Origin of the sequence: Sorangium sp. So ce448, assembly GCF_051520915.1 — a bacterium.
GTDB lineage: Bacteria > Myxococcota_A > Polyangia > Polyangiales > Polyangiaceae > Sorangium > Sorangium cellulosum_B.
On record NZ_CP150343.1, the window covers coordinates 10,538,064 to 10,653,406 of the forward strand.

At 70.9% G+C, this 115,343-nt stretch carries 88 protein-coding genes and 1 pseudogene (2 of these 89 cut by a window edge); 50 read left to right on the plus strand and 39 right to left on the minus strand.

Annotated elements, in window-relative coordinates:
• Positions 1-1,063: the 5' portion of a hypothetical protein gene (locus WMF45_RS39705; RefSeq protein WP_437711164.1), read on the minus strand. The gene continues 260 nt to the left of window position 1, outside the view; 1,063 of the gene's 1,323 nt are visible here — the first part of the coding sequence; it begins with the start codon at positions 1,061-1,063; its stop codon lies off the left edge, out of view.
• 95 nt (positions 1,064-1,158) lie between these two features.
• On the opposite strand from WMF45_RS39705, the gene WMF45_RS39710 reads away from it, so the two are divergent.
• Together WMF45_RS39710 and WMF45_RS39715 are read left to right on the plus strand one after the other, a co-directional pair.
• Positions 1,159-2,148: a diacylglycerol/lipid kinase family protein gene (locus tag WMF45_RS39710; protein WP_437711166.1), complete on the plus strand. Its 990-nt coding sequence runs from the start codon at positions 1,159-1,161 to the stop codon at positions 2,146-2,148.
• Positions 2,149-2,278: 130 nt separating this feature from the next.
• Positions 2,279-3,241 (plus strand): acyl-CoA desaturase, encoded by a 963-nt coding sequence (locus tag WMF45_RS39715; protein ID WP_437711167.1) that lies wholly within the window; start codon positions 2,279-2,281, stop codon positions 3,239-3,241.
• Between the two features lie 97 nt (positions 3,242-3,338).
• On the opposite strand, the gene WMF45_RS39720 is transcribed toward WMF45_RS39715, so the two are convergent.
• A complete protein-coding gene (locus WMF45_RS39720; protein ID WP_437545102.1) occupies positions 3,339-5,024 on the minus strand; it encodes a CTP synthase in 1,686 nt (561 codons plus the stop codon).
• Between the two features lie 460 nt (positions 5,025-5,484).
• Between WMF45_RS39720 and WMF45_RS39725 the strand changes: the two genes are divergently transcribed.
• A complete protein-coding gene (locus WMF45_RS39725; protein WP_437711169.1) occupies positions 5,485-6,384 on the plus strand; it encodes a fumarylacetoacetate hydrolase family protein in 900 nt (299 codons plus the stop codon).
• A 46-nt stretch (positions 6,385-6,430) separates the two neighbouring features.
• Here the strand turns inward: WMF45_RS39725 and WMF45_RS39730 are convergent, their stop codons facing one another.
• Both WMF45_RS39730 and WMF45_RS39735 read right to left on the minus strand, forming a co-directional pair.
• Positions 6,431-6,913, minus strand: a complete 483-nt coding sequence (locus tag WMF45_RS39730) for a hypothetical protein (RefSeq protein ID WP_437711171.1) — start codon at positions 6,911-6,913, stop codon at positions 6,431-6,433.
• A complete protein-coding gene (locus tag WMF45_RS39735) occupies positions 6,910-7,443 on the minus strand; it encodes a hypothetical protein (RefSeq protein ID WP_437711172.1) in 534 nt (177 codons plus the stop codon). The genes WMF45_RS39730 and WMF45_RS39735 overlap by 4 nt, the downstream gene beginning before the upstream one ends.
• Positions 7,444-7,621: 178 nt before the next feature.
• Between WMF45_RS39735 and dacB the strand changes: the two genes are divergently transcribed.
• Entirely contained in the window at positions 7,622-9,196 is a 1,575-nt protein-coding gene (dacB, locus tag WMF45_RS39740) for a D-alanyl-D-alanine carboxypeptidase/D-alanyl-D-alanine endopeptidase (protein WP_437711174.1), read from the plus strand.
• Between the two features lie 164 nt (positions 9,197-9,360).
• On the opposite strand, the gene WMF45_RS39745 is transcribed toward dacB, so the two are convergent.
• From WMF45_RS39745 to WMF45_RS39760, 4 genes are all read right to left on the minus strand, one after another.
• The gene (locus tag WMF45_RS39745; protein ID WP_437711176.1) at positions 9,361-10,845 is read right to left on the minus strand and encodes a sigma-70 family RNA polymerase sigma factor; all 1,485 of its coding nucleotides are present in this window, start codon (positions 10,843-10,845) and stop codon (positions 9,361-9,363) included.
• A gap of 1,421 nt (positions 10,846-12,266) precedes the next feature.
• Positions 12,267-12,626 carry a 50S ribosomal protein L20 gene (gene rplT, locus WMF45_RS39750; RefSeq protein WP_437711178.1) on the minus strand — a complete coding sequence of 120 codons (360 nt, stop codon included), beginning with the start codon at positions 12,624-12,626 and terminating at the stop codon, positions 12,267-12,269.
• A gap of 26 nt (positions 12,627-12,652) precedes the next feature.
• Complete coding sequence (gene rpmI, locus WMF45_RS39755; RefSeq protein ID WP_012239854.1) at positions 12,653-12,850, minus strand: 50S ribosomal protein L35; 198 nt, start codon at positions 12,848-12,850, stop codon at positions 12,653-12,655.
• 205 nt (positions 12,851-13,055) lie between these two features.
• Positions 13,056-16,865, minus strand: coding sequence for a DUF3857 domain-containing protein (locus WMF45_RS39760; protein ID WP_437711180.1), 3,810 nt, complete (start codon positions 16,863-16,865; stop codon positions 13,056-13,058).
• A gap of 756 nt (positions 16,866-17,621) precedes the next feature.
• Between WMF45_RS39760 and WMF45_RS39765 the strand changes: the two genes are divergently transcribed.
• The 6 genes from WMF45_RS39765 to rimI all read left to right on the plus strand — a co-directional run bounded on the left by WMF45_RS39765 (position 17,622) and on the right by rimI (position 22,851).
• On the plus strand, positions 17,622-18,104 hold the full coding sequence (locus WMF45_RS39765; protein ID WP_012239856.1) for a roadblock/LC7 domain-containing protein: 483 nt from the start codon (positions 17,622-17,624) through the stop codon (positions 18,102-18,104).
• Positions 18,105-18,115: 11 nt separating this feature from the next.
• Positions 18,116-18,706 (plus strand): GTP-binding protein, encoded by a 591-nt coding sequence (locus tag WMF45_RS39770; protein ID WP_012239857.1) that lies wholly within the window; start codon positions 18,116-18,118, stop codon positions 18,704-18,706.
• 385 nt (positions 18,707-19,091) lie between these two features.
• The gene (locus tag WMF45_RS39775; RefSeq protein ID WP_437711182.1) at positions 19,092-19,679 is read left to right on the plus strand and encodes a hypothetical protein; all 588 of its coding nucleotides are present in this window, start codon (positions 19,092-19,094) and stop codon (positions 19,677-19,679) included.
• A gap of 99 nt (positions 19,680-19,778) precedes the next feature.
• On the plus strand, positions 19,779-21,059 hold the full coding sequence (gene alr / locus WMF45_RS39780) for an alanine racemase (protein WP_437711184.1): 1,281 nt from the start codon (positions 19,779-19,781) through the stop codon (positions 21,057-21,059).
• A 62-nt stretch (positions 21,060-21,121) separates the two neighbouring features.
• Positions 21,122-22,330, plus strand: a complete 1,209-nt coding sequence (locus WMF45_RS39785) for a vWA domain-containing protein (protein ID WP_437711186.1) — start codon at positions 21,122-21,124, stop codon at positions 22,328-22,330.
• On the plus strand, positions 22,327-22,851 hold the full coding sequence (gene rimI, locus WMF45_RS39790) for a ribosomal protein S18-alanine N-acetyltransferase (protein ID WP_437711188.1): 525 nt from the start codon (positions 22,327-22,329) through the stop codon (positions 22,849-22,851). Before WMF45_RS39785 ends, rimI begins: the two co-directional genes overlap by 4 nt.
• Before the next feature lie 15 nt (positions 22,852-22,866).
• Here the strand turns inward: rimI and tssM are convergent, their stop codons facing one another.
• A complete protein-coding gene (gene tssM, locus WMF45_RS39795; protein ID WP_437711190.1) occupies positions 22,867-25,782 on the minus strand; it encodes a type VI secretion system membrane subunit TssM in 2,916 nt (971 codons plus the stop codon).
• A gap of 93 nt (positions 25,783-25,875) precedes the next feature.
• Positions 25,876-26,568 (minus strand): hypothetical protein, encoded by a 693-nt coding sequence (locus WMF45_RS39800; protein ID WP_437711192.1) that lies wholly within the window; start codon positions 26,566-26,568, stop codon positions 25,876-25,878.
• 388 nt (positions 26,569-26,956) lie between these two features.
• Between WMF45_RS39800 and WMF45_RS39805 the strand changes: the two genes are divergently transcribed.
• Positions 26,957-27,694 carry a metallophosphoesterase family protein gene (locus tag WMF45_RS39805; RefSeq protein ID WP_012239864.1) on the plus strand — a complete coding sequence of 246 codons (738 nt, stop codon included), beginning with the start codon at positions 26,957-26,959 and terminating at the stop codon, positions 27,692-27,694.
• A gap of 168 nt (positions 27,695-27,862) precedes the next feature.
• Here WMF45_RS39805 and WMF45_RS39810 read toward each other — a convergent pair whose 3' ends face one another.
• Positions 27,863-28,750, minus strand: a complete 888-nt coding sequence (locus WMF45_RS39810; protein WP_437711194.1) for a class I SAM-dependent methyltransferase — start codon at positions 28,748-28,750, stop codon at positions 27,863-27,865.
• Between the two features lie 108 nt (positions 28,751-28,858).
• The gene (gene rpoZ / locus WMF45_RS39815; protein ID WP_044966694.1) at positions 28,859-29,101 is read right to left on the minus strand and encodes a DNA-directed RNA polymerase subunit omega; all 243 of its coding nucleotides are present in this window, start codon (positions 29,099-29,101) and stop codon (positions 28,859-28,861) included.
• Positions 29,102-29,337: 236 nt separating this feature from the next.
• On the opposite strand from rpoZ, the gene pyrH reads away from it, so the two are divergent.
• The 3 genes from pyrH to WMF45_RS39830 all read left to right on the plus strand — a co-directional run bounded on the left by pyrH (position 29,338) and on the right by WMF45_RS39830 (position 32,515).
• Positions 29,338-30,099 carry a UMP kinase gene (pyrH, locus tag WMF45_RS39820; RefSeq protein ID WP_080599110.1) on the plus strand — a complete coding sequence of 254 codons (762 nt, stop codon included), beginning with the start codon at positions 29,338-29,340 and terminating at the stop codon, positions 30,097-30,099.
• Between the two features lie 117 nt (positions 30,100-30,216).
• Positions 30,217-31,293, plus strand: a complete 1,077-nt coding sequence (locus WMF45_RS39825) for a peptidylprolyl isomerase (protein WP_437711196.1) — start codon at positions 30,217-30,219, stop codon at positions 31,291-31,293.
• Complete coding sequence (locus WMF45_RS39830; RefSeq protein WP_437711198.1) at positions 31,280-32,515, plus strand: KamA family radical SAM protein; 1,236 nt, start codon at positions 31,280-31,282, stop codon at positions 32,513-32,515. The genes WMF45_RS39825 and WMF45_RS39830 overlap by 14 nt, the downstream gene beginning before the upstream one ends.
• Before the next feature lie 9 nt (positions 32,516-32,524).
• Here the strand turns inward: WMF45_RS39830 and WMF45_RS39835 are convergent, their stop codons facing one another.
• Entirely contained in the window at positions 32,525-35,185 is a 2,661-nt protein-coding gene (locus WMF45_RS39835; RefSeq protein WP_437711200.1) for a protein kinase domain-containing protein, read from the minus strand.
• A gap of 739 nt (positions 35,186-35,924) precedes the next feature.
• Between WMF45_RS39835 and WMF45_RS39840 the strand changes: the two are divergent.
• From WMF45_RS39840 to nusB, 8 genes and pseudogenes are all read left to right on the plus strand, one after another.
• Positions 35,925-36,377, plus strand: a pseudogene (locus WMF45_RS39840) (carboxyl transferase domain-containing protein); the annotation flags it as partial.
• Positions 36,378-36,696: 319 nt separating this feature from the next.
• Positions 36,697-37,233 (plus strand): hypothetical protein, encoded by a 537-nt coding sequence (locus WMF45_RS39845; protein ID WP_437711202.1) that lies wholly within the window; start codon positions 36,697-36,699, stop codon positions 37,231-37,233.
• Positions 37,234-37,766: 533 nt separating this feature from the next.
• Entirely contained in the window at positions 37,767-40,499 is a 2,733-nt protein-coding gene (locus WMF45_RS39850; protein WP_437711203.1) for an Rne/Rng family ribonuclease, read from the plus strand.
• Between the two features lie 6 nt (positions 40,500-40,505).
• Positions 40,506-40,868 (plus strand): PilZ domain-containing protein, encoded by a 363-nt coding sequence (locus WMF45_RS39855; protein WP_272102827.1) that lies wholly within the window; start codon positions 40,506-40,508, stop codon positions 40,866-40,868.
• Between the two features lie 17 nt (positions 40,869-40,885).
• On the plus strand, positions 40,886-41,617 hold the full coding sequence (locus WMF45_RS39860; protein WP_437711206.1) for a riboflavin synthase: 732 nt from the start codon (positions 40,886-40,888) through the stop codon (positions 41,615-41,617).
• A gap of 4 nt (positions 41,618-41,621) precedes the next feature.
• Positions 41,622-42,845 (plus strand): 3,4-dihydroxy-2-butanone-4-phosphate synthase, encoded by a 1,224-nt coding sequence (gene ribB, locus WMF45_RS39865; RefSeq protein ID WP_272102825.1) that lies wholly within the window; start codon positions 41,622-41,624, stop codon positions 42,843-42,845.
• Between the two features lie 96 nt (positions 42,846-42,941).
• The gene (ribH, locus tag WMF45_RS39870) at positions 42,942-43,451 is read left to right on the plus strand and encodes a 6,7-dimethyl-8-ribityllumazine synthase (RefSeq protein WP_272102824.1); all 510 of its coding nucleotides are present in this window, start codon (positions 42,942-42,944) and stop codon (positions 43,449-43,451) included.
• Between the two features lie 16 nt (positions 43,452-43,467).
• Positions 43,468-43,890, plus strand: a complete 423-nt coding sequence (nusB, locus tag WMF45_RS39875; RefSeq protein ID WP_437711208.1) for a transcription antitermination factor NusB — start codon at positions 43,468-43,470, stop codon at positions 43,888-43,890.
• A 37-nt stretch (positions 43,891-43,927) separates the two neighbouring features.
• On the opposite strand, the gene WMF45_RS39880 is transcribed toward nusB, so the two are convergent.
• The 4 genes from WMF45_RS39880 to WMF45_RS39895 form a co-directional block, all read right to left on the minus strand.
• Positions 43,928-46,387: an endonuclease MutS2 gene (locus WMF45_RS39880; RefSeq protein ID WP_437711210.1), complete on the minus strand. Its 2,460-nt coding sequence runs from the start codon at positions 46,385-46,387 to the stop codon at positions 43,928-43,930.
• Positions 46,387-48,324: a sigma 54-interacting transcriptional regulator gene (locus WMF45_RS39885; RefSeq protein ID WP_437711212.1), complete on the minus strand. Its 1,938-nt coding sequence runs from the start codon at positions 48,322-48,324 to the stop codon at positions 46,387-46,389. Before WMF45_RS39885 ends, WMF45_RS39880 begins: the two co-directional genes overlap by 1 nt.
• A gap of 50 nt (positions 48,325-48,374) precedes the next feature.
• On the minus strand, positions 48,375-49,469 hold the full coding sequence (locus tag WMF45_RS39890; RefSeq protein WP_437711214.1) for a hypothetical protein: 1,095 nt from the start codon (positions 49,467-49,469) through the stop codon (positions 48,375-48,377).
• Positions 49,470-49,551: 82 nt separating this feature from the next.
• Positions 49,552-50,550 (minus strand): NAD(P)H-dependent glycerol-3-phosphate dehydrogenase, encoded by a 999-nt coding sequence (locus tag WMF45_RS39895; RefSeq protein ID WP_437711216.1) that lies wholly within the window; start codon positions 50,548-50,550, stop codon positions 49,552-49,554.
• Between the two features lie 116 nt (positions 50,551-50,666).
• On the opposite strand from WMF45_RS39895, the gene WMF45_RS39900 reads away from it, so the two are divergent.
• The 3 genes from WMF45_RS39900 to WMF45_RS39910 all read left to right on the plus strand — a co-directional run bounded on the left by WMF45_RS39900 (position 50,667) and on the right by WMF45_RS39910 (position 54,853).
• A complete protein-coding gene (locus WMF45_RS39900; RefSeq protein WP_437711218.1) occupies positions 50,667-51,740 on the plus strand; it encodes a hypothetical protein in 1,074 nt (357 codons plus the stop codon).
• Between the two features lie 190 nt (positions 51,741-51,930).
• Positions 51,931-53,394: a signal peptidase I gene (lepB, locus tag WMF45_RS39905; protein WP_437711220.1), complete on the plus strand. Its 1,464-nt coding sequence runs from the start codon at positions 51,931-51,933 to the stop codon at positions 53,392-53,394.
• A 289-nt stretch (positions 53,395-53,683) separates the two neighbouring features.
• Positions 53,684-54,853, plus strand: a complete 1,170-nt coding sequence (locus WMF45_RS39910; RefSeq protein WP_012239885.1) for a zinc-binding dehydrogenase — start codon at positions 53,684-53,686, stop codon at positions 54,851-54,853.
• 5 nt (positions 54,854-54,858) lie between these two features.
• Here the strand turns inward: WMF45_RS39910 and kbl are convergent, their stop codons facing one another.
• Positions 54,859-56,049: a glycine C-acetyltransferase gene (gene kbl, locus WMF45_RS39915; protein WP_437711222.1), complete on the minus strand. Its 1,191-nt coding sequence runs from the start codon at positions 56,047-56,049 to the stop codon at positions 54,859-54,861.
• 289 nt (positions 56,050-56,338) lie between these two features.
• On the opposite strand from kbl, the gene WMF45_RS39920 reads away from it, so the two are divergent.
• On the plus strand, positions 56,339-57,403 hold the full coding sequence (locus WMF45_RS39920) for a hypothetical protein (RefSeq protein ID WP_437711224.1): 1,065 nt from the start codon (positions 56,339-56,341) through the stop codon (positions 57,401-57,403).
• Positions 57,404-57,435: 32 nt separating this feature from the next.
• A complete protein-coding gene (locus tag WMF45_RS39925; RefSeq protein WP_437711226.1) occupies positions 57,436-58,848 on the plus strand; it encodes a DUF4331 domain-containing protein in 1,413 nt (470 codons plus the stop codon).
• Between the two features lie 36 nt (positions 58,849-58,884).
• On the opposite strand, the gene WMF45_RS39930 is transcribed toward WMF45_RS39925, so the two are convergent.
• Entirely contained in the window at positions 58,885-59,880 is a 996-nt protein-coding gene (locus WMF45_RS39930; protein ID WP_437711228.1) for a hypothetical protein, read from the minus strand.
• Between the two features lie 179 nt (positions 59,881-60,059).
• Here WMF45_RS39930 and WMF45_RS39935 point away from each other — a divergent pair, with 179 nt between their 5' ends.
• Entirely contained in the window at positions 60,060-61,421 is a 1,362-nt protein-coding gene (locus WMF45_RS39935; protein ID WP_437711230.1) for a tetratricopeptide repeat protein, read from the plus strand.
• A gap of 101 nt (positions 61,422-61,522) precedes the next feature.
• On the opposite strand, the gene WMF45_RS39940 is transcribed toward WMF45_RS39935, so the two are convergent.
• A complete protein-coding gene (locus WMF45_RS39940; protein ID WP_437711232.1) occupies positions 61,523-61,981 on the minus strand; it encodes a hypothetical protein in 459 nt (152 codons plus the stop codon).
• 14 nt (positions 61,982-61,995) lie between these two features.
• Between WMF45_RS39940 and WMF45_RS39945 the strand changes: the two genes are divergently transcribed.
• Positions 61,996-63,060: an endonuclease/exonuclease/phosphatase family protein gene (locus WMF45_RS39945; RefSeq protein WP_437711234.1), complete on the plus strand. Its 1,065-nt coding sequence runs from the start codon at positions 61,996-61,998 to the stop codon at positions 63,058-63,060.
• 58 nt (positions 63,061-63,118) lie between these two features.
• On the opposite strand, the gene WMF45_RS39950 is transcribed toward WMF45_RS39945, so the two are convergent.
• From WMF45_RS39950 to WMF45_RS39960, 3 genes are all read right to left on the minus strand, one after another.
• Positions 63,119-63,841: a hypothetical protein gene (locus WMF45_RS39950; RefSeq protein ID WP_437711236.1), complete on the minus strand. Its 723-nt coding sequence runs from the start codon at positions 63,839-63,841 to the stop codon at positions 63,119-63,121.
• Positions 63,842-64,039: 198 nt separating this feature from the next.
• Positions 64,040-65,077, minus strand: a complete 1,038-nt coding sequence (locus tag WMF45_RS39955) for a polysaccharide deacetylase family protein (RefSeq protein ID WP_437711238.1) — start codon at positions 65,075-65,077, stop codon at positions 64,040-64,042.
• 1,050 nt (positions 65,078-66,127) lie between these two features.
• Positions 66,128-66,868, minus strand: coding sequence for a ComF family protein (locus tag WMF45_RS39960; RefSeq protein ID WP_437711240.1), 741 nt, complete (start codon positions 66,866-66,868; stop codon positions 66,128-66,130).
• 153 nt (positions 66,869-67,021) lie between these two features.
• Here WMF45_RS39960 and WMF45_RS39965 point away from each other — a divergent pair, with 153 nt between their 5' ends.
• The 3 genes from WMF45_RS39965 to WMF45_RS39975 all read left to right on the plus strand — a co-directional run bounded on the left by WMF45_RS39965 (position 67,022) and on the right by WMF45_RS39975 (position 72,507).
• A complete protein-coding gene (locus WMF45_RS39965) occupies positions 67,022-69,967 on the plus strand; it encodes a GYF domain-containing protein (protein ID WP_437711242.1) in 2,946 nt (981 codons plus the stop codon).
• Positions 69,958-70,809 carry a hypothetical protein gene (locus WMF45_RS39970; protein ID WP_437711244.1) on the plus strand — a complete coding sequence of 284 codons (852 nt, stop codon included), beginning with the start codon at positions 69,958-69,960 and terminating at the stop codon, positions 70,807-70,809. The genes WMF45_RS39965 and WMF45_RS39970 overlap by 10 nt, the downstream gene beginning before the upstream one ends.
• Positions 70,810-71,037: 228 nt before the next feature.
• Positions 71,038-72,507, plus strand: coding sequence for an alginate export family protein (locus tag WMF45_RS39975; protein WP_437711246.1), 1,470 nt, complete (start codon positions 71,038-71,040; stop codon positions 72,505-72,507).
• A 150-nt stretch (positions 72,508-72,657) separates the two neighbouring features.
• Here the strand turns inward: WMF45_RS39975 and ftsH are convergent, their stop codons facing one another.
• From ftsH to mnmA, 7 genes are all read right to left on the minus strand, one after another.
• Positions 72,658-74,604 carry an ATP-dependent zinc metalloprotease FtsH gene (gene ftsH, locus WMF45_RS39980; protein WP_437711248.1) on the minus strand — a complete coding sequence of 649 codons (1,947 nt, stop codon included), beginning with the start codon at positions 74,602-74,604 and terminating at the stop codon, positions 72,658-72,660.
• 163 nt (positions 74,605-74,767) lie between these two features.
• The gene (gene tilS, locus WMF45_RS39985; protein ID WP_437711250.1) at positions 74,768-75,769 is read right to left on the minus strand and encodes a tRNA lysidine(34) synthetase TilS; all 1,002 of its coding nucleotides are present in this window, start codon (positions 75,767-75,769) and stop codon (positions 74,768-74,770) included.
• Positions 75,766-76,002 (minus strand): hypothetical protein, encoded by a 237-nt coding sequence (locus WMF45_RS39990; protein ID WP_437711252.1) that lies wholly within the window; start codon positions 76,000-76,002, stop codon positions 75,766-75,768. Before WMF45_RS39990 ends, tilS begins: the two co-directional genes overlap by 4 nt.
• A 158-nt stretch (positions 76,003-76,160) precedes the next feature.
• The gene (locus tag WMF45_RS39995; protein ID WP_437711254.1) at positions 76,161-77,567 is read right to left on the minus strand and encodes a class I SAM-dependent RNA methyltransferase; all 1,407 of its coding nucleotides are present in this window, start codon (positions 77,565-77,567) and stop codon (positions 76,161-76,163) included.
• Positions 77,564-79,840, minus strand: coding sequence for a protein kinase domain-containing protein (locus WMF45_RS40000; RefSeq protein ID WP_437711256.1), 2,277 nt, complete (start codon positions 79,838-79,840; stop codon positions 77,564-77,566). The genes WMF45_RS39995 and WMF45_RS40000 overlap by 4 nt, the downstream gene beginning before the upstream one ends.
• A 190-nt stretch (positions 79,841-80,030) precedes the next feature.
• Complete coding sequence (locus WMF45_RS40005; protein ID WP_437711258.1) at positions 80,031-80,684, minus strand: hypothetical protein; 654 nt, start codon at positions 80,682-80,684, stop codon at positions 80,031-80,033.
• Positions 80,681-81,838 carry a tRNA 2-thiouridine(34) synthase MnmA gene (gene mnmA / locus WMF45_RS40010; protein WP_437711260.1) on the minus strand — a complete coding sequence of 386 codons (1,158 nt, stop codon included), beginning with the start codon at positions 81,836-81,838 and terminating at the stop codon, positions 80,681-80,683. Before mnmA ends, WMF45_RS40005 begins: the two co-directional genes overlap by 4 nt.
• A gap of 206 nt (positions 81,839-82,044) precedes the next feature.
• Between mnmA and WMF45_RS40015 the strand changes: the two genes are divergently transcribed.
• Positions 82,045-83,337, plus strand: a complete 1,293-nt coding sequence (locus WMF45_RS40015; RefSeq protein WP_437711262.1) for a response regulator — start codon at positions 82,045-82,047, stop codon at positions 83,335-83,337.
• Positions 83,338-83,377: 40 nt separating this feature from the next.
• Here WMF45_RS40015 and WMF45_RS40020 read toward each other — a convergent pair whose 3' ends face one another.
• A complete protein-coding gene (locus WMF45_RS40020) occupies positions 83,378-83,986 on the minus strand; it encodes a CPBP family intramembrane glutamic endopeptidase (RefSeq protein ID WP_437711264.1) in 609 nt (202 codons plus the stop codon).
• 93 nt (positions 83,987-84,079) lie between these two features.
• On the opposite strand from WMF45_RS40020, the gene WMF45_RS40025 reads away from it, so the two are divergent.
• The 4 genes from WMF45_RS40025 (at position 84,080) to WMF45_RS40040 (ending at position 87,002) form a co-directional block, all read left to right on the plus strand.
• Positions 84,080-84,409 (plus strand): phosphoribosylformylglycinamidine synthase subunit PurQ, encoded by a 330-nt coding sequence (locus tag WMF45_RS40025; protein WP_437711266.1) that lies wholly within the window; start codon positions 84,080-84,082, stop codon positions 84,407-84,409.
• Positions 84,406-85,212, plus strand: coding sequence for a zinc ribbon domain-containing protein (locus tag WMF45_RS40030; RefSeq protein WP_437711268.1), 807 nt, complete (start codon positions 84,406-84,408; stop codon positions 85,210-85,212). Before WMF45_RS40025 ends, WMF45_RS40030 begins: the two co-directional genes overlap by 4 nt.
• Complete coding sequence (locus tag WMF45_RS40035) at positions 85,190-86,488, plus strand: DNA methyltransferase (RefSeq protein ID WP_437711270.1); 1,299 nt, start codon at positions 85,190-85,192, stop codon at positions 86,486-86,488. Before WMF45_RS40030 ends, WMF45_RS40035 begins: the two co-directional genes overlap by 23 nt.
• Positions 86,489-86,660: 172 nt before the next feature.
• Complete coding sequence (locus WMF45_RS40040) at positions 86,661-87,002, plus strand: hypothetical protein (RefSeq protein WP_437711272.1); 342 nt, start codon at positions 86,661-86,663, stop codon at positions 87,000-87,002.
• 69 nt (positions 87,003-87,071) lie between these two features.
• Here WMF45_RS40040 and WMF45_RS40045 read toward each other — a convergent pair whose 3' ends face one another.
• Positions 87,072-88,361: an NAD(P)/FAD-dependent oxidoreductase gene (locus WMF45_RS40045; protein WP_437711274.1), complete on the minus strand. Its 1,290-nt coding sequence runs from the start codon at positions 88,359-88,361 to the stop codon at positions 87,072-87,074.
• Positions 88,362-88,441: 80 nt separating this feature from the next.
• Between WMF45_RS40045 and WMF45_RS40050 the strand changes: the two genes are divergently transcribed.
• From WMF45_RS40050 to WMF45_RS40070, 5 genes are all read left to right on the plus strand, one after another.
• Positions 88,442-88,753, plus strand: a complete 312-nt coding sequence (locus WMF45_RS40050) for a 2Fe-2S iron-sulfur cluster-binding protein (RefSeq protein WP_437711276.1) — start codon at positions 88,442-88,444, stop codon at positions 88,751-88,753.
• Between the two features lie 334 nt (positions 88,754-89,087).
• The gene (locus tag WMF45_RS40055) at positions 89,088-90,752 is read left to right on the plus strand and encodes an isocitrate lyase/phosphoenolpyruvate mutase family protein (protein ID WP_437711278.1); all 1,665 of its coding nucleotides are present in this window, start codon (positions 89,088-89,090) and stop codon (positions 90,750-90,752) included.
• Between the two features lie 4 nt (positions 90,753-90,756).
• Positions 90,757-91,278 (plus strand): thiamine pyrophosphate-binding protein, encoded by a 522-nt coding sequence (locus WMF45_RS40060; protein WP_437325131.1) that lies wholly within the window; start codon positions 90,757-90,759, stop codon positions 91,276-91,278.
• The gene (locus WMF45_RS40065) at positions 91,275-91,838 is read left to right on the plus strand and encodes a thiamine pyrophosphate-dependent enzyme (protein WP_437711280.1); all 564 of its coding nucleotides are present in this window, start codon (positions 91,275-91,277) and stop codon (positions 91,836-91,838) included. The genes WMF45_RS40060 and WMF45_RS40065 overlap by 4 nt, the downstream gene beginning before the upstream one ends.
• On the plus strand, positions 91,835-92,542 hold the full coding sequence (locus WMF45_RS40070) for an NTP transferase domain-containing protein (protein WP_437711282.1): 708 nt from the start codon (positions 91,835-91,837) through the stop codon (positions 92,540-92,542). Before WMF45_RS40065 ends, WMF45_RS40070 begins: the two co-directional genes overlap by 4 nt.
• 49 nt (positions 92,543-92,591) lie before the next feature.
• Here the strand turns inward: WMF45_RS40070 and WMF45_RS40075 are convergent, their stop codons facing one another.
• Entirely contained in the window at positions 92,592-93,545 is a 954-nt protein-coding gene (locus WMF45_RS40075; RefSeq protein WP_437711284.1) for a CDP-alcohol phosphatidyltransferase family protein, read from the minus strand.
• Between the two features lie 413 nt (positions 93,546-93,958).
• Between WMF45_RS40075 and WMF45_RS40080 the strand changes: the two genes are divergently transcribed.
• The gene (locus WMF45_RS40080; protein WP_437711286.1) at positions 93,959-94,327 is read left to right on the plus strand and encodes a PDZ domain-containing protein; all 369 of its coding nucleotides are present in this window, start codon (positions 93,959-93,961) and stop codon (positions 94,325-94,327) included.
• An 18-nt stretch (positions 94,328-94,345) separates the two neighbouring features.
• On the opposite strand, the gene WMF45_RS40085 is transcribed toward WMF45_RS40080, so the two are convergent.
• A complete protein-coding gene (locus tag WMF45_RS40085) occupies positions 94,346-94,741 on the minus strand; it encodes a YbjN domain-containing protein (RefSeq protein ID WP_437711288.1) in 396 nt (131 codons plus the stop codon).
• Positions 94,742-95,004: 263 nt separating this feature from the next.
• Between WMF45_RS40085 and metK the strand changes: the two genes are divergently transcribed.
• Together metK and WMF45_RS40095 are read left to right on the plus strand one after the other, a co-directional pair.
• Entirely contained in the window at positions 95,005-96,255 is a 1,251-nt protein-coding gene (metK, locus tag WMF45_RS40090; protein ID WP_437711290.1) for a methionine adenosyltransferase, read from the plus strand.
• Between the two features lie 322 nt (positions 96,256-96,577).
• Positions 96,578-97,888: a hypothetical protein gene (locus WMF45_RS40095; protein ID WP_437711292.1), complete on the plus strand. Its 1,311-nt coding sequence runs from the start codon at positions 96,578-96,580 to the stop codon at positions 97,886-97,888.
• Positions 97,889-97,952: 64 nt separating this feature from the next.
• Here WMF45_RS40095 and WMF45_RS40100 read toward each other — a convergent pair whose 3' ends face one another.
• Positions 97,953-98,588, minus strand: a complete 636-nt coding sequence (locus WMF45_RS40100) for a phenylalanine--tRNA ligase beta subunit-related protein (RefSeq protein ID WP_437719627.1) — start codon at positions 98,586-98,588, stop codon at positions 97,953-97,955.
• A 149-nt stretch (positions 98,589-98,737) separates the two neighbouring features.
• On the opposite strand from WMF45_RS40100, the gene WMF45_RS40105 reads away from it, so the two are divergent.
• The 4 genes from WMF45_RS40105 (at position 98,738) to WMF45_RS40120 (ending at position 110,352) form a co-directional block, all read left to right on the plus strand.
• Positions 98,738-101,416 carry an O-antigen ligase family protein gene (locus tag WMF45_RS40105; RefSeq protein ID WP_437711294.1) on the plus strand — a complete coding sequence of 893 codons (2,679 nt, stop codon included), beginning with the start codon at positions 98,738-98,740 and terminating at the stop codon, positions 101,414-101,416.
• A gap of 57 nt (positions 101,417-101,473) precedes the next feature.
• Positions 101,474-102,736 (plus strand): hypothetical protein, encoded by a 1,263-nt coding sequence (locus WMF45_RS40110; RefSeq protein WP_437711296.1) that lies wholly within the window; start codon positions 101,474-101,476, stop codon positions 102,734-102,736.
• Between the two features lie 3,764 nt (positions 102,737-106,500).
• The gene (locus WMF45_RS40115; protein WP_437711298.1) at positions 106,501-108,789 is read left to right on the plus strand and encodes a GumC family protein; all 2,289 of its coding nucleotides are present in this window, start codon (positions 106,501-106,503) and stop codon (positions 108,787-108,789) included.
• Between the two features lie 12 nt (positions 108,790-108,801).
• Positions 108,802-110,352 (plus strand): hypothetical protein, encoded by a 1,551-nt coding sequence (locus WMF45_RS40120; protein WP_437711301.1) that lies wholly within the window; start codon positions 108,802-108,804, stop codon positions 110,350-110,352.
• 40 nt (positions 110,353-110,392) lie between these two features.
• Here WMF45_RS40120 and WMF45_RS40125 read toward each other — a convergent pair whose 3' ends face one another.
• The 4 genes from WMF45_RS40125 to WMF45_RS40140 form a co-directional block, all read right to left on the minus strand.
• The gene (locus tag WMF45_RS40125) at positions 110,393-111,514 is read right to left on the minus strand and encodes a glycosyltransferase family 4 protein (protein WP_437711303.1); all 1,122 of its coding nucleotides are present in this window, start codon (positions 111,512-111,514) and stop codon (positions 110,393-110,395) included.
• A 9-nt stretch (positions 111,515-111,523) separates the two neighbouring features.
• Positions 111,524-112,540: an NAD-dependent epimerase/dehydratase family protein gene (locus WMF45_RS40130; RefSeq protein WP_437711305.1), complete on the minus strand. Its 1,017-nt coding sequence runs from the start codon at positions 112,538-112,540 to the stop codon at positions 111,524-111,526.
• Entirely contained in the window at positions 112,537-113,895 is a 1,359-nt protein-coding gene (locus WMF45_RS40135) for a glycosyltransferase family 4 protein (protein ID WP_437711307.1), read from the minus strand. Before WMF45_RS40135 ends, WMF45_RS40130 begins: the two co-directional genes overlap by 4 nt.
• Before the next feature lie 341 nt (positions 113,896-114,236).
• Complete coding sequence (locus WMF45_RS40140; RefSeq protein WP_437711309.1) at positions 114,237-114,467, minus strand: hypothetical protein; 231 nt, start codon at positions 114,465-114,467, stop codon at positions 114,237-114,239.
• 614 nt (positions 114,468-115,081) lie between these two features.
• On the opposite strand from WMF45_RS40140, the gene WMF45_RS40145 reads away from it, so the two are divergent.
• Positions 115,082-115,343, plus strand: partial view of a glycosyltransferase family 4 protein gene (locus tag WMF45_RS40145; protein ID WP_437711311.1) — the start only. The gene runs 1,247 nt beyond the window's last position; only the first 262 of its 1,509 coding nucleotides appear in the window; it begins with the start codon at positions 115,082-115,084; its stop codon lies beyond the right edge, outside the window.

Sequence of the window (115,343 nt, forward strand, 5' to 3'; positions counted from 1 at the left end):
CCGCGGAGCGCTCGCGCGCCGCGACGTCCCGCGGCGCGGCGTCGACGTGGCGGCTATGGACGGCGAAGACCACGGCCTCATCCGGATCGCCCTGCGCGTCGATGAGCGCAGATCGCACCGCCGGGTCCTGGAGCGGCGCGGAGAGGATGGCGTAGACGCGATCCCGGCTCTGGCTGGAGCGGATGGAGCCGATGAGGACGGAGATCGCTTCGCCGGCGCCCTCGCCCCCCGCGCGGATCAGCGCGCGCGCGGCGGCGATCGCGGGCGCGCCGCGCTGGGTGGAGATCGCCCAGCGCAGCTGCGCGCGTCCGCCGCCGTCCAGCGCGCGCGGCGTCGCCCACGCTTCGGCGATCGCCTCGCGCCCAGGTTCATCCGAGAGGGTCCAGACATCGCGCAGCGCCAGCACGATGTCCTGACCGCCGAGCGCCCCGGCGGCGCGGATCGCCAGCGTCCGCGCGAGCGGGTAAGGATCGAGCCGCGCCGCCTCGAGCAGCGCTTCCCGATCGCTCGGGTCCGCTGCCGCGGCGGCCGCGCGAAGCGCCGAGACGCGGACCTCCTGATCTCCGTCGAGCATCCGCGAGCGGCGCACCGCGCCGTCCTCGGCTGTGACGAGCGCCCGCGTCTCCAGCGCGCGGAGCGCCGCGTCCTTGCCGGGGGATCTCCCCGCCGCCGCGTCGCTTGCATACCGCTTCACGCTCTCCGGGTCGGTGAGCCCCGCCTCGAGGAGGATCATCGCCGCGGCGGTCGCGATCGCGTCCGAGCCCGCGGCGCGCTCGGCGAGCGCGTCCTCCAGCGCGCGCGCGCACGTCCGGAGCTCGCGCAGCCGATCGGCCCCCGATGGCGGCGTCGCGCGCGCGATCTCCCCCTGCGCGACCGCGCGGGCGACCGCTCGTGCGTCGTCGCTGTCCAGCTCGCCGCGGCGAAGCTCGTCGCTCAAGGTGCGCCGCAGCTCGTCGAACCTGCCCGCCTCAGCTGCGCGTAAGGAGGCCGAGCTCGCGCAGCCGGTGACGGCGGCGAACGAGAGGAGGCCGGCGAGGATCGACCGGTAGAGCACGCGGCGCATGACGCGCCTCTTACCGCGCCGAAGTTCGCGCTCGAAGCCCCTTCGGCTCGACCACCCGGGGAATCCGTTTTATAGGGCGGTCACGCTCCGGCACCATGCGTATCGACGTCATCGTCAACACCACGGCGCGCCGGTACCGGGCGAGGCCGTCGCTCATCGACCGCATGGCGGCCGCGTGCGCTGGCGCGGCGGAGCTCCACCCGACGTCGAACGTCGCGGAGCTCGCGGAGGTCTGCGAGCGGCTCGCCCGGCGAGGCACGGATCTCGTCGCGCTCTCTGGCGGCGACGGCAGCTTCATGGCCGGCGTCACGGCCCTCGCGCGCGCCTTCGGCGATCGCTCGCTGCCGCCTCTTGTCCTGCTGCCAGGCGGCACCGTGGCGACCGTCGCGCGGAACTGGGGCATGACCGGCGATCCGGCTGCGCTCCTCGCGCGGACGGTCAGCGAGGTCCGCGGCCTCCCGAGCGGCGCGGCCATCCATGGCGCCGTCCGCCGGCCCACCCTGCGCGTGCGCGCGACGACCCGCAGCGGCGTCGAGGAGCGCATCGGCTTCATCTTCGGCACCGGGCTCGTGGCCAGCTTCTTCGATGTCTACTACGAGCGCGGAGGCGACGGCTACGGCGGCGCTGCGCGCATCGTGGCGCGGGTGTTCATCGAGTCCTTTTACGGCGGCGCCTACGCGCGCCGCGTCCTCGACCCGCTGCCCTGCACGATCGAGGTGGAGGGGCGGCAGCTGGCCCCACGCGCCTGGTCGCTCATCTGCTCGTCTGCAGTGCGTGACCTCGGGATCCACATGCTGGTCACCTACCGAGCAGGGGAGGATCTCGATCGCCCTCACCTCGTCGCCAGCGCCCTGCCCCCTCGAGAGCTCGGGCCGCGCGCTCCGCTCGTCCTCGCGGGCCGCCGGATCGGCGGCAAGGACCACTTCGACGACCTCGTCCAAGATTTCACGGTCCGGTTCGGCGCCGAGGCCAGCGCGACCTCGATCGGGGACGGCCCCTACATCCTCGACGGCGATCCCCTCCGAGCGAGCGAGATCCGGGTCTCCGCCGGGCCAGCCATCGACGTCCTCTCCCTGCGCCCCTGAGATCGCGCGCTCGTCGGCGCCCTGCGCCGATCTGTCGGCGAGCCGGCTGCCGCATCGCATGACGGAATCATGACCAGCGTCGTGAGCCCCAGTGACGGGCGTGCTCGATGCTGCATCCACTTTGGAACCCATGACGCAAGCGCCTGCATCGAGCCCTACACGGGTCGTCGTACCGAAACCTGGCCCCAGCCTCGGCCAGATCTTCAACGTGCTGGGGATCACTGCGATCCACGTGGGCACCGTGGTCGCCATCCTCCGAGGTGCCACGTGGAAGCTCGCGGCGCTCGCCGCAGCCACGTACGTCGTCCGGATGTTCGCGATCACGGCGGTCTACCACCGGTACTTCTCGCACCGTAGTTACAAGACGAGCCGCGGCCTGCAATTCCTGCTTGCGCTGCTCGGCACCACGGCGACCCAGAAGGGCCCGCTGTGGTGGGGGGGGACGCACCGCGTCCACCACAAGTACTCGGACACCGAGCGCGACGTCCACAGCCCGCTCCGCAGGGGGTTCTGGTACGCGCACATGGGTTGGTGGCTCGGCCGCGAGCACGAGGAGCTCGACCTGAAGCGCATCCCTGACTTCGCGGGTTTCCCTGAGCTCCGCTGGCTGGACCGCTACCACGTGGTCGGGCCGCTCGGCATGATGGCGCTGCTCTTCGCGGTGGGCGGCTACGACGCGTTCCTGTGGGGCTATGTCGTGTCGACGTGCGCGCTCATGCACGGCACGTTCACGATCAACTCCCTCGCGCACGTGTTTGGCTCGCGGCGCTACGCAACGACCGACACGAGCCGCAACAACTTCTGGCTCGCGCTGATCACCCTCGGCGAGGGCTGGCACAACAACCACCACCACTACATGAGCAGCGCGAACCAGGGCTTCTTCTGGTGGGAGATCGACGTCAGCTTCTACGTCCTGCGCGCGATGGAGAAGCTCGGCCTGATCTGGGAGCTCAGGACCGCGCCGGCGCACGTGCTGCAGCGGAACCTGATCAAGGAGGTCGGCGAGCGTTCGCCGCTCCTCGCCCCTCAGGCCACGAACGCCGAGCCCCTTGACGCCCCGCCGCTGGGCCGGCCGAGCCTCGGCGACGTCTGATCGTGCGCGGCGTTCGTCATCGATGATCTGCGGACGGAGGCTGCAGGGCCGCCTTCGTCCGCAAGAGCTCGCGACGCACGAACCTGTGCACCCCGCTCTAGTTGACGGACGAGGCAGCTTGCTGGGTGTGGGCGGCGGCAGAATCGCCGGGCTTCGGCTTCTCGGCCTTGTTGCGCTCGCGTTGGCGCTCCAGACCGGCGCGCACGAAGCGCGCGAAGAGCGGGTGCGCGCTATGGGGGCGGCTCTTGAACTCGGGATGGAACTGACAGCCCACGAAGTACGGGTGCTCGCGCAGCTCGATCATCTCGACGAGCCGCTGGTCGGGTGACGTCCCGGAGAGCACGAGCCCCTTCTGCACCATCGCCTCGCGGTACTTGTTCGACACCTCGTACCGATGCCGGTGCCGCTCGCTGATGCTCGTCTGCCCGTACGCCTCCGCGGCGATCGAGCCCTTGTCCAGGACGCACGGGTACGCGCCGAGGCGCATCGTCCCGCCCTTCTCGACGACCCCCTTCTGGTCGGGCATCAGATCGATCACCGGGTCGGCCGCGTTGCGATCGAACTCCACGGAGTTGGCTCCCGTCATGCCGCAGACGTGGCGCGCGTACTCGACGACCGCGAGCTGCATGCCGAGACAGATCCCAAAGAACGGGATCTTCTCCTCGCGCGCGTAGCGGATGGCCTCGATCTTCCCCTCGGTCCCGCGATCGCCGAAGCCGCCGGGCACGAGGATGGCGTCCAGGTTCGACAGCAGCTCGGGCGCGCCGCGCGCCTCGATCTGCTCGGAGTCGATGTACTCGAGCTCGACCCGCACGTCGTTGTGGAGCCCGCCGTGGACGAGCGCCTCGTGCAGCGACTTGTAGGAGTCACGCAGGTGCACGTACTTGCCGACGACGCCGATCTTCACGATGCCGCGGGACGGCTTCTTGAATCGCTCGACGATGCGCTGCCACGGCGACAGGTCCGGCTGCCTCGCCCAGATGTTGAGCAGCTCCGTGATCTTCTCGTCGATCCCCTCGGCGTGGAGCACGAGGGGGAGCTCGTAGATGCAGTCGACGTCGACGGCCGCGATCACGCAGTCGACGGCGACGTTCGAGAAGAGGGAGATCTTCTCCTTCATGCTGCGCGGGAGCGGCCGATCGCAGCGACAGAGGAGGATGTCCGGCTGAATGCCGATCTCGCGCATCTCCTTCACCGAGTGCTGGGTGGGCTTCGTCTTCAGCTCGCCCGCCGTCGCGATGAACGGCACCAGCGTGACGTGCACCGAGATCGCGTTCTGCGCGCCCGACTCCACCTTGAGCTGGCGGATGGCCTCGATGAACGGAAGCGACTCGATGTCACCCACGGTCCCGCCGACCTCGACAATCGCGACGTCAGCCCCGTCCGCAGCAGAACGGATGCGCAGCTTGATCTCGTCCGTGACGTGCGGGATCACCTGCACCGTCGCCCCGAGGTACTCGCCGCGGCGCTCCTTCGAGATGACCGCCTCGTAGACGCGGCCGGTGGTGAAGTTGTTCTGGCGGCTCATCCGGGCGAGCGTGAAGCGCTCGTAGTGCCCGAGATCGAGATCGGTCTCCGCGCCATCGTCTGTGACGAAGACCTCGCCGTGCTGGTAGGGGGACATCGTGCCGGGATCGACATTGATGTACGGGTCCAGCTTGAGGTGGGTGACCTTCAACCCACGGGACTCCATCAGCGCCCCGATCGAGGCCGCAGCCAGTCCCTTGCCGATCGACGATACGACTCCGCCTGTGACGAAGACGAATTTGGTCCGCTTGCTCATGACCCATCGCTCCGCAGCGCCGTGTGCGCGCCTGTAACCAGTCCCTCGAGCGGCGCTCCAAGGTGAGCGCCGCCAAGGGTCGGCTGTCCACGGCAAATACCTTGCCCGGCTTACAAGCCGCACGGCCCCGTCAGCAGGACCGAAGCCGGAGGAAACCCCGCGACGGGGAACCCCGCGCCGGCAACAGAACCTGACCTGCCGTACGAGCCCATCTGCAACCGGCAGGGACCCACGGCAAGCCTGCGCGACGTGATGCCGCTCTGAATCCGCCGGCATTCTAGGCCGCTCTCCCAGCGCGTCAATGCAAAGGACAATCCGATGTCCCAAGAAGGGTCGAGTCCCTCGGGATCGGACGCCGACCGCCGGCCGCAGGCGTAGGCGCTGGGGGCTCCGCCGGCCTGAGAGCGTCGGCGGACCGGGATGGTACGCTCCGCCGGCGCCCGGCGGGCCTGGTCACGCCATGAGAATCGCGCACGTGCTCCAGCTCGCGACGTCCACCCCGATCGTAGCGCTCGAACGGGACGGAGCGCTCTACGACGTCGCGGAGCTAGAGCGCCACTTCCGGACGAAGCTCGCGGACATCGGCGGCGTGTCGGACTTTCACACGCGCGTGGTGGCGCTCCGTTGCGCCGGCCTTCACGCGCTGGATGATCGGCTGCTCAGCGGAGATCGTCCCGCGTCGACGCATCTGCACCCAGCCACGATCTTGTGGCTGCCTCCCTGCGCCACCGATCGCGCGGCGTACATCCAGCTCGGCCCCTACGCGCACGGCGCCGAGCGCCCCTGGTATCGGTTCGGCAACAGCCGCGCGCTGCTCGGACATGCCGCCGAGATCCCCTTCCCCCCGCTCGAGGACAGGCCCGACTACGAGCTGAACCTGGCGGTGGTCCTCGGCGAGGATCTGCGGCGCGCCACCCTGGAGGAGGTGGAGCGCGCGATCGCTGGCTACACCGTGCTGAACGACTGGACCGCGCGCAGCCTGGAGGCGCGGTCGCTCGTGCGCGGGCTCCCACCGTCGGAGGCGAAGGACTTTGCAACGCAGCTCGGCCCGGTGCTCGTCACGCCCGACGAGCTCGGCTCGGTCGAGGCGCTGCGGACCCAGGTCCGCGTCGACGCCGAGACGCGTTCCTGTTCGCGCGTTGGCGAGTGGACCTTCTCGCTGGCGGAATCCGTCGCGTACATCAGCAACCACATCGAGCTGCGCGCGGGCGACGTGATCGGAGCGGGCCGCGTCTTCGGTGGGAGCGCTGATCAGCGCGTACCGTACGGCGCCAGCGTCGAGCTGATGATCGAGCGCATCGGACGGATGACCGGCAAGCCCGTCAGCGGCCCCGCGCTGTTGCCATGGCGCCGCCGGTGAGCGGGCGTCGGCGCATCACCGCGCGGCCCGCGTGGTTCTCGGTAGCTCAGAACGTGCCGACGACGCCGATGCCCATGCCGGTCGCGGTGATCACCGGGGCCGGCCGCACCGTCAGCGCCGCAGGGGTCGAAGGCTGCGCCGAGCGCGCCTCCGTGGTCATGAAGATCCCTTCGCCGACGAGGCCCAGACCGGCGAGCTGCGCGAGCCCACCGATGGCGGTGAGAGCCCCGCGAACGTACAGCGTCGCTCCGCAGTCCGGATCGTCCGCGGCGCAGCCGTTCTTGGCGAGCGCGAGCCATGGACCAGCGATCGGGATCTTCAGCTCGCTCGCCCCAGGGACCTCTGGCCATGACGATGCGGCGAGGAACGCCGCGCCGTAGGCGAGCGCCGTCACGGCCACCCCGCCGACGATGACCTTCACGCGTGCCGAGGACGGCGGGTACCGCGGAGGCGCCGCCGGCTCCTCCGCGCCGGCGGAGGCAGCGGCCAACCCCAGCGCGGCGACGACGGCGATTGAGGCGAACTTCATGGCGTCTTCGTTCCGGAAGCTCCCGCGCCCGACTTCTTGGAAGGCAACTTCACGGTGTACGGGACCTCGAGCGGCTCGCCGTCGAACGGCAGCACGATCTCTCCGACGAAGGCGCGCTTCACGCAGGATTCGGCGGGCGTCCCTGCGAAGGGCGGCCCGACCAGCACGTCGGTCACGCGTCCCTTCTGGCCGTCGAACACGACCTTGACCTCTCCCTCGCCCGTCGGCGCGTTGGACACGACCTCGGCGCAGTTCGCCGCCTTGTCCCCTCCGCGTCGCAGGGCGATCTCCATCTGCTTCTTCTGATCGGGGTTGAGCCCGTCCCCGCTGTCCGCCGACGCGCCCGCCTCGGTGCCGGAGCTGCCCGCCTCGGCGCCGGAGCTCCCCGTCTCGGCTGGTGCGGCAACATCGGACGGTGCCTGATCGAAGTTGTAGTCTTCCCCTGCCTGCTTGGGCTTGGCGCCGGAGCATGCTGCGGCCGCGAGGATGATGAGCGGCAAGAGCGCGCGGGTCGAATGCTGCTGGGACACGGTGTCCTCCCTTCGAACAGAGCGTGAAGGAGCGTCTGCGCGCACCCTAGCAAGCTCTCCTTTCCGAGGACAACCCCGAGCGCACACGCGCGCACCGATGAGCGACGCCGGGGCTGCGACGACCGGTCGACCGGAGGAGGCATCCGCGGTGGAGGCGTTGTAGAGGCGGAGAGATCTCATGCCTCGACATCCCCGCCGTACAGTCTCCGCGGTCGCGCTCGTGCTCTCGTCGCTCCTCGCCCGCCCCGGCGGCTCCCAGCCGTTCGACAGCGGCGCCGCTCCCGCTGACCGCTCGACCCCCACAGCGAGGCCGACCCAGGGAGCCCCCGTCTCGCCGAGCGCGCCCCCAGCGCCCCTCGCGTCGCACGGACCTCGAAAAATCGATCCTGAGCGCGCTCGAGCGCAGGTTGAGACGCTCGTTACCGACGTGCGCCGCCTGGGGGGACGGGTCGGCGTGCTCGCCCTCGACGTCGCCAGCGGCGCGACGCTCGCGGCCTTCGATCGGCGCGGCCTGTACAACCCTGCATCCAACGCGAAGCTCTTCACGGCAGCCGCCGCGCTTCGCCTGCTCGGGCCGAGCTACCGCTACCTGACCGGCCTCTACGGGGACGCGTCGAACGGAGCCGTCGCCGAGCTCGTGCTCCGGGGTTCGGGCGATCCCTCCCTCAGGACGCGTGATCTCTGGGAGATGGCGCGCGCCCTGAGGGCGTCCGGCGTCCGGAAGGTCGCGGCGATCGCGATCGACCAGGGCTACTTTGACACGCGCTACGTGCCTCCGGCCTTCGAACAGCAGCCGGAGGAGTGGGCGGCCTTTCGCGCCCCGGTCGCGGCAGCCTCGCTGAACGCGAACGCCTTGCTCTTCACGGTGCGCCCGTCGAAGGCAGGGCAGGCTGCCTCCGTCGCGATCGATCCCCCGGGCTTCACGGTGCTCCAGGGCACGGTGACCACCGCGAGGCGCGGCACACCAGAGAAGCTCGGGGTCCGGCTCGAACCGAACGGCGAGCGCCTCGTCGCGCACCTCAGCGGGCACATCCCAGAGGGCGGCCGCGCGGTGAGCCTGGCGAGGCGCGTTGACGATCCCCGCCTGGTCGTAGCATATGCGCTCAAGGAGATGCTGCTGGAGGTGGGCGTCGACGTCTCCGGCGAGGTGCGGCTCGGCGGTGAGCGCCAGAAGCGGCTCCTCGTGGCCCACCGCTCGGCGCCGCTCGGCGAGCTCCTCTCCGCCCTCGGGAAGGACAGCGACAACTTCTACGCGGAGACGATCTTCAAGACGCTCGCCGCAGAGAAGCGTGGGCGCCCCGGCACAGCCGAGGGTGCCGCGGAGGTCGTCGGCGAGACCCTCAGGGAGCTCGATGCGTTCGGACAAGACGTCGTCTTGAGGAACGGCTCGGGCTTGTTCGACGCCGCTCGCGCATCGCCGGAGGCCATCGTCCGGCTGCTGCGCGCCGCGCTTTTCGATCCGGCGCTCGGCGCAGATTTCACCGCGCAGCTCGCGATCGGCGGTGTCGACGGCACCTTGCGCAGCCGCTTCCGCGGGTGGTCGAAGGAGCGCGCCATCCGTGCCAAGACGGGAACGCTCGCCTCGGTTGTGGCCCTGTCCGGCTACATCCTCGCGCCCGCTGGTCGTTCCCCGATCGCCTTCGCCGTGCTCGCCTCCGACGTCCCAGGGAAGATCGACCCCGCACGAAGGGCCATCGACCACTTCGTCGAGTCGCTCGCCGAAGACCTCTGGAAGGACGCACGCACGCCGTGAGAGCGCGGGCTGTCTCGTGTCGGCCCGCTGCGCTGCGCTGCGCTCCGGCCTCCGCTCACCTCTGCGCGCCCCCCACGCAGCTGCGTGTTCGGGCGGCTCAAGCAAAGCGGCCGCGCAGCATGACGCCGCGCGGCCGCTTTACCGACTCGTCCTGAGCTCGTCGCTCAGTAGTCGCGCATCTGCTTGCGGATCTTCCCGAGCGCCTGCTCCTGGAGCTGACGGATGCGCTCGCGCGACAGGTTGTACTTGTCGCCGATCTCCTTGAGCGTGAGCTCGTCCTCGTCGTCGAGACCGAAGCGCCAGCGAATGATCCGCGACTCGATCGGCGTGAGCGTGGTCAGGAGACGCCGGACCTCGTCGCTCCACTTCCTGTTGGCCAGGTGATCGAACGGCGACAGCGCGTTCTCCTCCTGGAGGAAGTCGATGAACTTGCGACCGTCCTCGTCGCCGACCGGACGATCGAGCGAGAAAGGCGTCTCCGCGTAGAAGTCCTTCACCTTGTCGAGCTTCTCGCGCGGAACCCCCGTCTCCTTCTCGAGCTCCTCGATGGTCGGCTCATGCCCCGTGCGCGCGATGATCGCCTGCGTCGCCCGCGCCACGCGGTTGTACGTATCGAGCATGTGGACCGGGATGCGGACCGCGCGGCCCTTGTCGGCCAGGGCGCGGCTGATCGCATGCCTGATCCACCACGATGCATACGTCGAGAAGCGGTAGCCACGGCTGTGGTCGAAGCGCTCTACCGCCTTCATCAGGCCGATGTTGCCTTCCTGGATCAGATCGATGAGCGGCAGGCGCCCGCGGTTGTAGCGCCGCGCGATCGACACGACGAGCCGCAGGTTGGCCTTCACGAAGCGGTTCTTCGCGTCGTGCTGCGCCTGGAAGGATCGCTCCACCCGATCGAGGTAACGGCGGTAGGAGCCAGACATCGGGAGCCTCGGCCGCGTGGGGCGGGTCTCCTCGGGATCGCTCACGTCGTCCTCGAAGTCGGGCTCGCGCACGAGATCGCGCGCGATGCTGAAGGCACGCGCCATCCAGAGGCGATCCGAGTCAGGCAGGCGGACAGCCGCAGCGAGCTCCTCGGAGAGCTGGGCCCACGGCTTCTCCTGCTCGGCGAGCAGCTTTCCCTTCTGCTTCTTCGCCAGGCGAACGAGCTTCTGCAGCTCCGCGATCTGAGGAGCCTTCACCTCGTCCTCACCCGCCTTGGCTACATCCTCCTCGAGCGCTGTGAGGATGTACTCGGCCGCAGGCAGGTAGGAGAGGAGAGCCACCCAGTGCTCCACCTCCGTGCGCTCGACCGCCCGCGCGGTATCGAGCTCCTCGTCCGGCCCCATGACGGGGTGGAGCGCCATGTCGCGGAAATAGCGGGCGAGCATCGAGTCGCCGCCCCCGTCCTCGACATCCTTCAGCTCCCGATCCTGGTTCCTCGCGCGCTCGGGCTGAGGCAGCCGATCGAGCGGCCCGAGGTCCAGATCGATGAAGTCAGCCGTCCGCTCCTCATCGAGGATCTCGGCCGGGCGGGGTCGCACAGCCGTCTCCTCCGTCTGGTCGTCTTCCAGAAGGCCGAGCGCTGCGATTTCCGGCGTGGCCGTCCCACCCTGAGCGAGCGGGTCGCCCTTCACTACAGTGGCGTTGCTCTTGGTCGACCTCATGGCGGCTCCCTCCACGGTGGTAGCTCCTTGAAAGTGCGAGCGCGGCGACTGGTTGTCCCCGAAATCTTCGACCTCGGAGACCTCCAACTCGGTGGTCTGCGATGCCCCCCGCCGGGGAGCCGATGCGGTCTCGGCCCCCTGCGAGCTCTTGGATGCCGCGAGCCGCGCAGAGGCACCTACAGCAGAGGACTTGGCGTTTCTCCGCGCAGTTTCTGGACGGCGGGCGGTCGACGTGCTCATCTTGGTCTTTGTGTCGGCGTTCACTTCTAAACGGCTGACCTTGCGAGATTGAAATGTCTCGCCACCTTTTGACGGCGGGCGAGACGATTTCGTGCCAAACAGAGGGGAGGAGCTGACCGAAGGAGCCCCTGTTGAAACTGGCAACCGCTGGTGCTTTCTTTTGATTCCGGTCGAACTCTTCTCACCTGAGGCAGGTCTGCTCTTGCAGAATGATGCTCCTGCGCCAGTCCCCGGTAGCCGCTCAGCTCTCGAAGCAAAAACAGTGCCTTTTTTAGCGTGCGTTCCCGCTTCTCCTGTTTGAGAGCTCGACCTGGGTGCGCTATGTAGAGCGGAAGGCGCTGTCCATGTCCTGTCGAGCGAGACGTTTCGCTGCGACCGAGCCGAACGGCATGGCTGGGTACGCTTTCGGGGACGCAACAACATCGGCAACCTGTTCTCCTTGGGGACACCTCGAGTTCGCCGGCGTTCCGCGGTTCGGTGGGTCCGCCCTCGCCTCATAGGCAAGGGAATTTCGCTGTCTTTTCCAGCGTGTAGGAGCCCGTATCTAGCCGCTGAGGCCGTTCTCTCAGTGAGCTTCGATGTTTCCTGAACCTGGGCCTCCCGATGGCAATGTCGAGCCCTCACCCGACGGACGAAGGCGGAGAAGGTTATTTTTCGCGACAGACCGCCTGGAAAGTCGGGAATTCCGGCAATTATTTTAGCATCAGCGTAATGAATCGCTAAGTCTGTCCCCGGGGAGGGAACCGGGATCACGCCCTAGGTTGGTCAGGCCTCGGCTGGGGACGCAGGGCCCCTTGAAAGACAACGATCGGTCGGCCAGTTGCCAGCGGACTGGGCTGGGTCAGCTTTTACCCTGATCGCACGATCATAGGGTGCCATCGGCGGTGCATAGTAGGTGCGCATGGAATGCACGCTGCGCATTTGCTCGGTGCCTAATCGCCTCACACTGATGATGCTGATCAGCGTCAGCGACGGCAGCCGCACGTCCCCGCCTGATGGAGGCGCCCGAACTCTCCGTCTGCGATGCAACCCGAGTGCTCGATCGCAGTGGAGGCGAGTCAAATATACGAAATATTACGACAATCGAGCACTTGCGAGGAAAGGGACGCGGCCTTGGCCAGTTTCGGCCCTTCCGCGTCGGGGTGGTCGAGCGCCGGGCTGAAGACCACCCCGCGGAGCCGTCACTTCGTCGCTGCGGGCGAAGCGAGCTTCGCCACGGCGCCGAACGACGCAGGATCGTGGATCGCGATCTCCGAGAGGATCTTCCGATCGAGGGCGATGCCTGCCTTCTTGAGCCCGCTTACGAGGCGGGAGTAAGTCGTACCGTTGAGGCGCGCGGCGGCATTGATCCTGGTGATCCAGAGGCGACGGAAATCCCGCTTCTTGAGCTTACGGCTGATGTAGCCGTACTCCCAGGCGTGACGGAGCACCTCGACCGCCTGGCGGAAGCGGTTCTTTCGGCCGAGGAAGTAGCCCTCGGTCTGGTTGAGGACACGGTTGCGACGGCGACGGGCCTTGAAGCCTCTTTTAACACGCGGCATCGGTAATCTACCTCACTGCTCCAGGGTCAGCCGTAGGGAAGAAGCAGCTTGACGCGCTTCTCCATCGCCGAGTCGACCATGTCGTTCTTGCGGAGACGACGCAGACGCTTCTTGCTCTTCTCCTGCATGCAGTGGTTGAGCCCGCCCTTGCTGCGGCGAATGCGGCCGGAGCCGGTCACCTTGAAGCGCTTGGCCGCGGCGCGGTTGGTCTTCATCTTCGGCATGATGCCCTCGATCCGAATGCCTATCGCTCCCGGCGGCCACCGCTCCGAACCACCGGAGAGGCTGTTCTGCGCCGCAGGGATGCGTAGAGGGGGCGCTTTATGGCGATCCGGCGTGGGGTTGTCAAGTGTCCAGGCAGCGGCTAGGGGCCGGTCGGCGCGCCGGAGGGCCGGGGTCAGGGCGTCGCTCCGTCGCTCACTCAGGCGCTCACTTTCCGAACACCACCCGCTGGCCGAAGACGCGGTCCGCCGTCTCGCAGAACGTTCGGAAGGCCATGTACTCGGACGGTTTGATCCGGGACTTCGTGAGGGAGATCTGACTGCGGACGACGATCTTCCCCGCAGACTGCTCGACCGAGAGCGAGAACGTGCCGAAGGGGGTGTCCACGTCCTGGGGCAGCGGCGCCCTCGTGACACGCCACCCGGCAGGGATCCGGAGGGTCCATTCATCCCGGCGCGTGGTGAGCGCGGGGATGATCACGTCGCGGGTGCGCGTCGAGAGGGAGGCGAACTCGGTGGCGAGACGCTGCGTGGGGACGGCCGGCACCGACAGGCTGTCGCCCTCCCTTCGAGCGAGCGCGACGGCTCTTCCCCGAGCCCGCAGCTTCGCCGGTTGCTCGATGTCCTCGAGATCGTTCACCTCGACCCCGGCCCTCCCAGGGGCCAGCTCGACCGCCCCGAAGTCCGTGGCGAGGTCACGAGCTGCGCGGTCGCGGCGCGTCCCCTCCGCCATGTAGCGCGTCCGCCACTCCGGCGCGGACGCGCCGGACACCTGGATGTCGACCCCGAGCTGAGCCGATCCGTCAGCGCTGACGGCGATGTCGACGGTCCGGTGCACGACCGAGGCATCGGGATCAGGCTCCGGGAGGCGAACGAGCTTCGGCTTGCCCTCGTTGATCTGAAGCGCCATCGCTCCGCGATCCATGATCGGAAGCTCGGTCGAGCCCGAGTGCTCCGCCGTTCCGTCGAGGTAAAGGTCGAGCGACGGCACGTACGCGATCGCGTGGTCGAACGGCGCAAGGCTCGCGGGCTCCGGCCCGATGTCGCCTCGCATGCGGGTGCGCACGAGCACGATCGTCGCCGGGATGCCGATCTCGCGGAGCATCGTGACGATCAGCGTCGCCTTGTCCTTGCAGTCCCCCCAGCCACGAGCGAGCGTCTGCGCACACCTCCTCGGGCGAATCCCCTCGATGCCGAACTCGAGCGCCACGTAGCGCGTCTCGGTCGCGTACTTGTAAATCGCGCGGACCTTGCTCCGATCGTCGGCAAGGTTCTTCGTGATCTCGCGCACCCGCTTGCGCACCTCATCATCCACATCGAACTGCTCACGCGCGAGGCCCCAGTACCAGGAGCCGACCTCGTCCCAGGTCTTGAAGGTCGAGACGTGGACGTGCGCGAGGATCTCGGACCACGCGGGCATCGCCGGCTCGGGCGCCACCGGCGGCACCGAGGCCGCAGAGAAGCGGAAGATGCGCCGCTCGGCGTCCTCCTTGGTCTCGCGCACGAGGCCAGGGAGGTCGGACGCGAAGAGGTGGAACTGCCTCGTCTTCGGGGTGATCAGCACGTACTCGCTGCTGGCGATCGGCTCATCCCCCTGGAGGAACTCGATCTCGCCGAAGTGATCGGCGATCTCGTTGCGAGGGCTGACGTCATCGACGCGGTAGCGCAGCTCGACGACGTCGCCGGCGTTGAGCCGCGGGAAGCTGACGTAGAACGTGCGCGCCGATGTGTACATCGCGAGCGCCGGATTGTTCGCCCCTGACTCCCCGCTCTCGATCGCCCCGTCGACCTTTCCGTCTGCTCGGTAGACCTTCGCGGCACGGAGGCTCACGGTCTGGCGATCGGCCTGGTACTCGAACGCGTACTGCCGGGCGCTCGCCGCAGCCTCGTCCGTCAGCGGCTGGAAGACGACCTGCCGGAACCGGCTCGCCAGGCCGTTCGGGAAGACGGTGGTGACCGTCAGGTTGCGCAGCGTGCGCTTGGGATACTGCCGGTCAGCGTTGCGCCGCATCGGGAGGAAGCGGTCGGGCGCCCAGGCGTAAGCCTCGTCAGCGCGCGGCTTCGGCGGCTCGATGTGCTCGATGTACTCGCGCACATCCTTCGCCTGAGGGCTGATCGCCAGGATCTGCTGCAGCATCTCCAGCTGCGCTTCTCGGTTTCCCTCCTCACCGTAGAGGTCCGAGAGCGCGCGCAGCGTTCCGATGTCTTCCGGCGCCATGGCGAGCGCGCGCTGGTGGGCCGCGAGGGCGCGATCGCCCTGGCCGAGCGCGCGGTACGTGCGCGCCGCCACCGTGCGGGCCCAGACGGAGTCGGGCTCGCTGCGGAGGAAGCGCTCGATCCAGCGCTCCGCGCCGGCAGGATCGCGGCGCGCCACCGCGAGCTCGACCTGCTGGTGAAGGAAGCTCGAGTCGTCGAACCGCAGCGCGGCGTAGCGCGCCTCCATCTCGGCGGCCTCCGTGTCGCGCCCGAGCGCGCGCAGCTGCGCCGCCGAGGCGCGGAGGAGCGAGACGCTGCTCGGCTGGCGCGCGAGCGCCCGCTCCAGCGTGGCGAGCGCGGTGCGCTTCAGCCCAGCCTCCGCGTAGAGGTCCACGAGCCCGAGGACGGCCACGACATGATCGGGATCGGAGGCCAGGATGCGCTCGTAGATCGGAGCCGCCTCCCGCCAGTTCGGGCTCGTCTGCGCGAGCCGAGCCTGCGAGAGCAGGACGTCGATGTCCTCACGACCGCCCGCGAGCGCGGCGGCGCGCTCGATCCACGCGCGCTGCTGGTTCCTGTCCTCGGAGAGCTGACCGGCGAGAAGGTAGCGACGCACGCTCGGCTCGGCCTCGGCGGAGCGCCGCGCGAGATCGCGCGCCCTGTGCTCCCCCTCGGCGTCGCCGCCGGTGAGCATGAGGTACCGTGCGAACGCCTCCAGCACGGCGGGCGAAGGCCGAGCGGCGCTCGCGGCTCGCTCGAACGCCTGCATCGGCCCCTCGATCGCAGCCGCGCGCGCGGCAAGCTTCGCGCCGGAGGTTGGCCCTCCGGCCTGCGCCTGCGCCCCGCCCGCGCGCCTCGCGTCAGCGCCTTCCCCCTGAGGCGCCGTGACCTGGGTTCCGATGTCCGAGGTCACCTCCAGATCAAGATCCGGCGCCCCCTTCTCGTTGCCGATGCGCAACGCGAACTTGGGCGCCGACGCACCTCCGCAGACCTTGATCGTCAGGCGGTTGTAGCCGGGCCGCAGCGTCACCGGCGCGGCGAACCGATCGATGTCGAGCTCGCGGTACCCCGGATCGGCCAGGACCTTCGCGCCGTTCCAGAACAGCTTGAACGCCCCGTCTGCCCCGACCCAGATCGAGATCGGCCGAGGAGCGCGCGTCCCGGCCTTCGCGCGGACGAACGTCGTCGCGTAGCCGCAGACGCTCTCCACCGGACGAATGAAGTCGCCGAAATCAAACCACCCGTACTGCGGCGCCTCGGGGGGCACGCGCCAGCGGACCGCGCGCGTCTTGCCGTCGTACGTCCTGCCCGCAGCCATCGGCTGCTCCAGATCTTCCTCGGGCCCGAACGCCCGCTCGAAGCCCCCCTTGTTCTCGTTGTCGAACGGTCCGATCGTCGCCCAACGGCCGATGAACCCGAGCTTCTGGATCCTCGCGACCGCTCCGTCGAGATCACCTCGACGCCTGCGCGCGTACGCCGAGAGGAGCTCCGCATAGACCTGGGTGGGCGCGCTGGTCGCGCCGGCCTCAGCGATCGACGCGGTCGCCTCCTCGACCTGGGTCGGATCAGCGCGGTCCCACGTGCGCCAGAGCTCACGTAACGCGGCGTAGACCTCGGGGCCTCTCGCCGCGCGGACAGCCGCGTGCGCGGAGAGCACCTCAGGGTGAACCGCGCCGAGCTCCGCGCGCGCGTCGGCGCTGAGCAACATGGCGCAGGCCAAGGCCGCCGTCCCCACGGTGAGCGCGCAGAAGGAGCGCCCCCTCGTCGTCCCCGGGTTGAGCTCGATCTCACGGGGCTCGGCCCGGCTGAGCACGTCACGCATCCGAGGCGCTATCCCGTGGCCGAAGCCATCGGTCAAGCACAAGCCATGGCTGCAGAGGCGTCGCACCGGCCGAGGTCAAGGGGGTGCTGCCCACGAGCCGGCAGAACGCACGCCGGCAGGAGGTCGTCCCCCGGGCCGCGTTCATGGGGCCGCACCTTCATGAGCTCGCCGCGCCGCGCGCGCGGATCCCGCGAATTTTGTCGATCTTCTGCCGGGTACAGAGCGATGACACGCAGCGCGCCCCACACCAGCGCCCCCGGAGGGGGGCGCAGCGCCGTCCGACCGCATTCAACAAAGGAAAACAATAGCAATTTTGGATATTTATCATGCAGGCCTTCTTGGAGACCGGGGCGGACAGGCGCCTGGAAAAGGTCCGGAACCAAGCCTCCCCTGGGGGCAGGCGGAGCGAGCTCCGTCGGGGTCCGGCAAGGCTCGGCGAGGTTCGGCCGTGCGATCCTCCAACTTCCAGAAAGGGCCGCCTTGCTCCGCCGCACCTGCTTCGGATAGAAACGTCCCAAGATGTACGGGTGCACGGTCGAGGAGCAGCCGCACTGCGCGCTGCGAACCAGCCATGCAAGTCCCAAGGCAGCGAGCGTCACGCCGCGAACGTGGTACCGGTGGTAAGGCAAGCCCGCGCAGCGGGAAGCCAGTTGGATGACGATGGTCGGGGACCGCACGTGCGGCGCCCGGTGATGACAAGGGCGACAGAGCCCGCAATGCCCAGGGCCCCATCGCGAGAGCGCTGGCGGAGGAACGATGGTCAACCCTCAGATGGTGATGTACGAGGAGGAATTCAATCAGATCCAGAGCGTGGTGGATCGCCTCGTCAAGGACGCCAATGCGAAGGTCGTCTTCATCGTTGACAAGAACGGGCAACTGATCGCCGCGAGCGGAGACGTCGACAACCTCGACACCACGTCGCTCGCCTCGCTGACGGCGGGCAACATCGCCGCCACGGGCGGGATGGCGAAGCTCCTCAAGGAGAACGAGTTCGCCACTCAGTTCCACGAGGGTGAAAAGGCGAACATCCACATCCAGCTGGTCGGGAACCGCGTCATCCTCGTGGTGATCTTCGACTCAAAGTCGAGCCTCGGGTTGGTGAGGCTCCGGGTGCGAAAGGCGAGCGAGGAGCTCAACCACATCTTCGAGGCGCTGCTCAAGAAGGTGCAGGAGCCGGGCGCCGACTCGCCGTTCGCCGAGATCACCGACGAGGACATCGACAACCTCTTCAACGACTAGGAGCGCGGTCGATGAGCTTCATCAATTACATGGCGCGCGAGATCAACTGCAAGATCGTCTATTACGGCCCGGGTCTCTGCGGCAAGACGACGAACCTGCAGTACATCTATGAGCGCACCAACCCGGACGCGAAGGGGAAGATGATCTCCCTCGCCACGGAGACCGACCGGACACTCTTCTTCGACTTCCTCCCGCTCGCGCTGGGCGAGATCCGCGGCTTCAAGACGCGGTTCCACCTGTACACGGTGCCGGGGCAGGTCTTCTACGACGCGAGCCGCAAGCTCATCCTGAAAGGCGTCGACGGCGTGGTCTTCGTGGCAGACTCGCAGCTCGGCCGCATCGAGGCGAACCAGGAGTCGGTGGAGAACCTCCGCACGAACCTGGCCGAGCAGGGCTACTCGCTGGACAAGATCCCGTACGTCATCCAGTACAACAAGCGGGATCTGCCGGAGATCGGCACCGTCGAGGAGCTCCGCTCGCTGCTCAACCCGACGAACGTCCCCGATTTCGAGGGGGTCGCGCGGACCGGCGTCGGGGTGTTCGACACGCTCAAGGCGGTCGCCAAGCTGGTGCTGACCGAGCTGAAGAAGGGCGGCCCCTAGGTTCCAAGGGCCGGCCCCAGAGACTGGATCGAAGAACACGCAGCGAGCGAGCCCGTGGACTCGCTCGCGCTCGGTGCAACGCTCAGGTGCGCTGGTAGATGCGGTTGCGCCGGTTGCGGTTCTTCGCCTTCAGCTTGGACCGGTGGCGCTTCGACTTGGAGCGCGTGGTCTTCCGAGGACCTTTCGACAGCATGAGGAACATGAACAGGCTCCGTTGAGGCGCCCGGCGCGGAGGCGTCGTGCCGCCGCCGCCGGTGCGAAGGGGCGGCAACGTACGGCATCACAGGGCAAAGTTCAACCGGAGAGCATCTCGACCGGGCGACCGGCAGGTTCCCGCGGCGGAGAGGACGGGCCCTGGCACCAGGGCCGAGCTTTTCTGCTATCGGTGTTCTACGACGTGCGGTTCAGGACCCTCCTCTGCCTAGCCGCCGCCTCGGTGACCGCATGCGGCGCGAGCATCAACGCGGTCTACGAGGGGGACGTACGCTTCGAGCACTGCATGGCGCTTGACTCGCTGGCCGACGTCAAGCCGACCCTGCGGCGCGCGTGCTGGGACGAGTGGCTTCAGTTCTGTACGTTCGGTCAGACGCGCGACCGTGTGGAGTACGCCACGCTGCGGGCCAGGCAGCTCAGCCACGCCAGCGATTTCGACGAAGGCGAGTGGACTCCGCCGAGCAGCCGAGCCCCTGCCGTACCTGAGCCGACCAGCGCGCTCGCTCCGCCGCCCAGGCTCCTGACCGCCGACGTCGCCGCGCCGGCGGCAACGGAAGAGGCCCATGCAGACCCAGACGCGAACGACGGCGGCGCTGCAGCCTCGGCGTCGAACACTGCGGAGGAGGCTGCACCGCCGGGAGCGAAGTGCAGCGCGTCGTGCCAGACGGACTGGAAGGAATGCCAGGACGACTGCAAATCAGCCGCCTGCGAAAAAGGATGCTCCGGCAAGTACACGCGGTGCATGCGTCGCTGCTTCTGATCGACGTCGTCTGCTCTCCGCGCAGATGCCTCACCTTGTCACACCAAGATGGCCTGGAATCTTGACCCGCGATCGAGCGTAGAGCTATCGGCGTACACGATGTCCGCTTCGCACGCGCCCAAAGAGCTCAGCAGCACGACTCCTGATCGCAACGGCACGGCGTCGCCCCTCGAGGGGCTCGGTGCGAGCGCAGGCCCCATGCGGGTGCTGCGGCCACGGCGAGCGGCGCCCGCGGACGCCGTGCGGCCGACCCGCGCCGAGGTGAACCTCGCGCACCTGCGGCACAACCTGCGCGTCCTCGAGCGAGGGTTGACCGGCGCGACGAAGCCGCAGATCTGGGGTGTGCTCAAGGCCGATGCGTACGGCCACGGCGCGCCAGCCGTCGCACGGACGCTCGAGCGCGCAGGGATCCCCGGCCTGTGCGTCGCGTTGCTCGAGGAGGCGATCGAGCTGCGAGACGCCGGCATCCGGCTGCCCATCCTCGTCATGGGCGGCTACTACGGCCCGCGCCGCGACGGGTTCGAGGAGATCATCGCGCGCGACCTCGTGCCCGTCGTCTACGACGCCGGCCAGATCGAGCGCCTCGCGAGCGTGGTGCGGCTCGAGCAGCGCGGTCGCGTGGGCGTCCATCTCAAGGTCGACACGGGCATGGGACGGCTCGGGGCCGCGAGCTCGGAGATCGAGGCGGTGTTCGCGACACTCGCCAAGCACCCGGAGGTGAAGCTCGACGGGCTCATGACCCACCTCGCCTGCGCGGACGCCGACGATCTCGGCGTGACGATCGAGCAGATGCGCCTGTTCGGGGAGATCGAGCAGCGAGCGAAGAGCTTCGGCCTCACGCCGCGGGTGCGGCACGCCTCGAACAGCGCGGCGATGCTGCGGCTCCCTGCGGCGTGGCTCGACATTGTCCGTCCGGGGGTCGCGCTCTTCGGAATATCGCCGTGCGCGGGGCTCGCGCCCGACCTCAAGCCGGTCATCCGGGTGCGCAGTGAGATCGTCGCGCTGCGCACGATCGCGAAGGGCGACAGGATCGGCTACGGCCACACCTGGCAAGCCTCCCGGGAGAGCGTCGTGGCCACCGTGCCGATGGGGTACGCCGACGGCCTGAGCCGCCAGCTCTCGAACCGCGGGGCCGCCCTCGTGCGCGGTCAACGCGCGCCGATCGCGGGCGCCGTGTCGATGGATCTGACGATGCTCGACGTGACGGATGTACCGGGAGCACGCCTGGGAGATGAGGTGGTGTTCCTCGGAACGCAGGACGGGCCGCTCGGGCGCGGCACGATCAGCGCTGAAGAGATCGCGGGGCTCACGGGGACGATCGCCTGGGAGGTGCTGACCAGCATCTCGCGCCGCGTGCCCAGGTTCTACCGCGAGCCCTGAACGCGCGCGGCGGCGCCCGCGCTGGCGCTGCCGGCTCGAACGGGCGTGATACGCTGCTCGCCATGAAGACGGCCGTGAAGCAGCGAGCCGGCGCCTGCGGCATGCTCCTCTGCATCGGGACTGCGCTCGCGCTCGGCAGCGCGGCGATGACCGCATGCGAGGATGAGGTCACGAAGCAGCGTCCGCGCAGCGGCACCGGTCAGGAGGCGCAGGAGCCGGAGGGCGGGTTCGATCCGGATGCCGAAGACCCGAGCGGACCACCGGCCGCGGATGCGGGAGGGCTCTGCGGCAACCGGATCCACCAGGTCGAGATCGCCGAAGCGCCGAACATCTACTTCGTCCTCGACGCGTCGGGCAGCATGCTCAGCCCCGCCTCCTCGCGCTCGAACGCGACCCGATACGACCGGGTCCGTGAGGCCGCGGTCGACCTCGTGCGCAACCTGGGCCCGCTGATCAACGTCGGCGCCGCCGTGTTCCCCCTGGACGCGACCGACGAGGCGCCGTGCAGGCCGGGCGGCGAGGTGTTCGCTGTCACGCCGGGGGCTCCCTTCGCAGAGGGACAGGAGGGCTCCACGACGACATCGCGGTTCCGCGCGGCGACGCGGGCCGCGCCCCTCGGCGGCACGCCTACCGCGGCGACCCTCGCGGCCCTGACGCCGAAGCTCGTCGAGCTCCCCGGCAAGACCATCGTCGTGCTCGCGACCGACGGCGGTCCGAACTGCAACAGCTCGGCGAGTTGCGAGGCCGACGGGTGCATCGCCAACATCGAACAGCAGTGCCCCGACCCCGAGGAGAACTGCTGCTCGCCCTTGGGCCCCTCGGGCCCCGAAGGGTGCCTCGATCGCGACGATACGGTCGCCGCGATCGAGCGGCTCGCGGCGAGCGGGATCGAGGTCTACGTCGTCGGCATCCCGGGGAGCGAGTTCTACGGCGATGTCCTCGACCAGATGGCGCTCGCCGGCGGCGCGGCGCAGTTCGTGAGCCCGTTCTACTTCAAGGTGGACAACCTCGACACGCTGGGGAACGTCCTCTCGAAGATCGCCAGCATCGTCGTCTCCTGCGAGTTCGATCTGGTCGACCCGCCTCCCGAGGCGGGACAGACGAACGTCTACCTCGACGATGAGCTGGTCGCCTACGACCCGGAGAACGGCTGGCGCTGGAAGTCGCCCGCGGTCGTCGAGCTCCTCGGGGAAGCATGCACAAAGCTCAAGAGCGGGCGGGTGGGGCAAGTCCAGATCGTCTCCGGCTGTCCCACGGAGGTGGCGAGGTGAAACGCGACGCGACGAGGCCCTCGCCCTCGCTGAGCCAGCTGACGGCCGACGCCGCGGACGACGCTGCGCTCGACGAGATCGACACCGTCGCGTCCGCCGCCTTCGACGTGCCGCAGTTCTCCGCGCGAGAAGAGCTGCGCCGTCCCTGGACGCGCTGCTGGGTCGCGCGCGAAGAGCGGCGCGCGCTCGCCTTCCTCATCGCGTGGCACGTCGCCGACGAGCTCCACGTGCTGAACGTGGCCACCTGCCCGGCCGCGCGGCGGCGCGGCCTCGCGACGGCGTTGATGAATCGATCGCTCGAGTATGCGCAGCAGCAGCAAGTGCGGCTGATCCTGCTCGAGGTGCGCCGCTCGAACCGGGCAGCGATCCGGCTCTACCGGAAGCTCGGCTTCACCGCGATGGGGGTACGCCCTCGGTACTACAGCGACAATGGCGAGGATGCGATCGAGATGGTGCTCACGCTCGATCCAGCGACCGGCGCGGTGCAACCAGGCCGGGACGAGATCCGCATCGAGATCTGAAGCGCGCCGCGTGGCTCAGCGCGGGCCCGCAGCAGGGGCCGCCGCGGGAAAGCGAGACACCGCGGCGAGCGGCGGCAGCCGCGCCGCCACCACCTGCATCGGGGTGAGCAACAGCGGCCGGAGCAGCGTCTTGGCCCGCTCGTCGAAGGGCTGGAGGAGCGCGTCGGCCTGTCGCGTCGCCTCGACCAAACGATCGGCCATGAGGCGCGCGTCGACGTTGGGGTTCAGATCCTCGAGGCGCTGGATCTCGTCGCGAAGAGCGCTGAGCAACGAGATGTACCTCGCCAGGGGCGTGTCCGTGATCGGCGCCGAGCCGCTCGGCGCGGCCGGCACGCCGAACTCGACGGTCCGCTTGAACTCATCCGGCACCGAGCTCGGCCGGTTTCTTATGAGCTTCACGTTGACGGGGATCTTCAGCCTCGTCTTCTGCTCGATCTTCCGATCGAGGTACTCCTTCCCCCGCTTGGCCAGGGCCGAGTCCTCGATCGCGCTGCGATCCCGCTTCCACTGCGTGTTGTCCTCGAGAGCGCGGAGGATGCGGAGGTAGGGGTAATCCGCCTGGGTGAGCGCCTGGTACGTCTCCTTCGCCTCCTTCAGGTTGGCCGGGGCCCGAACGGTGAGGTCCGCCATCCAGTCGGTCCACTGCGCGATGTAGCTGACGTCGTAGTCGGCCGCGAGGCCGTCCAGGTTCTTGTTGATCGAGGCTTCCTCGCCGGGCGCGAGGTCCACGACCCACCGCTCAGCCATCAAGCTGTCGGCGCCGCTCTCGAGCCTCTCGAGCACCGCGAAGTGCCCCCTCTCGGTGTACGGACCGTCCACCTCCTTCCAGCGCTTCTCCTTCGCGTACAGCTTGCTGCCGATGATCTTCAGCACGGCGGGACGGTCGGCGAACATGTCGCCGAGCGTGTGCGGCGGGTACTTGCGGTTGGCGCGGCTGTTGTCACCCGTCTCGTCGTACTTCTCCTCGATGATCGCGTTGACGAAGAAGTCGTAGTACCGCTTCCGCGGTGGCACGGCCTGGAGCGTCGCGCGCACGCTCGCGACCAGATCCTCCTTGCGCGCGATCGGCGTGACCCGCTTCTCCTTGATGAGCGTCAGGTAGTACTCGACGTGCCGTTCGAGCTGCTTCTTCAGCTCGCTCTCGGTGAGGTTCGAGGTCGCCCGCAGCACCTCGGCCCAGAGCGAGGTGAACCTGTCCTTCGCCCACGGGACGTCGAGGTGCTCGACGTCGCTCAGCATCAGGTACAGCTTGAGGTCGTTCCGCTCGCGGAGGTAGTGGTCGCCCTTCGCGAGCTTGAGGCGATCCTCGAGCCGCTGCTTGCACGGGATCACGAAGCCGTTCTGGAGGCTGGCGACGTAGACGTGGACGAGCGGCGGGTACACCGTCTCGCCCTGGAACATCGTCCACCCCTTCCCGTCCGGCGGCCCCTCCTCGCGCGCCTTGTCGATCTCCTTCAGCCGATCCAGCGCAGGCCGCAGCGCGGCGAGCTTCTCCGAGAGGGGTCGCGTGTCCTCCCACCGGAGCGCGCTGACGGTGCGCGCGTCCGCCTCCACGTCGCGCAGGAACGCGCGGTTGTTGGCGAACGACACCACGCTGGGGATCGCGAGGATGACCCCGAGCGCCGCGGCCGCCGCGCTGATCGCGCCGCGAACGAGCCGCTGGCGCCGGATCTCGCTCGCGCTCCTCGCGGCGATGTCCCCGTCCGGGAAGACGACGTTCATGAAGACGTCGTGGAGGAAGTAGCTCTTCGACTCCACGTTCTGCTGCGCCGCGGCCTCGTGCGTGCGGATCCCCATCGCCTGGCCCATGCGCTGGAGGACCCGGTCGAGCGGCCTGCCCTCCTGCGTGCCGCTCGTGAAGTAGAAGCCGCGAAAGATGGGCGTCCCCTGGAACGCGTTGACCATGAAGACGGTCGAGACCAGATCGGAGAGGTTCCGCCGGATACCCGAGAACTCGAGCGGGAACTGGTAGACGCGCTCGCGCGCCTCGCGGCTGCGCTCCATCACGAGCCGCTTCAGCGAGCGGCCGTGGATCTGCTTCGCCAGGGCGTCGAACTCGGCGTCGAAGAGCCTCCCTGGGGCGGCCTTGTCCGCGCTCAGCTTGAGCGTCGCTCCCCACGCCTGCGCGCGGTCGCTCTTGCGCATGTCGCCGAAGAACTCCGAGAAGCCCGCGATGAGGTCGCACTTCGTGAACAGGAGGTAGACGGGCAGCACCATGTGGAGCTGCGTCATCACCTCGTCGATGCGCGCCCGGAGCTTCTTCCCCATCAGCTCGACTTGCTGCTCGCTCGCGTCGATGAGGTCCGCCACGCTCACGGCGACCAGGATGCCGTTGAGCGGGCGGCGGGCGCGGTGCTTGAGGAGCATCTGCAGGAACGCGATCCACTCCTCGTGGTCGTCCTGCTCCGTCGTGTAGCGACCCGCGGTGTCGAGCAGGATCGCCTCGTTGGTGAACCACCAGTCGCAGTTGCGCGTACCGCCGACGCCGCGCACGCCGCCGCCGTTGCTCGGGTGCGCGTACGGGAAGACGAGGCCGGAGTGCTTCAACGCCGTCGTCTTCCCCGCCCCGGGCGGGCCGATGATGACGTACCAGGGCAGCGAGTAGAGCGCGGCGTTGCCGTGCTCCTTCCCCTTGCCGAGCTTCGAGCTCTTCAGGGCGCTGATGCCGCCCTGGACCTGCCGCTGGAGCTCCTGGATCTCGGCGCGGCGCTCGGGCCGCGCGTTGAGCGCCTGCTGCGCTCCCTGCTGGACGATGGCCCGCTCAAGCGCAGACGCGGCGCGGCGCGCGTTGATCCGGCGGTACACGAAGAGCGCGATCGCGGCGAGCGCGATGACGACGCTCGTCGCGATCGGGATCGCGGTGGGCAGGTCGAACGTGAAGCACGCCGCCCACGAGATGAGGAACAACAGCCCGAAGAGGACCCACAACACGGAAGCGACGATACCACCGGTCGCCGCTTCCGGAGCACGTCCACGCGGCGCCGCCGGGCGAGCATGGGCGCCCCGCGCGCCGCGATACCCGCGTCAGTCGCCGCCGCGCTCGTAGTCTCCCGGATCGAGCGCGGCGTCGGTATCCTCGCCGGCCGCGAGCCGACGCGAACGGATCGCGTCCACGGCGATGTCGATCACCTCGAGCCGCGTCGAGGGGGCGTAGTACTCGTTTTCCGAGACCGACGGCAGCTCCGCGAGCCTGGCCGCGACCGCCTCGCGATCGTCTTCCTGCAGCTCCAGCGCCGCCGGATCGCCGCTCAGGGAGTCCTCTGCAAGGTCCAGCGGGGCGTCGTCTCGATGTCCGCGCGTGAGCGCCTCGCGCACGAAGAGGACGGGGCTGAACGCGAGGTAAACCGAGCCGAACTGCACCTGCCAGTAGGTCGGATCTTGGCCCTCCAGGCGCCACCACGACGCGTGCCGGCGCCGGATCACCTCGCCGAAGTAAGCGCCTGCCATGTGCGCGATCATCGGCAAGGCCTCGACCCGCTCCGACGTCGCACCACGCGCCTGCTCGAGGTAGTGGTCGAGCACGGGCAAGGTCTCCGGTCGATAGTCAAGCCGTACCCCGAGGGCGCGCTCCACAAACCGCACGCACCCCTCGGCGAGATCCTCCACGGTGGACGGCGGCGGCGCGACAGGTTCGACAGCTGCAGCGGACAGCGCAGACTCGGCCGGCCGCTCCGCAGAAATCGGAGACGTCCCTGCACCGTTCTGTTTGGTATTCATGGGCTCCACGCTATTCTTCTCCGGTGCGGGTGGCCGCTCGTCAACGTGGTCGTGCTGGGAGCGCTTCGGCAAGCTCCGCAAGGACCGTGTCCGGCCCTCGACCGTCCTCTGCAGCTCCCCGGGCGAAGCGGAAGCACGCTCCGTCGGAGCCGACAAAGACAAAGCTGACGAGACCGACGGAACTTGCGGAACGAATGGAACTGGCGGAGCCAGCGGAAGCGCCGGAGCTAGAGGAACCGCCGGAGCTAGAGGAACTAACGAGCCAGCCGACACAACGCCGACGAGCCGACAAAGCTCGATGCCGGTCCGACCGGCCCATCCGTGGATCCAGGTTTGAATTCCTAACGGAAGTCGAGGCCTTCGTGCTAAGCTCCGCCCTCGCGTCGAAATGAGACTCGGGATTTTCAGCGATACGCACGCCAACTACGAGGCGCTCAGCGCTGTGCTCGAGTCCTACCGCCACGAACGTATCGACGTTTACTACTGCCTCGGGGATACGGTTGGCTACGGCGGCTCGCCGAACGAATGCGCCGATCTCGTCCGCAAGGTGGCCAAGAAGACGATCCTCGGCAACCACGACGCGGCCGTCGCGGGTCGGATGGATTACTCGTATTACTACGAGGCCGCCCGGCAAGCGCTCGACACCCACGCTGCGATGCTGTCCTCCGAGAACGCAGCCTGGCTCCGGAGCCTGACGTACCAGGAGAAGTTGACGGACATCAACGTCGACCTCTGCCATGGCTCGCCCGTCCGGCTCGAAGAGTTCGAGTACATCTTCGCCCCCGAGCAGGCGCGCGAATGCCTCCCGATGTGGAACGAGCTCGGTCACATCACGCTGATCGGCCACTCCCACCTCTGCAAGGTGTTCGCGCTCACGCCGAACAGCGTCGAGGAGCTCCCTGCGGTGGACTTCCAGCTTGAGCAGGGCCGCAAGTACATCGTGAGCGTCGGCTCGGTGGGACAGCCGCGGGACTACGACAACCGCGCGAGCTACACGGTCTACGACAGCGACACGAAGCGCTTCGAGTTCAAGCGCGTCGAGTACGATATCGAGACAGCGGCCGAGAAGGTGCTGCGCGCCAAGCTCGAGCGCAACTTCGCCCACCGCCTCTACATCGGCGTCTGAGACTCCAGGCAACGGCGGCGCTGGCGCACGCTCGGTGCGGCAGGACCAAGGGCCAGGCGCGCTCGTCCGCGGACACGTCGCGCATGGACTGATGTCGACCGGGCGCCGCCGCAGGGCGGCGCGACGCGCAGCAGGCGCCGGGCGTTCGTGCGCCGGTGCCGCGCCCCTTCAGCGGCCCCCGTCATGTCCAGGGCGGCGAGCCCTGGCAGAACGGCGTGGCCGGCAATGATAGAGCAGCATGCTCGTCTGGTTGTCGGGCGGCTCCGCGGAGAAATCGCTGCGGAGCTCCGTGAGCTCGAAGCCGTTGTAGTGGAGCAAGGCTTCGAGCTCCTGCGGGTAGAACTGACGATGGGCGAGCGGCGTCATCCAGCGCTCGCCGCCGTCGACGGGCGAGAACTCCATGGAGACGAACAGGATCTGCCGGACCTTGTCGTAGTCGAACCGCTCCGTGTACCGGACGAACTCGCCAGGGCCATCCTTCGTGGGGTACCGGAACCGCGGCGTGGCATAGGCGCGATCCGGATCTCGCGCGAGCTCTGCCGGCTCGGGCATGGAAACGTCGAAGACGAGCTCGCCCCTCGGCGTCAGATGCTCACGCGCTCGCGCAAGGAATCGCTCCACATCCACGCGCGTGTACAGATGCAAGAAGGCGTTGAACGGGCAGATCACGAGCGGAAAGCGGCGCCCTAGCCGCAGCGCCCGCATATCGCCCCGCCGGAGGCTCACGCGAGAGGAGACACCGCGCGGCTCGCGTCCAAGCTGCGCGCGCAGATCGCCGAGCATCGGCGCCGACAGGTCCACACCGGTGATCTGGACCCCTGCTCTCGCGACAGGCAGCGTGATCCGCCCGTTACCGCAGCCGTACTCGAGCACCGGCCCCGCAGACGCGACGGCGAGGTCGACGTAGTAGCGGACGTCATCCTTACGGCGCGCGTACGTCTTCGCGTAGTACGCCGGATCCTCGTAGTGGGCCGACGTCCCTGCTTCGAGCTCCGGATCGCGACGCTGGACGGAGCCCGAAACGCGCGCCGGCCGCCTCGTGGCCGTCCCGCTCATGCGAGGCAAGGGATCAAGCGCAGCGCTGGCACGGTCAAGGGAGCGAGCTGCGGAACGGAGCCCCTACGGAGGCGCGCATCACCGGACGCGCGCCCTTCCGATGCGGCATCAGCGCTGGCCGCCAGCGTTCATCTGCTGGAGCCACTCGGAGACGACCTCGTGGGAGCTCCGGTGGAAGTGCACCTTGCCCGCCGCGATCTCTCGGAGGCTGGTCACGGCAGGCTTGTTCTTCGTCTTCACGAGAGCGTCCGAGCCCTTCATGAGCTGCCGCGTCCGGTTGGCCGCGAGCACGACGAGAGCGAAACGGTTTTCCTCGCGCTCGAGGCAGTCTTCCACAGTCACACGCGCCATAGGGGGGCCGAGACTAGCTCCCCGCCCCGGCAAGCGCAAGGTACATGCCGCCCCGGCGGGTCTGCCTGCTCTGTTGCCTCTGTTTCCTCTGCTTCCTCTGCTTCCTCTGCTTCCTCTGCCGCCTGTGGTTCTGCCTCCCGCTCTTCCTCCTTTGCGGCGCGCGCTGCCGCTTCGCCCGAGCGATGGTTCACGTTGTTCGTTGCCCTCCACGCAGGTCCCGGCTACGAGGTCGCACCGTGGCCGCTGACCAGGACTCTCTCCTTCCCCCTCCCCCTCGTCCGGCCCCCGGGCTGAAGTACCGCCGCATCGTGCTCAAGCTGAGCGGCGAAGCGCTCTGCGGCGAGGAAGGGGGGTTCGGCATTCGTCCCGAGACGCTCCACCACGTGGCCGGCGAGGTCGCCGAGCTCCAGCGGATGGGGGTGCAGATCGGGGTCGTCGTGGGCGGCGGCAACATCTTCCGCGGGCTGAAGGGCGCTAGCGCGGGGATGGACCGCTCCCAGAGCGACTACATGGGCATGCTCGCCACCGTCATCAACGCGCTCGCCCTCCAGGACGCGCTCGAGAAGACGGGCGTGCCGACGCGCGTGATGACCGCGATCGAGATCCGGCAGGTCGCCGAGCCGTACATCCGCCGCAGGGCGATGCGGCACCTCGAGAAGGGCAGCATCGTCATCTTCGCCGCGGGCACGGGCAACCCGTTCTTCTCGACCGATACGGCAGCGGCGCTGCGGGCCATGGAGATCCAGGCGCAGGCGCTGTTCAAGGCGACCAAGGTCGAAGGCATCTACGACCGCGATCCCGTGCGCCACGAAGGCGCGCAGATGTTCGCGCACCTGAGCTACGACCGCTTCCTCGCCGACAGGATCGGGGTCATGGACTCGACGGCAGTCACGCTCTGCCGCGAGAACAAGATGCCCATCCGGGTGTTCAAGCTCATGACCCGCGGCAACATCCTCCGCGTCTGCAGGGGCGAAGAGATCGGCACGATCGTCGACTGAGCGCGCGTTCGAGCGCTCAGCGCGCGCGACGATCCGAAGCGTCCGCCGACGCGCCAGCCCGAACGAGGCGCTGCGACCTCGAGCCACGCAGAAACCGTGCTAGACCCCGAGCCAGCAATGACCCGAGCTCCGGTGCGCCGACCCCTGCTCGCCATCTCGCTCGTCGCGCTCGTCGCGGGCTGCGATGAGCCCGCCCTCCAGGTCCCCTCGGACGCAGGAGATCCGGTCTTCGGCCTCACCGCCGAGCAGTCGGCGCGCGTGCTCGCGAAGGTCGGGGACAGGGTGATCACGCTGGGCGACTTCGGCAGGACGCTGGAGCGAATGGACCAGTTCGATCGGCTCCGGTACCAGACGAAGGAGCGGCGCCGCGAGCTGCTCAGCGAGCTCGTCGACGCGGAGCTGCTCGCGCTGGAAGCCCGGCGCCGAGGCCTCGACAAGGACCCCGCGGTCGAGGACACGATCCGGCAGATCCTCCGCGAGGCGATGATCGCCCGGGCGCGAAAGGGCCTGCCCGCGCCGGCCGACATCCCCGCGTCCGAGGTGCGCGCGTACTACGAGGCGAACGCCGACAAGTTCAGCGAGCCCGAGCGCAGGCGCGTCGCCGCCATCGTCGTCGGCGACCGAGCGCTCGGGGAGAAGGTCCTCAAGGAGGCGCAGAAGGCCGGGAGCAGCAGCGCGTGGGGTGAGCTCTTCCTCAAGCACTCGCTCACGGCGCCGAAGGACAAGAGCGCGGCCCCGCCGCTCGATCTCGCGGGAGAGCTCGGCATCGTCAGCCCGCCCGGCGATCTGCGCGGCGCCCACCCCCGCGTCCCGGAGCCGGTCCGCGCGGCCGCCTTTCGCATCGGCGGCGTGGGTGCGGTCGGCGATGAGGTCGTCGAGGCCGACGGACGGTTCTTCATCGTCCGCCTGAGCGGGCTCACCAGCGGGCACCGGCGCGAGTTCGCGGAGGCCGAGCGCTCGATCCGGGTCGCGCTCCTCCAGCAGAAGATGCAGGACCAGGAGCGCGCTCTCGAGGACGAGCTGCGGAAGAAGTTCCCCGTCGAGATCAACGAGGCGGCGCTCTCTTCGGTCAAGCTGCCGGAGCAGCTCATGCAGACCGGGAGCGCGGAGCAGCCCGATCCCGCGAAGCCCCGCACGCCACAGCCGGAGCCGTCCGGCGCTGCCGCGGCGCCGTCGAGCGATGCGGGCAAGTAGCGAGCTCGTCGCCGCCGCGCGGCTCGCCCGGCGATCCGGCGAGGAAGGCGCGGACGCCCGCGCCGTCGCGCTGCCGGAGCGACCGGAGCCGCTCGCCGCGAGCGCGCAGCAGGGGGCGCGGCCAGCCCGCGTGAAGACGCGGAAGAGCGACTGGACATGGCAGCTGCGTCACGCGCTCTCGAGCGCCGACGAGCTCCACCGGGCGCTGTCGCTGACGCCGGAGGAGCTCGCCGGCGCCAGGCGCGCCGAAAAGGCGGGGCTGCCCATCCGCGTCACCCCCTATTACCTGAGCCTCTGCGACAACGGCGATCCGGCGTGCCCGATCCGGCGGCAGTGCGTGCCGCTCGCCGACGAGGCCGCCGAGGTGCCCGGCGATCTCGTCGACCCCCTCGGCGAGGTCGCGCACGAGGTCGCGCCCCACCTCGTGCAGCGGTACCCGGATCGCGCGCTGCTCCTCGCGACCGACCGCTGCGCCGTCTACTGCCGCTTCTGCACCCGATCACGCATGGTCGGCGACGGCGGCGGCGCGGTGGCGCTCGAGCGCCTCGCGCCGGCGATGGCGTACCTCGAGGCGCACCCGGAAGTGCGCGACGTCATCGTGAGCGGCGGCGATCCCCTCGCCGTCTCGACGGATCGCGTCGTGCGGCTCATCGCTCGGCTACGGCAGATCCAGAGCGTGGAGACGATCCGGATCGCGACGCGCGTACCGGTCACGCTGCCGCAGCGGATCACCGTGGAGCTCGTGCGCGCGCTCAAGCCGTACCACCCGCTCTGGGTGATGACGCACTTCAACCACCCGAAGGAGCTCACGCCCGCCGCCGAGCGCGCGTGCAAGCGCCTCGCGGATCACGGCTTCCCCGTCATGAACCAGACCGTGCTGCTGCGCGGCATCAACGACGACGCGACGACGCTGGCCACGCTCTTCCGGGGTCTCGTGCGCTGGCGGGTGCGCCCCTATTACCTGCTCCAGATGGACCCCGTGCGCGGCACGGCGCACCTGCGCACGCCGCTCGCGACCGGCGTCTCCCTCATGGAGCAGCTCCAGGGCCGGCTCACCGGCATCGCGCTGCCGAAGCTGATCGTGGATACGCCCGGCGGGATGGGCAAGGTGCCCATCGGGCCCGACTACGTCGTCGACCGCCGGCCCGGGCGCACCGTCCTTCGCACGCATCGCGGCGTCGAGGTCGAGTACGTCGACCCCCCGGCGGGGCCTGGCGGCTGAGCCGCCCGCTCAGCGACCCGGGCCTCGCGAGAGCGGCTTCGCGACCCGGAACGACAGGTTCAGCGCCCGCGCGATCCCGAAGAAGCGGGTGCGCGACGCGCTCCTGCACTGCTGCGAGTCCGCGGCCCAGCTCCCGGAGCGGGCGATGCGCCACGGCGGCGCGTCTCCGCCGGCGTCGGCGGCCGATTCGAGCTCACCCGACGTCTCCGCCCACGATCTCTCGCCGTTCACGTCGGCGACCCACTCGCGCACGCCGCCCGCCATGTCGCGCACGCCGTAGGGCGAGGTGTCGATGGGAAAGGTCCCTACCGGCTCTGGCTGCGCCAGGAACGGACGCGACGAGCGCATCAGACAGAACGTCGGGTCGAAGTGATCTCCCCACGGGTAGAACCGGCCGTCGGTCCCGCGCGCCGCCTTCTCCCACTCCAGCTCGGTGGGCAGCCGGATCTCGATCCCGTCGCGCTCGCTCCGGAAACGGCAGTAGGCCACGGCGTCGAACCAGTCGATGAGGATGACCGGCAGGTTCCAGAGGTGCCCTTCCTCCGCCGGGAACCGCTTCTGCGCGTCGCCCTCGACCACGCTGGGCAACGGCTCCCAGCCGCCGCTGCTGGCGGGACGCGCGACGTAGCCCTCGGAGCCGCGCGTCCCGTGCGGCGCGCGCTTGAGGGCGAGATCGAGATCGCGCGTCTCGAGCTCGTTCAGGAACTCGCAATACTCGCGGAAGGTGACGGGGAACTTCGCGATCGCGACGTCGGGGACGTGGAGCTCGGCGCGGCGGAGCGGATCGTAGGCGTGCGCGTCGCCGCCCGCGATGAAGGTCCCGCCCGGGATGTACACGAACCCCTCGCCGATCTCCGCGTCGGTGTAGAGGTTCACCTCGACGCGGTGGTGGGTGCCCCGCTTGAGCAGCAGCGGGTAGCGCACGTCCCGACAGCCGGCGCGTTTCAAGATGAAGAGGTAGCTGCCCGGCTTGAGGTGCACCTCGCGGAACGGCGTGCGGCCGAGCGAGCGCTCGTCGCTCGCCACGAGGATGCGATCCTTCTCGACGTAACGGTACGCAACGACGCTCGCGCCGGGCGGCGACGAGTCGAACGAGAGGACCGAATCGGCGGTGAGCAGCGCTGCGTAGCGGCCCACGTCGAACTCCGCCACGAGCGCCTCGTGGTAGATGCGCGCCGCGTGCTGGTGCTCCTGGTCCGCCCGCACCGCGCGCGACCAGTAGAGGTCCGCGAGCCCGGCGCGCGCCTCGACCAGGTCCGGATCGTACGCCAGCGCCTTCGTGTAGAGATCGATCGCCTCCGCCGCGGCGCGCGCCTGCTCGCGCTCGACCCCGGCGGCCCTGTCCTCGAGCTGCCACCCCGCCCGCTTGCGCTCGATCGCCTCGTACTCCTTCACGTCCTTGAGCAGCCGCCGCGCCTCCTCGACGAGCCGCTCGCGCTCGCCGTCGAGCCGCCGGTCACGCTCGAGCGGAGCCTTGGCGAGCTCGCAGAGCTTGATCGCCTCCTCGCGGCGGCGCATCCGCTCCTTGGCGCCCTCGAGGAACGCCTCCGCCTCCGCCGCGACGCGGTCGGCGGTCGGCGGCCGCTGATCAGGATCCTTCGCGAGCATCGCCAGGCAGAGGTCCTCGAGCAGCAGCGGGCAGCTCGGCGCGATCGAGCGCGGCGGCCTGGGGTCGCGCGTCTGCGTCGCGAGGATCACGGCGAGGACGGTGGGCGCGTCGAACGGGTGCTCGCCGGTGAGGATCTCGTAGAGCACCACGCCGAGCGCGAAGATGTCCGCGCGGTGATCGATCCGCGCGTGGTCCCCTCGGATCTGCTCGGGCGCGATGTAGCCGGGCGTGCCCGAGAGCGCGCTCGCGATCGCCTCGTGCCGCCTCCGGCCGAAGTCCTGCCCGCTCGGATCGACGGAGATCGGCTCGCTCACCTCCGCCCTCGAGAGCAGCTTCGCGTTGCCCCAGTCGCCCAGGTAGACCTCGCCGTAGTCGCCGAGCAGCACGTTCTCCGGCTTGATGTCGCGGTGGGCGACGCCTCGCCGATGCGCGTAGGCCAGCGCCCGGGAGATCTGCACGAACGCGCCGATGAGCCGGACGAGCGGCCATTGCCTGCGGAGCTCGGGGTTCGTCAGCACGTTCTGCAGGCTCTGCCGCTTGACGACCCGCATGGAGTAGTACGGCTGGCCGTTCGGCAGCGTGCCGAGGTCATAGACCGGGATGATGTTCGGGTGCTCGAGCTGGGCCGTGATCCGCGCCTCGGTCCGGAAGCGGTTGCCTACCGCGGAGTCCTCCTCGGCCCCCGGCTTCAAGGTCTTCAGCGCGACAACGCGCCCGATCTCCCGATCGCGCGCCTTCACCACCTTCCCGGCGCCCCCGGCCCCGAGCGCCTCGCCCACCTCGTACCGGGTGCCGCCGGAGTTCACGGCGCGCGTGGCGGAGGTCGCGAGCGTCGGGAAATCGGCCCCGACGTCCTCTCCAGGCAGGTCGATCTCCCGCTGCGTGTCGAAGCGCAGCGCGTCCTGGTCGTCGCTCTGCGGCGAGAGGGCGCGCGCGACGGGCGGGCTGCGGCCCTCCTGCTCGAGCAGCTCCGGCAGCGCCGCCAGCTGCTCGGGCGTGAGGATCCCCTCGAAGAGCTCCTGCGGCGTCGACGCGCCGCCGAGGGTCCATCGGCAAGCCATATCCCAAAGGGCGTTGGGCTCGATGAGCCCTCGCGCCACGGCGGCGACGGCCAGGGCACGAGCCTCACGAGTCTGAGCGAGCTTCACTCGAGCGACCTCTCGTCCGAAACGATCTCACCCTGCGACGCGAGGCGGAAGGCCACGCTGAGGCCGTCGAGCGCAAGCCGCCGCGAGCCAGGAGCGCGTGGCGCTCCCGCGAACGATCGAGGGCTGCCGGTGACGCTGTTCCGTGCGCATCTCACGAGGCGCCGCACGTCAGTTGCCGTGGCAGGCGACCGCTCTGCTGCCACGCCGGCCCGAGCTGCCCGGTTCGAAGTCGCGGCGCGGCGGGTCCGCAGCGGCGATGGCGGCCCCCCCGTCCCGGTCTTCAGATGGTCTACGTATCGGGAATTCCTGCATTTACCATCGGGAGCTGAGCGCCGTTCAGCGTACGTGGTGTCCCCTCGCCCGCGCAAGAGAGTAGGGCGGAGCCGCTCGAGGGCCGCGGTCATTTTTCGTCGCAGGTCGCGCGCGCCTCGCACGTCCCCAGGTCTCCACGTCGCGCGCGTTTCGCGGGTTTCGCGGGTTTCGCATGTTTCGCATGTTTCGCATGTTTTGCGCGGTTCGCACGTTTCCGCCGGCCTCGCTCCCTTGTCGTACAAGCGGCAAGGGGTCGTCGCCGTGGCGTCGCGCGGTCGCGCGCGGCGGGATTTCGATCCCTCCGGGGGGCATGGTGGGGCGCCGGGGTCGACGACGGCCGCCGCCGCTCGACAAGGAACAGGGCGGGCTCATCACTCAAGGAGCGAAGCTCCTCTATGTGTTCGCCGGAGCCACCGTGCCCGAGGCGACGGTGATCCCCCGCAAGGCCTGCGGCGGCGCTTACGACGTCATGGCCTCCAAGCACATCCGGGTCGATTACAACCTCGCCTTCCCGACGGCCGAGCTCGCGATCATGGGTCCGGAAGGCGCGGTGAGCATCGTGTACCGCTGCGAGATCCAGCAAGCGGCCGACCCGGCCGCCGCCCGCGCACGCTTCGTCGGCGACGACAAGGCGAAATTCGCCAACCCGTACAAGGCGGCCGAGCTCGGCTTCATAGACGAGGTGATCTTCTACCCGCGCATGCTCCGCACTCGACTGGCTCGAGCCCTCGACCTCCTGCGCGACAGGCGGGACAAGAACCCACCGAAGAAGCACGGAAACATCCCGCTTTAGCAGAATTTTGCGGCAGCTGCGGGCCTGTGAGAGCCGTGCTCCGGGAGAGATCAGCGAGCAAACCGCTTAGAGCGCCACGGCAGGTGGGTGCTGGGGCGAGCGACGCCGTTGCGCGGCCGATCCCGAGCGTGTAGAAACGACTTGCGTGGCTGTTTTTCTTTGAACTCCACGCGCGATGCTTCTCTCTGACCGACGATCTGCACAGGTGCACCCGGGGGCCGGTCGCAGGAAAACGGGTGGTTTGGCAGGCATCCCGAGCGTTGGGGGGGCGCCGAGTACACGAATGAAGGGTCGGTTGGGTTCTGTGGAGGTATTGAGCATGAAATCTTGGGTATTCGCTGCGGTTTTGATTTCCGGCTGCGCCCTCGTGGCTTGCGGTGACGACGGCACCACGCCGTCGAGCTCCAGCACCACCAGCAGCAGCGGGAGCAGCAGCTCTGGCGGCGGCAACGGCGGCAACGGCGGCAACGGCGGCAATGGCGGCTCCGGCGGCAGCGGCGGCGCCGGCGGAGAAGGAGGCGCGAGCGCCACGAGCACTTCCTCGACGGGTATCCCGACCTGTGATGACACCGAGGACACGTGCGGCCGCGACACGAATACGGGCTGCTACAAGTGCGCCATCGATGGGCCGTGCAAAGAGGTCCGCCAGGCCTGCGTGGACAGCAGCGATTGTATTGACGTGGTGGTGTGTATCGATGACTGCGCCGCGGAGGAAGACCCGGCCACGTGCATCGAGACGTGCCGCACGAACAAAGCGGCCGGGGTCGCGGCCTACGACGCCCTCCTCACATGCACTGTTTGCGAGGAGTGCGCCGAGAGCTGCGATGCCGCCGGAGAGCCGGTATGTGGCCTGTGAGCTTCTGACAACAGCAACGCATCTCCGAAGGGGGCGCCAGATGGCCGCCCCCTTCGGCCTTTTTACGGGCCCAGCCGCGACGGACACTTCGCCCACGCCGGCCGTCGAGGCTCGGCAGCCGGCGCAGGGCGGCGCGGGGCACGATTCCGGCGGCTCCGGAGCAGGACGGACGCGGCGGCGCGCCAGCGGGGCCGAGGGAACGGGGCAGCTCGGGCCCCGGGCCGGGACCGGGTGCGCCTCCTGACGGACGTCGCCCCAGCCGGCGCGCCCTCGCCGCCGTGCGGGCGCCTCAACCGGCGCTCCCGGCCAGGGCCTTGGCCCAGCGGCAGGCGCCGCCGGTCCGCGGGCCCGGCGGCAGGCGCCGTCGAGCCAGAGCGGCGGAGACGCGAGGTAGCTCACGCGCTGGCGGCCGGCCTGCCTCGGCGACCTCCGGTCCCGGGCCCCCAATCGCGCAGCATACTCCGGGTTGCGCCTTCATGGGCCGGGCAACCCGTGGTAACGCTTGGCGGCGCCGCCGATGTGCGGCATCCGACATGGGAAAGAACCTTCTCGTCATCAATGTGGACATCCGCGAGACACGCGTCGCGCTGATCGAAAACGGGATCATCGCTGAGCTGCATCTCGAGCGGGAGAGCTCCAAGGGGACGCTCGGAAACATCTACCTCGGCAAGGTCAGCCGCGTTTTGCCCGGAATGCAGGCCGCGTTCATCGACGTGGGGCTCGAACGAGCAGCCTTCCTGCACGTCGAGGACCTCATCCGGCCCGACGATTTCGAGGCGTACCTGGCTGGGCACCGCCGGACTGTCGAGGAAGAGCGCGCCTCCTCGCGAGGCCGCGCCGCGCGCGGCAGCGAGGCGCCTAGACCTGATGAAAGCGAGGTGCATGAGGTATCGGGCGCAGAAGCCGCGCCCGAGAGCCCCGACCTGACGCCCGGACGACACGAGCTCCGGGAAGGAGCGGACTTCGGGGCGGAAGAAGGGTTCGATGCCGGCGGCTCGGTCGATGCCGGCGGCTCGCTCGACGAAGGGAGCGACGTGCCGATCGAGCTGCCCACGGCGCTCGACGTGCTCGGAAGCCCCTCCGGCCAGGCCTTCTCCGGCGTGGGGACGATGGTGGCGCTCGACGAGGCCGACGACTCGGAGCCGGAGCCGGAGATCGACGACGGGCACGAGCACGACGGCGCGGACGACGACGACGAGGAGCTGGTCGCGCCAGGCGGAGACAGCGACGCCGACGAGGCCAGCGACGAGGAATCCGGCCCCGACGAGGCGAGCATCGAGGACGAGGACGAGCTCGACGCGCCCGGCTACGACGTCGAGCCTGCCTCCCCGGAGGACGCCGCGGACGCGTGGAGCGCGGCCGAGGAGCATCCGGAAGCGCTGAGCAACACCGCGGACAGCGGCGAGACGGGAGCGCATGAGGCGAGCGCGTCGGACGAGCCCGCCGCGCACGGCGCTGCCGGCGACTGGCCGGCCGGACAGGAGGCGAGCGCGCCGCCGGTCCCGGAGGCCGCGGCAGCGGCCGAGGGCGATGACGTCCCGCCGGCAGCGCGTGCGCGCAGCGGGCGCACGCGCGGACGGCGCGAGGCGCGCGTGCGCCGATCGGGACGGACGCGCGACCGGCGCGCCAACCTCGAGGGCGACGCCGCGCTCGCGGAGGCGGCCCCGGCGGAAGCACGCGAGGCGCCGCGCGAGGGGCGCGAAGGCCGCGAGGCGCCGCGCGAGGGACGCCAGGCCCCGCGCGAAGGCCGCGAGGCGCCGCGCGAGGGACGCCAGGCCCCGCGCGAAGGCCGCGAGGCGCCGCGCGAGGGACGCCAGGCCCCGCGCGAAGGCCGCGAGGCGCCGCGCGAAGGGCGCGAGGCGCCGCGCGAAGGGCGCGACCGGGGCGGCAAAGGACAGGGCGGGCGCGAGGGGCGCGATCGCGAGCAACGCGGGCGCGAGCAGCGGACGCGAGAGCGCGGGCGCGAACAGTCGCGGGACGGCAAGGGCAAGAGCGCAGCGCGGGGCCAGCAGAGCTCACGCAGCTGGCAGAACGAGCCGCCGCGGATCTCGAAGTCGACGCCGATCCGCGAGGTCGTCCGCGAAGGGCAGGAGGTCATCGTCCAGGTCTCGAAGGAGCCGATCGGGACGAAGGGCGCCCGGGTCACGAGCCACATCTCGCTGCCCGGCCGCTATGTCGTGTACCTGCCGACGGTCGATCACATCGGGATCTCCAAGCGCATCGGCTCGGAGAAGGAGCGATCCCGGCTGCGGGACGCCATCGAGGCGATGAAGCCTCCGCAGGGCGGGCTCATCGTGCGCACGCTCGCCGAGGGCCTCACGAAGAAGCAGCTCAAGGCCGACGTCGGCTACCTCGTGCGCCTCTGGGGCGAGGTGGCGAAGAAGCGGGAGAGCGGCGTGAGGGCGCCTGCGGTGCTCTACACCGAGCTCGACCTCGTGCTGAAGACCGCCCGCGACCTCTTCACCGACGACATCGAGAAGATCGTGATCGACGACCGCGAGGAGTACATCCGGCTGCGGCGCTTCGTCGAGATGTTCATGCCCGAGCGCGCCGACGCGGTGGAGCTCTACGAGGGGACGGAGCCGATCTTCGACGCGTACGGGATCGAGGACGAGATCCAGCGCGCGCTGTCGCGGAAGGTCCCGCTGCCCTCGGGCGGGCACCTGATCATCGACCAGGCCGAGGCGCTCACCGCGATCGACGTGAACACAGGGCGGTTCGTCGGCAAGGGGTCGAAGGACCTCGAGGAGACGATCCTGACCACGAACCTGGAGGCGGTCGAAGAGATCGCCTACCAGCTCCGGTTCCGCAACATCGGCGGGCTCATCATCCTCGACCTCATCGACATGGAGCGCGCCCAGAACCGGGAGAAGGTGCGGCGCCGACTCGAGGAGCTGCTCTCCAGGGACAAGGCGAAGACCACGCTGAACCGGATCTCCGATCTGGGCCTCATCGAGATGACCCGGAAGCGGACGCGCGAGAGCCTCGGGCGGACGATCCTCGAGCCGTGCTTCTACTGCGACGGGACGGGCCAGCTGCAATCCAAGCAGACCGTCGCCTACGAGATCCTGCGGCAGATACGGCGCGAGCGGATGAACCTGCCCGGCTACTCGGTCGTCGTCAACGCGCACCCGGCCGTGATCGATCTGCTGAAGAACGACGAACGCATCGCCGTGCAAGAGGCGGAGCGGCTGTTCCAGCGCCGGATCGATCTCGTGCCCCGGAAGGAGTACCACCTCGAGCAGTTCGATCTGCAAGGCAGGTAAGGCGTCATGGTGGACGATCAGGGTTCTCCGGAGAGCAGCGACGCGAAGACGGGACGCAAGGAAGAGCGCGTCACCATCAACAAGGAGTTCGAGTCCTACGACGCGTTCATCAACGAGTACGTGACGAACATCTCGCGGACCGGCGTGTTCGTGCGCTCGAAGACGCCGCTCGCCGTCGGGACGAAGGTGAACCTGCGGTTCACCGTGATCATGGACGACATCGAGACGGTCGAGGGCGTCGGCGAGGTCGTGCGCGTGCACGACGATCCGCAGGGGATGGGCGTCGTCTTCACCGAGCTCTCGGGCTACTCGCAGGGGCTCATCGACAAGCTCCTGACCAGCCAGGGGCACCGCACCTCGAAGGGCTAGGCGGAGGGGCGTCGGCGATGTTCACCGGGCTTGTCGAGACGATCGGGGTCCTCCGCCGCCGGAGCGGCGGCGCCGTGGCCCGCGCGCTCGTGGAGGCGAGCCTCGGGCCGCTGACGCTCGGCGAGTCCGTGAGCGTGAACGGCGCCTGCCTCACGGTCGATCGCATCGCGCCCGGCGGCTTCGAGTGCGACATGTCCGCCGAGACCCTCGGCCGCACGACGCTCGGCGCGCTGCCGGTCGGCGCGCGCGTCCACCTCGAGCGCGCGACGCCGCTCGGCGCGCGGATGGGGGGGCACGTGGTGCTGGGACACGTCGACGGGCTCGGCCGCGTCGTCGAGCACGCGCGGGCCGGCGACGCGATCCGCCTCCGGGTGAGCGCCCCGCCCGAGCTCGCGCCGTACCTCGCTCCCAAGGGCTCGATCGCGGTCGACGGCGCGAGCCTCACGCTGAACGCCGTGTCCACGCCAGGCGCCGCCGAGATCTGGTTCGAGGTGATGCTGGTGCCGCACACCATCGGCCGGACTCTCCTCGGAGAGCTCCGCCCCGGCGCGGCCGTCAACCTTGAAGTTGACGTGCTCGCGCGCTACGTGGCGCGGGCGCTCGAGGTCGCATCGCTCGCCAGCGTGAAGGGCCTCTCGAGCCAGGACACGCGCGGCGGCGATGCCTCCGCCGAGCGCGGAAATACGGGAGAGCATGCGGATCACGACGAACGACTCCTCGCAAAGCTGCGCGCGGGGGGATTCTGGTGAGGCTGTGTCAGCCGCCTCGAGCGGCAGGCTCGACCAGGACATGACCTCCGGGGGCCCGATGCCTCACCGGCTGACCATCGACAAAGCGGTCCTCGACCGGGTGAACACCGCGCTCGATCACATCCGCGCGGGCAAGATGGTGATCCTCGTCGACGACGAGGATCGCGAGAACGAGGGGGATCTCTGCATGGCTGCGGAGGCGGTCACCCCCGAGGCGATCAACTTCATGGCGATGCACGGGCGCGGGCTCATCTGCCTCGCCCTCGATGAGGAGCAGGTCGCGCGCCTCGAGCTGCCGATGATGTCCGCGCCAGGGCGGAGCGGACCGCCGCTCGGCACCGCCTTCACCGTCAGCATCGAGGCGCGCACGGGGGTGACGACGGGGATCAGCGCCGCCGATCGGGCGCACACGATCCGGGTCGCGATCGCGCGCGACGCCGCGCCCGAGGATCTCGTCACGCCGGGGCACGTCTTTCCGCTGAAGGCGCGCCGCGGGGGCGTGCTCGTGCGGACGGGGCAGACCGAGGGGTCCGTGGATCTCGCGCGCCTCGCCGGGCTCCGGCCGGCGGGCGTGATCTGCGAGATCATGAACGACGACGGCAGCATGGCCCGCATGCGGGATCTCGAGGTGTTCGCCGCGAAGCACGGCCTGCTGATCGTGACGGTGGCGGACCTCATCCAGTACCGGCTCCAGACCGAGCGGCTGGTCCGCTGCGTGGGCGAGCGGACGCTGCGGCTCGATCTGACGGGCACGGAGTGGACCGTGTACGTCTACGAGGTGATCAACGAGCAGCGGCAGTTCCTCGCGCTCACCAAGGGCGCGGTGGCGACGCCGGACCCCATCCTGTGCCGCGTGCACTCCGGGTCGACCATCGCGGACCTCTTCAGCTCGACGCCCCTCGACGGCGGCTCGAACCTGCGCGAGGCGCTCCTCGCGATCGAGAGCGCCGGCGTCGGGGTGGTCGTCTACATCCCGTCGCGAGGGGACCTGGGCCGCGAGCTGGAGCTGCTGAAGGGCTCGGGCTCCGACGAGGCGCTCCCCGTCGTGAAGACGCAGCAGCCGTGGACGCTGCGGGAGTTCGGCCTCGGCGCGCAGGTCCTCGCGGACCTCGGGGTGCACCAGATCCGGCTCCTCACGAACAGCCAGCCGAAGATCGCAGGGATCACCGGGTACGGGCTCACCGTGATCGAGCGGGTGCCGCTCGTCTCGATGAAGGGCGAAGCCTGACAGACGGGCGCGCTCGTTCGCTGGTAAAAGGACGCTCGGACAGGATCGCGATCGCAGCGATCGCGCATCCCGCGCGGCAGGAGAGAGGAACGGCGGATGGCAGAGCAAGCGGTCGGGCAGGCACAGGCGAGGGTGATCGAAGGGAACCTGGTGGTCCCGCCGGGGGCGCGCTTCGCGCTCGTGGCGAGCCGCTTCAACCACTTCATCGTCGACCGCCTGGTCGAGGGCGCGCTCGACGCCATCGCGCGGCACGGCGGCGCGCTCGGTCGGACGTCGATCGTGCGCGTCCCGGGCGCGTGGGAGATGCCCACCATCGTGGGGAGGCTCGCGCACAAGAAGAGCGTCGACGCGATCATCACCCTGGGCGCCGTGATCCGGGGCTCGACGCCGCATTTCGACTACGTGGCGGCCGAGGTCACGAAGGGGATCGCGACCGTGTCGCTCCAGACCGGGGTGCCGGTCACGTTCGGGGTGCTCACGACCGACTCGATCGAGCAAGCGGTCGAGCGGGCCGGGACGAAGCATGGCAATAAAGGGTGGGAGGCCGCCGTCAGCGCGATCGAGATGCTCGCGCTCGGCGCCGCGCTGGACACCGCTGGCCTGTAAACGAAGGTTCTGAGAGATGGGTGCGCGCTCTACCGGCCGCGAAGCGGCCTTGCAGATGCTGTTCGCGGTGGAAGCTGGCGGGAGCTCGGCGCCCCGCGTCGTCGCGGCCTTCTGGCGCGAGACGCCGGGCGATCCCGAGGGACGCGCCTACGCGGACGAGGTGGTGGTCGGGGTCGCCGAGGATCTCGCGGCCGTGGACGAGGCGATCCGGAAGGCGAGCACGAACTGGCGCCTCGAGCGGATGGCGCGCGTCGATCGGAACGTCCTCCGGCTCGGCGCGTGGGAGCTCATGAACCGCCCGGAGGTGCCGCGCGCGGTCATCCTCGACGAGGCGGTCGAGCTCGCCAAGCGCTACGGCAGCGAGGAGAGCGGCGCCTTCGTGAACGGCGTGCTCGACCGGATCGCCGAGAACCTCGGCCGCGTCGACCGGGATCGCTGAGCGTCACGGCGCGCCGTCGCTCGGGCGCGCGTCTCGCTCACCACTTCAGCCAGGCGACCGTCACGCCGTCTCCGCCCTCGCTCGGGCCGCCCGGGCGGAGGCGCGCCACGTAAGGGCTCCCGCGCAGCGCCTCGCGGACGGCGTCGCGCAGGGCGCCCGTGCCGTGCCCGTGGACGAAGAACGTGACCTTGCGGCCCGCGCCGAGCGAGCGATCGAGGAACTGCTCGGCCATGGCGACCGCCTCGTGCGCGCGCAGTCCGCGGAGATCCACGGTGTTGTCCGCCGTCTGGATCGGGACGTCGGGGTCGGCGGCGGCGTCCAGATCGACGCGGCGCTGCGGGGGCGCCGCGGCGGCCGGCGGCGCGCCGGTGCCGCGCAGCTCGGCGATCGAGGTCGTGAGCTTGAGCGAGCCGGCGGTGACCCGCAGCTGGCCGCCCGAGAGGATCTCCACCACCTCGGCCTCGGCCCGCAAGCGAGGCACGTAGACGCGGGCGCCGACGCGGATGGCGGCCGGATCGATCGCCGGCCGCGCCTGCGGCTCGTCCTTCGGGCGCAGCTCGAGCTCGCCGCCGATCGACGTCTTCTGCCCGACCGCGTCCATGGCGCGAGCGGCCGCGCGCACGTCCTCCTCGGTGGGCTTGCCGCGCAGGCGCGCCTGCGCCGCCTTGAGGTCCTCGCGCGCGCGCCGCAGGCTGGCGAGCAGCGCCTCCCCCTCCCGCGTGATCACGCCGCGCTCCTTGTCCCGGAGCCGCTCGATCTCTGCCTCGAGCTCCCGCCGCTTCGCGCGGGAGGCGGCCACCTCGCGCTCGGCGTCCTCGCGCGCGAGCTCGAGCGCTCGGCGCTCGGCGGAGAGCTTCTCGACCATCTGCTCGAACGTGACCGCCTCCTTCGTGAGGAAGCGCTCGGCCCGCTCCAGCACGGCGCCCGGGATGCCGAACCGCCGCGCGACCGCGAGCGCGCTCGAGGCGCCGGGTACGCCGACGACGAGCCGGAAGGTCGGGCTCATGGTGGCGAGATCGAAGCCGACCGAGGCGTTCTCGAAGCGCTGATCCCCGAGCGCGAGCGCCTTGAGGCCCTCGTAGTGCGTGGTGCTGGCGACGGTGCCCCCGCGCGCGCACAGCGCGTCGAGCACGGCCGCGGCGAGCGCCTCGCCCTCGCGCGGATCGGTGCCGCCGGCGAGCTCGTCGAGCAGGACGAGCGCGCCGGGGCGCGTCTCGCCGAGGATCAGCCCCAGGTTCTTCACGTGGGCGCTGAAGGTCGAGAGGTTCTTGTGGAGGTTCTGCTCGTCGCCGACGTCGGTCAGCACGACGTCGAAGAGCGCGACGCGAGAGCCGTCCCTGGCCGCGACCGGCAGGCCGGCGCGCACCATCAGCGCCGCGAGCCCGAGCGTCTTCAAGGCCACGGTCTTGCCCCCGGCGTTCGGTCCGGAGACGATCATCGCGCGGCCCGCGCTCATCGCGAGGTCGCTCGCGACCACCTTCACGCCGTCGAGCGCGAGGAGCGGGTGGCGACCCCCGATGAGCTCGATGGAGGTCGGCCTCGATCCGCCCTCCGAGGCGCCCCGCCCCGCCCCGAAGGCGTCCTCCGGGATGTCCGGGAAGGTGAGGTCGAGGTCCTCCGCGAGCCGCGCCGCCGCGGCCCGCACGTCGGCGTGGGCCAGCGCGCGGGCGGCGGCCGCGACGCTCTCGACGTCCTCGGCCACGCGGGCGGTGAGCGCCGCGTAGATCGCCATCTCCTCGCGCGCGACCTCGGCGTCGACCATCTTCATCCGGTTGCCCGTCTCGACGAGCACCCGGGGCTCCACGAACACGGTGGCGCCGCTCGCGCTCGTCGCGTGGACGATGCCGGGGAAGCGCTCGTGCGCGTCGGATCGCACCGGCAGCACGTAGCGCCCGTCGCGCTCCGTCCAGTAGCGGTCCTGGAGGATGTCCTCGTGCTTCTGGATGAGGTCCTCGAGGCGCCGGACGAGCCGCTCGCGCACAGCGCGCCGCTCCGCGCGAAGCGCCTCCAGGCGAGGCGACGCGCGATCGGCGAGCGTGCCGTCCGGATCGAACGCCGCCGCGAGCTCGCGCGCGACGGCGTCGAGCTCGGGGTTGGTCGCGCACGCGGCGTGGAGCGCGGGCGCGATCTGACGCCGGTTCTGCAGGTACTGCCGCGACGTCCGCGCGGCTTCGAGGAGGCCGAGCACGGCGCGCAGCTCCTCGTTCGCGAGCGCCGCGCCGATGCGGGCCCGATCGAGCGCGTCCTCGAGCTCCGCGACGTCGCGCGACGGCACCGGCTCCCCGGCCCGGGCGAGCTCCACCGCCTCGCGCACCTCCGCGAGCGCGGTGAGCGCCTCGGCGCGCGTCGACGCGAACGGCAGGGCCCGGGCCAGCCGCTTCCCGCCCCGGGACGCGCATCGCTCCGCGAGCGCCTCGAGGACGCGATCCCACTCCAGGTCGGCGCGGGTCTTGGTGGGACAGGGATCTGCGAAGGGCCCTTCGGGGTCGTAGTCCATCACGCTTCGGTCGGATCGCGGGCCACGCCGCCGGCCCCGCTCGGCATCGGGTTCTGCTCCTTCTCGAGGTAGCGGAAGATGGTGCGCGGGTCGACGCCGAGGTCGCGGGCCGTCTGCGTGCGGTTGCCGTTGTTGCGCTCGAGCGCCTCCAGCACGTACCGCCGCTGGAACTCCTCCTTGGCCTTCTCCAGCGGCATGATGGCCGTCTCGGCGCCCGGGCCGAGATCGAGGTCCTCCACGGCGAGGAGCGCCTGGTCGCAGAGGACGAGCGCCTTCTTGATGCGGTTCTCGAGCTGCCGGATGTTGCCCGGCCAGGGGTACTTCTTGATCGCGGAGAGCGCGGCCGGGCTGAAGCCTCGCACGGCGCTGCCGAGCTCGTCGGCGTACTTCGAGAGCAGGACCTTGGCGATGATGAGCACGTCGTCGCCGCGCTCGCGGAGCGGCGGTAGCCACAGGTTCACGACGTTGAGCCGGTAGTAGAGATCCTCCCGGAAATTGCCGGCGCGGATCTCCTCCTCGAGGTTCCTGTTCGTGGCGGCGACGATGCGGATGTCGACCTTCTCGGGCTTCGAGTCGCCGACGCGGAAGACGACCCGCTCCTGGAGGGCGCGGAGGAGCTTCACCTGGAGGTTCAGCGGCAGCTCGCCGATCTCGTCGAGGAACAGCGTGCCCTTGTCGGCGACCTGGAACTTGCCCGGGCGGCTGGCGATGGCGCCGGTGAAGGCGCCCTTCACGTGGCCGAAGAGCTCGCTCTCGATGAGGTTCTCGGGGATCGCGCCGCAGTTGATGGTGACGAAGGGGCCGCCGTCGCGCGGGCTGCGCCGGTGCAGCTCCCGCGCGATGAGCTCCTTCCCGGTCCCCGTCTCGCCCGTGATGAGCACGCTGATGTCCGTCGCCGCGACCTTCTGCAGCTTGCGGAACACCTCGAGCATCGACGGGCAGGCGCCGATGATCTCGCCGAACTTCTTGTCGTGCAGCTCGGCGACGAGCTTGGCCTTGTCGGCCCTGAGGGCGTTCAGGAGCATCGCGTTCTGGAGGATGAGCGAGGCCTGGGACGCGAAGATGCTGAGCAGGTCGAGCTGGGCGCGGTCGAAGAGGTGCTTGATCTTGTCGTTGCCGACGTAGAGCGCGCCGATGATCTGGCCCTGCGACAGGAGCGGCGCGCACATCACGCTGGAGAGCTTCATCGCGATCACGCTGTCGCTCCGGCCGAACTGCGTGTCGGCGAGCGCGTCCGAGACGATCACCGGGCGGCCCGAGACGATGACCTGACGCACGATGCTGTCCGAGATCCCCCCGGCCGCGTCGGTGATGGCCTCCTTGCGGATGTTGCGCGACGCGCGCACCGCCAGCTTGCGATCGTTGCCAGCGGCCGGAGCGCCGCCGCTGACCGCCGTGTCGGCCGCCGCCTCCGCCCCCTCGAGGAGCAGGAGGAAGCCCTTGTCGGCGTGCGTCAGCTCGATGACGTCATCGAGCATCGCCTCGAGGAGCTCGTCGACGCTGCGCCGGTTGATGAGCTTCTCGCTGAAGGCGAACAGCTTGCGGACGCCGGCGAGCTCCGACGAGCCCTGCAGCGGCGCGGGCCGCTCCGCCCCGCCGTCGCACGCCGGGAGCCGCTCCTGGACGGTCGGCGCCTCGGCGAACATCGAGAAGCCGACCTCGACCGCGCCGAGCTGGAGCCGGTCGCCGTGCACCAGGCGGGCGCGCCGCTTCTTCTTGCCGTTGATCGCGATCTCCCCGTCGCGCTCGCACTCCTCCAGCACGAAATCGCGTCCGTCGAACACGATCTGCGCGTGATGGTCCAGCACCCCTGCTCCCGCGACAGCGACGTCGTTTCCGAGCGCCTTGCCGATCGTCGTGACCGGTTTGTGGACGCTGTACAGGCGTGGCGCGCCCTCGGAGGGGAAATACTTCAGGGTCGGCATCGAGGGCAGCATAGCAGGCGTGCCGCGGCCTCATGCAGCCGTGTTGGACCGCACACCGCGGCTTACCAGAGCTCTCCGACGACGACGGCACCGAGCCCGCCTCGATAGGGCGTGAGGCTGCCGCCGAGCACGCGCGCGAACGGGGGACGGCCACGATCTTCCTGGTCGTCCAGGGCGACGGAGGCGCTCGAGTCCGGCCTCCCGAGGAACAAGGCGCCCGCGACGAGGCCGAGGGTGCCCGCCGCGCCCTGGGCGATGAGGCCGCGGCGGGGGTCATGATCGCTCCCGATGTACGCGAGGTAGATGGGCAACGACACCACCGTGCCGATGCCGAGCCCGCCCCACATCCACGCGAGCTGGTTCCACGAGGGCGTCCACGCGACGGACAGGCCGACGGCGCCCGCGGTCGCGACGTTGAACCCGATGAGGCCCCCGAGCGAGATGCTGTCGTTCGACTCGCTCCAGTCGCCGTTGCTGGCGGCGGCCCCGAACGCGCTGCCGATGAGCGAGCCCCAGACAGCGCCCGAGGCGACGAACATGTTGGTCTGCGGCTTGGGCCGGAGGAGATAGTAGAAACCCCAGCCCGCCGCGCCGCCGACGGTGGAGCCGATCACCTCGGCGGTCGCGAGCCCGAGGAAGCCCCACTCCTTGCCCTTGCGCGCGCTGACGTACTGGTAGGACGCGATGCCGAGCCCCTCGCCCGCGCCGATCACCATGCCCGTGGCGATCGCGGACGGCATGCCGCGAGGCATCGGCGGCGAGTCGAGGAAGTAGACGCCGACCGGCGCCGCGACGCCGAGGAGCGCGGGCGCGATGAACTGCGCGCCGGGATCGTCGATGCCGGCGAGCGCGTCGATCCAGATGCCGGTCCCCACGCCGTACGCCACGGAGGTGGCGTAGAGGTAGCCGACCTCGAGCGGCGTCGATTTGGGCTCGCTCTTCTGCTGCGGGGCGTACCCGTAGCCGCCATACTGGCCTCCGTACTGGCCTCCGTACCCGCCGCCGTACTGGCCTCCAACCTGGCCGCCGTACTGACCGCCGTAGGCGCCGCCCTGCTGACCACCGTAGGGCGGCGCGCCGTACTGGGCAGCGGCCGTCGAGCTGACGCTCGACAGGAGGAGCGCGGAGAGGAGACTCACGAGAGATCGCGTATGCATCGCGCCGCCACTTTACACGCTCGCGAGAGGCGAGGCGCGCGGCGGCGCGAGAAAGCGCCTTCCCGCGAGCCGGCCCCGCGTCTCACTCTCTCGTGAGGGCGCGGGTCATGAGGTCCACGACGGCCTGCTGCGGCGGCTTCCCCTCGTACAGCATCCGGTACACCTCGACCGTAATCGGCGCGCTCACGCCCAGCTTGTCCGCGAGGTCGTGCGCGCTCTTCGCGGTCTTCACGCCCTCGGCGACATGGCCGAGGCCGGCGAGGATCTCGTCGAGCTTCCGTCCCCTGCCCATCTCGATCCCGACGGTGCGGTTGCGCGACAGCTCGCCCGTGCACGTGAGCACCAGGTCGCCCATGCCGGAGAGGCCCGCGAGGGTGAGCGGGTTCGCCCCCTTCGCCGCCGCCACGCGGCCGATCTCCGCGAGGCCGCGCGTGATGAGGCCGGCGCGCGCGTTGTGGCCGAAGCCGAGGCCGTCGCAGATGCCGGCGGCGATGGCGATGACGTTCTTGAGGGCGCCGCCGACCTCGACGCCCACGACGTCATCGGACGAGTAGACCCGGAACCTGTCGGTCGCGAACATGCGCTGCACCGCGTGCGTCTCCCGCTCGCTCCTGCCAGCGACCACGACCGTGGTCGGCTGGCCGGACGCGACCTCGCGCGCGAAGCTCGGGCCCGACAGGTACGAGAGCCGCGGCTCGGCCTCGCGCCCGAGCTCGTCGACCAGCACCTCGCTCATCAGCATCAGCGAGTCGTTCTCGATGCCCTTCGTCGCGCTGCACACGAGCGCGTCGCGGTGGATGTGCCGCCCTGCCTCCCGGACGACCTCGCGCAGCGCGTGCGACGGGACGACCACGACGGCGAGCTCCGCGCCGCGGAGCGCGTCCTCGAGATCGCCCGTCGCCCGAAGGCTCGCGGGCAGCTCCACGCCCGGCAGGTACCGGTCGTTGTGGCGCTCGCGGCCGATGCGCTCGGCGAGCTCGCCGTGATGCGCCCAGAGCGCGGTGGGGTTGCCCTTGTCCGCCAGCAACTTCGCCAGCGCCGTCCCCCACGCGCCGGCCCCGATGACTGCGACGTTCGCCATGGCAGTGACCCTATCACCACCCGCGCGCCGGGGCCGACAGCGGCGCGCCTCACGGCGCGCCGCTCGACCCGCCGGCGCGGCGCTCGACCCGCCGGTGTTTCGACTATGCTGCGCCCATGCTCTTCCGCACCGCCGCGCTGCGCGCGCTCGGCCTCGCGCTCTGCCTCTCGCTGCTCGGAACGGTGTGCGGCGCGTGCGGCCAAGGGGCGCTCGGCGTGATGCCCGGCGTCGTGAACGATCCGGGAAACCTGTCCCTCCGCAGGGCCATCCTCGCCTTCGCGACGAGCCAACTCTGCACCGAGATGCGGAAGCGGAGCGTGCCGCTGCGCCTCCGCGACGAGGATCCGGTGACGGGGCGGTTCTACCCGGGCTCGTGCGTCGCCCAGGAGCTCGCGAACGGGCACCTGCTCCTCCAGTTCGGGGGGACCGGCGTCGTCTGGACGAACCTGACGAAGCGCATGAGCTTCGATGCGAGCGCGGCCGTCGAGTACGACCACGACTTCCTGATGGATGGCGACACGATGTACGTGTACTTCCGCCAGCGCTCGACGACGGCGGCGAGCTTCACGACCAAGCTCATCGAGCAGCCCGCCGCGATCTCGCTCGGCGGCGTGTCGCTCGCCCAGGGCAGCGCGTACGCGAACGCGCTCGGCGCCCAGCTCCTGAAGACCGAGATCGCCAGGGGGTTCACCGTCATCCGCGACGACGACGGCGCCGTGCAGTTCGGGCTCGGCATCATCGAGAAGGGGCAGCGGCCCGACGCTCCGTACAAACGCCGCGACAACGGCAAGCTGCTCCTGGCAAACGAGCGCACCGAGGTGCACCAGGAGCAGCGCGATCACATCGGCCCGCTGGAGATCACGGGCAGCGACGAGGCCCTGACGCTCACGGTCGCCGTCGAGGGCGCGCCCGGCGTGGACGTCATCCTCGTGCCTCGAGGCACCGGGGAGCCGTGGCTCCAGGCGTACCTGACGCAGCCCGCGCCGGCGCCCCTGACAGCGGCGGCCCTGCTCGACGAACCGGTGTACTCCGGCGCCCCCTGGCGGCGGACGGTGTCGCTGCCCAAGGGGCAATACTACCTGGTCATCGACAACACGAGCGCCGCGGGGCGGACGCAGCCAACGACGTACGCCCGCGACGACCGCGCGGCCCTCGTGAGCTACGCCGTCGAGGTCGGAGACGCGCCCTGACGAGGGCGAACGAGGACACGCGGGCGACGACGCCGACGGACCGCGCGTCGCCCGCCACGCCTGCGCACTTGCCGCGGCGAGGGGCGGCGTATACATAAGCTCTCTCTTGCCGCCGCGCCCCGATGATCAACCCCAGAGCGTCCCGTCGGTCGCGGCCAGTCGGCCCGCAAGCTCGGAGTTCAAACCCTCGATGAGGGGCAGCGCGAGCTCGGAGCCCCGCGCCAGCGCGGCCAAGGCGACAGGCGGCGCAGACCCGCGCTCGACCGGCAGCTCTCCTCCGCCAGGGGGCAGGGACGGCCGGGCGCCGCTGCGCTTCCTGTTCCACCTCGTGTGGATCTGCATCGTTCCCTTCGCGCTCGCGGTCCTGAACGTCTGGCTGCTCACCCCGCCGGCCCAGGGAGGGAGCTCCCAGCCGCTCCGGGTCTTCGTCGGCGAGCAGCAGATCCCGGCGGGCATCGTGCTCTTCACGATCTTCGCGATGATCTTCTGGCGGTTCCGCCACGAGCTGCCGTTCGCGTCGGCGATCGGCGTCGGCGGCCGCCGGGACATCCCGCCGAAGGCGCGCGCCCGCTTCGAGGACGCCGCGGCGCTCCTCGAGGAGGCCCACCGGATCCTGCGCAGCCGCAAGCGTGACGTCGAGCGCGAGCTGACGAGCGGCGAGCGCGAGCAGGTGACGCAGGCGATCGCGGCCCTCGAGCGCGCGATGAGCGCCGAGACGTTCGACGCCGACGAGTTCGACGCCGCCCACAGCCGCGCCGATCGCGCGGTCGGCGAGCACCTCGGCCGCTGGCGCAAGGGCGAGATGCGCGAGTACGCGGAGTCGATCGGCATCGCCGTGGCCGTCGCGCTCCTCCTGCGCGCCTTCGTCGTCGAGGCGTTCAAGATCCCGAGCGGCTCGATGATCCCGACCCTCATGGTCGGCGACCACATCTTCGTCAACAAGTTCACCTACGGCCCGCTCATCCCCTGGACCGACCAGCGCCTGTTCCCTCGCCTGCCGCCGTCGCGCGGCGACGTGATGGTGTTCAAGTTCCCCGAGAACAAGGAGCAGGACTTCATCAAGCGGACGATCGCCGTCCCCGGCGACACGCTGGAGGCGATCAACGGCCGCCCCGTCATCAACGGCTGGCTCGTCCCCCACTGTCACGTCGGCCCCTACCACTACGAGGGCCGGCAAGCGGAGCTGTTCGTCGAGTACCTCGGAGACAAGTCGTACTTCACGCTCTACGAAAAGAACCCCGACGGCATGATGTGCGTGGAGAGCGACGACTGCACGCCGGGCTCCTCGTGCCGGGGCGGCATCTGCGGTGATCTCCAGGGCCCCTTCAAGGTGGCCGCTGAAGAGGCGTGGGTGATGGGCGACAACCGCAACAACAGCCACGACTCGCGCAGCTGGCGCGGGGGGCTCGGCGCGGGCGTGCCCTTCGATCACATCAAGGGACGCGCGATGTTCGTGTGGATGAGCTTCGGCCCCGGCGGCGGCATCGCGCAGGATCGCCTCTTCGTGAACGTCATGGGGCGCCCGAAGCTCCCCGGCGCCCACGAGGCGACCCTGCACGACGGCCTCGAGAAATGCCTCCGCGAGCGGCCCCCCGTCTCCGAGACGACCCCGCCGCCCGCGCCGCCCGCGCGCCCCCAGTCGAAGCGCCGCTGAAGCCGCGCCGACAGCGCGTGGGAGCGCAGTCCACCCGACGGCGCGCAGGCGGTCCTTGTGCGCTCGCGGTCGACGCGGCGAGTCATCCGGTCCAGGGCGACGGAGCTGACGGTGCGCCCGGGGCGCCTCGAGATCGAGCCGAAGAGGCCGAGCGGAGACGCGGGAGACGTGGGCAGCCCGAGCGCAATTTTCTGATGGGCGCTCGCTCGTTCACGCGCCACGCTTCCCATGTCCGAGGCGCCCGTGCGCCAGCTGCGTGCGCCTCGAACCCCGAACAGGAGCCAGGTGCATGAGCGACGCGATGTGGGCGCTGACGTACAACCGCGAGAAGCAGCCGTGGGAGTCCACCGTCGGGCTGGCCAAGGATCAGGTCGAGCGCCCGGCGATCGACGAGGCCAGGGACTACCACGACCGCGCGAGCGTCCTCGTCAAGCCGATCATGACGGGCTTCTGCGGCTCGGATCGCGGCATCTGGTTCCGCAGCGCCTTCAAGGACATGATCCTCTCGTCGCTCGATCGCGATCGGAAGGCGACGCGCACGATCGGCCACGAGCTGCTCGGCCGCGTGGTCGACCTCGGGACCGACGCGCGCCGGTCCTTCGGGCTTCAGATCGGCGACATCGTGTCGACCGAGAGCCACATCGCCTGCGGCGCTTGCTACCAGTGCCGCGTCGGCGACACCCACGTGTGCGCGGACGACAAGATCATCGGGATCAGCGAGGATGGCTGCTTCGCCGAGCTCGTCAAGCTGCCCGCGAAGAACCTCTGGCGCACCGACATCGCGAGGATCCGGCCCGAGGTCGCCGCGGTGCAGGAGCCGTTCGGCAACGCCGTGCACGCGTGCACCAAGGTGAACCTCCGCGGCAAGCGCGTGGCGATCTTCGGCTGCGGGACCATCGGCCTGTTCGCGATCGCGATCGCCCGGGCGATGGGGGCGATCTACGTCATCGGCGTCGAGCCGGCGGAGCGGAACGCCGAGATGGCCCGCCGCCTGGGCGCCGACGCGATCCTGCGCCCGCACCGGGCCAGCCCCGAGCGGCCCCACGCGAGCGATCCCGAGCTGACGGAGCGGGTGCGGAAGCTCACGGACGGCGTCGGCGTCGACGTGGTGCTCGAGATGAGCGGCGTGAACAGCAGCGTCAACAACGCGATCCACGCGGCGAGGCGCGGGGGCGACGTGATCCTCTTCGGCCTGAAGAGCGGTGACGCGGTGATCGAGAACTTCGACCGCCTCATCGTGGACGGCATCAGCCTCCACAGCGTGATCGGCCGGCGCATCTTCGAGACGTGGCACATCACGCGCCACCTGCTCGAGTCGCGCGATCCGAACATCCACGACCTCATCTGGGAGGTCATCCTGAACCGGGGCGAGGGGACGGTGTTCGACTTCGAGGACTACGACGCGGCGGCCTTCCAGGAGGCGATCTCGAGCCACCCGAAGGTGATCCTCCGCTACTGAGCCGCTCAGGCGACGACGCCGAGACGCCGGCCGACCCGCTGGAAGGCGTCGATCGCCTGATCGACGTGCTCGGGCTCGTGCGCGGCGGAGAGCTGCACCCGGATGCGGGCCTCGCCCTTCGGCACGACGGGGTACGAGAAGCCGATGACGTAGATGCCCTCGGCGAGCAGCGCCTTCGCCATCTCGTTCGCGAGCTGCGCGTCGCCCAGCATGATGGGCACGATCGGGTGGATGCCGGGCTTGATGGTGAAGCCGGCCTGCGTCATCCCCTGCCGGAACCGGCGCGCGTTCTCCATCACCCGCAGGCGCAGCGAGGGCTCCGCGTCGATGAGGTCGAACACGGCGATCGAGGCGCCGGCGATCGCCGGGGCGAGCGTGTTGGAGAACAGGTACGGCCGCGATCGCTGCCGGAGCAGGTCGACGATCGGCTGCCGGCCGGTCGTGAAGCCGCCGCTCGCCCCGCCCAGCGCCTTGCCCAGCGTGGAGGTGATCACGTCGACGCGGTGCATGACGCCGCAGAGCTCCGCGGTCCCGCGCCCCGTCGGACCGATGAACCCGGTCGCGTGCGAGTCGTCGACCATCACCATCGCGCGGTACTTGTCGGCGAGATCGCAGATGGTATCGAGCTTCGCCAGGTACCCGTCCATCGAGAACACGCCGTCGGTGGCGATGAGCCGGAGCCGCTTGCCCGCCGTCGCGCGGAGGATGTCCTCGAGGGCGGCCATGTCCCCGTTCGGGTAGCGGTGCCGCTCGGCCTTGCAGAGGCGGACACCGTCGATGATCGACGCGTGGTTCAGCGCGTCCGAGATGACGGCGTCCTCCTCGCCGAGGAGCGTCTCGAAGAGGCCGCCGTTCGCGTCGAAGCACGACGAGTAGAGGATGGCGTCCTCTGTGCCGAAGAAGCGGGCGATCCTGGACTCCAGCCGCCGGTGGAGGTCCTGCGTGCCGCAGATGAAGCGCACGCTGGAGAGGCCGAAGCCGTGCGTGTCGATTGCCTCCTTCGCCGCCGCGATGACCGCCGGGTGCGACGACAGGCCAAGGTAGTTGTTCGCGCAGAAGTTGAGGACCCCGGCGCCACCTTCGGTCCGGATCACCGGCCCCTGCGGCGTCGCGAGGATCCGCTCTTCCTTGTAGAGACCCGCCGCACGGATGTCCTCCAACGCCCGTACGTACAGTGACCGAGCGACATCGAACATGACGTCGTTATAAAACGGGGCTGTCAGCCGGTCGACGGGGGAACGCCGTCCGGACACCCAGGGCGGCGCTGCTCATGGGCCTGAGCGCCAGCAGGCGACCCCGGACACGAGAGGCAGGGTGCACGCGGCTTTGTCGCGCGCGGCGCGGCCGCGGCCTACTCGATCCGGGAGGCCCGTGGCAGAACGGGCAGCGTCCAGCGCCGCGCGATCGCCGTGCGGCTCGCGTCCCGTGCGCCAGCGCGCGCCGCGCGAGCCGAGCGCACGAACGGCGCCCTCGGGAGGAGCAGGCATGACGGAAGCCAGGGGGGACTTCCGGCGAAGCGCCGGTGTGCTGTGCGCTGTCGCGTCGCTCGCGGCCGCCGCGAGCAACCCGGGCTGCAGCCGCGCGGAGGATCCGCCCGGACGGACCAGCGCGGGCTCCACCGGCGGAGCGCCAGGCACGACCGCGGCGAGCGGAACGGGAGGCGGGGGCGGCGCGGGGGGGGATGCTCCCTATGCGGCGTTGCCGCTCGTCCCGGCGATCGCGTTCGACGCGACGCCGGATGTCGCCGGGGCGTACGTGTACTTCACCGCTCTTGGCGCGGACGGCAGGGCCGGGGTCTTCAGGATCGGCGCGCAAGGCGGCGCGGGCGCCGCCGAGATCGCGGCTGGTCCGCCGCTCGTGGCGCCGCTCGGGATCGCGACCAGCGCGGACGGCGGTCGCGTCTTCGTGGCCGACCCAGGCGCGGGCGACCCGGCGCTCGACGACGCGGGCGCCCTCTTCGCGATCGACCTGCCCGGCGGCGCCGTCGCCCCGATCGACGGCGGCGAGGGGCTGAGCGCGCGCGGCCTCGAGGTCGCCCGCGGCGCGGACAACGAGGAGCGGATCATCTTCTCGGGGCGCGATCGCGACGATGGCCAGCCCGGCGTGTTCTCGCTGCCGGCGCGCGGCGGCGAGGTGTCGGCGCTCGCCAAGGGGAGCCCGCTCGTCGACCCGAGCGGGATCGCGGTCGCCGGCCGGGGCGACGTCTTCGTGTGCGACACCCTCGCGAGCCCCGACAAGACGGCGACCATCTTCAGGATCGAGGACGGCTTCGTGAGCCCGTTCGCGACCGGGCTCCACGTCGGTACTCCGTGCGGCATCGCGCTGACGCGCGACGACGCGGCGCTGCTCGTGCTCACGCGCGACCCGATCCGAGGCGCCGACGAGGTCGTGTGGATCGAGGTGGCGTCGGGGGCGCGCTCGGCGACGGCCGCCGGCGCGCCTGGCCACGACGAGCCCGGGGGGCTGCACCGCGCGAGGGGCGCCGACGTCTTCGCGTTCGTCGATCACAGGGCCCAGGAGCAAGGCTCGGTGTTCCTGCTCAGGCAATGAGCCGCAGAGGAGCGATGGAAGGACCCGCACGCATGATCCACAGACCGTCGCGCGCCGTCGCCGTCTTCACGGCGTCCGTCGCGCTGAGCGCGCCCAGCCTCGCCGCAGCGTCGAGCCACCGCGAGGCGCCGGCCATCGCGAGGGATCCGGCCGCCGACAACACCGACCTGTACGCGTGGGTGGAGGGCGGCAACCTCGTGATCCTCGCGAGCTACATTCCGCTCGAGGAGCCCGCCAGCGGGCCGAACTTCCACGGCTTCTCGGACGACGTGCTCTACGAGGTGCACATCGCGCGCGGGCCGTCGAGCCTCGAGGACGCGCTGACCTATCAGTTCCGGTTCTCGACCAGGCCGTACGTGGCGGCGGATCCGGCGGGGCTCACGCCGGCGCCGAGCGGCGGCAACGAGTTCTTCTCGCAGCTCGCCGGCGGGGAGCAGACGTACACCGTGACGAAGATCGAGGGCGGCGCGTCGACCGTGCTCCTGAGGGACGCCCCGGTCGCGCCGCCGAACATCGGGAGGAGGACGAACCAGCTCGCCTACCGGATCACCGGCGGCGGCTACCCGGCCTTCGCGACGTCCTCGAAGTTCCTCAAGCAGATGGCGGGCGGCACGGGGCGCGCCTGGGCAGGGCCGCGCGACGACGGCTTCTACGCGGATCTCGGCCGCGCGTCCGATCTGGCGGGGCTGTGCCCGCTCCTCGCGGCGCCGAACCCGTCGTGCACCGCGCGCGACAACCTCGCCGGCTTCAACGTCCACACGCTCGCGCTCGAGATCCCGCTCGCCGCGGTCAACGGCGGCGTAGAGCCGACGCCGGGGCCGAGCGACGGGCAGACGCTCGGCGTCTGGGCCTCCGCGAGCCGCCGCAAGGTGCGGATCCTGCGCGCGAACGGCAAGGAAGATGGCCTCGGTCCCTGGGTCCAGGTGTCGCGTGTCGGCCTGCCGCTGATCAACACCTGGATCATCGGCCTGCAGGACAAGGACAAGTACAACCGCGCGCACCCGCGCGACGATCTCGCCAACTTCGGAGCCTACTTCCTGAACCCGATCCTGGTGCGGGACGCCGAGTTCGCCGGGCTCTACCAGGCAGGCCAGCCGCTCGCGGCCTTCGATCCCGAGGCGCTGAAGCAGAGCAGGACCGACCTCATCGACGCCTTCAACCTGAAGCCCGCGAGCCTCGGAGGACACAGCCTGGAGACCGTCGGCGACGTGCTCCGGATCGATCTGGGCATGCCATCGGGCTTCCCGAACGGCCGCGCGCTGGTCCCCGGCGCGGATCACGAGCAGACCGACGTCACCGACGCGCTGCTCACGCTCGTCCTGACCGGCGCGCTCGGCGCGACGGCGGGCGACGGCGTGGGCGCGAACGACGCGCGGTTCCTCCCGGCCTTCCCTTACCTCGCGACGGCCTGGGAGGGCGCGACCCAGGGCCACTTCCGGCCCTGAGCCGCCCGGCGTGGCGCAGCGCGCGCAGCTCGCCCGTCACGGCGCAGCGCACCGCATCCCGCACACGCCGCCCGCGGCGCCCCCGCGCGCTCGTCGAACACACGCGGCGCGGCACTCGCCGTCGCGCGTGCAGGCCTCGCCCTCGGCCTTCGGCGCCGCGCAGCGCCTGTCCACGCAGCGCGCGCCGGCCGCGCAGAGCCCGCCGAGGCAGGCGGCGCCGGCGGGGGGCAGCGCCGCCTCGCTGCAGCGCGCGTCGACGCAGCGGCGGCCCGTCCCGCAGGCCGCGTGGGCCTCGCACCGGCCGCCGAGCGGGAGGTCGTCCGCGCACGCGCGCCCGGCGCAGTGGCCGCGGCACTCGGGGTGCGCCTCGGCGTAGCGCGTCTGCCGGGTCACCGCGGCCAGCGCGTCGACCGAGAGGCCGCAGGGCCCCGCGGCGCGCGGGGCGCGGCAGGTGCCCGCGTCGGTGGGGCCTGCGCCGTCGCAGCGCAGCCCGCCCGCGCACTCGAGCGACGACCGGCACCGGGCCCCCTCGTCGAGCGCGCCCCGCACGATCCCCTCGCACGCGGGCGGGACCGGGGCGGCGAGAGGAGAGACCCAATCGCATCCATCGAGCGACCGTTCCATCGCCTCGACACAGCGGTCCACCTCGTCGGTCGATAGCGTCACCGCCCGCGCGCGCACCGCGACGCTCAGGGCGCGCGCGCACTCGGCGGCGGCCTGGAAGCCCGCGGCGCCGCCGCAGCACGCCGCCTTGCGCCGCGCGGGCAACGCATGAAGCGCGTCGCACAGCCGAGCCGCGAGCGGCTCCGGCGCGCCCTCGGCCTTCCCGTAGACGGGGGAGATCTCGTCGCCCGGCAGGTTCTCCGCGGGCCCTGCCGGCGAGGGCGCCGCGGTCGCGCCCGCCTCCGGCGAGGGCGTCGCGGTCGCGCCCGCCTCCGGCGAGGTGCGGCGAGCACACGCGGCGCAGAGGGGCACGATCAGCGCCGCGGCGCAGAGCCGCTGCAGGCGGTGGCCATCCGTCTGGACAGGCAATGCGATCTCCTCCGCGCTGCGCGCTGCTGGTCGATCGAACGATGCGCTGGAGCGGCGAGCTTGCCGGCGCAGGCCGGCGAGGCAAGCTCTTTCGCGATCGGATCGAGCCTGTGACGCCCCCGGGTGAGCCGCGGCGCGCCCAGGGCGGAGCTCCAGCGCGAGGGGAGGTCAGCGCTCCGATGCTGCGACGAACGGGTTGCCTCTTCGCCTGCGCTGCCCTGAGCGGAAGCCTCGGTTGCACCGAGCGGCCGCGCGCCGAGGCCGTCCCGGCCGCGACGACATCGACCGGGCACGCCGCCGAGATGCCGGCGCCCTCGAGCCTCGACGCGGCGCGCGCGCTCGCGCTCGCGGCCCCAGCGGGTGCGAGCGCGGTCGATCGCGAGATCGATGCGCTGTCCCGACGCCTCGCGACGGCGCCCGCCGGCGCTGATCTCTGGAGCGCGCTCGGCCACGCGTGGCTCCGAAAGGCGCGCGCCTCGGGCGATCCGTCGCTCTACGGCCGGGCTCACGCGTGCGCGGAGGTCGGGCTCGCGCTGGCCGCAGCGGATCGCGCGTCGCTCAACCTGCTCGGCCTCGCGCTGATCCACGAGCGCAGGTTCACCGAGGCGCGCGACGCGGCGAAACGGGTCCTCTCGCTGGACGAGGGCGACGCGATCGCGCTCGGGACGCTCAGCGACGCCGCCCTCGCGCTCGGCGCCTTCCAGGTCGCGGCGCACGCGGCGCAGCGGATGGTCGATCAGCGGCCCGGCCTGCCGTCCTACGCGCGGGCCGCACAGCTCCGGTGGCTCCAGGGCGACGCGGCGACGGCGAAGCGGATCATCCGCCTCGCGATCGACGCCGGCGACCCGGGCGAACCCGAGGCGCTCGCGTGGACCCTGACCCAGGCGGCCATGATGTTCTGGCACGAGGGCGACCACGAGGGCGCAGACCTGGGCTTCGAGCGGGCGCTCGCCGCGCAGGCCGGGTATCCGCCGGCGCTCGCCGGCAGGGCGCGCGTCGCGCTGGCCCGCGGCGCGTGGGGCCGCGCCGTCGAGCTCCTCGAGCGGGCCCACCGGCAGCGTCCGGACGCGGAGACCGCGTGGCTGCTCGGCGACGCCAGGATGGCTGCGGGCGACCACGCCGGCGCAGCGCGGGCCTACGCCGGCGCGGTCGACGCGGGGCAGCGGTCGGACCGGCGGACCCTCGCGCTGTACTACGCGACCAAGGGCCTGGAGCGCGACGAGGCGCTCCGCCTCGCCGCCGCGGAGCGCGCCGTCCGCGCAGACATCTACACCGAGGACACCCACGCCTGGGCGCTGTACCGCGCGGGCAAGCTGGCCGAAGCGCGCGCGGCCAGCGACAGGGCGCTGGCGCTCGGCACGAGGGACGCGCGCTTGCTCTACCACGCCGGGGCGATCCGGATCGCCCTGGGGGACCTGGCGCGAGGCGAGCGGCTCGTGCGGGACGCGCTCGATCTGAACCCCAGGTTCGACATGACAGGGGCTGACGAGGCCGAGCAGCTCCTCGCGCGTCGCAAGGCCCCCCGCGGCCCGGCGCGCTGACGGCCTGATCGATGAGCGGCGCGCGAGGCGCGCTGAGGGGGAGCACGCGAGGGCGTGCCTTGTTGTGAAAGCTCTGGAGTCCGGCCGAGGGGGACTCGACCTCAGGTGTCGTATTTCACGGTCGACGGGACCACCAGCGGTGGAGGAGCTATCGCAGGTTGCGACGGCGCAGGGGCGAGCTCATCGGTGGGGTCCGAGCCTGGCTGGCTCTTCGGTGGCTGGCCATGGAGCTCCCGCAGCCGGGCGGGCGCGGGTTCGATCGCTGTCGGGGCCTCCTCTCCTCCCGTCTCCCCCGCCGCGACGGGGGGCACGCTCACCGCGGGCGGCGGCGGGACGAACATCCTCGGCACCTGGATGGAGCGGGCGATCGACGCGACCTCCGGGAAGCTCATGGCCATCCGCTCGACAAACGCCGCACGGGCCGCATCATCGGGGGCGCTCGCCGAGGCCTTCGCGACCCGCAGGGCCGACCAGAGCTCGTAATACCAGGCGGAGAGGGAGGCATGCGCTTCCAGCAGGTCACGAATGGTATCCTCGGAAACGATGATGTTCTTGCCCATGGGCGAGAGGATACATGACCGAGCGACGCCTCCCACCTCGTTCGAGCGGCACAACACCTGAGGAGCGGGCACCGGACCCGACCTCGACGCGCGCGGCGCCCGGCGCTCTCCGCGGCCACGGGACGCCGCGCGACGACGCCACGTCGCTCAGGATCGTCACCTATAACGTCCGCTACTTCGGGCACGGCACGCGGGGCATCGCCTCGACCAGCGCCGCCATCACCCGGATCGCGACGACGCTCGCGCGGATGTCCCCGCTGCCCGATCTCGTGTGCCTCCAGGAGGTCGAGACCCAGTCGCTGAGGTCCTCGACGATGAACCCGCGCTGGCACCCGGAGGAGACCCAGCTCGATCGCCTGATGACGGAGCTGCACGCGGCGCTGGCGCAGGCAGAGCGGCGCGAGCGCTACGTCGCCTACTACTTCCCCGCGCACACCTACAGGCTTACCTCGCGGACGAACATCTACACGACCGGGCTCGCGGTGCTCGCGCGCGACACATTCCACATCGGACACCACAACGCCGAGCGCCCGCACGACATCACCCATCGGCGGGGGGTCAAGAGCCTGAAGCAGACCCGCATCTGCGCGCACGTGTCGTTCGAGCACGAGAGCGGGCAGAGCTTCGATGTGTTCAACACCCACCTCAGCCTGCCGAGCGTGTTCTCGCGGGAGTTCTGGACAGGCGACGCGCGGATGGGGTTCGGGCCGAATCAGATCGAGGAGGCGAGGGTGCTCGCCGATTTCGTCCGCCGCGAGCGCCGGAGCGACAATTTCGTGGTGGTCGGCGATTTCAACTCGCTGCCAGGCTCGCCGGTCGATCGCTTCCTGCGCGAGGAGATCGGCTTCGTGGACGCGTTCGCGAAGGTCCGCTGCCTCTCCGAGACAGAGGCGCGCGCCTTCCCGACGGCCGGCTTCATGAACCTCCGCATGCACCTCGACCACGTCTACTCGTCCGAGCGCCTCCAGTGGCTGGACTTCACGGGCACGCACCCGTTCGGGCACAAGGGCGCGTTCGCGGGGCTGTCCGATCATGTCCCCCTGATCGCGCGCTGCCGGCTGCCGGGCTCCGCGGGCTGATCTCCGCGCGGCGCCGCCGCTCTGGGCGCGGCGCGGCGGAGCGCGGCGCGGCGGCCGTTCACCCCGGCAGCCAGAGCAGGTCGTCCATGATGGGCTCGAGGCACGCGGAGATCTGGGGGCCGAGATCGCCGCCGCACGCGAGCTTGCCGAAGCAGGCGCGGACCTCGTGCCGGCCACGGCTGTTCATCGCGCCGATGGCTCGCTCGAGCTGCGGGCCGAGGCCGTCCTCCAGGCTCTGCCGGCAGGTGTCGTAGTCGAGGTCTCCGCACCCCGCGAGGCGGCCGCAGAGGACGGCCATGTACGGCGCCAGATCGGCGCGCGGGAGCGTGGTCGCCGTCATGGCCTCGGAGCCGCAGCGGCTCACCTCCTCCGCATAGGCGGCGGTGAAGGGATCGCCCTCGAAGCGCCGCAGCGCTGCCAGCGAGCACTCCGAGGTCGCGCGGAGCATCTTCGGCGAGGCCATCGTCGTCATCTGCGTGCATTGCTCGAACTTCGGCCAGCCTTTCGCCTGCTCGGTGGCCCGCTCGTAGAGCGCCTCGAGGTAAACGCACCAGGCGCGCTGGGCCTCGCGCTGCTCGCGCTGCTCGCGCTGCTCGACGCTCGCCCCCCGCGCGCCCTGCCCTTCGGGCGATGCCTGCGCGGGTCGCGCGGGCGCCTTCGCGGAGGCGGCGGGCGCCGACGCGCCGCCGCATCCCGACGCGAGGGCCGCGGAGATCAGCGAGGCCGCGCCGAGCATGGAGACGGCGGCGCGGAAGCTGCGTTCATGGATTGTGCCTTTCACGGGAGCCCCCCTTCGTCGAACAGGCTGCGCAGCAGCTTTCCTGGCCCATCGAGGCCACGCGCGTGCAGAACCGGCCCAGCGACGTCCACGTGCACAGCCCAGGCCACACGCGCGCCGGCCGAGGCGGCGTCGGGCGAGCGGAGGCGCTCGGGGCGCGCGGGGCGCGCGGCGGCGGAGCGGCGCGCGGTCTTTGCTCGATCAGCGGCCGGACCGGGAGCCGGGCCGCTGGCCGATGAGCAGCTTGAGCTTGAAGAGCGCGCCGATCTGCCCGCGGTCCATGGCGATGCGCGGGAAATTCAGGGGGTCGAAGGAAGAGAGCATGCAAAGGCCGGAGTTGTTGGTGAAGCCGATCTCGAAGCCGGCCTCCTTCACGGCGCGATGGAAGGCGCCGCACAGGCTGTATCCGACGGGGTACGCGACCGCGTGCACGGCCTCGTTCAGGGCGTCGGAGAGCACGCGCCGGGAGCGCGCAAGATCGCGAGTGGCCTCTTCCGGCGAGAGCGTCTGGAGGACACGATGGCTGTGCGAGTGCGACTGCACGTCCATGCCCGCCCGGCGCAGCGCCCCGATGTGGTTCCAGTCCATGATCGTCCTGGTCGCGAGCGCGCGCTCCTCGCCGAGGTCGATCGACACCCCCGTGGCGCGCTCGATCTCGTCCCAGAGGCGCCCGATGTCGACCCCGGAGGTGCGCTTGATGGTCTGGCAGACGAGCATCGCCGCCGCGATCGGGTCGCGCAGCGGCTCGAGCACGAGGGTCGCTGGGTAGGCGATCTCGACGCGCGCCCGACGGCACCGGTGCATGAGGAGCGCGACGCGATCCCACCAGAAGAGGCGGCCCCTGTCGGGGTATCCGGTGGCGATGAAGAACGTGGCCGTGACCCCCGCGCGCTGGAGGAGGGGCAACGCGACGTCGTGGTTGTCACGGTAGCCGTCGTCGAACGCGACCATGACGGGGTTCGGCGGGAGCTTCCGCCCCTTCGCGAGGAGCCGCACGTCCCGGAGGGACACCACGGTGCCGTGCGTCTTGATGACCGCGAGCTGCTCCTCGAACTCGCGCGCGCTCACCTCGGCGACCCCCGGATCGAGCTCGTCCACCTCCGAGACTTCCGCGATGCGGTGGTAGGTGAACACGGACAGCACGGGCAGCCGAAGCTTCGCGCGCAGCCAGAGGAAGCGATCCAGGAGCCCGAGGGTGTCGAGCACCCCGGCGGCCAGCACACGACGACCGCGCGGCAACCTCCTGCGGATCCACGTCAGTGGATGTGCGACGACGTACACGGATGTATTCCAGCACACATCCGACGTTCGTGCTTGCTCTCGAGACCGGCTCCGACGGCGAAGCTCTTGCGCTTCCGGCGGGTGGGCCGCCGACCGGGGAATCCGAGGCGGCAGCGATCCCGCTAAAGTGGCGCCCGATGTTCTCGACGGACGCGGACGCCCCCCAACCTGGGTCGGACGTACCTCAACCTGGGTCGACGGACGCGGACGCCCCCCAACCTGGGTCGGACGTACCTCAACCTGGGTCGACGGGCGTGGACGTACCCCAACCTGGGTCGGACGCACCTCAACCTGGGTCGACGGGCGTGGACGTACCCCAACCTGGGTCGGACGTACCTCAACCTGGGTCGGACGATGGCCCCCCGTCGAGGCCGCCCTCGCCCCAACCTGGTTCGGTCCCGCCTCAACCTGAGTCAGTCGCGGCGCCTCTGTCGAAGCCGCTCTCGCCGCTCGGCACCGCCGGAGTTGCGCTGGCGACAGCAACCATCCTGTTTGGGCTGGGGGTGTACACCGTCGAGACGAGCCTGCCCGAGCTGGCGGCACGCAGCCGAGCGCCTCGCCCGGCGATCGTGACCACCGGCGGTCCTGTAAGCGTCACCGCTGTGGCTTCAAAGCAAGCAGCCGTCCCCGTGCAGCTGGCGAGCGCGACCAACGCCACGGCACAGCCGACGCCGACCGCATCCCCGACGCCACGTGCTGAGGCTGCGCCACCGCCAGTACCGCCAAGCACCGAGGCCGCGGCACCTCCAGCACCATCAGCCACCGAGACGGCAGCTCTTCAACAACAGACATCCGTCGACGCTGCAGCGACGACTCCGCCGACCCCGCGAAAGGGCCACGGCCTGCTCAAGCTCAACTCTTCCCGGAATGCGACCGTCTACGTGACGGGCGTGCCAGTGGGGCCCAGCGAGCGACCCGTCGAGGTGCGTTGCGGGCGCTTTTTCGTTCGACTCGGCGAGCCGACGCGCGACGGCACGCGATGGCTCACCGAGGGCAGGACCGTCCGCGTCAAGTGCGGTGTGCTGACGGAGGTGAGCTTCTGAGCTCGTCCGCCCCGCTCTCGGCCGTCGCGAGGACGAGGTAGATCACCGAAACGGCGCCCGCGCCGAGGAGCGCATCTCGACACGCCGCGAGCGTGGCCCCCGTGGTCGCCACGTCGTCGATGAGCGCGACCCTCCGGCGCTGGACGCGCTCGGGCGCGTGCACGCGAAACGCACCTGCCACGTTCTGCAGGCGGCGATCGCGCGGGAGCTGCGCCTGCTGCGCGGTGGGACGGACACGGCAGAGGGCCCGTGGGGCGAAGGACACCGCGAGTCCGTCAGCGACGTGCGCGGCCAGGAGGGCGGCCTGGTTGTACCCGCGCTCGGCGAGACGGCGCGGATGCAGCGGCACCGGGACAACGAGGTCGACGCGCACCTCCGCATCGCGCGCCGCGCAGAGCAGCAACCGGCCGAGGGGGCGCGCGAGATCCGGACGATCTCCGTACTTGAAGCGCCGGATACCTTCCGCAACCGCCCCGCCAAACGGAGCGAACGCGACGAGAGGTGCTCCCGCCGCGGCGCGCGTGCCCGCACGTCTTCGCGGCGCCCCCTCCGCGTAAGGCACGGAGGTCCGCGCGCAATCGGCGCAGAACACCGAGGCATCGGCGATCGGGGTGTCACAGCCCGCACAGGCCGGCGGGCTGAGCGTGCGCGCAGCGGCGGCGACCACGGAGCGGACTGCGGCGACGAGGGCGCTGGAAAGGCTCATGAGCTACCAGCGCGATCTTCGTCGTGAGTGGACGTGCGGTTGCGTGGGCGCACGAAAGAAGATCTCTTTGCAAACGACGCGCGGTACGATCGCGATCATCGTGGTTCACGTCCTGAAATTCCGGCGCTCTACCAGCTGGCGGAGGGGCCCCCGTTGAGCGCGTGGAGATGGACGGATGAGCGTGGCGTCCAGCGGAGCCTGGGCACCGCCGAGCTGCGCAGCGCGCTGGCTGCCGGGATCATTCCAGGCTCCACGCTCGTCTGGCGCAGGGGCATGGACGCCTGGGCGCCCGCGTCCAGGCAGCCGGAGCTCGCCGACGCCGCCCAGCTCCGGCGCAAGCCCGAGGCGCGCACCGCTGCGCCCGAGGGGCCGGCCGCCGGGGTGGAAGAGGCCGCTCGCGAGGACGGCGCGGCGCTGGAGCTCGAGCTCATCGAGGATCTGGGTGCGGCGCCCGCCCGCAGCGGGCAGCCCGTCGGCCCGGCGCCCGCGGAGAGGTCCTCGAACGGGCGGAGGCCCGCGGCGCCGCACGCGAGCCGGGCGACAACGCGACCGAAGCCGCCTCCCCTGCCGCCGCGCAAGCGAGAGTCCATGGCGACGCTCACGGGCGTCGAGGCGCCGGCAGACGCGCCGGCCAGCGGACAGAACGCGCCGATCGTCGTGCCAGCCGCGGGCGGAACGTTCGATGCGGGGGTCGCCCGCGCGATCACCCAGCTCCCCCGTTACGACGGCCCCTCGTCCGGCGACCAGGGACCGACCGAGATCCCGCGCGCGCCGAAGCTCCCCTCGGGGGCGGAGGAACCCGAGGAGACCTCCGGGGGTCAGCGCCCCGCAGACGCAGGCAGCGCCGCGGGAGGCGCCGGCGCGACGACGGACGGCGACGAGCCGGCGCCGCCGAGGCGCGCGGCGGGCGCGGCCGCGCCCAGCAGCCCGGGAACAGCGCCGAGAGCCGCGGGCGGTACGACGTCGCGCGCGGAGGCGAGACCACCCCGGCCGCCGCCTCTCCCCGTCGATCGCGACGCGGCGCCGGCGGGCGCTGCACCGCAGAACGATGGGCGCGGCGGTGCGACGACCGGCGCGGATCAGGCCGCCGGCAAGCCTCTTTCGGCGAGGCCACCGGCGCCGTCGAGCCCCGGCCGCGCCACGAAGCGCCCCGCGCTCACGGGGAAGCGTTCCGTGCCGCCACCTCCAGTTCCGGTCCGGTTCCCCGCGGTCGCCGCGAAGCGGCCTGCAGGCACGCGCGCGCCTGACGCGTCGGATCAGACGGCGGCCGGCGCAAAGGCCCTCGTCCGTCTCGGAGCGCTCCCCGCGCCGCCGCCGCGCCCCCCCGCGGACGCGCCCCGCGCCACGCCCCTGATGGCGGCGCCCCCCGCGCCGTCAGCCCCGCTGACGACGCCGACCTTGCCCCTCGCTGCGTCGGCCCCCCCGGCCGAAGCTGCGCCTGTCACGGGCGCCACCCCCACGGCGATGGCGTCGCCTGGCTCTCGCCCTGCGAGCCCAGCGACGTCCACCGACGGTCCCTCGCCCCGCAGCGCCGAGGACACGCCGGCCGCCGACGGCCGCGATCCCGCGGCGAGCCGCGATCGCGGCGACGCCCCGGAGCCCTCCACCACGGTGCTGCGCCGCGAGAGCCCGGAGCTCCCCACGCCGCCCGTGCCCAGCGAGACGAAGCGCTCTCCTCTGGCCGCCGAGGCGCCGATGGGGCGCCGCGAGTACGCGACGATCCCGTCGGTCGGCGTCGGATCGAGCGCATCGCAGGGGCACCCGGCGATGCGCTCGTGGCCGGGGCTGCCGGGGCTGCCGAACCCGCAGCGCAGCGCGACGGCTGCCGACGCGCTCCAGGCCTCGGGCCAGCGATCGGATCGGGGCTCTGTCCCCGGATCAGGCAACGGCCCGTCAGCGCTCAACCCGCGCGCGCTCGCGGCGCGACGCGGCGACGGCAAGGGGCTCTCTGCAGCGGTGACCGTGCCGGTCTCGTCGCTCATCGGCCTCTGCGGGGCGGCGGTGCTCATGAGCGTCGTCGCCTTCTTTGCGGGCCGCCGCTCCGTCACGACCGCGCACCAGTCGCCGGTCGGGACGGCGCGCACGACGCTCGGCGCAGCGCAGGACGCCGCGCGCTCGGCGATCCCCGTCCCGCCGAAGCCTTGCTGGGTGGCGCGTCAGCCCCAGCCATGGGCGCCGCTCGTTGCGAAGAGCATCCCCTTCGAGGTCACGGCGACGAAGGGCGGCAAGCTCGTGGTGGGGTACGCGAAGAGCGCCATGGAGGCCGTCGGCCTCGAGATCGATCCCGCGACCGGGGAGCGGAGCGAGCGGTTCTCGAACCGAGAGGCCTCCGACATCGTGAGCATCTCGCCGGTCGAGGAGCGCTTCACCGTGCTCACGGCAGCGCAGCAGGCCATCCGCTCTCCCGTCAGCGTGCCGGGGCCGAGGTCGTTCGTCGTCGGTCTTGCGGACGGCGCTCTGGTGGCGGCCGATGCTCCCGACGCCGCCCCCTCCCCGCTCTGGCCGGTGCAAGGGGATGAGCCGCTCGAGGCGCCGCGCGCGCTCGCGGCCGGCGCCGACGGCTACGCCGTCGCGTTCCGCCGCGAGAAGGCCGTGTGGGCAGGCTGGCTCGACGCCGAGCGCAAGCCCATCGGCGAGCTCACCCGGGTGACCGGCTCCGGAGGCTCGATCGGCAAGCCGTCGCTCGGATGGAACGAGCGCGCGCTCGCCGTCGTCTTTGCCGATCGGCCAACGGATGGACGATGGGAGATCCGCGCCGGGCAGGCCGCTCCGGGGTCCATCCCCAGGTCGACCCAGGTGATCCCGCTCCCTTCCGGCGGCCCCGGGGGAGACGCCTTCGCGCCGGACATCGCGGGGCTCGGCGATGGACGCTGGCTCCTCGTGTGGACCGAGGGCCCTCCGGGGAGCCGCGCCATGCGCGCGCAGACCCTGGCCGCCAACTTCTCCCCCATCGGGGATCCGATCGCGCTCTCGCCGCCGGCCGGGAACTTCGGGCAAGGCGTGCTCGGCGTATCGCGCTCGGGTTACGTGGGCGTGGTGTTCCTCTCGAAGCCTGCCGCGAGCTACGAGCTCTGGGGGGTCATCCTCCAATGTGGGTGACGAGGCCGCCGGACCGCGCGAGCCGGCTCCGCGCGGCGGCGCTCGCGCTGCTGCTGATCGCGCCGCACGCCCCCTTGCTCGGCGCGTGCGCCGCGCAGGTCTCGCTGCTCGATCAGGGACAGGCCCTGCGCACGGGCAAGCAGCCCTACGACGAGTTCTTCGAGGCCACCCGGGCGCTCCGCGACGAGTCGCTGAGGGCCGAGGAGCTCTCGAACGCAGCGCGGGGAGAACTGTCGCGCGCGCTGGGGCTCGATCCGAAATCGGACAGCAAGGCGACGCTCGAAGCGGCGCGCGTACGCGCGGCGGAGCTCCGCGCGGCGGGCGTGCTGCTCCAGGTCGAGCTCGTGCCAGAGGCGCGGATCGTGAACGCCCGTGGCGGGCGCTCGCTGGACGCGGAGGACAGGGACACCATCGCGGCGTTCGAGGCGTCCTTGAAGAGCTCCCTCGCGACGTCGAAGCAGCTCGGCGAGCTGTCCAGCCGCGCCGCGGAGCTCGAGAAGAAGCGGGCGTCGCTCTCGGCCGCATGGGCAGAGGCGCTCGCGGACGATCCGCAGCGTCGCGAGGTGAAGCACGAGCTCGAGGCGGCCGAGCGCGTGATCGCGGAGGCGGGCGCGGTCGCGGATCGACACGCCGGCAGGGCGTCGAAGCTCGCGCTCGATCTGGTGCTCGCCGTCGATTCGGGCGACGCTCCGGCGCGGCGGGGCGCGGCGAGCCGACCGCCGACGAGGCAGCCCGCCGCGAGCGTGAAGGCGCCGCCGCGGCGCGGGAGCAGCACGGGGGCCGCCCCCCCGAAGCCGCCGAAGCCACCGACGTCGCACGGCGAGGACGATTTCGATCCCTGACGTCATCTGAACGGCGCATGGCGCACGCCACATGGCGCGCGGCGCGCCAGCTGTCCCCGCCGGACGCCGGGGCCGTCGGGGAGGAGCGGAGCCGCTTCCCCACTTGTCCGACGCGCATCGGGACGCCTATCCTCGCGCGAGCGATCCAGGAGCGCGGCCCGCCTGAACGCCGCGGTCCTGGCCGCACATCTGCAGTTCGACGCCCCCGCGCTCCGGCCCTCCTCGCTGATGATCCGATCCCTGCCGTTCGCCTCCATCGCTCTGGGATCGGCGCTCCTCGCGCTCACGTTCGCGCCCAGGAGGGCGGCGGCGCAGGCGTCGCCGCAGTCGGAGGGCTTGGCCGTCGGCGGGTTCACGTTCCGCCCCTCGGTGGAGCTCCGGCTCCGCGGAGAGTTCCGCCGGTACCCGGTCGACACGGGCGGCGACGTCTACAGCTCGAACGCGGTGCTGGCCGAGGGCTTCGGAGGCGCGCTGCCGCCGCTCAGCGACACGGGCAACGTCGTCAAGACGCAGTGGTTCTTCGCCCAGCGCGCGCGCCTCGGGCTGACCGTCGAGCGCGGCCCCGTCACGGGCGTCGTCACGCTGCAGGACGCGCGGCTCTGGGGGAACGACGACGCGATCTTCGTCGGGCCGGGCGAGCCGGCCCTCCCGGAGACGGCGCCGTACGAGGCGTACATCGATCTGCGCACGCGCTCGGGACGCCGCGCCTTCATCCGGCTGGGCCGGCAGCGGATCGCGTGGGGGGATGGCCGCCTCGTCGGAGCGGACGACGAGACGCTCACCGGGCACTCGCTCGATGCGGTGCGCGCAGGGCTGCAGCTCGGCAACGTCGACCTCGAGGCGATGGCCGTGCTCCTCGCCGCGCCGGGAGGCGCTCCGCCCGAGGTGGCGGGGACGCGCAAGCCCATCGCCGCCGGGACAGGGGCCCAGCTCTACGGCCTGAACGCGATCTGGCGGTTCGCTCCCCTGCTCCACCTCGAGGCCACGGCGCTCGCGCGCATCACCCGGGAGCCGCGCCCGACCTGGCTCACGCCCGGCGACACCGTCGTCCTCGACGCGCGCCTCTCCGGCGACCGCCGGGGCTTTCGCTACGCGATCGAGGGGGCGTACGAGCTCGGTCGTGTGGCCACGTTCGCGGCCGACCGCGCTCTCGGCGCGTTCGCGGCCGCAGCGCGGGCAGAGCTCGAGACAGCGCTCCCCGCCCACCTCACCTTCAGCGCCCGCGGCGCTTACGCGACGGGCGACGATGGCGCGCTCGCGGTGGGCGAGACGCAGCGCCGCTTCGATCCGATCCTGCCCGACGCACAGAACAACCACGGCCCCATGGGGCTCTACGCGTGGTCCAACGTGATCGAGGGGGGCGGAAGCGTCCGCGCCTCACCCTTCGACCCGCTGACCGTCTCCGCCGGATACACGTTTGTCGGCCTCGCCTCTCCGACAGGCAGGTGGGTGACAGCGCGCCTCCTCCCGGTCGGCGCCGCCAGCGACAACGAGAGCCGGACGCTGGGCCACGAGATCGACGTCTCGCTCGCCTTGCAGCCATGGGAGTCGCTGCGCCTCGCGCTCGGCTATGGCCTGTTCATCTTCGGTGACGGCGCCCAGGCGATCTTCACGAAGGCGAACCGCGCGCACGACGACGGCCGCCCGGCGGATCTGCAGCAGTGGGCGTTCCTGCAGGCAACGCTGACCGCCCCCTGAGGCGATCCCGGGAGCGCGCCTGCTGCGCGCGCCGCTTTTCTGCTGGGGAAGTGAATCGAGGAGGCTCGAGGCGCCGCGGCGTCCCGCGTGGCGCCGCAGGTACGCGGGGGGCCGCCCGAGGCATCGGGCGCCGCCCCGCGCGCTTCGTGATCAGGTGCTCGGGGCGGGCTTCGGGGTGCCGAAGATGCTGGCCGCGCGGCGCTTCTCCTTGGCGGCGCGATCCCGATCGCTGTAGCTCGGGATCACGACGCGCTGGCGCTGCGGCAGCTCGCGGCCCCCGACGATGGCGTCGACCTCCTCGGCGTCCAGCGTCTCGCGCTCGAGGAGCGCCGTGGCGAGCCGCTCGAGGATCTCGCGGTTGTCCGTGAGGAGCTGCCGCGCCTCGGCGTGGGCGTCGAGGATGAACCGCCGCACCTCGTCGTCGATCTGGTTGGCGATCGTCTCCGAGTAGTCGCGGCGCCGGCTCGTGAAATCGCGCCCGAGGAACACGCTCTCCTCGTCCGCGCCGTACGAGATCGGCCCGATCACGTCGCTCATGCCGAACTCGGTCACCATGCGCCGCGCGAGGTTGGACGCCTGCTTGATGTCGTTGCCCGCGCCCGTCGTGAACTGGCCGAACACGATCTCCTCCGCCACGCGGCCGCCCATCAGCACCGACAGCCGCGCCTTGGCGAAGTCGCGCGACATGCTGAGCCGGTCCTCTTTCGGCAGCTGCTGCGTGAGGCCGAGCGCCGGGCCGCGCGGGATGATCGTCACCTTGTGGACCGGATCCGAGAACTTCTCCAGGAGCTTCGCGACGAGCGCGTGCCCGGCCTCGTGGTAGGCCGTGGTCCGCTTCTCCTCGTCGCTGATGACCATGCTGCGGCGCTCGGCGCCCATCAGCACCTTGTCCTTGGCCATCTCGAAGTCGACCATCGAGACGACGTCCTTGTCCTGACGCGCCGCGAGCAGGGCCGCCTCGTTGACCAGGTTCTCGATGTCGGCGCCGACGAACCCGGGCGTGCCCCGCGCCAGGATCTCCATGTCGACGTCCGGACCGAGCGGGACCTTCTTCGTGTGGACCCGGAGGATGCCCTCGCGGCCACGCACGTCGGGGCGGTTCACGACGATGCGCCGGTCGAAGCGGCCAGGTCGCAGGATGGCAGGGTCGAGGACGTCGGGGCGGTTCGTCGCGGCGACGATGATCACGCCCTCGTTCGACTCGAAGCCGTCCATCTCGACGAGCAGCTGATTCAACGTCTGCTCGCGCTCATCATGACCGCCGCCGAGCCCCGCGCCGCGGTGACGGCCGACCGCGTCGATCTCATCGATGAAGATGATGCACGGCGCGTGCTTCTTGCCCTGCTCGAACAGGTCGCGCACCCGGCTCGCGCCGACGCCGACGAACATCTCGACGAAATCCGAGCCGGAGATGGAGAAGAACGGCACACCCGCCTCGCCGGCGATCGCGCGCGCGAGCAGCGTCTTGCCCGTCCCGGGGGGGCCCATCATCAGGACGCCCTTCGGGATCCGGCCGCCGAGCTTCTGGAACTTCTTCGGGTCCTTGAGAAACGCGATGATCTCCTCGAGCTCGTCCTTCGCCTCGTCGATGCCCGCGACGTCGGCGAACGTCACCTTGTTCTGCGCCTCGCTGAGCAGCCGGGCGCGCGACTTGCCGAAGCTCATCGCCTTGCCGCCGCCGGCCTGGAGCTGGCGCATGAACAGATAGAACATCACGAGCAGGAAGACCGTCGGCAGGAGGTACATGATCGCCCCCGGCCAGAACGGCGACGTCTCTTCCTTCTCGAAGAACACCGCGACCTTGTTGTCGACGATCGTCTTCGTGATCTCGTCGGCGTTGTCAGGCCCGATCGTGACCTTCTTCGTCTTCGTCCCGCTCTTCGGGTCCTTGACCCAGAAGGTGTACTCGCGGTCCTTGATCGTGACCGACTCGACGTGCGGATCCTTGTCCTTGGCCTCGACCTGGACCTGGGCCATGAACTCGCTGAACGCGACTTGTGTGGCGGGCCGGGAATCCGGGCTCAAGAACTGCCAGATCGCCAAGAACATCATGATCAGCAGAACCCAGAGCAGCAGCGTCTTGTGCGATTGCTTCACGAGGACCCTCTAAGCTCGCGCGGCGAGCCGGCGTGTACTGAAATTGTACGCGTGTTCCAGTCAGCATGCCACCCGTCAGCTCGGTCGTCGACCGTGGGTCTCCACCGTGGTCACACGGCGAAAAAAGGGGGCTCGACAGGGGCCGCGGGTGGGGTGCATGCGGTCAGGTCCCGCGACGCGCAGACCCATCCTCGATAAGCACGCTGGACTCCTCTGGAAAGCCCACGGCGATCTCTTCGCCGCCGCGAACCCGGACGCGCAGCGGCCGCCCCAGCTTGCGAGCCCGCTCGATCGCGAATCGCTGCGCCCGACCGAGCGGAATCGACAGCGGCTCGCTGCCGTCGAGGACGTCTGGATCACCGCCAGGCGGCCGATCTCGCCCGGCGACGAGCATGTCCGAGAGCGCGCAGAGGTGCTCGACGATCGCCGGCGACAGGTCCTCGAGGAGCGGGAGGAGCTCGCGGCGGACGCGAACGCGGGTGAAACGGGGATCCCGGTTGCTGGGATCCTCGGCGAACGCCAGTCGATGTCGGCCGAGGTGGGCCAGGACGTCGGCGCGGCGGGCCTGGAGCAAGGGGCGGATGAGCTCGATGCTCGCCGCCGAGCCCGGCTCCAGGCCGCCGCACGCCGCGCCGGCGATGCCAGGTGATAGCGGGGCGCGCGGCGGCAGGACGGCGAGCCCACGCGGCCCCGCGCCCCGCAGCAGGCGCAGGAGCACCGTCTCGGCCCGGTCGTCCGCGGTATGGCCGGTCGCTATCGCGCGGGCGCCGTGCGCCGCCGCGGCGGCCGCCAGCGCGGCAAACCGGGCGGCGCGCGCCCTGGCCTGGAGGTTCGCGCCGGGCGCCACGTCCACGCGGGTCTCGGCGTAAGGGACCCCGAGCTGCTCGGACAGGTCGCGCGCGATCGCGAGCTCGGCCGCGGCCGCGGCGCGGAGGCCGTGGTCGACGCCGTGCGCGACCACCTCGTGGCCGATCCGCCGCCGGAGCAGTGAAAGGACGTGCAGCAGGGCGGTCGAATCGGGGCCTCCGGAGCAGGCGCAGAGCACGACGTCGCCGCGAGCGAACAGCCGCTCGTCCCGGATCAGCCGCTCGGCGAGGCGGATCAGCGACGGGGGGTGCGACCGACCCCGCCTGGGCGGAGGGGGAGGTCCAGCAGGAGGGCTCATCGCAGCTCGAACGCTTTGCAGAAGATGATCTCGTCGCGATCCTCGAGCGAGGTGCTCACGTGCGGCGCGACCGGGTAGCCAAGAGAGCAACGAGGCCCGCGGCCAGGCGACCCGGCGCCCGCCTCGTCGGGATCGGGGACCACCGGATCGAACGAGGCGCAATCGGGGCAGGCGAACACGAGACGATAGCGCCGCGCCTCTTCGCGGAGTCGATCGTCGAGGTGGTGAATCATCCCTGGCAGCGTAGCGCAAGCCGCCGGGCGACGGCGCCACGCGGCCGCGCGTGGCCCTCCGGCCGAGCTCGGCGGAGCAGCGCTCGGCACAGCGAGCAGGCCGGCATGCCCGCGCGGATCAGCGCGCGTCAGCGCGCGTCAGCGCGCGTCAGCGCGCGTCAGCGCACAGATTTGCGGGCGCGGGAGAGCCGCACGATCGACTCGATATGGCTCGTCTGGGGAAAGAGCTCGACCGCCTCGATGTCCGTGATCTCGAAGCCGCCGCGGAGGATCCCGCCGAGATCGCGCGCGAGGGTGGCCGGATCGCAGGAGACGTAGACGACCACGCGCGCGCTCGAGGCGGCGATCGCGCGCGCCGCGCCGGGAGCCCCGCTGCGCGGCGGATCCAGCACCACGACGTCGGTGCGCGCCGGGATCGGGTACTGATCGGCGTCCGCCTCGATCGCCTTGCCGGCGAGGCCCCGAGCGGCGAGGTTCTGCCGCAAGCAGGCGACCGCTGCGGACGAGAGCTCGACGGCCGTGAAGGACGCGGGCCCCGGAGGGCCCGAGGCCGCGGCCTCGGCGGCCTCGGCGGCCTCGGCGGCCGGGGAGGGTCGCAGCGCGCCGCGGGCGAGCAGCACGGAGAGCGTCCCGCTCCCGGCGAACAGCTCCAGGACGTGCGGCGGCCGGGTGGAGTCGAGGTGGGCAAGCTCGGCGGCGCGGCGGGCGAGGACGGCTGCCCCCTCCTCGGACGGCTGCCCGAACCCGCCCGGCGCGAGGAACAGCGGCAGGCCGTCCGCTCCCAGGATCGCGGGCCGCGGATCGCCGAACGACGCGGCCTCGCGCGCGCCGTCGAGCGTGACGCGGGCGCCGGCCCACTCCCCGCGCGCCGTGCGCTCGTCCAGCCGCTGCCACACGGCCGGCGGCAGCTGCCCACGCCACAGGATCTCGACCACCGGGCGGCTCGAGGCGCCCAGCGAGATCAGGACATCGCCCTCCCCCGCGGCCCCATGGAGGACGCCGGGCAGCTCGCCGGCGAGCGGCGCGATCGCGTCGACAAGCACCACGCAGCGATCGACCGCCGCCACCGCGTGTGTCCTCGGCGCGCGATACCCCACGCGCACCTCGCCGCGCTCCGCGCGCGCGAACAACCTCGCCCGCGACCGGTAGCCGAGCGGCAGGGGGGCCGGATGGACGCGGATCGGCGGCAGATCGGCCTCGGCGAGCGACGTCGCCCGCGCGATGGCGTGCCGGACGATCTGCTCGTGCGCGGCCTGCTGCGCCTCGATACGGACGTGCATCCAGTCGCAGCCGCCGCAGGCGTCAGCGAAGCGGCACGGCGGAGCGACGCGGTCGGCGCTCGGCTCGACGACACCGAGGAGCCTGCCCCTCGCCGGGCGTGAGCTCCTGTCGAGCTCGACCTCGACACGATCACCCGGCGCGGTCCCAGGGACGAAGACGACCTCGCCCGCGAGCCGACCGACCCCCGCGCCTCCGGCGGCCAGCGCCTCGATACGCAGCTGAGCTCGCTCGCCGGGGCGGTGCCGCGCCCTGGCACCGTTCGAGCGGCGGTGGACAGACTTCATCCCTTCATCGTAAGGCGCTGCAGGCCGATCCGGCCGGGGTGGACGACGGACGCTCGGTCGCGGAGAGCGAGAGAGAGCGCGTGAAAGGCCCCCGCGGAGCTCCCCGGCACGGAGGAGCTCGACTGGCCCGTGGTGCTCGCGTCCGTCGAGGCGGGCGACGCAGGGACAGCGTCCACGCCCCCGGAGGGCGAGGGCTGCGCGACGCTCGTCTTCATGTAGATCAGCGCGCCGATACCGAGCACGCACAGCACGGTGAGGGTGATGACGGCGACGAGCACGAGCGTGTTCCTGCCGTTCCCCTTGGACGCCGCGTCCTGCGTGGCGGCCCAGATGGCCGCCGGATCCGGGCGCGGCAGGGAGAGCGCGGTCTCGATCTGCGACTGTGGAGGATGCGCTGTCGCCGCGGACGCGAACAGCTGGGCCTGCCCCACGGTCATCGGCGCCTGGGCCGCCTGCACCGGCGAGCTGACAGGGGGCGCATGGCCTGCTGCATGGCCCTGGCCATTGAAGGGGAGCGCGTACGGGACTGCAGCGTGCGCCGGCGACGGCGCGGCGACGGCCGGGGTCCTTGTCATCCGCGCGTGACGCGCAGGCTCGCTCGCGCCCTGCAGAACCGGCGGTGGATCCTGCGACGGGAGCGCGAGCGTCGAAGCGAGCGGGTTGCCCAGATCGCTGTCCAGGAGGCCGCCCTTGGGGAGGGGCGCGAGCTCGCCTGGGTCGAAGTCGCGCGGAGGGTACGGGCTCGAGGAGAGCGGAGGCGGAGCAGGATCGTGGCCGCCGGGTACGCGCGGTGGGCCCGGGTACGCCGGCGAAAAGCCGGGGCGCGCCGTCGGCATGCCAGGACGCACGGTGGCAATGCCGGACTGGACGCCGGCCTGGCGAGGCTGCGCTGGCGCCGGCTCGGGCACCATGCCGGCCGCCGGGCGCATCATCGGGCGCTCCTCATGAGGAAGGGGGCGCACCGGCTCGGCTTGCTCGCGCGTCGCGACCGTCGTCGGGACATCCTCATCGTCATCCATCAGCGAGGAGGCGACCATCTGCCGGTCGTCCGCGTCCCTCGACGCCGGGCGCCCGACCGGCGCGATCCCGCTCGCCGGCGGAGCGTTGTGCCGCAGGATCTGCGGCGGCGTGAGGCGCTGCTGCGGCTCAGGCTCTCGACCGCGGCTGCGCAGCCCGACGCTGTCCGTGGCCGTCGTCGAGCTGCGCGAGCGCACCTGCTCGACGTTGATGGTGGACGTCACCTCGGCCGCCCACGCGAGGTGCGCCTCGCGCTTCTGGATGCGATCGACGAACACCTGCTGCACGAACTGCGCGACCTCTTCGGAGCCAACGAAGACCCCGCTCCTCATCAGGAAATTCTGCAGGGCTCGCGAGAACTCACGCGCGGTCTGGAAGCGGTCTTGCTTGTGCTTGGCGAGCGCCTTCATGACCACGCTCTCCAGCTCGATCGGATAGTCGGGCACGATCGTGGACGGCGGCGGGACCACGCAGGCCTGCACCTTCTCGAGCGTGTCGAGATCCGTATCCATCCGGAAGAGGCGCTGGTTCGTCGTGAGCTCCCAGAGGACGACCCCGAGCGCGAACACGTCGGTCGTGCGATCGATCTCGTTCCCGCGCACCTGCTCGGGAGACATGTAGGCCAACTTGCCTTTGAGTGTTCCCGCGCGGGTGGACGACAGCCGGTCGGCCACCTTCGCGATCCCGAAATCCACGACCTTGGTGTAGCCGTCGTAGGTGAGGAACAGGTTGTGCGGCGTGACGTCTCGGTGCACCAGGCCGAGCAGCTGGCCGTTCTTTCCGCGCAGCTCGTGAGCGGCGTGAAGCCCCTCTGCTGCGTCGGAGCAGATGCGCGCAGCGAGCTCGGGCGAGATGCGCAGCCGGCGCTCCTCCGCGCGGCGCATCACCTCCCGGAGCGGCTCGCCGTGGAGGTACTCCATGGCGATCCAGTAGGTGTTGTCGTCCTTCCCGAGATCGAAGACCTGCGCGACGTTGGCGTGGTTGATGCCAGCCGCGATGCGCGCCTCATCGAGGAACATGTCGACGAACTGATCGTCCTCGACCAGATGCGGGTGGATCCGCTTGATCGCGACCCACTTCTGGAAGCCGCCCGGACCATCCATGCGAGCCAGGTGAACGCTCGCCATTCCGCCCACCCCGATCTCGTCGACCACACGGTAACGGCCCAGGAAGTAGGTCCCCTGCTGCTTCTCGGACTCCTTCGCGCGCGCTTCAAGCGATGCATTGGTCGACCCGGGGCTTGGAGGTCCGCCCATTCGCGATGCGGGTCGAGGCGGGGGTTGGGGCATGAGCGGTCACTACTTTACCGCGAGTTCGCGGCGCTTTGCCATGTCGTCTCGGCCAGGACACCTTCCAGATGGTCAGCTTCAATCCACCCGGGCGCTGAAGGCGCCTGTCCCGACAGGTAGGACACCACCTGAAACCCAGGACGGAGTCGTGACGGGCTCAGGGGAACGGTTGCCCAGGTTGACCCCGCTCGAAGTAGAAGCGGAACCCCCCGGTGACCCGCGAGAGGAGCTCCCGAGGGATGGCGTCGGCCGGATGACCGAGCCCTGCGTCGCGCGGATCGCCGACCCAGACGTCGAACGTCGCGTCGGTGTACTTGTCGACCGCGTCCGTCTCGTTGGGATCACCGCTGAACAGCGCCTGGAACTTGATGGTCCCATCGACGGCGTAGAGCACCATGTTCTGGTTGTGGCAGGACCGCTGGAGGTACAGCGCCATGTGCACGAGCGGCGCGAGCCCCTCCGGCTTCGGCGTCGGTGGAGGCGAGCCCGGCAGCTGGACGCCGGGCGGGAGCCCCACGCTCAGGTCGACGTCGAGCTTGTTCACGGTCCCGTCCCCGCGGATGAGGTCGACGTCATCGATCAGGACCGCGAGCCCGTCCGAGATCTCCTGCAGATCGCTCCCGCGCTGCACCCGGACCTGCAACGTGGAGCGGTAGGGGACCGCGGCGAAGAAGTCCGGGCTCATGTCGTAGCTGTCGTCCCAGCAGCCGGCCGCGCGCAGCCGTTCGCTGATGACCTCGCCTTCCCCCTGCCCGAGCGAGCACCCGAGCGAGAGCGCGCAGGCGAGGGGCGCGAGCGCGCGGGCCCTCATGACGCCGCCTGCGAGCGAAGGGCCGCCTTGATGCGGCCTCCCCCGAGGACGCGATCGCCCCGGTAGACCACGGCCATCTGTCCGGGAGAGACGGACCGCACCGGGCTCGCGAACCGCGCAACGAAGCTCTCCACGCCCGTCGCGGGGTCGCAGCGCCGCTCGATGATGCCAGGCGCCGCCTCGTGCCGCGCGCGCACCCGCACCTCGGCCTCCAAGGGGAAGACCGCGTCGTCGCACCACACCGCGTCGGCGATCTCGGCGCCCGCGGCGTACAGATCGCCCTCGTCGCCGAGGTGCACCGCGCCGGACGCGGGGTCGAGGCCCACGACGAACGCGGGCCGGCCGAGCGAGACGCCGATGCCCTTGCGCTGGCCCACCGTGAAGCCGTGCACCCCGCCGTGCGCCCCGACCACGCGGCCGTCCCGATCGACGATGGGGCCGGGCCGGAGCCTGTCCGCGGCGCGCTCGGCCACGAACGGCGCGTAACGGCCGGAGGGGATGAAGCAGAGCTCCTGGCTCTCACCCTTCTCGGCGCCCGGGAGCCCGCGGGCGATCGCCTCGGCGCGCACCTCCTCCTTGGTCGAGTCGCCGAGCGGGAAGAGGAGCCGCGACAGCTCGTCCGACCGGAGCATGTGCAGGAAATAGCTCTGATCCTTGTGCCGATCGCGGCCGCGGTAGAGGCGAGCGCCGCCCTCCTCCAGGACGACCCGCGCATAGTGGCCCGTCGCGACCCACGAGACCCCCAGCCGCTCCGCCAGCGGGAACAGCTCCCGGAGCTTGACCGAGCGGTTGCAGGCCACGCACGGGCTCGGCGTCTCCCCCGCGAGGTAGGCCTCGACGAAGGGATCGACGACGTGCTCGCGGAACAGGGCGCGGCGGTCGAACGTGTAATGCGGGATCCCGAGGTGGTCGGCGACCCGGCGGGCGTCATGCTGATCCTCGGGCGCGCAGCAGCGGCTCTTGACGCTGCCGTCGTCGGGGTAGTCCCAGAGGTGCAGCGTCACGCCGACGACCTCGTATCCAGCGTCGCAGAGGCGCGCCGCCGCGACGGACGAGTCGACTCCGCCGCTCATCGCGATGAAGACGCGCGCCCCCGACGAGGCCCGCTCGCCGGGCCGCGCCGTATCGTCGGCCTCTCGGACCAGAGTTGCCATTTCCGTTCTTATAGCGTGGATTCCTCGCCGCGGCCGGACGCCGCGGGCGAACCCGCACGGGATGCCGCGGCGCGCTCGCGCGGGATGCTGCGGCGAGGGCTCGCGCGAGGAGCCGGGACGGCGGCGCGCCGGCGAATGAATGATCAGGCTGGCTCTCCGCCATTCACCCTTGGCCACCCCCGCAGGGCGCGTGTACCGTCTGCCAGATGCCGAGCGGGGTCGTGCTCGTGATCGAGGACGAGGAGTACATCGCGGACCTGCTCGCCACCGCGATCCGGGAGGCAGGTTACGAGGTCATCTTCTGCGCCACCGCGGAGGCCGGGCTCTCCACCGCCTGCACCCTGGAGCCCGAGTGCATCGTCTGTGACATCGGCCTGCCCGACCACGACGGCTACTGGGTCGCGCGCAACGTGCGCACCCAGCCGTCCCGGGTATCGGTCACCCCGTTCCTGTTCCTCTCCGCGCTCGACGACCAGGAGGCCCGCCTCGAAGGGTTCCACGTCGGCGCCGACGTCTACATGACCAAGCCGTTCCGGGTCGGCGAGGTCGTCGCGCAGATCGGGGCGCTCGTGCAGATGGCGTCACGCCTGCGCCAGCGGCGGGACAGCCTCATGTCCATCCCGGCCTCCGTCGATCAGACCGCGATCGAGGGCGATCTCAGCCAGATGTCCATCGCGACCGTCCTCACGGTCCTCGAGATGGAGCGGCGGTCGGGCGTGTTCGAGGTGAGCAGCAAGAAACGTCGGGCTCAGCTGGACATCGCCGAAGGGTGCATCGTCGAGGGGACCGTTGGAGGCACGCGCGCCTCGGCGCTCGCCGCGCTCCGCACCATGCTCAGCTGGAAGGTCGGACGGTTCGCGTTCGTGCCAGGCGTCCGCCCCCTGCCCGCGGAGCGGACATCCATCGCTGCATACCTGCTCGAGGCGACCCGGCTCGAGGACGAGAGCGCCCGCGTCGAGCTGCCGCTCCCGCCGTCGCGACGCCGTCCGGAGCCCCGGAGCGCGACGACGGCGCTCGGCGGGCCGTCGTCCATTCTGGACGACGTCGCGCCGCCGTCGTCGCGCGTCGTGTCCGAGGAGCGCCTGCGCCGCGGGCCCACCCCTGCGCCGCTGAAGGGCTCCGACCCCGGCGTGGCGATCTCCGATGGGCCGCCGTCGCTCGAGCTGAACTTCGAGTTCGAGCTGGCGACCCCGGCGGCGCCGCCGACGCTGCCCTCGCTGGCCCGCAGGACGGCGAAGCCCTCGAGCCAGCGCGGCATGCGCGTGGCGGAGAGTGAGCCTCCGACGCTCCCGCGAAGCGGGAGCCTGACGCCGCCCTCGCGACCGTCCTCGCCAGGGCGCGAGCGGCAGAGCGCCGTGGACACGGGCGAGCTCTCCCGCGGGACCCTCGCTCCCCCGGAGCCCCAGCCGGCAAGCCACGAAGGCGCGCCGCGTGCGACCCCGATCCCCCCGAGACCGGCGCCGGCCAGGCCCCCCCGCCCTGACGCGAAGAAGCGCTGACGGCAGGAAACGGGGACGGCGAGGAAACGGAAGCGCCGATCTAGAGCGTCGGCTGCTGCTCCACCTCGCCCGGATCGTGGTCGCGCAGGTAGCTCAGGTTGACCGCGTTCACGACGGCGTGCGCCAGGACCGGCCCGACGAGCGACCCCGTCGCCGCGAAGATGGCGCCGAGCCCCGCGCCCACGCCCACCGCCCAGCCGATCCACACCCAGCGGCTCGGACCGCGCATCTGGTGCATCAGACCGAAGAGGATCGCGCTCGGCAGCACGCCGAGGAGCGGCGTCAGGAGCCCGCGGAAGAGCAGCTCCTCCCCCAGGCTCGAGAGGCCCGCGAGGAGCAGGATCTGGCCGAGCGAGAAATCGCGCGCGACCGGGCGGAGCTCCGCGTGCAGGCGCCGGGCCCAGCTGAACCGGGCCACGGCGACGCGCGTCGTCACGATGACGCCGGCCGCCAGCGTGAGGCCGAGCGCGGCGCTCATCAGCAGCGCGGCCAGCGGCGGCAGCGCGAGCCACGGGCTCGGGTGGATCCACGGCCATCCATCCCGCAGCACCAGGCTGAGCGAGATCGCCAGCGCCGCGAGGAAGAGATAGCCGGACGCCGCCTGCACCGTCGCGTCGGTTCGACCGGTCCGCGCCCATCGCGACGCCATGTCCCATCATGGCACGCCGAAAGAAGCCGGTGAAGCCGCGCCCGCCGTCAGGACCCCTGGCCGAGCGCCGGCAACCGGAGTACGTCGACGCCCATGCACGCGACCGTGGTCATCTTCCCGGGCTCGAGCGCCGACGCCGAAATGATCCATACGCTCCGCGACGTGCTCCAGGTCCGCATCGCGCTGCAGTACTGCGACCGGGAGGGGCTGGTCGGCGGCGACGCGAACCCCAACGGATCGGCGATGGACATCGCCGGCATCTACGGCGGGCCCCGGCGGAACGTGCTCGGGCTGATGCCGCACCCCGAACGGATGAGCGAGCCCTTCCAGGGCCACTACCGCGCGGACGGGCGCGCCCTGTTCGACGCCGTGCTGCGCAGCGTGGGCGGCGCCCGCTCGGCCCCATCCGCGAGCGCGCCGTGAGCGACGCGTCGCCCGGCGCCGCCCGCTGCCGCGTGTGCGACGCGGCGCTCGCGCCGGAGGGCGATCGCTGCCCGCAGTGCGGCGCGGCCGCGCGCGCCGAGGCCTGCCCGCACTGCGGCGGCGTGACCGGCGCCTCGGCGCACCTCGAGCTGCGCTTCGCGTGCGACGCCTGCGGAGGCCCGCGCGTCCCCGTCGCCGACGCCCGCGTCGAGCGATCCGGCCGCGAGGTGCCGCTGCTCCAGAAGGCGCGCGCGGCGGCCTCGGCGCGCTCGGTCTGGCGCGCCGCGGGCGTCGCGGCCAGCGCGCTGCTCGGCTTCGAGCTGTTCCTGTTCGCCGTGCTGCTGCTCGTCCTCGGCGCGAGCGTCGGGCTCTTCACCGCCGGGCTCCTCACCATGGCGCCCGTCGGCGCCTTCGCCCTCTGGGCTCTCCGGCGGGCGAAGTCGCGGAGCCGGGACATCGCGCCCGCGCTCGACGCCGCCTGGGTCTCCGTCGCCTCCGACGTCGCCCGCCAGGCCGAGGGCCCGCTCACCGCCGGCGGGCTCGCCTCGACCCTCCGCATCGCCGAGTCCCAGGCCGAGGAGCTCCTCGCCCTGCTGGAGGTCAACGACGTCGTGCGCGGCGCGATCGGCCCCGCGGGCGAGTTCGGCTATGCGCCGAAGCTGCGCGTCGGCGCGGCGCGCGACGAAGACCGGGGCGAGGCCGGGGCCGAGAGCGTGGCGCACGCCCTCGCCGCCGAAGAGGAAGCCTTCGCCGCCGAGCCCCTGACGCAACGGACCGCCCATGTCGACCCCGCGAAGCGCTGATCCCAAGCCGAAGCCAGGCCCGCAGCAGAAGGCCCACGCGGGCCGGCCCGCGTCCCAGGAGCGCCGCGCCCTGACCCACATCGGCGGCGCGACGGTGCTCGAGGGCGACCCCGAGAGCGCCGCGAAGCTCGCCCACGCGCTCGACGTGGCCAGCTCGAGCACGGCGGAGGAAGCGGCGCGCGCGCACGTGCACGGGTTCCACAGCTACCCGGCCCGGATGCACCCGGACACCGCCCGCCGGCTGATCGAGGGCCTCTCGAGGCCGGGCGAGCGGGTGCTCGACCCCTTCTGCGGCAGCGGCACCGTCCTCGTCGAGGCCCGGCTCTCGGGCCGGGCGGCGATCGGCGTCGACGCGAACCCGCTGGCCGTGCGCCTCGCCCGCCTCAAGGTGCAGGGCAGCACCCCCGGCGAGCGCGAGCGGCTCGTCGCCGCCGCCCGCGAGGTCGCGGCCGCGGCCGATGAGCGCCGCAAGGCGCGCGCCGGTCCGAGCCGCCGGTACGGCCCCGAGGACGTCGCCCTGTTCGAGCCGCACGTGCTCCTCGAGCTCGACGGGCTCCGCGTCGGCCTCGACCGCCTCGCGGGCCACGGCGCCGACGCGCTCCGCGCCGATCTCGAGCTCGTCCTCTCCGCCATCCTGACGAAGCTCAGCCGCCGCACGTCCGACACGTCGGAGCACGAGCTGCCGCGGCGGATCGCCGCCGGCTATCCGGCGCGGCTCTTCATCCGCAAGGCGGAGGAGCTCGCCCAGCGCCTCGCCGAGGTCGCCGTGCCGCTCGCAGCGAGCCCGCCCGCGCTCGTCGAGGAGGGAGACGCGCGCGTGCTCCGCGGCGTCGAGGCCGGCTCCGTCCACCTCGCGATCACGTCGCCGCCCTACCCGGGCGTGTACGACTACCTCGCCCACCACGAGGCGAGGCTGCGCTGGCTCCGGCTCCGCAGCGCCCGCTTCGAGCAGGACGAGATCGGGGCCCGCCGGCACCTCGACCCGCTCGGCCCCGAGGCGGGCCGCGCGCGCTGGCGCGACGAGCTCGGCGGCGTGCTCACCGCGCTCGCGCGCGTCCTCCGGAGCGGCGCGCCGCTCGTGCTGCTGATCGCCGACAGCGTGGTCGCCGGCGCGCCGGTCTACGCGGTCGACGTGGTCAGGGCCGCCGCGTCCGGCGCGCGCTTCGCGGTCCGCGCGGTCGCGTCGCAGCCGCGCCCCCACTTCCACCGCCCCACGGCGCGCGCCTTCCAGCGCCGCCCGCGCCACGAGCACGCCATCCTGCTGATCCGCGCCTGACCCGCCAGGCTCTCCCCGCGGCGCAGGCGCAGGGCAGGGCGCGCCGCCGCGCCTGAGCCACCGAAAATTGCCCCGCGGCGCGGGCTCATGGCAGGGTGCGCGGGCGCCGGGCAGCGCGCGAGGTGGCCAGCTCCGGCCTCCAGCGGCGCGCGGCGCTCCGGCGCGCGCGACGATGGCGAGAGCTCACCTGGCACTTCTTCTCTGGGGCACCTTCGCCCTCGGCTGCGGCAAAGCAGGCGGCGATCCGGGGAAGGCCGACCTCGACAGCACGGGGGTCGACGCCTGCGACAGCTACCTGGCCACGATGACCACCTGCGCCAGCAAGCTGCCCGCGGAGAGCAGGAAGAGCCACGAGGCCGCGATCCGGATCGCGCGCGACGTGCTCGAGGCCAGGGCGGAGGCCGACGACGAGGCGCTGAAGGGCGACGCGAGGGCGGAGGCCCGCGTCGCGCTCGCGGCCGCCTGCAAGCAGATGAGCGACGCGGTCCTGGACCGCGAAGCGTGCGGCCCCTGAGCGCCGGACGGCCGAGCGCCCGGGCGAGCGCCCACGCGACGAGGCACACGCTCGGCCGCCCGCCGCGCTTCACGCGAAGGCGGGCACCTCCGCCGGATACTGCTGCCGGAGGAACGACGCCCACTGCGGCCGCCGCTCGGCGTGGAACACGTCGCCCGCGAGCATGCTGGTGATGAGCTTGCGCATCGTGGGCCGCTGGTTCGGCTCGAACAGCGTCTCCCGGAACTGGCCTTTGTAAAAACCCTGAACGACCCCCAGGAAGAGATCCACGGCGTAGCGGATCTCCGCCTCGTAGGCCGAGAACGCGGCGCGCGAGGTGTCCCCGGCGTCGAGCGCGCGGTGGATGGCCGTGGCGGCCAGATCGGCGCCCTTGATGGCGAGGTGCGCGCCCGTCGAGAAGAGCGGGTCGAGGAACCCGCCCGCGTCGCCCACGAAGAGCCATCCGTCTCCGGCGAGCTGGTCGATCCGGTACGAGAAATCGGCGAGCGCCCCCACCGGCCTGATGCGCCGCGCGCTCGCGAGGAACTCCCGCGCCCAGCCGCTCTGCGCGACGGTGCGATCGAAGAGCTCGTCGAGCCGCTCCCCCTTCGCCCGGCCCCGGATCCAGCTCGACGACACCACCGCGCCGACGCTCGTCACCTCGCCGCGGAACGGGATGAACCAGAACCACCCGTGCTCGAAGAGGACGATCTGGATGTCGCCCTGGTGGATCCCCGCCTCGCGGGGCACGCCCTCGTAGTGGGTGAACAGCGCGGTCTTGTCGAGCTCGGCCAGCTGCGCCTTCCGCCGCATCCTCGACGCGAGCAGCGTGTCCCGCCCCGTCGCGTCGACGATCACCGGCGCCCGGAGCTCGACGACGTCGCTCGAGTCGGCGCGCGCGGCCGCGGCCTCCTCCGGCCCGGCGCCGTCGGGTCGAGCGCGGGGCCGCGCGCGCACCCCGACGGCGCGGGGGCCCTCGAACATCACCTCGACGGCCTCCCACGACTCGCGCACCTCCGCCCCGAGCTCCGCGGCGTGGCGGAGCAGCAGCTGGTCGAACGCGTCGCGCTGCACCTGGTAGGCGAACTCGAACCGCGGCTCGAACGCGTCGGCGAAGCTGTACGTCCGCGTCCGCCCCGTCGACGAGCACAGGAACCGGGCGCCGTATTTGCGGAGGAAGCGCGCGTCCAGCTCCTCGTCCAGCCCGAGCCGCTCGAAGACCTCGCGGGACAGCGGCAGCAGCGACTCGCCGATGTGAAAGCGAGGGAACCTCTCCCGCTCGAGCACGAGGGCCCGGCGCCCGAGGCGGGCCAGCGATGCGGCGAGCGTCGACCCACCCGGCCCTCCGCCGAGGATGATTGCGTCCCAGCGATCCGTCATCGCTCGTCGTATAGTGCGTGCCGACGCTCGAGAAAATGCGCTCTCGGCGTCGCGCGCCGGGCAGGGAGGAGAGATCGGCGGTGCCCACGGTCGTGTTCGAGGACGGCGCGCTCGGCCCCGCCGTCACCGCGGAGGCGGGAGCGGGCAGGCTCATCGATGTCTGCGACGACGCGCGCGCTCCGATCGTGTTCTCGTGCCGCGACGCGCGCTGCGCCACATGCCGCGTCGAGGTCGTCGAAGGGGAGCAGCTCCTCGAACCGCCCGCGCGCGGCGAGCGCGATCTGCTCGATCGCCTCGGCGCCCCGCCGCGGCTCAGGCTCGCGTGCCAGGCGGTGCTCCGCGCGGGCCCCGGGCTGGTCCGCTTGCGCGGGGTCGTCGGCCGCGAGGGCTGAGCGGCCGGGGGGCCCGCGGCGAGCATCGCGCGCGCCCGCCATCGGGCACCGCCGCAGCGCGCACGTCCCGACGCGGCGGAGCGCGCTCCGCCGCCCTCGCGATCGTCTGCCCCGGTCGTGCCCTGCCATTGGCGGCACTGGCGAACGGTGTTAAGGCAGGCCCCGTTCTGAGGCCCGGCTCCTCGGGGAGGAGAGCGAGATCAGGCGCACCCCGGAGCTGCCCGCGCGCGGTGACGACGGGACGCCGCTCGCCTGGGACGCGCACCGCGGCACCTGCAGCCGCGGTCGCCCGTCGGGCGGAGATGGCAACACCGCGCGGAGGAGTGGACGAGACGTGACCAAAGCCAGGAAGCTGCGCGAACTCATGGCCCGCCCCGGGCCGATCGTCATCATCGGCGCGCACAACGGGCTCTCTGCAAAGATCGGCGAAGAGGCAGGGTTCGACGGGCTCTGGGCTTCCGGCTTCGAGATCTCCGCGAGCTACGCGGTGCCGGACGCGAACATCCTCACGATGGCGGAGAACCTCCAGGCCGCCAAGATGATGAACAGCACGTCGCTCCCGGTCGTCGCGGACTGCGACAACGGCTACGGCAACGCCGTCAACGTCGTCCGCTGCGTCGAGGAGTACGAGGCGGCGGGCATCGCGGCGATCTGCATGGAAGACAACATCTTCCCGAAGCGCTGCAGCTTCTACGCCGGCGTGAAGCGCGAGCTCGCGGACGTCGAGGAGCACGCGCTCAAGGTCCGCGCCGCGAAGGCGACGCAGAAGGATCGCGACTTCGTGGTCATCGCGCGGACCGAGGCGCTCATCGCCGGCTGGGGGATGGAGGAGGCGCTCCGCCGCGGCCGCGCCTACGCGGACGCGGGCGCCGACATGGTCCTCATCCACTCGAAGAGCAAGGACCCGGACGAGGTGCTCTCCTTCGCCCGCGCGTGGGACCGCCCGAACACGCCGCTCGTCTGCGTGCCGACGATCTACCGCACGACGAGCGTCGACACGCTGCACAAGGCCGGCTTCAAGCTGATCATCTTCGCGAACCACGCGATCCGCTCGTCGATCAAGGCGATGACGGAGACGCTCCAGACGCTGAAGCGCGAGATGTACACCGGCAGCGTCGACGACAAGGTCGTGCCGCTCGAGCGCGTCTACCAGCTCGTGGGCGTCGACAAGATGAAGCAGGAGGAGTCGAGCTTCCTGCCCTCCGGCAGCCCGGGCGTCACCGCCGTCATCCTCGCCGCCGGCCAGAGCCAAGGGCTCCTGCCGCTCACGGAGGAGCTGCCGAAGCCGATGCTCGACCTGAAGGGCAAGAGCATCCTCGAGCGGCAGATCGACGTGCTCAACGCGTGCGGCGTCAAGGACGTCGCCGTCGTGCGCGGGTACAAGAAGGAGGCCATCAAGGTCCCGAACGTCCGCTTCTACGACAACGACGAGTACGCGACGACGAACGAGGTGTCCTCGCTCTTCCGCGCCTCCAAGGAGCTGAGCGGGCCGTTCCTCTTCCTCTACGGCGACATCGTGTTCGAGCGCGGCCACCTCGAGAAGCTCCTCAAGAGCCCGGCGGACATCTCGATCGTCGTCGACCGCGCGTACGCCGAGGGCCAGCGGCCCAAGGACGCGCGCGGCGTGCCCGACCTCGTGGCCCTGAAGGACGCGCAGGAGGCCGGCTACCGCTTCGTCGGCGCCGAGGCGCCGCACCGGGTGGCCCGCGTCGGCCGCGCGATCCCCGCGGGCGAGGCGCACGGCGAGTTCGTGGGCATGGCCATGTTCACCGCGAAGGGCGCGCGCCTGCTCACCGACTGCTACCACCAGCTGCAGGAGACCCGCGCGAAGGGCGGCTTCCACGAGGCCGAGTCGCTCCGCAACGCGAGCTTCACCGACCTGCTCCAGGAGCTCATCGACCGCGGCGCGGACGTGCAGGCGATCGACGTTTACAAGGGGTGGCTCGAGATCGACACGTTCGAGGACTACCGTCGCGCCTGGGCGCTCATCAAGGAGTGAGGCGATGTCCCACGGTTCCCACGGTTCAGGCAAATCGTACGCGCCCGAGTTCGTCGCCGCGCTCAAGGAGGCGGGGTTCGACTTCTTCGCGGGCGTGCCCTGCTCGCTGTTGAAGGGCCTTGTCTCGCTGCTCGACGCCGACGCGAGCGCCCGTTACATCTCCGCGACCCGCGAGGACAGCGCCATCGGGATGGCGTTCGGCGCCTGGCTCGGCGGCAGGCTGCCGATGGTCCTGATGCAGAACTCCGGGCTCGGCGTCTCCGTGAACGCGCTGGCGTCGCTCAGCACGATGTACGAGGTGCCCGCGCTGCTCGTCATCTCCTGGCGCGGCGAGGGCGGCAACGACGCCCCGGAGCACATCATGATGGGCGAGATCATGCTCCCCATCCTCGATCTGATGAAGATCCAGCACCGCGTCCTCCGCGCCGCCGAGCCGATGGGGCCCCAGGTGCAGTGGGCGAAGGACGTCATGCTCTCCACCAGGCAACCGGCGGCGCTCATCGTGCCCGCGGGGGTGCTCGAATGAACAAGCTCGAAGCGCTGAAGGTCTTCACGGCGGCGGTCGGCAAGGACGACCTCGTGGTCTGCTGCAACGGCATGATCGGCCGCGAGCTCTACACGACGCAGGACCGGCCCTCGAACTTCTACATGATCGGCTCGATGGGGCTCGGCCTGTCGATCGGCCTGGGGCTCTCGCTCGCGCAGCCGCGCAAGCGGATCTTCGTGCTCGACGGCGACGGCAACGTCCTCATGGGCATGAACGCGCTCGCCAGCGTCGGCAGCGAGCGGCCGGCGAACCTCGTGCACGTCGTCCTCGACAACCGCTCCCACGCTTCGACCGGCGGGCAGCGGACGATCTCGGGCGACGTGAAGCTCGAGTCGGTGGCCAGCGCGGTCGGCTACCGCGCCACGCACCGCGCCGACTCCGTCGAGTCCTTCGAGGCGTCGCTGCGCGTCGCGCTCGTGCAGCCGGGCCCGGTCATGGTCCTCGCCCTCGTCGACGGCGGCACCGTGAAGGGCATCGGCCGCGTCGCGGAGACGCCGCAGGAGCTCGCCGCCCGCTTCGCGGCCGAGGCGCGCCGATGAGGGCGATCCTGCTCGCCGCCGGCCGCGGCCGGCGCATCGGCCGGGACGCGCCCAAGTGCCTCATCTCGATCGAGGGCAAGACGCTGCTCGAGCGCCACCTCGTGAACCTCACCGAGAGCGGCGTCACCGATCTGACGATCGTCGTCGGCTTCCGGCACGAGATGATCGAGGAGGCGCTCGCCTCGCTCCGCCCTTCGCTGAAGATCGAGCTCGTCAAGAACCCGCGGTTCACCCACGGCAGCATCGTCTCGCTCCACGTGGCGGCCGACCGGCTGTCAGGCGGCGGGCTGTGGATGGACGCCGACGTGCTGTACCCCGCCGCGCTGCTGCGGCGCCTCGTGAGCTCGCCCCACGAGAACTGCCTGCTTGTCGACGCGAGCTCGGAGGAGAGCGGCGAAGAGATGATGGTCGGCGTCCGCGCCGGCCGCGTCCTCAAGATCGCGCGCCGCGTGGGCAAGGACTGGGACCTTGCCGGTGAGACCGTCGGCTTCGCCAAGGTCGGCCCGCAGGGCGGTCGCACGATGCAGCGCCTCCTGGAGGAGGAGGTCTCCGCCGGCCGCCTCGACCAGGAGTACGAGGCCGCGATGGACCGCGCTTTCCAGGAGGTGCCGTTCGGAATCGAGCGCGTCGACGACCTGCCCTGGACCGAGATCGACTTCGAAGAAGACGTGGAGAAGGCCCGCCGCCTGGCAGCCGCTCTCTAGAGCGGGCGCTGAGGGGGACTGCTGAGCTCGGCGGCGCAGGGCGCCGAGCTCAGGCCACGGCCAGCTTCGCGCGACGGGATGCGCCGCGGAGGAACCAGCCGTTCAGCCCGATGACCGCGACGATCCAGACGACCCCGCCCGTCGCGAAGAAGACCTGACCCAGCCAGAGCTGGTTCACGAGGAGCGTCAGCACCACCATCGACAGGAACGCGTCGCCGTTCGATATCGCCCAGAGCGCGCCGATGAGGCGCGTGAGCGGCGACGCCTCCTCCCGGATCAGCTGCTTTACCTGATCCGCGCTGGTCGAGGACCGGCTCCGCCGCGGGTCGAACCACTCGTGCTCGAACGCGAGGTGCCCCATGCGCCCGATGAAGACATCGAAATGGGCAAAGAACGAGGAGGAGGGGCCGAGCGCCTGGATCTTCCGGCGCAGCACGTCCGCCGTCTCGTCGGTGCCCGTCTCGAAGATCGAGCAGTACTTGAGCTTGAAGTAGTCCGCGGAGAAAGAGCGCAGCGCCCCCTGGAGCAGCGCGATCAGCAGGAGTGCGTTCGTGGACACGGTCGCGCTCCACGGGCCCTCCGGCGGCGGGTGAAGGTGAAGGTGCCAGAAGATGCCGGCATAAAGGAAGACGACGCCCAGCCAGTCGGCCAGGCCGTCAATGGCGTGACCGGCGGGGCTCACCATCCTCTTCGCCCGCGCCAGCGCGCCGTCCACGCAGTCCAGGATGGAGCGGAGCTCGAACACGAGCGCCCCGGCGATGAGGTGCCCCGGATCATCGAACGTCACCAGGTAACCGGCCAGCGCGGCGAAGAGCGGCTGAACCAGCGTCACCTGGTTCGGCGTGACCGGCGTCCTCATCAGCCCCCGCACGATCCAGCGCGCGATCGGGTACCGATAGTAGCGATTGAGCGGGTCCTCCATCCGCATCTTCCAGCCGCCGGGCACACCGCCGGACTGGGCGGCAGGTGTCGAGCTCTCGGCAGCAGCGCGCGGTTCAGGCATCGGCGATCCCGGCCTGGACTCTAGGACAGCCGCCCCCGGGGACCAACTGGATTGCGACCTCTCGATGGACATGGCGTGACAGCTCGCTGCAAGCCCGCGTCCCGGCGCCACGCCGCACTTTCCAGGGCGTATCCCGTACCTCCGGCGACCAACCGCGTAGTTGTTTGCGCTCCTGAAGCCCCACCGAGAACCGCGCTTCGCACCTCGCGTGCGGACGCGACAGGCACACTCGGGCGCTCCCTTCCTGTAAAATCACATTCTCTCGCCTGCGGCGCAGTGACGTTGCGACGTTTGACGAGCGCGCGCGTCCGCTGGAGCCGGTCTGACGTGGCGGCCGCGCCCCGCCGCGCGCTTCGGGGGGCGCCCTGCGAGAATGGCGGCGCGCCGGGGCTCCTCGGCGCTATGGTGCCGCGGTGGCAAACAGGTCCTGGAGCGCGGCGCTCCTGCTCGTGGCCGCGGGGTGCACCGCGAGCGTGGGATCCATCGGGGCTGTCCTTGGGCGAGATAACGAGTCGCTGGCGCTCTACGTGCGCGACGTGCCGCCGGGCCTCGCCGCCGAGCGAGCGGGGCTGATCCCGGGCGACGAGATCATGATGATTGATGGCGTGTATGTCCGGGATCTCCCGTCGGCAGCGGTGCGCGATCGGCTCCGCGGCGCCGTCGGGAGCGCCGTCGAGCTCACCGTCGTCCGCGGGCGCGACGTGCGGCGCGTCCGGATCGTGCGCACCGAGCTAAGGGCGCACGAGGGGCTCAAGCCCAGAGAGGAGCAGATCCTGCCTTGAAGCGGGGCCGGTGACCGCTCATTGCGCGGCGAGCGCCACGAGCTCGGCATAGTGCTTGTTCGCGTAGAAGGAGAGCACATCGACGGCGTCGCGCACCTCGCTCGGATCGAGGTCCTCGAGGCGGTACTCGACGCTGAGAATCACGTCGCCCTCCTCGTCGGCCGAGAGCTTGGCCATGTTGATCTCGCGGTTCAGCTGGAGCAGGCGCCGCACGATCGCGTCGCCCTCTTCGAGCTCCATCGGCAGCCGCACGAACGGGATCACCGCGAAGACGACGAAGGGGGGCGCGAGCCGCACGAACAGCGGGAAGAGCCGCTCGGCCCCCTGGAAGTCGCTGCGCAGGGTGTCGTTGGATACGACCTCCACAGCCCAGCCCTCGCGCTCGAGGCACGCCTTGATCTCGTCGAACGTCATGCGCGGCATCATAGCCTCTGACGGCGCGGCGCACTCGGGGCGAGCGCGCCGGCCGAGAGCGCGACCGATCGACGGCCCGACGCCCCCCGCTCGTCCGGTCTCGCGCCCACCTCGCGTCCACCCCTCACGTCCACACCGACAGCCCGGAGGCAGCTCGTCCGGCCGGCGCTTTTGTCCGTGGAAGGCCGCGGCTCGCGTTGACGGTGCCCCGCGCTCGAACTATGCGTAGAGGTCAGATTTCGAGTCCGCCGAAGGAGCGATTCATGCGCCGTTACCAGTTCACATCCGAGTCCGTCACCGAAGGACACCCCGACAAGGTGTGCGACCAGATCTCCGACGCCATTCTCGACGGGATCCTCGAGAAGGATCCGACGGCCCGCGTCGCGTGCGAGACCCTGGTGAAGACGGGGATGGCCGTCGTGGCCGGCGAGATCACCACCTCGGCGTGGGTCGACATGCCGGTCGTCGTGCGCAACACCATCAAGGACATCGGCTACACCGACGCCGCGATGGGCTTCGACTACGAGACGTGCGCGGTGCTCACGGCGATCGAGAAGCAGTCGCCCGACATCTCCCGCGGCGTCACCGAGGGCGAGGGCCTCTTCAAGGAGCAGGGGGCAGGCGACCAGGGGCTCATGTTCGGTTATGCGACCGACGAGACGTCGGAGCTGATGCCCTCCCCCATCAGCTATGCCCACCGCCTCGCCCGGAAGCTCGCCGATCTCCGCAAATCCAAGAAGCTCGACTGGCTGCGCCCCGACGGCAAGACCCAGGTCACGATCGAGTACGAAGACCAGACGCCCGTGCGCGTGAGCGCCGTCGTCGTGTCGACGCAGCACAGCCCCGAGGTCAAGCACAAGACGATCGTCGACGCGGTGCGGAGCCTGATCATCGAGAAGAGCATCCCGGCCAAGCTGATGGATCGGAACACGAAGATCTACGTGAACCCCACCGGCCGCTTCGTGGTCGGCGGCCCCTACGGCGACGCCGGCCTCACCGGCCGCAAGATCATCGTCGACACCTACGGCGGCATGGGCCGGCACGGCGGCGGCGCCTTCAGCGGCAAGGACCCGACGAAGGTCGATCGCTCCGCCTGCTACTACGCGCGCTACGTCGCGAAGAACGTCGTCGCGTCCAAGCTCGCGGCGCGCTGCGAGGTGCAGATCGCCTACGCCATCGGCGTCGCCCAGCCGGTCGGCGTCCACGTGAACACCTTCGGCACGGGCCGCGTAGGTGAGGACGTGCTCGAGAAGTACATCATGCAGAACTTCGACATGCGGCCGAAGGCGATCATCGAGCAGCTCGACCTGCTGAAGCCCATCTACCGAAAGACGGCCGCGTACGGCCACTTCGGGCGTGACGAGTTCACCTGGGAGAAGACGGACCGCGCGGCCAAGCTGGCCGAGGACCTGCTGCGCCCGACGCTCGCCGCGGTCCCCGCGGCCACGAACGGCTCCGGGAGCAAGAAGGAGCCGAAGCGCAAGGGCAAGAAGGAAGTGGGCGCCCAGGCCTGATCGTTCAGAGCGCTCCGCCCGCTACGGGTGAGCGGGGCGAACCGTGGACGGCCCCTCGGAGAGGCCGAGAGCGCCGGCGCTGTGAAAGCGCCGGCGCTCTGCGTTTTGTCGCCACGACCCGCGTCTCCTGGAGCGCTCGTGACCATGGCGCCTGGGTCGGATGCGGGGGCCATGATGTGGGCATTCACCTCACAAAAAAGCACCGGCATTTGCCGGGATGGGCTGACTGCTGCGGCCGCTTCTGCTGATAAAATCATCGACGACTCCCGTATCGCCGGATCGACCGAACCTCCCTGGTTCCATGCGACCTCGAGGAGCACCGATGAAACCTTGGTTGAATTTCTTGAGCTTCATCACTGCGGCCGGGTGTCTGGGCACGGCCTGCACCGGGAACATCGGACCGGTAGGCGGCCTTGATGTCGGAGAGGGCGGCGCGGCGAGCGCCTCCAGCACCTCCAGCACCGGCGGGACACCGACCACGACAGCCGAAACGACGGCCGACGCGACGACCGTCGCCACGTCCGCGGGCGTGGGTGCGGGGGGCGCGGGCTGCAGCGGCTCGCCGGACGCCGACGACGACGGCGACGGCTTCACGGAGCTCGACGGCGACTGCGACGATTGCAACGCGCTGATCAACCCGCGAGCGCTCGAGCTCCCGACGATCGCTGGAGAAGGGGGAGCCTCGCCGGAGCCCGTGGACGACGACTGCGACGGCATCCCCGACAACGTGCCCGAGCCGTGCGACGACGGGATCCCGATCGACGACCTGGATCCGCTCAACGCCGCGAGGGCGGTCGAGCTGTGCAAGATGTCGTCCGGGCCCGACGACTGGGGCGTGGTCTCCGCCGCCTGGGTCATGGTCGACGGCGCGCCGCCGCCGCAGGAGGCCGAGCTGCTCGCCAACTTCCATCTCGGGCACGGCATCCTCCCCAAGTTCGGGCCCAACGTCCCGCCGAGGGCGGGCACGCGGCTGCTCGCCCTCTCGAGCGGCACGGCGCGGACGCAGAACGACGAGGGGTTCGAGAGCCCGCAAGGCTTCGACAAGAAATACGAAGGTGATTTCCCCGAAGACTTCCCGAAGGACCCCCGCGGCTGTGACGATCTGGTGCTCGCGAAGCCGTCCGACCCGACCGCCGTCGAGATCACCCTCCGGGTCCCGTCGAACGTCCGCGGCTTCGCGTTCAACGTCAATTACGTCACGTTCGACTGGCCCGTCGTCTGCGACAGCTTCAACGACTACTTCGTCGCGTTCCTCTCACCGCGGCCGGCCAACCTCATCGATGGCCACATCCTGTTCGACAGCGAGCGGAACGCCATGAGCGTCAACAGCACCTTCATCGACGTCTGCGCCTGCGACAGCGGCCCTCCCTGCGATCTCGACGGCAGGGTGTACGCGTGCACCCGCGGGATCCGGGAGCTGCTCGGGACGGGGTTCGAGGGCCGCGCGGGGACGAGCTGGCTGGTCACGTCGGCGCCCGTGGAGCCGAACACGGAGATCAAGATCCGATGGGGGGCGTACGACGCCGGAGACCATCAGCTCGATTCGACCGGGCTCGTCGACAACTGGCGGTGGCTCACCGACAAGGACGAGAGCGTGATCACGCTGCCCGATCCACCTGCGCCGGCGCCGTAGGGCGTATCGCGGCAGCGGCGGCGCGCCGGCGTGCGTGGGAGGCGATGGCCCGCGCGCCGGGCGATCAGGCCGCGATCGGCGCGTCCGAGGTCGCCGCGCCGACGCCGGCGAGCAGCTCCTTGTACCAGGCGGCCGCTCCCGCCGCGCGGCCCGGCAGCGCGCGGCTGCCCCAGAGGACCGAGAGCGTGCGCGTCGTCCCCGCGTGCGTCTTCGTCCGCTGCGCGTCCTTCACGGCGTTCGCGCAGGGGCCGTCCGCGTCGAAGACGCAGAGGAGCCCCTCGAGGTCGATCTCCTGCCCCGAGGCGTTGAACACGTAGCGGGAGCCAGCGGGCGCGACCTCGATGCGGAGCGGCGGGCGGGCGCGATCGAGATCGATCACGCTGATGGGCAGGCCCGTGTGCAGCGACACGGCGTTGCACGCGTCCACGGCCGCGTTGATGGCCGCGAGCGATCCCCCCTCGGCGGCGCGGATGAGGTACTCGGAGGCCGGCTTGCCCCGGCCTGTCGGCTTGTAGCCGCCGTGCCGGAGCAGATCGCGGACCGCCGACCGCACGGCGTCGTCCGAGCGGAACGGGGCCGAGGCCTTGTCGGACAGGAGGCCGCGGAGCGCGTCGCTCCCCTGCAGCTCGCCGAGCGGCGCGGGGAACGTCGTGACGAAGGCGGCGACTTCGAGCAGAGGATGGGCCGAGAGCGTGAGCACGCGGCGCACTCTACACGACGACAGCGCTCCTGGATGGATGCTCGTCATCTCACACTCTCTCGGTCGATCCCGGGAGTGCGCAGGTCGACTCGATGGTGCCCTGAGCGACCTCGTCCCTCTGCCGCGCAGATCGACTACCCTGGCCGGCCGTGACGACGGACTCCACACGCCCGAAGCTGAGGTCGCCCGCCGAGCTCCGGCGCTCGATGGGCGCCGCGGCGCGGAGCCGCCCAGGAGGCGCCGCACCACCGCTCGCCGAGCGCGTGATCCCGTGGCTGCTCGGGGCCGTCGTCGCCGGGTCCGTGCTCGCCATCGGCGCTGTCCATACGCCGACGCTGGCCCTGGTGTCCGCGGTCGTGGCGATCGCCGCCGCGCTCTCGCTCCGCGCCAGCGCGCTCGCCGGCGAGCCGTCTCCCGTGAAGACGCTTCCGGCGCTCACGCTGCTCGGCTTGACCGCGTATACGCTGCTGCAGGCCGCGCCGCTGCCGCTCGCCTGGCTCGAGCGGCTCTCGCCGGCGAGCGCCGACATCTGGTCGCGCTCTTTGATGCCGCTCGGCGAGGCGGCGCCGCGGTACGCCAGCGTCTCGCTCGACCCCGGCGCCACGCTGGTGGAGGCCGTGAAATGGCTGACCTATACCGGCGTCTTCCTCACGTCCGCGTTCGTCGGCGCGCGGCGCGGCGCGAAGCTCGGGATCACCCTGGTCTTCGGCAGCGCGTTCCTCGCCGCGCTCACGACGATCGCCCACGGGCTGCTCGGCGCGACGACCGTCTTCGGCCTGTATCAACCGCGGTTCTCGGTGGCGTCATGGCACGTCGGGCCGCTGCTCAACCCGAACAACCTCGCCGGTTACCTGAACCTCGGCATCCTCTCGGGGGTCGGGCTGCTGCTCACGAGCAGGCCGCTCCTGCCGCCCTGGGTCGCCGGCGTCGGGCTCACCACGATCGTCGGGGTCGGCATCATCGCGTCGTCTCGCGGAGGGCTGCTCGTGCTGCCGCTCGGCCTCGCCCTCTTCGCGTTGCTCTCGCGGCGGCGGCGCGGCAGACACCGCTCCGGCCCCCGCGGCCGGGGCGCGGCGGCGTGGCTGTTGAGCGTGGCCATCGGCGGCGGCGCGCTGCTGGCCGCGCTCGCCGCGACGAACCGCACGCTCGCGGAGATGGCGGACGACAACCTCGACAAGCTGTCGCTCTTTCGCTCGACGCTCCCGCTGCTCGCGGATCACTGGCTCCTCGGCATCGGGCGCGGCGCGTTCGAGACGGTGTTCCCCGCGTACCGACAGTCGCCGGGGAACATCGTGTTCACACACGCCGAGAACGTCGTGATCCAGTGGGCTGCGGAGTGGGGTGCTCCGGTCGCGGCGGCCTCGCTCGTCGCGCTCGGCGTCGCGTTTCGCCCGGGCAAGATCGCCTTGCGCGCGAGCACGGCGGCGCTGGGCGCCTGGGTCGGCTGCGCGGTGCTCGTCCTCCAGAACCTGTTCGATCTCGGGCTCGAGGTGCCAGGCGTCAGCATCGCGCTCGCGGCGACCCTGGGCTCGCTCTGGGGTGACGCCCATGGCGAGCGGCCGCGGCACGAGGCTCCGGCAGGCGAGCCCGGCCCGGAGCGGTGGCGGCCGTGGCAGGCGGCGGCTTGCGCCGCGGCCTCCGCGCTCGCGCTCGTCTCCCTGATGGTGCGCTTCGGCTGGCGTGACGTCGACCACGACCGCCGGTCGCTGCGCGCGCAGAGCGACGCCGGCGCGGCGAGCGGCGCCGGCTGGCCGCGCTTCCGCGAGGAGCTCCGCGCGGCGATCCTCCGCCACCCTGCGGAGCCGTACTTCCCGCTGCTCGGCGCGGTCGCCGCGCTCCGGGGCAGCGGCGAGAGCCCCATCCCATGGCTCCAGCGCACGCTCGAGCGCTCGCGCCGCCACGGGCGCGCCCACCTCCTGCTCGCGGAGGTGCTCGCGTCGCGCGGCGTCAAGGAGCAGGCGCTCCTGAGCCTGCGGCTCGCCGTGGAGGACGACCGCGGCGTGACCGCCACGGCCGCGGGGCTCGCCCGGCAGTGGACCCACACGTGGGAGGAGCTGCTGCGGGCCGTGCCGGAAGGCAAGGCCGGGGTCGTGATGCTCGAGCGCATGGCCACCGCGGGCGACCGCCGGGAAGAGGTCGAGCTGCGCCTGCGCTGCGCGGAGGAGGCGATCGCGCGCGACCCCGCGCGGGTCGGAGCGCACTGGGCTGCCGGCGACGCGCTGCTCGCGATGCTGGAGGCCCCGGGCTCCGCCCGCTGCGGCGGTGACGACGGGCGGAGGGCCGCCTGCGAGCGGGAGATCGAGGCGCACGCGGCGGCGGTGCAGGGCCTCGACGACGGCTCGTTCTTCGCGGTCCAGCTGAGGGCGCGGCTCCTCCTTCTGGGCAAGAAGAGCGCGGAGGCGGAGCAGCTGCTCTCGGGGAGCTGCGAACGGCTGGACAACCGGGTCGGCTGTCTTCGCCTGCGGGTCGTCGCGGCGGCGCAGATGGCCTCGTCCGAGAAGCTCCTCCCCGCGCTCCGCGAGCTGCTCTCCGCGTCGTGCACAACGCTCGCGGCGTGCGCGGCGACGTCGACCTGGGCCGGCGACCTGCTCGCGGCGCGTGAAGACCATCCGTCGGCCGTGACCTACTACGCGCGGGCAGCGCAGGACGAGCCGACGGAGGAGCGCCTCCTCAAGCTGGCCGACGCCGCCAGCCGCGCGGGCGCGCACATCGAGGCGTCGAAGGCGCTGGAGCGCCTGCTGCAGCGGCGCGGGGGGCAGGACCCTGCGCTGCGCAAGCGGGTCCTCGAGGAGAAGGCGAAGGCGCTGGCGCCCTCGTTTGACCCGTAGGTAGACTGCGCCCCCCGTCCACGTGCGCGCGTCCAGTTCCCTCGAGCGAATCGTTCCGTGAAGTTGTCGTCGTTGCTGCGCGCCTTGACGCATGGAGGCACTGGGGTCGCGTTCGCCGTCCTTCTGCCGCGCGCTGCCTCGCTCGCTGCCCAGTGGGTGCTCGCGCTCGTGGCCGGGCCGGCAGAGCTCGCCGCCCTCGCCAACTACATGTCCAGAGGGGTGGTCGTCGTGGCGCTGGTCGCCGCCGGCCTCTCGCCAACCCTGGCGCGCAGGGCGCGAGCGATGGCGACCAGGGCCGGGCGCGCGCTCGCGGGCGGCGCGATCGCGCTCATCGCCTTCATCGCCTTCAGTGTCACGCTCGCCCACGAGCTGGGGTCCGGGCTGGGCGTCATGGCGGGGGTGGTCACCGCGTTCTTCAGCGCGTGCTCGCTCTTCGCCGCCGCCTCGACGAGCATCTTGCCCATCTCTCAGCTCCAGGGGCGCTTCCTGCAGACGCTCGCGGTGCTCCTCGTCTTCTCGCCCGGCGCCTCCATGGCGGCCGCGCTCGCGGGCAGCCCGGCTGCGGTGTCCGTCGCGGTCGGGTTCGCCGGTGCCACGCCTGCGCTGCTCCTCGTGCGCCCCACCCGGATCCGACGCGCAGCGCGTTACGCGATGCTCGTCGTTCGGCACGCGGTCCCCTATTCGATCGCGAACTTCTCGACGGTCGTCGTCTATCCGCTCTCGCTCAGCGTCAGCCAGCCGCTCATCGGTGATCATCGCACCGGGCAGCAGGTGCTCTACTGGTCGTTCGTCGCCGCCCTCTCGCAGGCGTCGCAGGCGTTCGCCGCACGCGCTGTCGCGGGCACGCTCGGGGCGGGGGGCGAGACGAACTGGCACGCGCGCGCCGTGCGCTCCTGGCTGCCCGCGGCGGCGGCGCTCTCGGTCATCGCCGCGATCCTCTACACGCTCTTCGCTGTCCCGATCTCCTGGCTGCCGTTCTCGGGTGCCGCGCGCGACGCCATGACGCTGACCATGCTGGTCTCGGGGATGGGTCCGCTCATCACCGATTCCATGTGCGTCTACTTCTGCGGTCCGCGGTCGCGCCGCGCGCTCCCGATCGGCAGCGTGCTAAGCAGCGCGAGCCTGGCCGGCCTTCTGCTGCTGGCGCCCGAGCCCTTGATCCGGCATTTCGGGGTGTTCGGCCCTTCCGTGCTCGTCGGCGTGGCGCGGCTCGCCTTCCTGACCGACGCGCCGGTGCGGCGATACGCGCTCGTCGCGATGCTCCTGCTGGTCTCGGCCTTCGCGCTGGCGTTGACGCTGGGGCGCCCCCTCGGCGTCTAGCGCCGCGCGCAAGGGATCCCGACGAGATCGCCAGACGCGCGGAGCTACGAACGCGCGTCGCGCGCGCGGCATCCCGCGGTGGCGCGATCGGGCGATCGCCCTCGCGCGGGCCCGCGCGACGGCGAGGAGCGCGGCGGCCAGTGCGCCGAGGCCGGCCGTCCAGGAGTCCGTGTGCTGCCCTGGCGCCTCGGAGCAAACGCAGCCACGACCATAAAGGAGCGTGTCGTACGGCACAGCTGCGGAGCCGGCAACGCCGCCGCCAGCTCCACCTCCGGCCCCGCCACCCCCGCCACTACCTCCCTCACCCCCGGCCCCGCCTCCCTCACCCCCGGCCCCGCCTCCCTCACCCCCGGCCCCGCCAGCCCCAGCGCCTCCTTCGCCTTGTGGCATCCTCACGATCACGCCGTCCGACCCGCGATCCGGGGAGAGCCCCGCGGCAGAGACCGCGCGCACACCGACATAATACTTCGCCCCGTCGAGCAGCGGCAGCCCTCGAATCGAGACCTCGGAGACGTCGCCGACATTCCGCCACGCCGGCGAGTCGATGTAATCGCCCTGGCCGCCCACGACCGCCACCTGATACGCGATGGCCTCCGCGACCTTCGACCATCTCACATGGAGAGTGTCTCTCGTGTTGATCTCGTCGACGTCCTCGCCTGTATCGGAGCTGCTCGGGTCGACATCCCAGACGAACTCGGGCGCTGGCAGGATCTCGTGCCGTAAGTTGTAGAGATAGCCATCTGCGACGCTCACCACGATGTCGTCATTGCCATCGCCGTCCGTGTCCGCGAGGATCGGCGCGCCGACCGGATTGCCGAAGCGATGGGACCAGAGGAGGCGCTTCGAGCACACGTCGACCGCGTAGAGAAAGCCGTTCGTGGAGCCGACCACGACGGTGCTGCCCTCGGAGGCGCGCCCCGTGAGGTTCCGCGAGCTCGCCACGTCGCCGAGCTGACCCATGACGGCGCTCGCCTGACGTGCGGCCTCCTCGTCAGCGAACGCAGCATCGCCGGCGAGGACCACGGAGCTCGCTCGCCCGGCGACGGAGGCGTCGAGCTCAGTGAACGTGAGGCGCGCCGGCATCATGAACGAGCCCTCGACGAGGAGCGACCGGCCCTCACACGCGGCGATCGCACCGTGCGGATACGGCCGGCTGTCCTCCGTGCCCTTCCAGAGAGCAGCCCTGAGGTCGTGCGACAGCGTCCTCGCCGGGAAGCGCCCCCCCTGCAGCGTCATCTCGAGCTGCGAGTCCCCCGATACGTCGGCGACGATCGGCATGAAATAGGTGAGCGGCTCGCCGCTCTCGCCGAGGGAGCTGCCGTCCCGACCGGAGAGCACCCGGGCGGAGTTGATCGCGAGCGCGACGTCCTGCGCCCCATCTCCGTTCCAGTCCGCGAGCGCGGCCGCCTGGGTCCCGGCCGCCGCGGCGATGCGCTGATTCCAGCGCACCGCGCCGCTCTGCTCGATGGCGAGCACGTCAGTGCGCAGGTCCTGGTCGACCGTGAGCGCGACGAGCTCCGGGGCGCCGTCTCCATCGAGATCGCCATGCAGCACGTCCCACGCAGGCGGCTTCTCCAGCGAGACCTCGCGCGTCTGCGCGCCGCTGGCGTCGAGCATCGCGACCGAGTACCTCGCCGGATCGGTGAGCGGGTGCCGCCGCCTGAAGCACGCGAGGGTCGCCGGCGCATTGCCATCGGAGGGCGCGATGGAGGCGCCGAACGCGTCCATCACGCGCCATGCGGCCTTGGCGGGCGCGACATTGCTCGCCCCCTCGGACGCGATCCGGATGAGGTCACCCCGGCTGTCGACCACGACGACGCTGGCCGCCGTGTCGCCGGGAGAGAGCTTCGCTGCGAGCGGAGCGCGGCCGAAGTCGACGTAGGCGCCCGGACCGGTGCTGTAACCGCCGACGCGCGCCCCGGGCAGGAGATCGCGCCCCTCCTGCACCAGGTTCGTGGGCGCGAGCGACGCGTCGAGCAGCGTGAGAAACCCGTCATCGCGGGAGATGACGAGCCGCGGAAAAGCCGGAGACGTCGCCGCCACCGTGTCGAGCGCCGCGATATCGACGCCAGGCTCGACGGGGTATGCCGCGGCCGGCGAGACCCCGCCCTCGAGCATCTCATAAGCGGTGAGGGCTACCGGCTCCGAGGTCGCCTCGAGCACGAGCTCGCCGCGCCCGTCGCCGGTGAGATCCGGGGTGACAAGCGACCAGATATGGCCCGTCCTGCGCGACCTCGACCAGTCCATCCGCGTGCGTATCCGCTCTCCGTCGAGCGACCAGAGCTGCTCGACCCGCTCGGCTCGCCCGCGGCTGAACCGGAAGGCGGACACGCGCGCCTCGCGCGACGTGAGGATCCACTGCTCGGAGCCGGAGCCTCCCGGGATCGCGCCTCGCGCCATCTCGTCGGGGATGGCGGCGAGCTCGTCGCCCGTGGCTGCGTCGAGCACGATGGAGGTCCACGAGCCCCCCGCGCTGCCGCTCACCAGCACCTCGAGCGCGCCATCACCGTCGAGATCCCACGCGAGCTGCGTCGGAGCGCGGGCGTCGCCGCCGTCCTTCGGCGCGAGGGTCTTGCGCCACACGACGGCGAGCGAGGGGCTCTCGCCCGGTCTGTACGCGAGCAGCGTGACCTCGCGCGCGCCCTGCTGGCCGACGACGCGGTTCTGAAAGCAGAGCGCGTGCTGCCGCGGCGTGGACGGGTCGCCCAGGGTCACGGCCTCGCAGGCCGAGCCGCCGAGGTACGCGCCGATGCTCGCCGACTCTGCGAACACGGTCCCCGTTCCCGAGACGAAGAAGAACCGATCATGAGAGGGGACCAGGAGGTCCGATGTCCCGTCGCCATCCCAGTCGCCCACCGTGTTGGCCGTGGCGCTGCAGTGCGAGCGCCGCGGAGGAGCGGACAACCGGTCAACGGCATCGAACCCGCGCGCGAAGCTGTAGATCACGCCGGGGCTGTCCGTGCGAACGGAGCAGCAGCCGCACTCGTCGAGGAAGAGATCGAGGTGGCCGTCGCCGTCGAGATCGGCCAGGCGTGCGGCCCCGAGCGTCCCGAGCTCCGAGGCGTCCTCGCGCCAGAGGATGGCCCCGCTTTCGCCGGCGACGACCGCCGCCCCGGCGCCGCTCAGCACGACCGCTTCGAGCGATCCGTCGCCGTCGAGATCATCGAGGGCGTGCAGCGTTTGAAAGCCCATGGAGGGAGTGCTCCAGCGGATGAAGCCCTGCGGATCGGACAGCACCACGCGGCCGCTAGACACGAAGAGCAGGTCGACCTCGCCGTCCTGGTTCGCGTCGCCAGCAAGCACCTTGCCCGTCGAGAGCACGCCGCCGAGGTATGCCCGCCAATAGGGCGCCGGCTTCACGATATTGCTCGTGGACGACGTGGCGCCCGTGCGCTGCGGATCGTGACGGGCAGAAGCCCAGTCGCCGGCGGCGAAGGCGCCGTCGAGCAGGAGCGCGGAGCAAACGGCGCTCGCCACCGCGCGGCGCATCAACAAGGAGAATCGTTCCATGCGGTTCTTCCCGACGCGCGCCGCTGCCAGCCGCGCGGCGGCATTGTACGCGATCACCACGGAGGTAGCACCGCGCACACCCGGCTGCACCCGGCCGCGCCAGGGTCATCATTGTAAGCCATCATCCAGCCCGCGCACACCACGCCACATCGGCCCCTCATTCCGCGCGCAAGCTTGAAAGTTTGTGGCTCGGGGAGCACCTTAGCCCTCCGCCGGACCCCTAGCTGGATGGTAGCGCCTCGAGCGCATGACTTATGGCTGACGAATTCAGAGCCCCTCCCACGACCGCGGCCCACCACGATGCTCCAGGCGAGCACACCATCGACCTCGTCGCCGCCTGGCGGACGGTCAGCAAGCACTGGGCCGTCGCACTGACGACCCTGCTCTTCGTCGCCCTCAGCGTCACGTTCTACACGCTCGGACAGAAGAAGATCTACCAGTCGACGGCGACATTGCAGTTCGATCCGAACCCCCCCCGCCCGCTCGGCCGGGGCGTCGATACCGTCGTCGACATGGGCTCGGGCTCGTACTGGAACAACCGCGAGTACTACGAGACCCAGTACAAGGTCATGCGGTCGATGCGGGTGGCGCTGGCAGTCGTCGCCCAGCTCAATCTTCAGAACGACGCGCACTTCCTCAATGATCTGCCGAGGGACGCCGCCGCCCCCGCGCCGATGAGCGTGAGCCCGGAGGAGGCCGCCGAGCTGGTCCGCGAGCGGCTCGCGGTCGAGCCGGTGAAAGACAGCCGCCTCGCCATCGTCCGCTACAACGACGCAGATCGCGAGCGGGCGCAGCGGATCCTTTCCATGCTGATGGACGTCTACATCGAGCAGAACCTCGATGACGCGCTCACCTCGACGAACTCGGCGGTCGACTGGCTCCGGACGCAGCTCGACAAGCTGAAGAACGATCTCGAGACGAGCGAGACGTCGCTCCATGAGTACAAGAAGAGCAACAACATCCTCGACATCGATTTCGAGGACAAGACCAACCTGCTTCGCGAGGAGATGAAGCAGATCAACGACGCCCTCACGACCGTGCGCACGCGGCGCGAGGAGTTCGCCGCGCGCACCCACGAGCTGTCGCAGGTCGACCCGAACAACCCGCTCGATCTCCCCGCCTCCGAGCTCATCCAGAGCCCGCTTCTCCAGATGCTGCGCGCTCGCCATGAGGAGTTCGTCCGTGAACGCGACGCGCTCGTCGGCTCCGGCAAGGGCGAGAACCACCCGGAGGTACGCGCTGCGACCGAGCGGGTGGCCGCCAACAAGAGCGCGCTGATCGCCGAGATCAAGAATGTTCAGGGCGCCGTGAGCAGCGATCTCGCCATCGTGAAGCGCCAGGAGACAGGCCTCGCGGGGCTGCTCGATGGCGCCAAGAAGCAGGCCTTCGAGCTGAACTCCCTCAAGATCGAGTACGACCGGCTCCGCAGGACGAAGGAGAACACGGAGAAGCTCTACCAGCTCGTCCTGGAGCGCACGAAGGAGAGCGATCTGCAGCGGATGATGCGGGTGAACAACATCCGCGTCCTCGACAGGCCGAACCTCCCGCTCATGGCGATCCGGCCCCGCGTCCCGGTCAACATCGCGATCGGGATCCTCGCCGGGCTGCTCCTCGGGATCGGTGCGGCGATGGCGCGGGCGATGCTCGATCGCACCCTGACGACGCCAGACGAGGTCGAGCGGGAGCTCGGCCTGCCCTTCCTGGGCCTGCTCCCGGAGTTCGACCGGCGGGACAGAGGCGAAGCCCTCCCCCGCCGGGCGCGCCGCCGGGGCAAGCTCGCGGTCCAGCTGGGCCGGCCCGAGTTCATCGTCCACGATCAGCCGAAGAGCGGGATCGCCGAGGCGGCCCGGGCGATCCGGACGAACCTGCTCTTCATGTCGCCTGACCAACCCTACAAGACGCTCCTTATCGCGAGCGCCGGCCCCGCCGAGGGCAAAACAACGGTGTGCTGCTGCATCGCCATCGCCATGGCGCAGGCCGGGCAGCGGGTCGCCCTCATCGATTGCGACCTTCGCAGGCCGCGCCTCCACACCATCTTCGACAAGGGACCGGAGCTCGGCGTGACGAGCGCGCTGCTCGACGACTCCGTGGTGGACGACGAGAGCGCGCTCAGGACCGAGGTGGAGAACCTGTATGTCATCCCCGCCGGCCCCATTCCGCCGAACCCAGCGGAGCTCCTGCACAGCGATCGCTTCAGGGCGCTGCTCCGCAAGCTTCAGGGTCGCTTCGACCGGGTGATCATCGACAGCCCGCCCATCGGCGCCGTCACCGACGGCGCCGTGCTGTCGACGCTGGTGGACGGCACCCTTCTCGTCGTGCGGGCCTCGGCCACGACGCGCGACTTCGCGCGCCACGGGATCCGGGCGGTGCTCGACGTCGGCGGCAAGACCGTGGGCGTCGTGCTGAACGCCGCCGACCTGAACCGCCGGGAATATGGCACATACCGCTACTACGGCGACAAGAAGGACGGCCACTACCGGGCGACCGCCGAGCACGCGCCACCCGACGACGCGGATGCCCCACCGCCTCCCCTGCCGAACTGAGGAGCACCGCCGTTGGTCCCCATCAGGTTCCCCCGTGCGAGCGGTGCCCGGCGCATCCGCGTCGCGGCGCCCACGAGGACGCGCGCACCCCTCGGGCGGCTCGCCGCGACGATCCTCGTCGCGACGCTGGCGACCACCGGTCCGATCCTCGAGGGCGCGCTGGGAGATGGGCGCGGGTGGACGATCGGCCTGCTCGCGCTGCTGCTCGCCCCGTCGCTCGCCCGCGCCGGCGGCCCTCGTTTCCATCCGCTGGATCCCGAGACGTACGTTCCGGCCACATACTTCCTCAGCGTCGCTTATTCACCCATCCTGGACCTGTTGACGTCCCGCGGGTTCTACCTGCCGAGCCGCGCGGTGGCGGCGATGGAGGCGGCCTACGCCGGCGCAGTCGGGTGCGCCCTCGCGTGCACCGCGCTCAGCCGTGTCCAGGAGAGCCCCAACACGGAGCGCCTGGTCCCCATGCGCAGGCCCAGGGCGATGCTGGACGAGGACTGGGGGACGATCGCTGTCGGCGTGCTCGGGCTCGGGCTCATCGCCGTTTGGATCGCCTCGATCGGCGTCGAGCGTTTCTTCACGATCAGCTATGCCGACAACCACCTCCTGGAGGACGGCAAGGGGGTGCTGACCGCGGGCTGGCACCTGGTCCGGCTCGCTATGGTGTACTGCTGCCTGCGGATCGCGTCGGCCCGCAAGGCCGGCGTGCCCGTCCCGACGATGGTCACCCTCGCCGGCCTGTCGTTCTTCGCGAGCTTCCTCCTCAATACGGTCATCGGCCGACGAGGCCCCCTCGTCTGGGCTCTGCTCTGCATAGCGCTCAGCCTGCACGTCTTGGGCATTCAAATTCGACGCCTTTGGCTGATCCTCGGCATGGTGGGCGTCGTCTTCTATGGCCTCTTCATGGAAGGCGCCCGGATTTCGACGGGCAGCGGGATCGCCGCACAGCTCGAGTCGGCGACCGCGTACCTCGATAGCATCAACAGCCCCTTCGAGATCCGGGAGCTCCAAATCGTCTACAGCAACCTCGTCACGATCGTGAACGACAGGCCTCCTCTCATCACCTACGCTGGTGAGAGCTGGGTCAACGCGTTCCTCATCCTAATACCCAAGCCGCTCTGGGACGGGCGGCCGCTCAGCCTGGCGCAGCGCTACGCGATATGGATGGATCCCGAGTTCGCGCGCCGCGGCGGCGGCTTCGCGATGAACGCTACCGCGGAAGGGTTCTTGAATTCCGGCCTCGTCGGCACCGCCGTCGAGATCGCGGTGTTCAGCGGGCTCTTCTTCATGCTGCCGCTCACCTTGTCGGCCTCGCGCAACACGACGCTGTTCATCCGTGCCTCCGCGGTGTGCCTCGCCTCGTTTGCATACAACCAGTTCCGGGGCGAGCTCACCTCGCTGCTCAAGATCGCGCTCTCGATAGGGCTCGCGATGCTCGCGGGCGTCGTGCTCACGACGTGCGCCAGGTACTCCCGCCGGGCGCTTGCCGCCATGCGCCCGTGGAGCCACAGACCGGCGCGGAGCCCGCGCGTCTTACGGCTCAGTCAGCCGCCAGCGCAGAACCGATAGCCAGAACCGATGGGGCTTACGACGTGGGACGGCAGCGTGGTCAGGACCCAGCAGCAGAGACCAGCTGTGCATAGAGCGCCGCGTACTCCGCCATCACCTTCCTGGTCGCGTAGCGGCGCACGGCGTGCACGCGCGCAGCCTCGCCGAGGCGCCTCCGCAGCGACGGGTCATCACGCAGCGAGAGCAACGCATCCCGCAGCGCCGCCTCGTTGCCCGGCGGCACCGCAATGGCGACACGCCCCTCGTCGCCTTCGATGACCTCGGGCACGGCGCCGACCGGCGTGACGACGCACGGCAGCCCGCTCGCCATGGCCTCGAGCAGCGCGTTCGGCAACCCCTCGCCGTGGCTCGGGAGGCAGAAAATATCTGTGCCGCGGTACACCGCGGGCATCGCGTCCGCCGGCTGTTCGCCGAGCAGCTCCAGGCGCCCCTGCCGCGTGAGCTCCCCGAGCGCTCGATCAAGCTGCCTCTCGTGATCCGCGTCAGACCCGTAGCCGCGCTTCCCTGCGATCGTGAGCGTCAGGCCCTCGACGGCCAGCAGCGCGCGCGCGAGCTCGAGGACGCCCTTCTGCGACGTGACCAGGCCCGCGAAGAGCACCCGCGGCGGCGCGGCGCCTTCCGCGCGCGGCATCGGTGCGGGGCAGTAGCGCTCCGTGTCGACGGGGTTCGGGACGCGGACCACCCGGCGCCCCGGGAGCAGGTCCTGCATGTAGGCCTGCAGCTCCTTCGAGAGCGTGAGGATGGCCGCCGCGCGGCCGAGCACGGCGCGCACGGCCTGCCGGGTGGGCCAGGGCAAGGCGCGATGCCAGCGGATGATCTGCGGAGAAAGCCGGATGTGGAGCACGGTCGGCACGCCCGCGCGACGGCACATCTCGAGCGCGATGCCGTCGCGGGCCGTCGCCCAGAACAGGGTGGTGCACAGGTGGACGACGTCCGGCCGGCGCCGCGCGAGGAGCTGGCGGAGCTCGCCCAGGGCATCGGCCGCACGGAGCACGCGCGCGAATCTGAACCGGCTCGTCGTCTCGATGCCCGAGCTTCGGGGTGAGGTGTCGACGGCGTCGGCCTCGATGCCTGCGTCTGGCGCCGCAGCGAGATAATTCTGCATCCATCGCGCGATTCCGCCATCCGGCGGTGGAATCGGTCCCCAGAGCGCTACGCGCACCGGTGCGCCTCAGAATCGCGCATCCGAGACGATCCGCGCCCAGTTGGCGCGGAACCATGCCACGTTGGCCGCGAGACCATCGTGCAGGTTCGTCCGCGCCTCGAAGCCGAGGACGCGCGCGGCCTTCTCGGTCGACGCCTGGCGACGGCGCTGCGTGTCCCACGAGCGGCGCCCGACGACGCGCACGCCAGCGCGGCTGCCGACCATCTCATTGATGTTCTGCGCGAGGTCGATGATGCGGGTCTCCCGGCTGGACGCCAGGTTGAACGCCTCGCCGGAGGCTGCAGGCACCACGCCCGACCGGAGCAGCCCGTCGACGATGTCGCCCACATAGGTGAAGGAGCGCGTCTCTTCTCCCGTGCCGGTGATCGGGAGCGGCTCGCCGCGCATCGCCCAGTAGATGAAGTTGGGGATGACATTACGGTAGCTGCCCGGCAGCTCGCCCGGGCCGTAGGAGTTGAAGAGGCGGGCTCGCACGGTGCTGAGCTTCTTGTGGCCGGTGAAGTAGTTGCAGTAGAGCTCGCCCATCAGCTTGGTGGCCTGATACGGCGTGTGCACGTCAAGCGAGACATAATCCTCGGGGACCGGCCTAGGCGGGTCGCTGCCGTACGCCGCGCAACCGGAGGAGCAGAAGACCACGCGGTCGACCCTGCTCCGCTCCGCGTGCTGCAGCACGCGCAGCGTCCCGAGGCCATTCACCTCGAGATCCCGCTCCGGGTTGTCCACCGAGTTCTGGTTCGCGAAAAGCGCGGCGAGATGGAAGACGTAGGAGGGCTTCTCCCGGAACACCTCCGCGAGCACGTCGTCGTTGACGACGCTCCCCTCCACGAAGCGCACATTGCTCCGCTGCGGCAGGCACCACCGGTACGCGGAGGAGAGGTCGTCGACGACGATCACCTCTGCGCCTTCGTCGGCGAGGGCCGCCGTGAGCGTGCTCCCGATGGCACCCGCGCCCCCGGTGACGATCACCAGGCGGTCCTTGTAACCCTGCCTGATGGTCTCCTGCCTCTCTGTACCTTCGCTCATGAGATGACTCCTTCTGCGGTGCGCGGAGGGGAATCGCACGCACATGGGCCCCTCGCAACTGTCCCTTCGCGTACCGAAACCTGCTTTCGACTTGCGTCCACTTCTCCGCTCGCGTGGCGCTGGCCTGTCGCGCTCGCCGTCATCGCGCCGCGCGCGAAGACTTCCTCGTACCGGGTTATCAGCGAATCGCGGGTGAACCAGGTGAGAAAAAACCTGCGCCCGGTCTCGCCCATGGCGCGCCGGGCCTCTGGAGCCATACCGTGTAGCTGACGTATGGCCGCCGCGAGCGCCAGCGGATCCCCGGGCTCGCACGCGAGACCCGCCCCGCTGTCCCGGACCAGGTCCGCCGGATCTCCGCCCGCTCCGACCAGCACTGGCCGCCCCGCAGCCATGTAGGCCGGAATCTTGGAGGGGATCGTCATTTCGAAGCATGGATCCCTCCGCAGATGTGCGAGGAGCACGTCGGCCATCGCGAAGAAGTAAGGCATGCGCTCGTGCGGCTGCTGACCGATGAAAACGACGTTCGGGAGCGCGCGATCCGCGGCCTCGCGCCGGAGCCGGGGCGCGTCGACTCCCTCCCCCACGAACACGATGCGTATGTCAGCGAGATCGCGCAGAAGGTCGGCCGCGGCAAGAACGCAGGAGAGGCCCTGGGCGGCACCCATGTTGCCCGCGAACAGAACCACGAACTTTCCCGACAGCCCGTGCTCCTCCGCGAGCCGCGGATCGGGCTCCATAGGTCGGTAGATCCGATCGTCTGCCCAGTTCGGGATCAGGTGCACCTTGTCGGGAGAGACGCCTTTGCGCACGAGCTCCCGCTTGAGGCCCGGGCTGATGACCGTGATGGCCGCAGACCGGTCGTAGATGGCTGAGGTCAGGCGATCGATGCCGGAGAGCACGAGGCGGTTGTTCAGCATGCCCGAGGCCGCCGCCGTCTCCGGCCAGATGTCCTGGACCTCGTAGATCATGGGGATCCCACGCAGCGCGGTGAGCCAGGCGGCCGCCAGCCCGAGGCTGGGCGGGGGATTGTGGACCCAGGCGACGTCCGCCGGCCCGGAGAGCACCGGGCCGAGCAGCGCGGTCGATGCAGCGAAGCTCGCGTAGTTGAGGGTCCGCAACACCCGCGAACGGCTGTGGTCGGGATAGATGGGGAGGCGGATCACCTTCACGCCGCCCGCGCGCTCCACGTCCCAGAGGCGCTGCCGGTACCCGGGATAGATACGACCCTGAGGGTAGCTCGGGAACGCACAGATCGATGCCACCTCATGTCCGCGCTCCACCAGCGCTTCCGCGAGCAGGTGGGGGCGAGCCACCGGCTCGGGGGCATACCACTGGGATAGCAGCAGGATTCTCACCGTGACCCTCTGGTGCGTCGGCGCGCGCTGGCATTCATCCGAAACGCGCGCGAGCGTTCATTCGCCGAGCCCCAAGCCCGCAGGAGCCTGAAGTATCAAGGACTTCGGGCCTTCCGCGGGGGCGCGCAGCTCCTCGCATAGGGAAATGCTCACCCCTGCGAAGCTTCCAGCCTCACTAGAAAAATTAAGCTCGACCGCAGTAGGGCTTGGCATCTCAGCAAGGAGCGTCCTTTACCATCCGTTCGAGATGCGACGCAAGGATGGATCGACGATCGTCCTCAACGGCGTGCGCAGATCCGCGCTGTGAGGTAACCTCCCAACAAGGGGGGCGGGCGAGTCCTTCAGGAGATCTCTGGCGGCCCGGCGGCGCTCGGAGCGCCAAACAGCCGGCCGCGCTCCGCGATGATTACAGATGGGTTCGCCGACAGGGCACAGAATGCAGAATCTGAGCGAAGATCAGCAGCGGGCACGACGTCACCGAGCCTCAGTTTCGACTTGACAGCAGGATCGTTTCTGCGCTGCAAAATGATCGTTTCTGCGCTGCAAAGCTTGTGCCCCAGCAGTGCATTCACGGCGCGGCGCCTCCGATGCCGAAGTACGTCCACCGCCACGGTGGCCTGCACCGGAGTGCTGCGCTACGAGGCATCTCGACGATGCGCGAATCGGCGCGTCGTCAACATCATGGACATAGAGAGGAGAAAGCACGCCCGAGGCCGAGCCAACGAATCTCTCGCCCCGACGCACCATACGTCGGAGCCAGGGTGGCAACACCCGCTCCGCGGTAGAGGCTTTTGCTTTGCTGGCTGTCAGCGCATAGGAGGACCTTGACTTCCAAATCGCGTCCGTAGTATCATGGGCCATCGGCCCGGGCGCTGGGGATTTTCGACGCTCGGACGCACTGCTTTTGCCAATCCTCCCGCCGGCTGGTCCCACTGTACTGACTTGGTGTACTATAGCGGGGCGCGTCTTCGTGTGATACGGGCTCATCCGTGTCGTTCGGCTCGCTACGGCGTACTTTCGTACGCCTCACTCGCCTGCCTAGCGGCTGAGCCCGTATCACACGAACCTGCACCCCGCTATAGGGGCGGAGCGCACCGACGAAGGATTGTCATCCATGACAACGAGCTACGAAATCGGCGCGCGGCGCCGCACCGTCAAGGTGCGAAGCTCACAGAGAGGATGAGCGATGGTAAGCACGCTCACCGCAGTCATCCTTGCGCTGATCCTCTCCTGGGCGGCAACGCCGCTGGTGCGCAGGCTGGCCTTCGTCGTCGGGGCGGTGGACAAGCCGACCGCGAGGCGCGTGCACACGCGCAGCATACCGCGCCTCGGTGGGCTCGCGATCGTGGCCGGCTTCATATTGCCGCTCTTCATTCTCGTGGCGCTGCAGACGCAGATCGCGGTCATGTGGTTCTCCCAGCGCTCGCTGGTGGTGGGCTTGCTGGCTG

Coding starts and splice junctions, on each gene's coding strand:
- WMF45_RS39710 (WP_437711166.1), top strand. CDS start 1,159: ATGCGTATCGACGTCATCGTCAACACCACGGCGCGCCGGTACCGGGCG.
- WMF45_RS39715 (WP_437711167.1), top strand. CDS start 2,279: ATGACGCAAGCGCCTGCATCGAGCCCTACACGGGTCGTCGTACCGAAA.
- WMF45_RS39720 (WP_437545102.1), bottom strand. CDS start 5,024: ATGAGCAAGCGGACCAAATTCGTCTTCGTCACAGGCGGAGTCGTATCG.
- WMF45_RS39725 (WP_437711169.1), top strand. CDS start 5,485: ATGAGAATCGCGCACGTGCTCCAGCTCGCGACGTCCACCCCGATCGTA.
- WMF45_RS39730 (WP_437711171.1), bottom strand. CDS start 6,913: ATGAAGTTCGCCTCAATCGCCGTCGTCGCCGCGCTGGGGTTGGCCGCT.
- dacB (WP_437711174.1), top strand. CDS start 7,622: ATGCCTCGACATCCCCGCCGTACAGTCTCCGCGGTCGCGCTCGTGCTC.
- WMF45_RS39745 (WP_437711176.1), bottom strand. CDS start 10,845: ATGAGGTCGACCAAGAGCAACGCCACTGTAGTGAAGGGCGACCCGCTC.
- rplT (WP_437711178.1), bottom strand. CDS start 12,626: ATGCCGCGTGTTAAAAGAGGCTTCAAGGCCCGTCGCCGTCGCAACCGT.
- rpmI (WP_012239854.1), bottom strand. CDS start 12,850: ATGCCGAAGATGAAGACCAACCGCGCCGCGGCCAAGCGCTTCAAGGTG.
- WMF45_RS39760 (WP_437711180.1), bottom strand. CDS start 16,865: ATGCGTGACGTGCTCAGCCGGGCCGAGCCCCGTGAGATCGAGCTCAAC.
- WMF45_RS39765 (WP_012239856.1), top strand. CDS start 17,622: ATGGTCAACCCTCAGATGGTGATGTACGAGGAGGAATTCAATCAGATC.
- WMF45_RS39770 (WP_012239857.1), top strand. CDS start 18,116: ATGAGCTTCATCAATTACATGGCGCGCGAGATCAACTGCAAGATCGTC.
- alr (WP_437711184.1), top strand. CDS start 19,779: ATGTCCGCTTCGCACGCGCCCAAAGAGCTCAGCAGCACGACTCCTGAT.
- WMF45_RS39785 (WP_437711186.1), top strand. CDS start 21,122: ATGAAGACGGCCGTGAAGCAGCGAGCCGGCGCCTGCGGCATGCTCCTC.
- WMF45_RS39800 (WP_437711192.1), bottom strand. CDS start 26,568: ATGAATACCAAACAGAACGGTGCAGGGACGTCTCCGATTTCTGCGGAG.
- WMF45_RS39805 (WP_012239864.1), top strand. CDS start 26,957: ATGAGACTCGGGATTTTCAGCGATACGCACGCCAACTACGAGGCGCTC.
- WMF45_RS39810 (WP_437711194.1), bottom strand. CDS start 28,750: ATGAGCGGGACGGCCACGAGGCGGCCGGCGCGCGTTTCGGGCTCCGTC.
- rpoZ (WP_044966694.1), bottom strand. CDS start 29,101: ATGGCGCGTGTGACTGTGGAAGACTGCCTCGAGCGCGAGGAAAACCGT.
- WMF45_RS39825 (WP_437711196.1), top strand. CDS start 30,217: ATGACCCGAGCTCCGGTGCGCCGACCCCTGCTCGCCATCTCGCTCGTC.
- WMF45_RS39830 (WP_437711198.1), top strand. CDS start 31,280: ATGCGGGCAAGTAGCGAGCTCGTCGCCGCCGCGCGGCTCGCCCGGCGA.
- WMF45_RS39835 (WP_437711200.1), bottom strand. CDS start 35,185: ATGGCTTGCCGATGGACCCTCGGCGGCGCGTCGACGCCGCAGGAGCTC.
- WMF45_RS39845 (WP_437711202.1), top strand. CDS start 36,697: ATGAAATCTTGGGTATTCGCTGCGGTTTTGATTTCCGGCTGCGCCCTC.
- WMF45_RS39850 (WP_437711203.1), top strand. CDS start 37,767: ATGGGAAAGAACCTTCTCGTCATCAATGTGGACATCCGCGAGACACGC.
- WMF45_RS39855 (WP_272102827.1), top strand. CDS start 40,506: ATGGTGGACGATCAGGGTTCTCCGGAGAGCAGCGACGCGAAGACGGGA.
- WMF45_RS39860 (WP_437711206.1), top strand. CDS start 40,886: ATGTTCACCGGGCTTGTCGAGACGATCGGGGTCCTCCGCCGCCGGAGC.
- ribH (WP_272102824.1), top strand. CDS start 42,942: ATGGCAGAGCAAGCGGTCGGGCAGGCACAGGCGAGGGTGATCGAAGGG.
- nusB (WP_437711208.1), top strand. CDS start 43,468: ATGGGTGCGCGCTCTACCGGCCGCGAAGCGGCCTTGCAGATGCTGTTC.
- WMF45_RS39880 (WP_437711210.1), bottom strand. CDS start 46,387: ATGGACTACGACCCCGAAGGGCCCTTCGCAGATCCCTGTCCCACCAAG.
- WMF45_RS39885 (WP_437711212.1), bottom strand. CDS start 48,324: ATGCTGCCCTCGATGCCGACCCTGAAGTATTTCCCCTCCGAGGGCGCG.
- WMF45_RS39890 (WP_437711214.1), bottom strand. CDS start 49,469: ATGCATACGCGATCTCTCGTGAGTCTCCTCTCCGCGCTCCTCCTGTCG.
- WMF45_RS39895 (WP_437711216.1), bottom strand. CDS start 50,550: ATGGCGAACGTCGCAGTCATCGGGGCCGGCGCGTGGGGGACGGCGCTG.
- WMF45_RS39900 (WP_437711218.1), top strand. CDS start 50,667: ATGCTCTTCCGCACCGCCGCGCTGCGCGCGCTCGGCCTCGCGCTCTGC.
- lepB (WP_437711220.1), top strand. CDS start 51,931: ATGAGGGGCAGCGCGAGCTCGGAGCCCCGCGCCAGCGCGGCCAAGGCG.
- WMF45_RS39910 (WP_012239885.1), top strand. CDS start 53,684: ATGAGCGACGCGATGTGGGCGCTGACGTACAACCGCGAGAAGCAGCCG.
- kbl (WP_437711222.1), bottom strand. CDS start 56,049: ATGTTCGATGTCGCTCGGTCACTGTACGTACGGGCGTTGGAGGACATC.
- WMF45_RS39920 (WP_437711224.1), top strand. CDS start 56,339: ATGACGGAAGCCAGGGGGGACTTCCGGCGAAGCGCCGGTGTGCTGTGC.
- WMF45_RS39925 (WP_437711226.1), top strand. CDS start 57,436: ATGATCCACAGACCGTCGCGCGCCGTCGCCGTCTTCACGGCGTCCGTC.
- WMF45_RS39935 (WP_437711230.1), top strand. CDS start 60,060: ATGCTGCGACGAACGGGTTGCCTCTTCGCCTGCGCTGCCCTGAGCGGA.
- WMF45_RS39940 (WP_437711232.1), bottom strand. CDS start 61,981: ATGGGCAAGAACATCATCGTTTCCGAGGATACCATTCGTGACCTGCTG.
- WMF45_RS39945 (WP_437711234.1), top strand. CDS start 61,996: ATGACCGAGCGACGCCTCCCACCTCGTTCGAGCGGCACAACACCTGAG.
- WMF45_RS39960 (WP_437711240.1), bottom strand. CDS start 66,868: ATGAGCCTTTCCAGCGCCCTCGTCGCCGCAGTCCGCTCCGTGGTCGCC.
- WMF45_RS39970 (WP_437711244.1), top strand. CDS start 69,958: ATGTGGGTGACGAGGCCGCCGGACCGCGCGAGCCGGCTCCGCGCGGCG.
- WMF45_RS39975 (WP_437711246.1), top strand. CDS start 71,038: ATGATCCGATCCCTGCCGTTCGCCTCCATCGCTCTGGGATCGGCGCTC.
- tilS (WP_437711250.1), bottom strand. CDS start 75,769: ATGAGCCCTCCTGCTGGACCTCCCCCTCCGCCCAGGCGGGGTCGGTCG.
- WMF45_RS39990 (WP_437711252.1), bottom strand. CDS start 76,002: ATGATTCACCACCTCGACGATCGACTCCGCGAAGAGGCGCGGCGCTAT.
- WMF45_RS39995 (WP_437711254.1), bottom strand. CDS start 77,567: ATGAAGTCTGTCCACCGCCGCTCGAACGGTGCCAGGGCGCGGCACCGC.
- WMF45_RS40000 (WP_437711256.1), bottom strand. CDS start 79,840: ATGGGCGGACCTCCAAGCCCCGGGTCGACCAATGCATCGCTTGAAGCG.
- WMF45_RS40005 (WP_437711258.1), bottom strand. CDS start 80,684: ATGAGGGCCCGCGCGCTCGCGCCCCTCGCCTGCGCGCTCTCGCTCGGG.
- mnmA (WP_437711260.1), bottom strand. CDS start 81,838: ATGGCAACTCTGGTCCGAGAGGCCGACGATACGGCGCGGCCCGGCGAG.
- WMF45_RS40015 (WP_437711262.1), top strand. CDS start 82,045: ATGCCGAGCGGGGTCGTGCTCGTGATCGAGGACGAGGAGTACATCGCG.
- WMF45_RS40020 (WP_437711264.1), bottom strand. CDS start 83,986: ATGGCGTCGCGATGGGCGCGGACCGGTCGAACCGACGCGACGGTGCAG.
- WMF45_RS40025 (WP_437711266.1), top strand. CDS start 84,080: ATGCACGCGACCGTGGTCATCTTCCCGGGCTCGAGCGCCGACGCCGAA.
- WMF45_RS40035 (WP_437711270.1), top strand. CDS start 85,190: ATGTCGACCCCGCGAAGCGCTGATCCCAAGCCGAAGCCAGGCCCGCAG.
- WMF45_RS40040 (WP_437711272.1), top strand. CDS start 86,661: ATGGCGAGAGCTCACCTGGCACTTCTTCTCTGGGGCACCTTCGCCCTC.
- WMF45_RS40045 (WP_437711274.1), bottom strand. CDS start 88,361: ATGACGGATCGCTGGGACGCAATCATCCTCGGCGGAGGGCCGGGTGGG.
- WMF45_RS40060 (WP_437325131.1), top strand. CDS start 90,757: ATGTCCCACGGTTCCCACGGTTCAGGCAAATCGTACGCGCCCGAGTTC.
- WMF45_RS40065 (WP_437711280.1), top strand. CDS start 91,275: ATGAACAAGCTCGAAGCGCTGAAGGTCTTCACGGCGGCGGTCGGCAAG.
- WMF45_RS40070 (WP_437711282.1), top strand. CDS start 91,835: ATGAGGGCGATCCTGCTCGCCGCCGGCCGCGGCCGGCGCATCGGCCGG.
- WMF45_RS40075 (WP_437711284.1), bottom strand. CDS start 93,545: ATGCCTGAACCGCGCGCTGCTGCCGAGAGCTCGACACCTGCCGCCCAG.
- WMF45_RS40085 (WP_437711288.1), bottom strand. CDS start 94,741: ATGACGTTCGACGAGATCAAGGCGTGCCTCGAGCGCGAGGGCTGGGCT.
- metK (WP_437711290.1), top strand. CDS start 95,005: ATGCGCCGTTACCAGTTCACATCCGAGTCCGTCACCGAAGGACACCCC.
- WMF45_RS40095 (WP_437711292.1), top strand. CDS start 96,578: ATGAAACCTTGGTTGAATTTCTTGAGCTTCATCACTGCGGCCGGGTGT.
- WMF45_RS40115 (WP_437711298.1), top strand. CDS start 106,501: ATGGCTGACGAATTCAGAGCCCCTCCCACGACCGCGGCCCACCACGAT.
- WMF45_RS40130 (WP_437711305.1), bottom strand. CDS start 112,540: ATGAGCGAAGGTACAGAGAGGCAGGAGACCATCAGGCAGGGTTACAAG.